We start from the raw sequence: 114,172 nt of genomic DNA, 5'->3' as shown, positions 1-114,172 counted from the left end.
CACTGCCAGGGCGGCCAGGCTGCCAAGCCAGAGCAGGTAACCGGTTGCCGGCATGCCCTGCAACGCGGCCTGCAAGGCCCCGCTGCCGAGAATCAGTACCGGGATATACAACGGCAGGATCAGTAGCGCCAGCAGCAGGCCGCCGCGCTTGAGCCCCACCGTCAGCGCCGCGCCCACCGCACCGAGCAGGCTCAGCACCGGTGTTCCCAGCAGCAGCGATGACAACAGTACCGGCAGGCAGGCGCTCGGCAAGCCGAGCATGAGCCCCAGCAACGGCGCCAGCAAGACCAGCGCCAGGCCGGAAAAAACCCAGTGTGCCAGCACCTTGGCCAACACCAGAAGGGCCAGGGGGTGCGGCGAAAGGACCCACTGTTCCAGCGAGCCGTCCTCGAAATCACTGCGGAAAAGCCCGTCCAGCGAGAGCAGGACGGACAAAAGTGCCGCGACCCAGACCAACCCGGGGGACAAGGTTTGCAACATATTCGTCTCGGGACCGACCGCCAGCGGAAACAGCGCGATCACGATGGCAAAGAACACCAGCGGGTTGGCCAGCTCGGCCGGACGCCGGAACAGCAGCCGCGCTTCGCGGGCAAACAACAGGCCGAAGACGCTCATGCCGCCCACCGCCCGAGATCCAGGTCGCGGTAGCCGGCAGGCACCCGTGCCAGGCTGTGGTGGGTGGTCAGCACGACCATGCCGCCGCGCTCGCAGTGACCGGCCAGGTGCTCCTCCAGTTGCGCCACACCGTGCTTGTCCAGGGCGGTGAAGGGTTCGTCGAGAATCCACAGTGGCGGGCTGTCCAGATACAGCCGGGCCAGGGCCACGCGGCGCTGCTGGCCGGCAGACAAGGTATGACAGGGGACATCCTCGAAGCCACGCAGGCCGACGGCGGCCAGGGCCTGCCAGATCGCCTCGCGTTCGGCCGGCCGGTGCAATGCACAGAGCCAGCGCAGGTTTTCCTCGGCCGTCAGCAGATCCTTGATCCCGGCGGCGTGGCCGATCCAAAGCAACGTGCGCGCCAGTTCGCTGCGCTGGCTGTCCAGCGGCTGGCCGTTGAGACGGATTTCGCCAGCGGTCGGCTGCATCAGGCCGGCCAGCAGGCGCAACAGGCTGGTCTTGCCACTGCCGTTGGGGCCACTGATCTGCAACATGTCACCGGGACTCAGACGCAGTTCGAGGTTCTCGAAAAGCATCCGCCAATCACGCTCACAGGCGAGCGCTGCGGCTTCTAGAAGAGGGCTGGTCAAATGATCGAAGCCTTTTGCGGTTCTCAAGTCGGCCATGACGCGGCCGTTAACGTAAGGCAGCATAAATGCTTTTGCAGCTCGTACCAGCGAGCTGTGTCAATTTATCCGATAGTTTGGACACACTTTCGGAGGACGGCGCGGCATTATACATGCATCGCCCTACTCCAAAGAGGGCTATCTCGACAGGTTGAGACCCCATGACAGGCGAATTCAACATTCCTTCGCTGGCCCAGTTGATCCCGGCGGGCAGCCGCCCGGCCGTCCTCGCCGGCGAGTTGCTGAAACTGACGCCGCCACTGGAAGGACTGATCGCCCCCGGACAGAGTGCCAAGGCCGACGTGCTGTCGCTGAAGCAGACCGACCAGACCTTCCAACTGCTGCTCAAGCTGACCACCGACAACGGTCGCCAGACCACCGTGCAGGCCACCAGCAACCAGCCGCTGCCCCAGGGCGCCCAACTGACCGTGACCCAACCCTCGGCCGGCAACCTGGCGATTACCGTGCAACAGGCGCTCAGCGCCAGTGCCGCCGCCCTGACCCGCCTGGACACCACGCAACTGCCGCTCGGCACCCTGCTGCAAGGCAAGGTCCTGACCAGCCAGGCACTGCCGCAGGCGCCCGGGCAACCCCCGGTCTACCGCTCGCTGGTCAGCCTGCTCAACACCGCCCTGAGCGGCACCACGCTGACCCTCGACAGTCCGCAACCGCTGCGCATCGGCAGCCTCCTGAGCGCCCTGGTCGAAGGCGCGCAGAGCCTGACGTTCGTGCAACTGGGCGGGCGCCAGGACCAATTGGCCGTGACCCAGCAGCTACTGGCCCAGCAAGGTCGCCAGGGCTCGCTGGACAGCCTGGTCAATACGCTGCAGAACCTGCCGCAGGGCAACGACCTGCCCGCCGGGTTGCGCAACGCCATCGCCACGTTGCTTGGCGACCTGCCCGACATCAGCCAGTTGAGCAACCCCAAGGCCCTGGCCCAGTTGCTGCAGAACAGCGGCCTGTTCCTCGAGGCCAGGCTGCTGCTGGGCCAGAACCCGGCGATGGTGCCCGACCTCAAGGGCAACCTGCTGCGCCTGATCGCGCAGATCATGCCAGAGCTGCCGGACGGCGCCGCCAGCAACCCGGGCGCTTCCGCCGCCGTGCTCGCCCAGGCCATGCCGGGGTTTGTCCGCAGCGCCCTGGGCGCACTCGGCCAGGTCGGCGGCAAGCCCCAGCCGATCAGTTTCCCACTGCCCTCGCGACTGCTGCAGAGCCTGGCCGGCGAAGGCGACCTGGAGAACCTGCTGCGCCTTGCCGCGGCAGCCGTCTCACGGCTGCAGAGCCACCAGCTGTCGAGCCTGGAACAGACCGGCCGGACCGCCGACGGCAACCTGCAGACCACCTGGCAACTGGAAATCCCCATGCGCAACCTGCAGGACATCGTGCCCTTGCAGGTCAAGATCCAGCGCGAAGAAAAGGAAGAACGGGAATCGACCGAGAAACCCGAGCAACGTGAACAGAAAGCCCCGCTGTGGCGGGTGGAGCTGGCCTTCGACCTCGACCCGCTGGGTCCGCTGCATGTCCAGGCACAACTGCTGAGCGGCAGCCTGTCCGGCCATCTCTGGGCCGAACGCGAACAAACCGCCAGCCTGATCGAAAGCCAGCTGGACGCCCTGCGCGAGCGCCTGCTCGACTCGGGACTCAACGTTGGCGAACTCGATTGCCACCGGGGCACACCACCGCAAGGCAATCAAACCCGACTGGAACAACGCTGGGTCGACGAAACCGCATGAGAAACCCGAACACCCCACGCCAGGCCATCGCCCTCAAGTACGACGGCCAACAGGCCCCGACCCTGACCGCCAAGGGCGATGAGGAACTGGCCGAAGCCATCCTCAAGCTGGCCCGCGACTACGAAGTGCCGATCTACGAGAACGCCGAACTGGTGAAACTGCTGGCGCGCATGGAACTGGGCGACAGCATTCCCGAGGAGTTGTACCGGACCATCGCCGTGATCATCGCCTTCGCCTGGAACCTCAAGGGCCAGGTGCCCCAGGGCTTCGAGCCACTGCCGGAGCCCATCGAAAAGGACGTGACCGACCGCGGTGACGATTATTGAGTGACGGGGTCGGTAACAGCACCGACCGATATCGGCTGTTCGCTCAAGCGTCTTTTACGCCCAGGAACGTAGTACAAATCTGTCAGCGATGACCGTCGCTACTGAAGGCCAAGTAAACCCTACGTCGTAGGGCACCTCCTGATTGTCCCCGCCCCGTTGAGACATCGGCTCACGCCTGCCTAGAGTGGCCTGCGCAAGGACGTTCACGCTCCTGCGCGCTCACTCAAGGAGCCCCCATGCCCCGGCAAAGCGACCTGCGCTTCACATTCGTCCCTCAGCAGGGCGACGTCCTCGAAGTGGTCTCGTTCGAATTGGAGGAGGGCCTGTCCCGCCCCTTTGCACTGACGCTGGAACTGGTCAGTCGCGACCCGGCCATCGACTTCAATCGCATCCTGGATCTGCCGGCCTTGTTCACCATTTGGCGCCACGACACCGCGGTCCGCCATGTGCACGGCCTGGTCAGCCTGTTCGAGCAGGGCGATACCGGCTTTCGTCGTACCCGCTACAAGGCCGTGGTCGAACCGACGCTGGCCCGTGCCGCACTGCGTTCGAACTGGCGAATCTTCCAAGGCCGGACCGCCCCGCAAATCATCACCGAAATACTTGAGACCCAGCCACGGACCGAGCTGCATATCCATACATACCTGGATCATCAGTCCCGCGAATATTGCGTGCAAGCCGGCGAAACCGACCTCGATTTCATTACCCGCCTCGCCGCCGAGGAAGGCCTGGTCTATACCTTCGAGCACAGGAGCGACGGCCACTGCCTGCTCTTCGCCTGCCGGATCGATTCCCTGGGCTACATCGACACGCCTGAAAACCGCCAGGTGCCTTACCAACCCATGGGCGGCGGCGATTCCAGCGAACCGGCCCTGCGGGGTTTCCGCTACACCGAGCAGGTGCGTAGCGCCCGACAGGTACAGCGCGACTATACCTTCAAGCACCCACGCTACAACCTCCAGCACGAGGCTGACGACGGCCCCGCGCTGAAAAACCAGCACAAGGACTATGAACGCTACGATTACCCGGGCCGCTACAAGCGCGATGCCGCCGGCAAACCCTTCACCGCGAACCGCCTGGCGGCCTTGCGCAACGATGCGCGCCTGGCCCACCTCGAAGGCGACGACGCACGCCTGCAACCGGGGCTGGCCTTCAGGCTCGACGACCATCCGCGCGATGACCTGAACGGCAAGTGGCGCAGCATCGCCCTGACCCACACCGGCAGCCAGCACTGCAGCCTGGAGGAGGAAGCCGGCGACAGCCAGCACGGTACCCGTTACCGCCTCGAGGGCAGCGCAACCCTTCGAAACGATGGGTACGATGGGTGGAAAGCGTCGCTGCCCGCCAAGCCGCGCATCGATGGCCCACAGGTCGCCACCGTGGTCGGCCCGCCGGGCGAAGAGATCTACTGCGACGAATGGGGTAGGGTCAAGGTTCGATTTCCCTGGGACCGCTCCGACCGCGCCGATGACCACAGTTCCTGCTGGATTCGCGTTTCCCAGGGTTGGGCCGGCTCGACCTGGGGCGCGATGGCGATTCCGCGGGTAGGCCAGGAGCTGATCATCAGCTATCTCGACGGCGATCCCGATCAACCCATCGCCACCGGTCGAACCTACCATGTCACCCAGCGGCCGCCCTATGAACTGCCCAGGTACAAGGCGCGCATGACCATCAAGAGCCGAACCCACAAGGGCCAGGGCTTCAATGAACTGCGTTTCGAGGATGAGCAGGGACAACAGGAGGTGTTCATCCATGCCGAGAAAGACAAGAACGTCCACGTCAAGAACGACAACACCACCTTCGTGGGCAATGACCGTAGTGAAAAGGTCGGCAACGATGAACGGATCGACATCGGCCATGATCGCCACGAACGGGTAGGTCACGATGAGCGAATCGATATTGTCCAGGACCAGCATCTGGAGGTGGGTCGTGATCGAATCCAGGCATTCGCTCGCGATCATCGAAGCCAGGTCGGCAGGGACCGTATCGAGGACGTTGGCAATGATCGTCACGATCGGATCGCGGCGGACCACCACAGCCAGACGGCCGGAAGTGCAGCACACCACATAGGCCGCCACTACCGGCTACGTGCCGGGCAAAGCATCAAGCAGGACACGGCGCTGTTCGAGGTGGCCGCAGGTCAGCGAATCGTGCTGAAGGCACCGGGGGGCAGCATCACCCTCGATGCCCAGGGCATCACCCTTGATGGGCTGGCGATCAACATCAGGGGGCCGCTTTCGGAGCAGCCAGTCGGCAGCGGCAATCCCTTGGGTAGCCTGCTCTCACCCGCCGATAAGGACTCGGACTCGGAGGAAGAATTCCTGGGTCGCTATACCCTGCTGAAAAACGATCAGCGAGCCTTCGCCGGCTACCGTTATTCCATCGTCCAGGGCTCTACCGTGCTGGTCGAGGGCCTCACCGGCGCCTCGGGTGAAACCGACTGGACCACCTCTGCCACCAGCCAGTCGGTACAGGCGCACAAGGCAATCATGCGTGAGGACCAGCAGATCAGCGAAAACTGGCGCCCCAGGATCTCGACCATGGACGACCCACCCCTTCCCCCCGAGTCCGGCGAAATGTTCCCGGATGATTTTCTCGACCAACAGATCGGGGAGTTCGACTGATGCCAGGTCCCGTCGCCCCCGTGGCCGCCAGCGCACTGATTGCAGCCGCCTATCGCGCCTACCGTGGCTACCAGGCCGGGCACGCCGCCAACAGTGCCGCCGACATGGCCAGCCTCGCCAGGGACATAGTCGATCACCAGAACCGCATCAAGCAGGTTTTGCGTGAAGCCCTCGAAGCCATGAGCCGTGAAATCGAGATCAAGAGCTCGACCCTTGCCGTGGTGGATCGCGGCGGCAACAGCACCGTCTCCCGGAGAGGCGACGAAAACCTGATCTTCAAGGAGTACATCGAGCGCAAGGTGCCCTTTCGCCCGGTCATCAGCCAGGTGTGCAACGCCGCCCTGCAGATGCCGATCAAGGTGCCGCGTCGCCTGCGCAAGAAGATCGCGGGCGAGCTGGTCGACACCACCATCGAAATCGCCCTCAAGCAGACCACCGCCTCGCTACTGTTCGAGGCCGTGGACGAAGTGCTGGACTGGCGCAGCCCGCTCAAGGCCGAACCCAATTACAACAAGAACAGCAGCAAGGCCTTGCTGGGCGATCCACCTACCCGTCCCAAGCGCTTCGGCAAGGTATTCCCCTTCTGGCCGCGCCCCTGGGAAAGCCTCGCCCCGGACCTGGTGGTCGTCGAGTACCGCCAGGAGCCGTTCGAAACCGAGAACGTGTTTGCTGCCGTGGAAATCAAGTTTCCGCGTGACTGGGCCAAGCAGCAACAGATGAAACAGTATGTGCGCCTCATGATGCCGAAAACGGGCATCAACCGGGAAAAGATCGGCAAGGAGAAAGTGGCGCTGCTGCGGGTGCCAGAAGATTGCGTTGGCCTGGAAACAGATAACAAGAAGCCGAACAGACGCGAAGACAACGGCAGAAGGAGATAAGCATGAGCACCACTCATGAAGTGTTTACTGAAAAAAGCCTTGAAGGATTTGTAACGCTGCTCAAGGAATGGCCGAACTCTGCCTGGGGCAATGTTGACGCGGAATATAGTGTCAGCCCCTTCATCAGTTTCTACTTCCCGGCCGACATGGAAAACCATGCCGAAATCTCTTTGCGGATGGTGGACATTCACGAAGAATTCGAGCAACTGATCGGAGCCCCCTACACCATCGCCATAGACTCGGAGGCAGCACGCCCCTATCGGTATCCCAGACGCCGGCCAGATCTGCGCGCTCAGGCCAGAAGAACCTCGTCATCCGACTATTTTGTTTTCTCTTTCACCGACGAAGAAAACCACGCCACTTCGCCAACACACGCGGGTTACTTCTGGCGCAGTTGGATTGAGACAGATGATGACCTGAAAACGGCCTACTCCTCCATCGTGTTCTACTACCGCTGGCAATGGTGGCTGGACAACCGCGACGCCTGGCGCCGCTTCGTGCTCAAGACCATCGACCTGCTCGGTGCCCACCAGGTCTACAGCGGCTTCGCCATGGCCAACCCGCTCGAATTCGGCACCCGCGGAGCGGTCAGCGCCTGGGAGCGCTCACTGACGCCACATTTCTACGGCCTGGATATTGAATATGCCTACAGCATGGACGATGAATTGCTCAAGGGCATCCGCCCGCCAACCTGGGCCTTCCTGCTCTCCGACCACTGGCGTGAAAAGCTCGACCTGACCCGCGAGCAGGTTCGTGAAGCACTCGATCACCCCGGTATCGGCATCACCGAACTGCGCAGCGGCCAGTGGATCGAACTGGGCGAGCAACCAGAGCTCTATCCTGCCAAGAGCGGCGTTCCCAAACTGCCCCGGATACTGAACCAACTGCTCAAGCCGATCCGTAACGACGACCTCGGGCTGCTGGGCTTCGGCCAATGGGACGGCGACCCCAACGAGCGCTTCACCGATGCCGACAGCCGCCGCTGGCTAGCTCGTTTCGATGCCGACAGTGACTGGCCGACACCCACCACGCGCTGGCTGCCCTTTCATCCATTGCCTTCGGACCCGGTGCCCGCCAAGCGGCTACCCAGCGCGGCTTCCGGCACACCTTGCCTGCAGGATGGCTGGTGGTTCGTCGCGCATCGACCGTATTCCCGACAGGCGTTCAAACAGGGCGAAACACTGCCGGCCCTGCCAGCAGAGTCGGGTGACGAACAGGTGATTTGGCAACTGGATACGGATCAGACGCCGTCACGCCATGCCAGCAGTGGCGAACCGGCCCCGCGCGAAGGGCGCTGGGAACTGGAGAGCGACCCGTACACGGAATGCACACGCCAGTTGAACGCCCCGTTGCCCTATCACGAATACCGGGCCGTCCGCTGGCGCTGGACCGAAGGGGGCACACGGGCGCGTAGCGGCGAACTCTGCCCGTGGCCGGGAACCTGGACCTGCGAATACCGGCCCGGGAACGACCAGTACCTTGAGTACAAGGACCCGATGCCAACGATCGACGGCGACAAGGTCCTCTGGGTCTGGGTGGATCTGAAAAACATCATTACCTGACAGTAACTGTCGAAGCCTGACCGCCCTCAAGCAAACGCCCCCGAAGCCTGCGCACCAAGGGACGTAGTCTGCTGGAATCTCTACCAGGCCGGCATCATTGCGAAAGGTCCGTGCATCGACACCGAGACCGTTCAAGTATGAGATAACCAGCCCCGAGCTCTCAGTGTTTTGCGCAGCATAACGCTCGGGATGGTTTGATACGACGATGACTCCTTGCCGATTGGCGATATGCCCGGCGGCGGCGACTCGCCCCTTCTCGGCGGACGAATGGATCACCGTATTGGGGAAACAGGGACTGTTGCCCACCTCAGCGATCACCCACTCATTTCTATCGGTAAAGATGTACTTGTGTGCAAGAGCGGGCTTGCAGAGAAAGGCCAAGACTATTTCGCAAAACGATTCAAACCTATCCAAAACGGATCATGGCATCCGCAGTGACACTGGGTAATCAGGCGTGATCAAAACAATCTCGCGCCCACGCGCGAGCGTGGGAGCGATCGACAGCGGGAGTCGAATCCATCAACCGCGATGCAGCTTGCTCATCAGCTCGGCCTCGGCCTGGGTCAGGCCACAAGCCTGGGTCAGCTCATCGACGCTGGCCCCCATGCCAACCAGCCGGGCGGCCTGGGCGAAGGACAGGGTCGAAGGGTCGCGCTGCTCCAGCTGGGCCAGCTTGTCCGGCAGGGGCGCAACCACCGCACGCAGCTCGTGCAGATCCTCGCCCATGCGGACCGTGCCGTTCTGGAAGTTGTCGACCCGGCGGGCCAGCTCCCTGATGCGCTGGTCCCGCAGCGCATCGCCCTCGGCCTGCTGTGCGGCGATCTTCTGCTGGTTGCGCACATGGACCACGAACATCCCCGCCGTCCCGATCCACAACAGGAACAGCAGGATGACTACGACCTCAAGAATCAATCAGATGCTCTCCAGCTCGGACCATTCTTCTTCAGTCATCATCTTGTCCAGCTCGACCAGGATCAGCAGCTCGCCGTTCTTGTTGCAGACGCCCTGGATGAACTTGGCCGACTCTTCGTTGCCGACGTTCGGTGCAGTCTCGACTTCCGACTGACGCAGGTAGACCACTTCCGCCACGCTATCGACCATGATCCCGACCACTTGCTTGTCGGCCTCGATGATGACGATACGGGTATTGTCGTTGACTTCGGTCGGCATCAGGCCGAAACGCTGGCGGGTGTCGATCACGGTGACGACGTTGCCGCGCAGGTTGATGATGCCCAGCACGTAGCTCGGCGCACCCGGTACCGGGGCGATCTCGGTATAGCGCAGGACTTCCTGGACCCGCATCACGTTGATGCCGTAGGACTCATTGTCCAGCTTGAACGTCACCCACTGCAGGATTGGATCATCGGAACCCTGTGAAGACGCTGACTTATTCATACCCCTGCCCCTCGATTACCGTTGATACGGTGTGTGTGCTGTCTGACGGCCTGGCGCACTGGGCGCCCTGACGCTGTTATTTATGACGTTTTGTTCAACTGCATGTTCTTGACCGCACCACTGGCGATCAACTCGGCCAGTTCGGAAACGTCGAGCAACGCGCACATGTGCTCGATGACCGTCCCTGCCAGCCATGGCCGCTGCCCACGCTGGGTGCGCCATTTGATCTCGTTGGGGTCCAGGCGCAGCGAGCGGCTGACCTGATGCACGGCCAGCCCCCACTCGTAGCCCTGGACCGAAATCACGTATTGCAGCCCCTGGCGGAAGTCGTCGCGATAGCGATCGGGCATCACCCAGCGGGCGGTATCCAGCACCTTCAGGTTCCCGGCCTGGCTCGGCAGGATGCCAAGGAACCATTCCGGTTGCCCGAACAGTGGCGTCAGCTCCTGGCCGGCCAGCGAATAGATCGACCCGAGGCAGACCAGCGGCACCGCCAGGGTCAGCCCGGCGACGTCGAACAACAGGCACTCGAACGGCTCCGCCGCCCACTGCGGGCGCGTATCGCCTTCGACCGGCGGCGGCGGTGTGCTGTCGGCGGGAGGCAGGTGCACCTCGACCACCGGCTCCACCAGTACGGCCGCCACCGGCTCGGCCACGGGGACTTCGACCCTGGCCAGCGGAACCTCAAGCAAGGCCACAGGTGCGGGCGCCGATGCGCTCGCAACAGCCAATGCCTGCGCGGCCAGCGCGTCACGCGCCTGCTCCTCCAGCACCGCGGCCTGGAATTCATCCAGCTCGCTGACCGGCTCGGGCTCGACCGGCAGCGCAATCTCCAGCGCCGGCTCGACCGCCAGCTCCACCGGCAGTTCTTCGGTCGCCTCCTGCAGCAAGGCATCCAGATAGGACTGCAGTGCCAGCTGCGGACGGGTAGTGATGTCGACGGGACGGATCATCTGAACGCCCATGAAATGGTCCCGCTACAGTGTTCTGTAGGAGTTATCGGCTGAAACGGCAGGTGACTTGAATGCAACACGTCAGGCCACCTGCGGTACGAGCTGCTGGGCCAGCAGATGTTTGAGCAAGGCACGGTAGGCCAGCACGCCCCGGCTCTTGCCGTCGAACTGTGAGGGCGTGACCCCCGCCCGGCTGGCATCGCGCAAACGGGTGTCGACCGGGATGTAGCCTTGCCAGATCGCATCGGGAAACTTGTCGCGCAATACCCGCAGGGTGCCCATGGACGCCTGGGTACGACGGTCGAACAGGGTCGGCACGATGGTGAACGGCAAAGCCTGCCGGCGTGAGCGGTTGATCATCGCCAAGGTATTGACCATGCGCTCCAGCCCCTTGACCGCCAGGTGCTCGGTCTGCACCGGCACCACCAGCTGCTGGCTGGCCGCCAGGGCGTTGACCATCAGCACGCCGAGCAATGGAGGGCTGTCGATCACCGCATAGTCGAAGTCCTGCCACAGCTGCGCCAGGCTCTTGGCAATCACCAGGCCCAGGCCGCTCTGGCCTGGCGAAAGGCGCTCGAGAGTCGCCAGCGCGGTGCTCGACGGCAACAGCGAAATACGTTCGTCACTGGTCGACAGCAGCAATTGACCCGGCAGGCCTTCGGGAACCTGGCCCTTGTGCTGGAACAGATCGAAGTTGCTGTGCTCCAGGGTGTCCGGATCGTAGCCGAAGTAGCTGGTCATCGACCCGTGCGGGTCGAGGTCGACGACGACCACACGCTTGCCCGCCTCAGCCAGCAGACCGGCTAGAGCGATGGAGGAAGTGGTCTTACCGACGCCACCTTTTTGATTGGCTACTGCCCAGACTCTCATTCAGTGTGTTCCTCCCGGCAAAATGTCAGGCCTGCCGAGAAATAGCGCTAAGTTATAGAGCAGGTGCCGGAGATTTGACGGAGTTCTCGCGTACCGCTTGCTTTACCGCTGGCGGTGCAGTTTGTGTGCCAGCCCGCTTCAATGCCGCATCGGGTGTTGCATTGGCAGTGCCGGTACCGGTCAGGCTGCGCCGTACATCGAGGTTGCGCGAGACCACCAGCACCACCCGGCGATTGCGTGCGCGGCCTTCGGCCGTGGCGTTGTTGGCCACCGGCTGGAACTCGCCGTAGCCGACTGACGCCATGCGCTGCGGGTTGACCCCTTCCATCGCCATCATGCGCACGATACTCGACGAACGCGCCGAGGACAGCTCCCAGTTGGTCGGGTACTGCGCCGTACGAATCGGCTGGTCATCGGTAAAGCCTTCGACATGGATCGGGTTGTCGAACGGCTTCAGGATCTTCGCCACCTTGGCGATGATGTCGAACGCCTTGTCGCTGGGCAAGGCATCGCCGCTGCCGAACAACAGGCCGGAGTTGAGCTCGATCTCGACCCACAGTTCGTTGCCGCGCACGGTCATCTGGTTGGAGCTGATCAGGTCGCCGAACGCCGCGCTGATATCGTCGGCGATGCTCTTGAGCGGGTCGGCCGCGCCCTGCCCGAAGGCCGCGTCGGTTTGCTCGGCGTCCTTGATCAACGGATCGGCCGGCTTGACCGTCACCGGCCGCTCGTCACCGATGGGGATCGGCTTGAGGCTGCGGTCGGCATCGGTAAACACACCGACCAGCGCCTGGGAGATAACCTTGTACTTGCCTTCGTTGATCGACGAGATCGAGTACATGACCACGAAGAACGCGAACAACAGCGTGATGAAGTCGGCATAGGAAACCAGCCAACGCTCATGGTTCACGTGCTCTTCATGGTGACGACGCCTGGCCATGTCTACTCCATCAATCCATGAAGCCCTGGAGCTTCAATTCGATGGAGCGCGGGTTCTCGCCTTCGGCAATCGACAGGATGCCTTCGAGCAGCATTTCGCGATAACGCGACTGGCGCACGGCGATCGACTTCAGCTTGCTGGCGATCGGCAACAGCACCAGGTTGGCACTGGCCACGCCGTAGATGGTGGCGACGAAGGCCACGGCGATACCGTTACCCAACTGCGACGGGTCACCCAGATTGCCCATGACGTGGATCAGGCCCATCACCGCACCGATGATACCGATGGTCGGCGCATAGCCCCCCATGCTCTCGAAGACCTTGGCGGCCTCGATGTCACGGCTCTCCTGGGTGAAGAAGTCCACTTCGAGAATACTGCGGATGGCTTCCGGCTCGGCGCCGTCGACCAGCAGTTGCAGGCCCTTGCGCGAGTAACTGTCGGGCTCGGTGTCGGCCACGCCTTCCAGGCCCAGCAGGCCTTCCTTGCGCGCGGTCAGGCTCCAGTTGACCACCCGGTCGATCCCCCCGGCGAGGTCGACCCGCGGCGGGAAGAAAATCCAGCCGAGAATCTGGATGGCGCGCTTGAAGGCACTCATCGGCGACTGCAGCAGGGCCGCGCCGATGGTCCCGCCGAGCACGATCAGCGCCGCCGGGCCGTTGGCCAGGGCACCGACATGGCCGCCTTCGAGGAAATTGCCGCCGATAATGGCGACAAACGCCATGATGATGCCGATGAGGCTCAACACATCCATCAGAGACAGGCCTCGACCAGGTGCTTGCCGATATCGTCCAGGCTGTACACGGCGTCGGCCAGGTCAGCCTTGACGATCGCCATCGGCATGCCATAGATCACACAGCTCGCCTCATCCTGGGCCCAGACCGCACTGCCGCCCTGCTTGAGCAGGCGCGCGCCTTCGCGACCGTCGGCGCCCATGCCGGTCAGCACCACCGCCAGAACTTTGTCACCGTAGGACTTGGCCGCGGAACCGAAGGTGATATCCACGCAGGGTTTGTAGTTCAGGCGCTCGTCACCCGGCAGGATTTTCACCGCGCCACGGGCGTCGACCATCATCTGCTTGCCCCCCGGGGCCAGCAGCGCCAGGCCCGGACGCAGGATGTCGCCATCCTCGGCTTCCTTGACGCTGATCCGGCACAACTTGTCCAGGCGCTCGGCAAAGGCCTTGGTGAACGCGGCCGGCATGTGCTGGATCAGCACGATCGGTGCCGGGAAGTTCGCCGGCAGTTGGGTCAGCACGCGCTGCAGGGCCACCGGACCGCCTGTCGAGGTGCCGATCGCCACCAGCTTGTAGGCCTTGCGTTTCGGCGTGCCGGACGTCGTTGCGGCCGCTGCCGGCGCACGGCTGGGCGGCGGCGGCACACTGCGGGTTGGAGCGGGTGCCGGGGCATGGCTGCTGGAAAAGCTGCTGGTGCCGGACGGCGCGCTCGGTGCCGCCGTGGGGTGCGGTGCCGGGGCGCTGTAGCTGCTGAAGCGACGGTTGCTGCGCGAGATGCTGTGAACCTTCTCGCACAGCAGTTGCTTGACCTTCTCGGGGTTGCGCGAGATGTCCTCGAAATTCTTCGGCAGGAAATCCACGGCCCCGGCATCCAGCGCGTCGAGGGTGACGCGGGCGCCTTCGTGGGTCAGGGAGGAAAACATCAACACCGGAGTCGGGCAGCGCTGCATGATGTGCCGCACTGCGGTGATGCCATCCATCATCGGCATCTCGTAGTCCATGGTGATCACGTCCGGCTTGAGCGCCAGCGCCTGATCAATGGCTTCCTTGCCGTTGGTCGCCGTACCGACGACCTGGATGCTCGTATCCGCCGAAAGAATTTCCGAGACGCGGCGGCGGAAAAAACCCGAGTCATCCACCACCAGGACCTTGACTACCATAAACACTCCGTTAGGCGCGGCGGCGGGCTCATGCCCTACCGCCGTGCCAGAATCAAATACGCCGTGCCGCGTAACGCTTGAGCATGCTCGGCACATCGAGAATCAGTGCGATGCGACCGTCACCGGTGATGGTGGCGCCCGACATGCCCGGGGTTCCCTGAAGCATCTTGCCCAGCGGCTTGATTACCACTTCCTCCTGGCCGACCAATTGATCGACGACAAAGCCGATGCGTTGGGTGCCAACGGAAAGGATCACCACGTGGCCCTCGCGCTGCTCTTCATGAGCTGCGGAACTGACCAGCCAGCGCTTGAGATAGAACAGCGGCAACGCCTTGTCCCGCACGATCACCACCTCCTGGCCGTCGACCACGTTGGTACGCGACAGGTCGAGGTGGAAGATCTCGTTGACGTTGACCAACGGGAAGGCGAAGGCCTGGTTGCCGAGCATGACCATCAGGGTCGGCATGATCGCCAGGGTCAGCGGGACCTTGATGACGATCTTCGAGCCCTTGCCCTTGGTCGAGTAGATATTGATGGTGCCGTTGAGCTGGGCGATCTTGGTCTTCACCACGTCCATGCCGACGCCACGGCCGGACACGTCGGAGATCTCGGTCTTGGTCGAGAAACCCGGGGCGAAGATCAGGTTGAAGCAGTCGGTCTCGCTCAGGCGATCCGCCGCATCCTTGTCCATCAGGCCCTTCTTCACGGCGATGCTGCGCAGCACGTCGGCGTCCATGCCCTTGCCGTCATCGGAGATCGACAGCAGGATGTGGTCGCCTTCCTGTTCGGCCGACAGGACCACACGGCCACTGCGCGGCTTGCCCATCGCCTCGCGGTCGGCCGGCTCTTCGATACCGTGGTCGACCGAGTTGCGCACCAAGTGGACCAGCGGGTCGGCCAGTGCCTCGACGAGGTTCTTGTCGAGGTCGGTTTCCTCACCCACCAGTTCCAGATTGATCTCTTTCTTCAACTGCCGGGCCAGGTCGCGAACCAGGCGCGGGAAGCGGCCGAAGACTTTCTTGATCGGCTGCATGCGGGTCTTCATCACCGCGGTCTGCAGGTCGGCAGTCACCACGTCGAGGTTGGACACCGCCTTGGACATGGCTTCGTCGCCGCTGTTCAGGCCCAGGCGGACCAGGCGGTTACGCACCAGCACCAGTTCGCCGACCATGTTCATGATCTCGTCCAGGCGCGCGGTATCGACCCGCACGGTGGTTTCCGCTTCGCTGGCCGCTGGCTTGTCGCCAGCGCCTCCCGCGGCTGGCGCTGGCGCGCGGGCCGGAGCCGGTGCAGCAGGCGCCGACGCGGCGGCCGGAGCTGGCGCCGCCTTGGCAGCTGGCGCGGGTGTTGCGGCAGCGGCGGCTGGCGCCTTGGCCGCCGGTGCGGCGGCCGGAGCGGCGGCAGCAGGCTTGGCCGCCACGGGAGCAGCGGCGGTCGCCGTCGCTGCCACGTCGGTGAACTTGCCCTTGCCATGCAGTTCGTCGAGCAGGGATTCGAATTCCTGGTCGGTGATCAGGTCACTGCCGGAGGCTCCTGTCACTTCCGCAGCCTGGGCGGCGGCAGCTGCAGTATCGATGCCTTCGACCTTGAAGGTCCCCTTGCCGTGCAACTGATCGAGCAGGGCTTCAAATTCGTCGTCGGTAATGTCGCCATTGTCAGGCTGTTCGGCGGCGGCATCGCCAGCCGGTGCCTGGGCCGAAGCGGCTACGGCATCGGGCGCGAACTGGCCCTTGCCGTGCAGCTGGTCGAGCAGCGACTCGAACTCGGCATCGGTAATTTCATCGCTCTCGGCCTCGCCTTCGGCGGCTGGCGCAGGCGCCTCGGCACCCCCGAGCGAGTCGAGCAACTGTTCGAATTCATTGTCGGTAATATCACCGGACGGGGTTTCAGCCACAGGCTCGACCACCGGTTCCGGCTCGGGCTCAGGTGCGGCAACCTCGGCCACCGGCGCCGGCGCGGATTCGGCTCCGGCGGGCTCGGCCAGGCGCGACAGGGCTGCCAGCAGCTCCGGCGTCGCCGGGGTGATCGCGCTGCGCTCACGGACCTGGCCAAACATGCCGTTGACCGCGTCGAGCGCTTCCAGGACCACGTCCATCAGCTCGGCGTCAACGCGACGCTCACCCTTGCGCAGGATGTCGAACACGTTCTCGGCGATGTGACAGCACTCCACCAGCTCGTTGAGCTGGAGGAAGCCGGCGCCCCCTTTTACAGTGTGAAAACCGCGAAAAATGGCATTGAGCAGGTCAGCATCGTCCGGTCGGCTTTCCAGCTCGACCAGTTGTTCGGACAGTTGCTCAAGAATCTCGCCGGCCTCAACCAGGAAATCCTGAAGGATCTCTTCATCGGCGCCGAAGCTCATGTGTATGGGTGCTCCTAGAATCCAAGGCTGGAAAGCAAATCGTCGACATCGTCCTGGCCGGACACAACGTCTTCACGTTTATCGGCATGAATCTGCGGACCTTCACCCTTTTCCATTTGTTTTTGTGGATCTTTTTGCGCAAGGATCGCTTCACGGTCATGTTCGATGCCGGCAAAGCGATCCACATGGCTGGCCATCAACACCAGCTTGAGCAGGTTGCTCTCGACCTCGGTGACCATCTGCGTGACACGCTTGATCACCTGGCCGGTCAGGTCCTGATAATCCTGGGCCAACAGGATATCGTTGAGTTCGCTCGAAACGGCCTGGGTTTCCTGCTCGCTACGCGTCAGGAAACTGTCGACACGCCGGGCCAGGGCACGGAATTCCTCGGCACCGACCTCGCGCCGCATGAACCGTCCCCAGTCGGCGCTCAGCGCCTTGGCCTCGTCATTCAGGCCATTGATCCGGGGGGTCGCACTCTCCACCAGGTCCATGGTGCGGTTGGCCGCGGCCTCGGTGAGCCTGACCACATAGGACAGGCGCTCGGTGGCATCGGTGATCTGCGAAACTTCCTCGGCCTGCGGCATGGTGGGATCGATCTGGAAATTGACGATCGCACTGTGCAGCTCGCGGGTCAGCTTGCCGACTTCCAGGTACAAGCCGCGGTCACGGGCCTGGTTCAGCTCATGGATCATTTGCACGGCGTCGCCGAAGCGGCCTTTCTCAAGGCTTTCGACCAGCTCACGAGCATGTTTTTTCAGGGTCGATTCAAAATCGCCCAGAGAGGATTCGTAGTGCTCCATAGCGCCCCCGTGGCGGACTTCATCAACCGATGCGTTCGAAGATCTTCTCGATCTTCTCTTTCAACGCCTGGGCCGTGAATGGTTTGACCACATAGCCGTTCACACCGGCCTGTGCGGCCTCGATGATCTGCTCGCGCTTGGCCTCGGCCGTCACCATCAGGACCGGCAGGTGCTTGAGCTTCTCGTCGGCACGTACGTGGCGCAGCAGATCGATGCCGGTCATGCCGGGCATGTTCCAGTCGGTGACCAGAAAGTCGATGCTGCCACTGTTCAGAACCGGAATGGCGGTAGTACCGTCATCGGCCTCGACAGTGTTGGTGAACCCGAGGTCACGCAACAGGTTCTTGATGATCCGCCGCATCGTTGAAAAGTCATCAACGATGAGGATTTTCATGTTCTTGTTCAATTCGACCTCCAAGCAGTCTTAAACGCGTTTCAGCACCTGGACGCGCTGTTAAATCAATTCGGCACAACACTCGACAAGGCTCTGTACCCTACTGCATGGAAACCACAACCGGCCGAGCCGCCGATACACCGTCACACGCTGCATCGGTCTCGTTCGCAGTGTCCCCACACACTGCCCCGTCAACGCGCTCGCCACTCTCCCAAACGCCCCCGCAAACGGGCTGCGCACTGGCTATGCAACTGGCTGACCCGTGACTCGCTGACCCCCAGGACCTCACCGATTTCCTTGAGGTTCAGCTCCTCGTCGTAGTACAGCGACAACACCAGCCGCTCACGCTCCGGCAAATTGGCAATCGCGTCCGCCAGTGCGGCCTGGAAGCGCTCATCCTCCAGATCGCGCGACGGTTCGAGATGAGCGCTCGCGCCATCCTCATGCAACCCTTCATGCTCGCCGTCCTGCAACAGGTCGTCGAAACTGAACAGGCGGCTGCCCAAGGTATCGTTCAAAATCCCGTAATAATCATCGAGACTCAACTGGAGTTCGGCTGCAACTTCATGATCTTTAGCGTCGCGACCGGTTTTCGCTTCAATTGCCCGGATTGCGTCGCTGACCATGCGGGTGTTGCGGTGTACCGAACGGGGTGCCCAGTCGCCCTTGCGGACCTCATCGAGCATCGCGCCACGGATGCGGATACCGGCATAGGTCTCGAAACTCGCACCCTTGCCCGAGTCGTATTTGGTCGAGACTTCGAGCAGGCCGATCATCCCGGCCTGGATCAGATCCTCGACCTGGACACTGGCCGGCAGCCTGGCCAGCAGGTGATAGGCGATACGCTTGACCAGCGGTGCGTAGCGCTCGATCAGTTCATACTGGCTGTCACGCGACGATTTGGAATACATGCGATAGCCACTTGCAGTCATAGCACGGGTCCCGCACTCGTTTGAAGTACCAGACGTTCGACGAAAAATTCCAGGTGCCCACGTGGGTTGGCGGGCAACGGCCAGGTGTCGACCTTCTGCGCGATGGCCTTGAACGCCAGAGCACATTTCGAACGCGGGAATGCCTCGTAGACCGCACGCTGCTTTTGCACGGCCTTGCGAACGCATTCATCGTAGGGAACGGCGCCGACGTATTGTAGGGCCACGTCAAGGAAGCGGTCCGTGACCTTGGTCAACTTGGCGAACAGGTTGCGGCCTTCCTGCGGGCTCTGGGCCATGTTGGCCAGCACGCGAAAACGGTTCATGCCGTAGTCGCGGTTGAGCAGCTTGATCAGCGCATAGGCGTCGGTGATCGAAGTCGGTTCGTCGCAGACCACCAGCAGCACTTCCTGGGCCGCACGCACGAAGCTGACTACCGAGTCACCAATACCCGCGGCGGTGTCGATCACCAGCACGTCGAGGTTGTCGCCGATATCGCTGAATGCCTGGATCAGGCCGGCATGCTGGGCCGGATTCAGGTTGACCATGGTCTGGGTGCCGGACGCCGCCGGCACGATACGGATTCCGCCAGGACCCTGCAGCAGCACATCGCGCAGCTCGCAGCGCCCTTCGATCACATCGGCCAGGGTCCGCTTCGGGGTCAGCCCCAGCAGAACGTCGACATTCGCCAGGCCCAGGTCGGCGTCCAGCAGCATGACGCGCCGGCCCAGCTCGGCCAGGGCCAGGGACAAGTTCACTGACACGTTAGTCTTCCCGACGCCACCCTTGCCGCCGGTCACCGCAATCACCTGTACGGGATGCATGCTACCCATGTTCTCTTCTTACCTTGTCTCGCGTAGACGGAAGGCCACATAACTGGCTGCGCGCTCCCGAAGGAAACTAATGCCTGGCAGACCATCGATGTAGATGCGTTGCAACGTCTTCATGGTTACCTCACCCCACTCGCTTGGAGGGGCTGTGGTAGATGTCAGCGAACATATCGGCCATGGCCTCTTCGCTGGGTTCTTCCTGCATTTGCACGCTGACCGCGCGGCTCACCAACTGGTGGCGACGAGGCAAATGCAGATCGTCCGGGATGCGTGGGCCATCGGTCAGGTAGGCCACCGGCAGTTCATGGCTGATGGCCAGGCTCAACACTTCGCCGAGGCTTGCCGTCTCGTCCAGCTTGGTCAGGATGCATCCGGCCAGGCCACAGCGCTTGTAGCTGTGGTAGGCGGCGGTGAGCACCTGCTTCTGGCTGGTGGTCGCCAGCACCAGGTAATTCTTCGCCTTGATCCCGCGGCCGGCCAGGCTTTCCAGCTGCATGCGCAAGGCCGGGTCACTGGCCTGCAGGCCAGCGGTATCGATCAGCACCACGCGCTTGCGCAGCAGCGGATCGAGGGCCTGGGCCAGGGATTGACCAGGATCGACATGGGTCACCGAGACGTTGAGAATCCGCCCCAGCGTCTTGAGCTGTTCCTGTGCACCGATGCGGAAGCTGTCCATGCTGACCAGTGCAATGTTCTGTGCGCCGTACTTGAGCACGTAGCGCGCGGCCAGCTTGGCCAGCGTGGTGGTCTTGCCCATGCCGGCCGGGCCGACCATGGCAATCACCCCACCCTCTTCGAGCGGTTCGACCTCCGGGGTGACGATCATCCGGGCCAGGTGCGCCAGCAGCATGCGCCAGGCCTGGCGAGGCTCCTGGATATCGGTGATCAGCGCCAGCAGGTCGCGCGACAGCGGACCGGACAGGCCGATGCGCTGCAGGCGCCGCCAGAGGTTGGCCTGCTCCGGCTGGCGACCCTGCAACTGGTTCCAGGCCAGCGAGCCGAGCTGCACTTCCAGCAGTTCACGCAGACCGTTGAGTTCCGAGCGCATCGAGTCGAAGACCCGCTGGTCCACCGCCGGGGCCGCCGCAACCGGGGCCGGGGCAGGACGACGAGGTTCGTCGAAGGTCGGTTCGATCAGTGGCTCGGCCGCGGTCAGCGGCAAGCCGGCGAACAGCTGGCGATTGGTATTGCCATCGTTTTCACCCTCACTGCGCAGGCTCAGCTCGGCCTGGGCGGTGACGATACGCGACTGGGTCTTGCGCAGCTCGTCCTCAAGCTCCATGTTCGGCACCCGTGGTGCCAGGGCCGAGAGCTTGTAGTCCAACGCAGCCGTCAGCTCGACACCGCCAGCGATCCGGCGGTTGCCGATGATGGCCGCGTCCGAGCCCAATTCGTCACGAACCAGCTTCATGGCCTGACGCATATCGGCGGCGAAAAAACGCTTAACTTGCATAACCCACTACCTCAGCCGTTGGGCCCTACTGTCGCAACGATGGTGACTTGCTTGTTGTCCGGAATTTCCTGGTAAGCCAGCACATGCAGGCTAGGTACCGCCAGGCGTCCGAACCGCGAAAGCATCGCGCGAACCGGACCGGCTACCAGCAGGATCACCGGCTGCCCCTGCATCTCTTGACGCTGGGCGGCTTCAATCAGTGAACGCTGGAGCTTTTCAGCCATGCTCGGTTCCAGCAGAACGCCTTCTTCCGAGCCTTGTCCGGCCTTCTGCAGACTATTGAGCAATATTTGTTCCAACCTTGGCTCCAAGGTGATCACAGGCAGCTCGGAGTCAAGCCCTACAATGCTTTGGACGATTGCACGGGACAATCCGACACGTACGGCGGCAACCAAAGCGGCAGTATCTTGACTCTTGGAGGCATTGTTGGCGATGGCTTCGGCAATGGTCCGGATATCGCGCACCGGAACGTGCTCGGCGAGCAGCGCTTGCAGCACCTTGAGCAGATGCGACAGGGAAACGATGCCCGGTACCAGCTCCTCGGCCAGCTTCGGCGAGCCCTTGGCCAACAGCTGCATGAGCTGCTGCACTTCCTCGTGGCCGATCAGTTCGCTGGAATGCTTGTACAGGATCTGGTTGAGGTGTGTCGCGACCACGGTGCTGGCATCGACCACGGTGTAGCCCAACGACTGCGCCTGGGAGCGCTGGCTGATCTCGATCCACACCGCTTCGAGGCCGAAAGCCGGGTCCTTGGCGGTGATGCCGTTGAGGGTGCCGTAGACCTGACCCGGGTTGATCGCCAGCTCGCGATCGGGATAGATCTCGGCCTCGGCCAGGATCACACCCATCAGGGTCAGGCGATAGGCGCTGGGCGCCAGATCGAGGTTGTCACGAATATGCACGGTCGGCATCAGGAAGCCCAGATCCTGGGACAGTTTCTTGCGCACACCCTTGATCCGCGCCAGCAACTGCCCGCCCTGGTTGCGGTCCACCAATGGAATCAGGCGGTAGCCGACTTCGAGGCCGATCATGTCGATCGGAGTCACGTCATCCCATCCCAATTCCTTGGTTTCCATGGCGCGGGCCGGCGACGGCAGCAGATCCTGCTGGCGCTGGACCTCGGCCAGGGCCTGGACCTTGGCGACATTCTGCTTCTTCCAGACCAGGTAGGCGGCACCGCCGGCCAACAGCGCAAGGCTCAGGAAGGAAATGTGCGGCATGCCCGGCACCAGGCCCATCACCGCCATCAGGCCGGCAGCCACGGCCAGGGCCTTGGGTGAGGCGAACATCTGCCGATTGATCTGCTTGCCCATGTCTTCCGAACCGGAAGCACGGGTCACCATGATCGCCGCAGCTGTGGATAACAACAGTGATGGCAATTGCGCCACTAAACCGTCACCGATGGTCAGCAGCGCGTAGACCTTGCCGGCATCGGCAAACGTCATGTTGTGCTGGAAGATACCGACCGCCATGCCACCGATCAGGTTGATGAACAGAATCAGCAGGCCGGCAATGGCGTCACCACGGACGAATTTGCTGGCACCGTCCATCGAACCGTAGAACTCGGCTTCCTGTGCCACTTCGGCACGGCGCGCCTTGGCCTGGGCCTGGTCGATCAGGCCGGCGTTGAGGTCGGCGTCGATCGCCATCTGCTTGCCGGGCATCGCATCGAGGGTGAAACGCGCGCTCACCTCGGAAATCCGCCCGGCGCCCTTGGTCACCACGACGAAGTTGATGATCATCAGGATCGCGAACACCACGATACCGACCACGTAGTTGCCACCGATCACCACCTCACCGAAGGCCTGGATCACCTTGCCGGCGGCGGCATGGCCTTCCTGGCCGTGAAGCATGACCACCCGGGTCGACGCCACGTTCAGGGCCAGGCGCAATAGTGTGGCGACCAGCAGGATGGTCGGGAACACGGCAAAATCCAGCGGCCGCAACGCGTAGACACACACCAGCAGGACGACGATCGACAGGGCGATGTTGAAGGTGAAGAACACGTCCAGCAGGAAAGCCGGCACCGGCAACATCATCATCGCCAGCATGACCAGCAGCAACAGCGGCACACCCAGGTTGCCCCGGCCGAGACCGGCCAGGTTACTGCGGGCAGTGTTGATCAGTTGAGTGCGATCCACCGGTTTTCCTCGTCACCTTGAAGCAAACTTTTGACGCCAGCAGGCGTCCTGGAGCAGCCTCTGCAAGAAGCTCTCCAACTATGACGAAGACGTTGAAAATGCGGGTATGCGCCAGGTTGGAGGGCCTCTTCGCGGATGAATCCGGCTCCCACAAAGTTCAGCAGCGGCCACAAAATCTGCGGTCACCACCCTACTGTGGGAGCCGGATTTATCCGCGAAGTGGCCCCTGCGCCCTACCCCAACCACCCAAAAACCGGCATGAATCAGGAATCGCGGCGCAGGTCCGGCGGAATCGGCAGGTCGTCCTTGAGCGGATCCGGCCGGCGGCCCTTGCCGGCACGGAACTGGCGGATCTGGTAGACATAGGCCAGCACCTGCGCCACCGCCAGGTAGAGCCCCGCCGGAATCTCCTGTTCCAGTTCGGTGGAGTAGTAGATCGAACGCGCCAGGGCCGGCGACTCGAGCAGCATGATGTCGTGCTCGACGGCGATTTCGCGGATTTTCAGGGCAATGAAGTCGTTACCCTTGGCCAGCAGGATCGGCGCCCCACCCTTCTCCGAGTCGTACTTGAGCGCGACCGCATAGTGGGTCGGGTTGGTGATGACCACGTCGGCCTCGGGAATCGCCGCCATCATCCGGCGCTGGGACATTTCCCGCTGCAACTGGCGAATCCGCTGCTTGACCTCGGGACGCCCCTCCTGATCCTTGTACTCGTCGCGCACTTCCTGCTTGGTCATCAGCAGTTTCTTGTGGCTTTCCCACAACTGCACCGGCACGTCCACCGCCGCGATCAGCAGCAGCCCCAAGGACATCCACAAGGCACTCCAGCCCACCAGTTGCAGGCTGTGGATGATCGCCATCTCCAGAGGTTCATGGGCGATCCGTACAAGATCGTCGATATCCGACGACAGCACCGCCAGCGCCACCAACAGGACGATGAAGAATTTCGCCATGGCCTTGAGCAATTCAACCAGGGCCTTGGTCGAGAACATCCGCTTGAGACCGGACAGAGGGTTCATCCGGCTGAACTTGGGCGCCAGGCTGCCTGCGGCGAACAACCAGCCGCCCAGGGAAATCGGGCCGACGAAGGCGGCGACCAGCAGGGTCAGGAGAATCGGCTGCACCGCCAGGATCGCCAGCTTGCCCGACTGCAGCAGGAAGATCGACATGTAGCGCTGGTCGAGCACCACTTCGCGGGTCAGGGTGAAGTTCAGGCGCATCAGCTCGGCCATTTCCTGGGCCAGCTTGCCACCGAAGATCAGCAGCCCGGCCGCCCCGGCCAGCATCACCGCGAGTGTATTGAGCTCCTTGGAGCGGGCGATCTCGCCTTTTTCCCGGGAGTCCTTCTTGCGTTTCTCCGTGGGCTCCTCTGTCTTGTCCTGACCACTCTCGCTCTCTGCCATGCTCAGCGCGCCCGTGCCAGTTCACGTAAAAACTGCAAGGCCTCGACGACCAGCGGTTGATACTGATTGAGAATATCCCCGAGACTGACCCAGAGGATCAACATCCCCAGCGCCAGGGTCAGCGGGAAACCGATGGAGAAGATGTTCAGCTGCGGCGCGGCACGAGTCATGATGCCGAACGCGACGTTGACCACCAGCAACGCGGTGATCGCCGGCAACACCAGCATCAGCGCGGCAGCGAGCACCCAACCCAGCTTGCCGGCGATCTCCCAGAAATCCGTGGTCGACAGGCCGCTGCCGACCGGCAGGGTGGTGAAGCTTTCGGTCAGCACCTCGAACACCACCAGATGCCCGTTCATCCCAAGGAACATCAGGGTCACCAGCATGGTGAAGAATTGCCCGATCACGGCGGTCGAAACACCGTTGACCGGGTCGACCATCGAGGCGAACCCCATGCCCATCTGGATCGCCACGATCTGCCCGGCCACCACGAAGGCCTGGAAGAACAACTGCAGGGAAAAGCCGAGCAAGGCGCCGATGATGATCTGCTCGACGATCAGCATCAGCCCGCTGAGGTCCAGCGGATGAACCTCGGGCATCGGCGGCAGGCCCGGCGCGATCACCACGGTGATGGCCAGGATGAAATACATGCGGATACGCCGCGACACCAGGGTGGTACCGAACACCGGCATGGTCATCAGTACCGCCCCGACCCGGAACAGCGGCAACATGAAGCTCGCGACCCAGGAGCTGATCTGCGTATCGGTCAGCGCGAGCAGCGACATGTCAGCCGATGACCTGCGGAATGCTGCCGTAGAGCGACTGGATGTACTCCATGAACTTCTGCACCAGCCACGGACCGGCCACGATCAGGGTGATCAGCATCACCAGCAGGCGCGGCAGGAAGCCCAGGGTCTGTTCGTTGATCTGCGTGGCGGCCTGGAACATCGCCACGATCAGGCCGACGATCAGGCTCGGCACCACCAGCACCGAAACCATCAGCGTGGTCAGCCAGAGGGCATCGCGGAAAATATCAATTGCTACTTCTGGCGTCATGGCGCGCTACCCGTGAGAAATCTAGACACCACCAAAACTGCTGGCCAGGGTGCCGATGATCAGCGCCCAGCCATCCACCAGCACGAACAGCATGATCTTGAACGGCAGGGAAATGATCAGTGGCGACAGCATCATCATACCCATGGCCATCAACACACTGGCGACCACCAGGTCGATGATCAGGAACGGAATGAAGATCATGAAGCCGATCTGGAAAGCGGTCTTCAGCTCGGAGGTGACGAAGGCCGGCACGATGATGGTCAGCGGCGCCTGGTCGGGCGAAGCGATGTCGGTCCGCTTGGACAGCCGCATGAACAACTCCAGGTCACTGCTGCGGGTCTGCGCCAGCATGAAGTCCTTGAGCGGCCCCTGGGCCTTGAGCACCGCATCCTGGGCCGTCATCTTCTCGGCGAGATAGGGCTGCAGGGCCTGCTGGTTGACCTTGTCGAACACCGGCGCCATGACGAACAGGGTCAGGAACAGCGCCATGCCGGTAAGGATCTGGTTCGAGGGCGTCTGCTGCAGGCCCAGGGCCTGGCGCAGGATCGAGAAGACGATGATGATCCGGGTGAAGCTGGTCATCAGGATGACGAACGCCGGAATGAAGCTCAGCGCCGTCATGATCAGCAGGATCTGCAGGCTGACCGAGTACTCCTGCTGGCCGTTGGCTCCCGTACCGAGGGTGACCGCCGGAATCGACAGCGGATCGGCGCCGAACGCCAGTGGCGTGGCGAGCACCAGTGCCAGGGTCAGGATGAAACGCAACGCAACCATCACTTCTTGTCCTTACCCAGCAATTCCATCAACCGTTGAGCGAACTCCGGCGTCGCCGGCTCGCCATTCGGTGTTTCCACCGGCTCCTTGAGCACGTGCAGAGGAGTGATCGTGCCTGGCGTCAGCCCCAGCAGGATCTGCTCCTTGCCGACCTGCACCAGCACCAGCCGGTCACGCGGCCCGAGCGCCCGGGAACCGATGATATCGATCACCTGCCCCTTGCCTGCCGGCCCCGCCTGCTGCACACGGCGCACCATCCAGGCGAGCGCGAAGATCACGCCCAGCACCAGCAACAAGCCCAGCACCAGCTGCGTCAATTGCCCGGCCATCCCGCCAACGACCGTCGGTGCAACCGCCGCCGTGGCCGTGGCTGTAGTCGCCGTAGCCACGGGCTCGGCCGCCAGCGCAGTGACAGGCAGCAACAGCAGAGTGCCGAGAAGCCTGTTCATTCAGCGCAGCTTCTTGATACGTTCGCTCGGGCTGATCACGTCGGTCAGACGGATACCGAACTTCTCGTTCACCACCACCACTTCACCGTGGGCGATCAGCGTACCGTTGACCAGTACGTCCAGCGGCTCCCCGGCCAGGCGGTCCAGCTCGATCACCGACCCCTGGTTCAATTGCAGCAGGTTGCGGATGTTGATATCGGTGCTGCCGACCTCCATGGAAATCGACACCGGGATATCCAGGATCACGTCCAGGTTCGGCCCATCGAGCGTCACCGGCTCGTGGCTCTTCGGCACACTGCCGAACTCTTCCATCGGCAGGCGGTTGCCCGGGGCGGTCGCCGCATCGGCAGCCAGCAAGGCGTCGATATCGGCCTGGCCGGATTCGCCGGACTCTTCCAGGGCGGCTGCCCATTCGTCAGCCAGGGCCTGGTCGTTCATATCGTGTTCGTCAGCCATCAGTCATCCTCGGCGGGCAGAAACCCAGTTAACGGTACATGCCGATCGAGCGCTCAACGGCGCTCGATCGGCTCAATCACTTGCAATGCCAGGTTGCCCTTGTGGGAACCGAGCTTGACCTTGAACGACGGCACGCCATTGGCACGCATGATCATGTCTTCCGGCAGCTCCACCGGAATCACGTCACCCGGCTGCATGTGCAGGATGTCCCGCAGGCGCAGTTGACGGCGGGCCACGGTGGCGCTGAGCGGCACGGCCACGTCCAGCACGTCTTCGCGCAGGGCCTTGACCCAGCGCTCGTCCTGGTCGTCGAGGTCGGACTGGAAACCGGCGTCGAGCATCTCGCGCACCGGTTCGATCATCGAGTACGGCATGGTCACGTGCAGGTCGCCGCCGCCGCCGTCGAGTTCGATATGGAAGGTGGAGACCACCACCGCCTCGCTCGGGCCGACGATGTTGGCCATCGCCGGGTTCACTTCCGAGTTGATGTACTCGAAATTGACTTCCATGATCGCCTGCCAGGCTTCCTTCAGGTCGATGAAGGCCTGCTCCAGCACCATGCGCACCACGCGCAGCTCGGTCGGGGTGAACTCACGACCTTCGATCTTGGCGTGACGCCCGTCGCCACCGAAGAAGTTGTCCACCAGCTTGAACACCAGCTTGGCGTCGAGGATGAACAGCGCGGTGCCGCGCAACGGCTTGATCTTGACCAGGTTGAGGCTGGTCGGCACGTACAGCGAGTGCACGTATTCGCCGAACTTCATCACCTGCACCCCACCCACCGCCACGTCGGCGGAGCGACGCAGCATGTTGAACATGCTGATACGGGTGTAGCGGGCGAAACGCTCGTTGATCATTTCCAGGGTCGGCATGCGTCCACGGACGATGCGATCCTGGCTGGTCAGGTCGTAGCTTTTGACGCTGCCAGGGTCGGCAACGTTTTCGGTCTGCACCAGACCGTCGTCGACGCCATGCAAGAGGGCATCGATCTCATCCTGGGACAGCAGGTCCTGCACGGCCATGTCGAGATCCTACTGCAGTACGTAGTTAGTGAAGAGCAACTGTTCGACCACGACCTTGCCGATTTCCTTCTGGGCCACTTCCTGCACGCTGGCAGTGGCTTTCTGGCGCAGCAGTTCCTGGCCGACCGGAGTTGCGAGGGTTTCGTAGGTCTGCCCGGAGAAGAGCATGACCAGATTGTTGCGGATCACCGGCATATGGACTTTCAGGGCGTCCAGGTCTGCCTGGTTACGCGCCAGCAGGGTGATGCTCACCTGCATGTAGCGCTGGCGGCCGCTGGCATCCTTGAAGTTGGCGACGAAGGCGGGCGCCATCGGCTCGTAGATCGCCGGCTGCTTGCCGGTTGGAGCCGCCTCGGCGTGCTCTTGCGCTGCAGGTTTGCTCTGGGCACTGTGCATGAAGTACCAGGTCGCGCCCACGGACAAGCCGATAGCCAGCAACAAGGCCGCCACGATCACGATAATCAGCTTGAGTTTGCTTTTCCCGCCAGGTTCTTTTGCCGCTGCTGCTTCGCTCTTCGCCATGCCAATAATCCGTCACTATTCGGTTTTTCACAGTCGCACGGCAAGGCAGGAGCAAGTGTTATGCCAGAGTCGAGACAAACGCAAAGGAGAGAGGCATTGAGCCGCGAGAGGAACCCGAATGACGCCTTGACTGTGGGAGACGGCCGGGCGGCGCTCCGCTTGCTGGCGATAGCGGTGTGTCAGTTCCCGGAAGTACCGACTGATACACTGCTATCGCCAGCAAGCCGGCACCTGCAAAAGCGTCCCGACCCCAGGGCGGGAAGGATCAGGCGTAGTAGTCGACCGCGCTGGAGCCCACCACGACACTGGTGTTGGCTGCGGCGGCAGCGGCTTCACCTACCGCCGCGACAGACAGGTCATCATCGCCACCGTCGACGCGGGCACCACCGCTGTTGCTGCCCTTCTGGGCCTGCTGTTGCTGCTGTTGCGCGTCCTGCCCCTGCCCGCTCCAGCCACGCGACTGATCGGAGACGCTGACATCGGCCTGCCCCAGGCCTTGCTGCTGGAGCAGGTCGCGCAGGCGGAACATGTTGCCTTCCAGCGCATCGCGAACACCGGCGTGACCACTGATAAAGTTGATCTGCGTGGTCTGGTCGGCGGACATGTTGACCTTGATGTCCAACCGCCCCAGCTCCGCCGGCTCCAACTGGATATCGGCAGACTTGAGATTGGCGCTCGACAGGTACATGACCCGGTTGACCACTTCTTCGGTCCAGCCACTCTGATGCATGGCCAACGGCTGGTTGACCGGCAGCGCATTGGCGGTCTTCGGCACCGCGGCCTGGGTCAGCGCCGCCAGGCGATTGGCGAAATCATCGACGCGGGTGTCACTGGAAGCGCTTTTCAGATCCTTGAGCCCCTCCTCGATCAAGCCCTTGAAGGACTTCTCACCACCCTCCCCGGGGGTACCGGCGTCAGTTTTCTGATCCACCAGCATACTTACGCTGCTGGCCAGGTTCTGCGTCAGGTTCGGATCCTGCTCGGTGTTGCCGGTGGTCTTGCTGGTGGTCGACTGGCTGGCGGTCGACACATGCCCACTCTGCTCCATCGCCAGGCGCACGGCCGGCAGGTTGTCCAGCGGGTCGGCAGCCGGATCGAAATCGCCGTCGGTGTTCGGCGTCGTCGCAGCCTGCACCGGTGCTGCCGTGGCGGCAGCTGCCAACGGTGCTTCCACGGCCGGTTGCGGCTGTGGTGCCGCCACCTGCGCTTCAGGCGCCGGGGTCGGCGGCGTGGCAGCCGCCTGGATCAACGCCGGGTCGACGGTCGGGTCCACCGGGGCAGCGTCGGCCACTGGCGTGGCGCTGCTGGCGTCCTGGCTGCTGTCATCGGTGCTTGCCTGATCACCGCTACCCGCTTGCGTGGTGTCACTGCTGGCAGTCTTGTCATCAGCCTTGCTGGCAGGCAAGGAATTGCCGCTATCGGCAACCGCCGGCTTTGCCGCGTCGTCCTTGCGATTGGCCACCGCGTCCTTTTTTGCCGGTACCGTGGCGCTGTTTTCCCGGCTCGACTTGACCGGGGCGTCGGCGTCCTTGGCCGGCTTGTTCTGGGTGTCCTGATAGACCTGGGCAAAGCTTGAGGCGTTGTCCTTGGGCTGCGCAGCCGGTGTCGGCTGGCTGCTCGCGAGGTCCACCTTGGACTTGGCCGCAGCGGTGGCCTGAAGAAAGGGATTGGGAGCGAGGGGCATAACACAGTCTCCGCTGCACAGGGATCGTTAATTCAATGCAGGGAACGGAAGCAAGGTTCGGGCCAGCTTATCCAGAAGGCTTCGCGAACTACTGTTTGATCGGAAACCGCTCGCGCTCGCGAGCATACAGGTAACGCACCTGCTCGTATTCGCGGTCGATTCGCCCGAGCAGGGCCTCGACCTCTGTCAACGGCAAGCGGGCGGCCTGCTCCTCCAACTGCCGGCAAAGATCGGCCAGCTGAAAGGCGCCCATGTTGCTGCTGCTGCCCTTGAAGCTGTGGGCGACCAGGCCCAGGTCGGTCGGGTTGTCAGCTTCGTGCAACTGGCCCAGGCGCTTTTCCGAATCATTGAGAAAGGTATCCAGCAACACCGGGTACTCATCCTCCATGACTTCCTGCAATGCGCTGAGCACATCGTAGTCAAGGTGTTCTTCCTGATTGACGCTCACTGATTCACTCCCTGATCAACACCCCTGGATTATGCCTGAGGCCCCCATGAAAACTCCACGTGGGCACTACGACCGGCGTTCGACCAGCGCGCGCAGTGACCGAGCTGTCGAACCAGGCCAACGCCACGACCCGACAAGCGCTCGACCTGCGCCGGACGCTCCATCACGCGCTCGAAGTCAAAACCGGCGCCGCTGTCCTCGACCTCGATGAACAGGCGCCCGCCGGCCCCTTCCGGGACCACCCGCAGACTGACCCGGACAAAGCCGTCGTTGAGGTCCTGCAGGCGCTGGCTGCGCTGCTCGTAGTATTGCGCGAACCCGCGCACATCGCGCTTGAGACTCGAGTCCAGGCCCAGCACGCCATGCTCCAGGGCATTCGAATACAGCTCGGCGAGCACGCTGTACAAGGCTCCGCTGAGCGAGCGCAGGCCGTGCACTTCCATCAGCAGTTGCAGCAGATAGGGCAATGGATTGAAACGCCGCAGCGTCGCGGCGCGGAACTCGAAGTTGACCGACCAGTCCAGAGGGCAGGACTCGCCGCTGTCGGAATAGACCACCACCGCCGGCATCTGCGCGCCGATCTCGGGCAGGCCGATCTCGACCAGGCTGATGTCGTCGCGGGCTACGCCACCGAACTGCCTGAGCGCCTCCTGGATCTCCTCGAACAACCGGTCCGGGTCCTGGTTGCGCTCGAACACCTGGTGCAGGCGCTCCACGCCAAACAATTGCTCATCACCGTTGCAGGTGTCGATGACGCCGTCCGACAAGAGGATGATCCGATCCCCCTGCGCCATCGGATAAACCTCGGTGCGGTCATCGAAGGCCTTGGCCCCCAGCACCCCCAGCGGCAGGTGCCGCGCCACCAGCGGCCGGCGCTCGCCCGAGGCGATATCGTGCAGATAGCCGTCGGGCATGCCACCGTTCCACACCTCGACCGTCCGCCGCTGCGGGCTCAGGCGCAGGAAGGTGGCACAGCAGAACATGTCCACCGGAAGGATGCGCTTGAGCTTGGCATTCATCTCCCGAAGGGTTTCCGGCAGCCCGTAGCCCTTGGCGGTCATGCCGTAGAAGACCTCTGCCAGGGGCATCGCGCCAACGGCGGCAGGCAGGCCGTGGCCGGTGAAGTCGCCGAGCAGGATGTGCATGTCGCCGCCCGGGGTGTAGGCCGCCAGCAACAGGTCGCCATTGAACAGCGCATAGGGTGATTGCAGGTAGCGAATATTCGGTGCACGCAGGCAGCCGGAGTGGGCGACCTTGTCGAACACCGCCTTGGCGACCCGCTGCTCGTTGAGCAGGTAGTCATGGTGCCGGGCGATCAGGTCGCGCTGCTGCAACACGGTGGCCTGCAAGCGCCTCAGGCGATCCATCGCCTTGATCTTGGCGGCCAGGATGATCTGGTTGTAGGGCTTTGCCAGAAAGTCGTCGCCTCCCGCATCCAGACAACGGGCCAGCGCGCTGCTTTCGGTCAGGGAGGTGAGAAAAATGATCGGTACCAGCGATTCGCCGGCCAGCCGCTTGATCCGGCGGGCGGCTTCGAAACCATCCATCACCGGCATCAGGGCATCCATCAACACCAGCTGCGGGCGCTGCGCCTGGAACACCTCGACCGCCTCGGCGCCATTGCTGGCGGTGAGCACCGTATGCCCCTGGCGTCGCACGATGTTCGACAGCAGCAATCGATCTGCCGCACCATCCTCGGCGATCAGTACCGTCAGCGGCTCCTCTTCGGACTGCATGATGTCAGGCGATATCGAAGAGCTTGTCGAAATTGGAGATGGCGAGGATCTTGCGCACGTCCGAATTGCTGTTGATCACCCGGATATCGGCGCTGTCGCCGCCGGCATGATCACGCAACAGGAGCAGCATGCCCAGGGCCGAACTGTCGAGATAGGTGGCATCCTTGAGATCGACGACCACCGAGTCGGGCCGTGTGTCGACCCGCTCGTAGGAATCGCGAAATTCCTGATGCTTGCCGAAATCGAAGCGCCCCTTGATGGAGATCGTCAATTTCCTGCCGTTGTCACTTACTGCAGACTCTACAGCCATGATCCAGCTTCCTTGTCAGTGGCAATGTGTACAAGGTTTAGCACCCCGCTGACGGCAGGGCAACCAAGACCGTCAAAATACCTGCGGTTGACATCCTCCCCCACCCGAAGGACAGGGTTCAACGCACGCTGCGATCAGTAGGAACTCTGGCGCGGCAGGCGCTGCGACAACTCGTCCAGCAACTTCTGTTCGCGCTTGTCCTCCAGCATCCGGGCCTCTTCGATGTAGCGTCGGACCAGTTTGCGCAAGCCCTCGACGCGGGCATAGGCCTCCTGCCAGGCGACCCTTCCCTTGTCGAGGTTGTTCTGGTGCCAGGCCAGGCTCTGGCGCTGCTGGGCCACCGCGGTATCCAGCTGGCTGAGAAACTGCTGGTAGCCCAGCAGCCACTGGCTGGAAACCCCGTGGCGGCCGCGCTCGATCCATTGTTCCTGGTACTGCAGGCGAAACCCTTCGAGGTCGGCCAGCTTGTTCTGCGCCACCTGCACCTGCCCCTGGTAGTAGCCCAGGCGCTGGGCAGCCGTGCGCTCCTTGCTCTCGGCCATCTCGACCACCGGCGCCAGGCGCGCGGCACGACTCTGGGCCATGGCCGGATCAGCCGCCCGCCGCCGGCGCGAAGATCGTCGACAGATGCGCGTCGCTCTCGCCGAGGCTGACATTGTCATTGAGGCTCTGGCGCAGGTACTGGACCATCGCCGGTTGCAGCGAGATCGCCGTGTCGGTCTCACGATCACCGCCCGCGACATAGGCGCCGACGCTGATCAGGTCGCGAGCCTGCTGGTAGCGCGACCAGAGCTGCTTGAAATACTGCGCGCGCTTCATGTGCTCGGGGCTGACCACCGCCGGCATGACCCGGCTGATGGACGCCTCGATGTCGATGGCCGGATAGTGCCCCTCCTCGGCCAGGCGCCGGGACAGCACGATGTGCCCGTCGAGCACGCCCCGCGCCGAGTCGGCGATCGGGTCCTGCTGGTCGTCGCCCTCCGACAGCACCGTGTAGAACGCGGTGATCGAACCACCGCCGGCCTCGGCATTACCGGCCCGCTCCACCAGTTTCGGCAACTTGGCGAATACCGACGGTGGATAGCCCTTGGTCGCCGGCGGCTCGCCGATGGCCAGGGCGATTTCCCGCTGGGCCTGGGCAAAACGGGTCAGCGAGTCCATCAGCAACAGGACGTTCTTGCCCTTGTCGCGGAAATACTCGGCAATCCGCGTGCAGTACATCGCCGCACGCAGGCGCATCAGTGGCGCATCGTCGGCGGGGGATGCGACCACCACCGAGCGCTTGAGACCTTCCTCGCCAAGAATGTGCTCGATGAACTCCTTCACCTCACGACCCCGTTCGCCGATCAGCCCGACGACAATGATGTCGGCCTCGGTAAAACGGGTCATCATGCCCAGCAGCACACTCTTGCCGACGCCGGTACCGGCGAACAGGCCGAGACGCTGGCCGCGGCCAACCGTCAACAATCCGTTGATGCAGCGAATCCCCACGTCCAGCGGCTGGTGGATGGGGTCGCGATTGAGCGGGTTGATGGTCGGGCCGTCCAGCGGCACCCAGTCCTCGGCCTTCATCCCGCCCTTGCCATCCAGGGCCCGGCCAGCGCCGTCGAGGACCCGTCCGAGCATGCCCATGCCCATCGGCAGGCGACCGGTGTCGGCCAACGGCACGACCCGGGCCCCCGGGGCGATGCCGGCGACACTGCCGACCGGCATCAGGAACACCTTGTTGCCGGAAAACCCCATGACCTCGGCTTCGACCTGCACCGGGTGGTAGCTGTCGTCGTTGATCACCACGCAGCGCGCGCCCATGGCGGCCCGCAGTCCCTCGGCCTCGAGGGTAAGGCCGACCATGCGCAACAGCCGGCCTTCAAGGATCGGCTGCCCCGGCAGGTTGATCGCATCGGCATAAGAGCTCAAGCGCTTGCCGAAGCTGGTTCGTTCAAGACGCATCGGCAGGTTCCGGGGTGCCCAGCGGCACGTGAAACTCACCCAGGTCGACCGCGAGGTCGGGCTGGGCCGGGTGCAGCGATTGTTCGTGAAGCTGGTCGAACAGTTGCGCGATGGCCTGTTCGATCCGCGTTTCGACGCTGGCGTCGATCCGGCTGTGCTCGGTCTCGACCCGACAGCCGCCCGGCATCAGCGCCTCGTCCTCGACGATCCGCCACTTGGCCTCGTGGCGCTCGCGCAAGGCCTTGACCTGCTCGAAATCCTGGGGATTGATGTACAGCCGCACGTTGTCGGCATCCAGCGGCAGCAGCTTCAGCGCCTCGCGCAGCACGTGCTCGATCTGACTGGAATCGGTCTTGAGCTCACGCTGGATGACCTGCCGGGTGATGTGCCCGACCAGCCCGACCAGGGTTTTCTCGATCTGCTGGTCCTGGTCGGCAATCGGTTGGAACAGGTTGTTCATCAGCCGTTCGAGATTGGCCAGCTTGACCCCCAGGGCCACCTCGGCCTCCTGGCGGACCTTGATCTGGGTACTGTGAAAACCTTCGCGCTCACCCACCGCGAAGCCTTCGTTGTAGGCCTCCTGGCGAATGGTCTCGAGCTCCTCGAGGGTCAGTGGCTGGACTTCCTCCAGCGGCACCTCCTCGATCTCGGCCTGCGGCTCTTCCTCCGGCTCCGGCTCGGGTTCTTCGACATGCGGGTCGAAACTGGGCAACGACCACAGGTCGAAGCCGCTGACGTCCCGCGCGCGGATCAGATCGGTTGGATCAGTCATGGCTTGATCCTTAGATCATCTCTTCGCCGCCCTTGCCACCGAGCACGATTTCTCCGGCTTCGGCCATACGGCGGGCGATGGTGAGGATTTCCTTCTGCGCGGTTTCCACGTCGCTGACGCGTACCGGGCCCTTGGCCTCGAGGTCGTCGCGCAGCAGTTCCGCCGCACGCTTGGACATGTTCTTGAAGATCTTTTCCTTGACGTTCTCGTCGGAGCCCTTGAGCGCCAGTACCAGTACATCCGAGGAGACTTCGCGCAGCAGCGCCTGGATGCCGCGGTCGTCGACGTCGGACAGGTTGTTGAAGACGAACATGAGGTCTTCGATCTGGGTCGACAGGTCCTCGTCCACTTCGCGGATCGAATCCATGAGCTGGCCTTCGATCGAGCTGTCGAGGAAGTTCATGATATCCGCGGCACGCTTGATACCGCCCAGGGTGGTACGGGCAGCATTGGAGTTGCCGGAGAACTGCTTCTCGAGAATCTGGTTGAGTTCCTTGAGGGCGGCCGGCTGCACGGTGTTCAGCGAGGAAACCCGCAGAATGATGTCCAGGCGCACCTTGTGGTCGAAGTTGTTCAGCACTTCACCGGCCTGGTCGGGATCGAGGTAGGCCACCACGATCGCCTGGATCTGCGGGTGCTCGTAGCGAATGACGTCGGCCACGGCACGTGGCTCCATCCACTTGAGGCTGTCCAGGCCGCTGGTGTTGCCCCCGAGCAGGATGCGGTCGATCAGGCCGTTGGCCTTGTCCTCGCCCAGCGCCTGGGTGAGCATCTTGCGCACGTAGTCGTCGGAACCGACGCCCAGGCTGGTCTGGTCGCCGACGATGTCGACGAATTCGCTCATGACCTGCTCGACCTGCTCGCGATGCACGTTGCGCATCTGCGCCATGGCCACGCCGACACGCTGAACCTCCTTGGGCCCCATGTGGCGCAATACCTGGGCGGCATCGGCCGAACCCAGCGACAGCAGCAAGATCGCGGCTTTATCGACCCGGGTCAGCTTCTGGGTGACGGCGGCGTTATTACTCATCGGCGTTAATCCACTCTTTGACGACCTGTGCCACACGGCCCGGATCTTCGGCTACCAGACTCTTGATGGCGTTCAACTGCGCGTCATAACCTTCGCTCGGACTTGGCAGCAGGATGCTCTGCGGACCGCCCAGGCTCACGCGGTCGTTCGCCAGTTCGCCGTCCAGGCCGCCCATGCCACCGAGCTCGACGTCGCCGAGACCGGCCAGTTGCTTGCTCTTGCCACCGTTGGTGATGTTGTTCAGCACCGGACGCAGCACACCGAACACCAGGACCAGGATGAACAGCACGCCCAGTACCTGTTTGACCACATCCCAGAACCAGGGTTGCGAGTAGAACGGAATATCGGCGATCACTTCCCCACGCTCGGCGGAGAACGGCACGTTGATCACACTCACGCTGTCGCCGCGGCTGGCGTCGAAACCGACGGCATCCTGCACCAGGCGGGTGAAGCGCGCCAATTCGTCGGCGCTCCACGGGTTGCGGGTGGTTTCGCCGTTGGCCGGGTTGACCTTGACCTGGTCGTCGACCACCACCGCTACCGACAGGCGGGTCAGGCGACCCTGCTGCTGCTTGGTATGACTGATGGAACGGTCCAGCTCGAAGTTCTTGGTCGATTGTTGACGCTTGTCCGACGGATACGGCGCCAACATCGGCTGGCCGGTGGCCGGATCCATGATCTGCTGGCCGTTGGCATCGAGCAATGGCTGGCCCGGTTGTACCGCACCGGCCGAGGCCGTGGCGCCACCGGTGGTCTGCGGAGCCGAGGCTGGCGTTGGCGGCTGGTTGCTCAAGGCACCTGGAACGCCCTGCGGGCCGTTGCTGGCGGTGCGCTGTTCGCTGGTCGACTGCTCGCTGCGCAGGGCCGGCTGGTCCGGGTTGAACTGCTCGGAAGTCGATTCGACCGCGCTGAAATCGACATCCGCGGAAACCTCGGCCTTGTAGCGATCGTTACCGAGGATCGGCTGCAGGATGTTGTGCACGCGCTGGGTCAGCATGCTTTCCATGCGACGGCTGTAGTCGAACTGCTTGCCGGCCATGGTCAGTTCGGAGTTCTGTGCCTGGTCGGAGAGCAGGTTGCCCTTCTGGTCGACCACGGTGATCTGCGACTTGTTCAGTTCGGGAACGCTGGTCGCCACCAGGTTGATGATCGCCACCACCTGGCCCGGCTCCAGGGAGCGACCAGGATAGAGCTCGACCAGCACCGAGGCGCTTGGCTTGCGTTCATCGCGCACGAACACCGAGCTTTTCGGAATCGCCAGGTGCACGCGTGCGGCCTTGACATTGTTCAGGCTGGAGATGGTGCGCGCCAGCTCACCCTCGAGACCGCGACGGTAGCGGGTCGCTTCCATGAACTGGCTGGTACCCAGGCCCTGGTCCTTGTCGAGGATTTCGAAACCGATGTTGCCATCGGTCGGCGTCACACCGGCAGCCGCCAGTTTCAGCCGGGCACGGGAGACGTCTTCGGCCTTGACCAGCAGTGCGCCGGAATTCGGTTCGACAGTGTAGGGAATGTCCGCCGCCGCCAGGGTTTCGGTGACCTGCTTGGCATCCATACCGGCCAGGCTGCCATAGAGCGGCCGGTAGTCAGGTTGCTGGGACCACAACACCACGGCAAAACCAATCGCCACGCTGGCGGCCAGGCCGACCATGAGGCCGATCTGACGGAGCATGGACATCTCGGAAAGGTTTTCCAGAAAGGACAAACCAAACAGCGGAGGTTTGCTTTCTGTCGCACCGGACTTGGCCGGTACGTTATCGGCGACTGCTTCTGCCATGACTCAATCTCGCCCTTAAACCGGCATCTGCATGATGTCTTGATACGCCTGGACCAGTTTGTTGCGAACCTGGGTCAGGGCCTGGAACGAGACGCTGGCTTTCTGCGAGGCGATCATCACATCCGTCAGGTCCACGCCGCTCTTGCCGATTTCGAAGGCGTTGGCCAGCTGGTTAGAGGCCTGCTGGGTATCGTTGACCTTGCCAACGGCCTTGCCGAGCAGGTCGGCAAAGCTGCTGCCGGCGACTTCTGGCGCGGCCACAGCCGACTTCGGCTGGGCCATGGCATCCATTTGCATGGCGCGCATGTCCAACATCAACCGATTAAATTCAATACCCTGGCTCATGAACTACTCTCTCCGGCGACCTGCAATTTTTTGACACTCGTGCAGCGGTTAGTAGTGGTGTTAGCAACAAGGGTGCCATCTCCTTGTCGCCTCCGAATAAAAACCGATACATGACCGTATAGCGGGCAAAGCGACTCAAGTGGCGAACAGATAGGCTTCCACATCCATGCCGGCATCGCGCATCTGCGCCAGTTTGTAGCGCAGCGTACGCGGGCTGATACCCAGGCGCTCCGCGGCCTCCTTGCGCCGCCCGCGCTCGGCACGCAGGGTATCGATGATCATCTGGAACTCGCGTCGACGCAGATCGTCACCGAGCGCTCCCGCCGATTCCACCGCCGCCATTTCACTGGCGTCCGCCTCAACCGAGGGCACCCGCACCGCTGGCAACGGCGCACAGCCGATTGGCCCGGCTAGGCAGAAGTCCTCGGCCTGGATCAGCCCGCCCTGCTGCAAAATCAACGCCCGCTGGATCGCATTGTCGAGTTCGCGCACGTTGCCCGGCCAGGCATAGCCGACCAGGCAAGCCTGGGCCCCAGGCGACAATCTGACGGCAGCGTGTTTCATTTTCGCACTGTGCTTGGCCAACAAACGTTCTGCCAACGGCAGGATATCGGCAGTGCGCTCGCGTAGCGGACGCCAGGCCAGCGGAAAAACCGACAGCCGGTAGTACAGGTCCTCGCGGAACCGCCCTGCCGCCACCTCGGCGGCCAGGTCACGGTTGGTGGTCGCAACCACCCGGATATCCAGGGAAATCGGCTTGCGTGCACCGACCCGCTCGACCTCGCGCTCCTGCAGCACCCGTAGCAGCTTGGCCTGCAGGCCCAGGGGCATCTCGGAAATTTCGTCGAGCAGGATGGTGCCGCCATCGGCCTGTTCGAACTTGCCCGCCTGGGCGGCGATCGCACCGGTGAACGATCCCTTCTCATGACCAAACAGCGTAGCCTCGAGCATGTTGTCCGGGATGGCCGCGCAATTGATCGCGACAAACGGTTGGCCGCCACGCTGCGATTGCTGATGGATATAGCGCGCCAGGACCTCCTTGCCGGTCCCCGACTCGCCGGAGATCAGCACCGTCGAATCACTGCGGGCGACCCGCGAAGCCAGCTCGAGCAACTGCGCACTGGCCGGCTCGGCGGCAATCGGCCCTTCACTCTCCACCGCACCGGACAACCCGAGTGCATGACGTTCCACCAGCTCCAGCAGCGCCTTGGGCTCGAAGGGCTTGACCAGATAGTCGGCAGCGCCCTGGCGCATCGCCTCCACGGCACGCTCGACCGCACCATGGGCCGTCATCAGCAGCACCGGCAACAGCGGCTGGCGGGCACGCAGCCGAGCGAGCAACTGATGCCCGTCCATGCCCGGCATGTTCACATCGCTGACCACCAGGCTGAACGCCTCCTGCGCCACCGCCTCCAATGCCTCTTCGGCACAGCTCACTGCGCGAAACTCATGCCCCGCCAGCAGCAAGGTATCCGCCAGCGCTTCGCGCAGCGCCCGGTCATCCTCGACCAACAGGACCTTGATCTGTGCAGCCATCACTATGCCTCCGTGGCGCCGGGGATCAGCGGCAGGCACAACATCGCGCAAGTGCCACGCCCCAGTCGTGAACGTAATTGCATGTCGCCCTGGTGTGCCCGGGCAACAGCCTTGACCACCGCCAGGCCGAGGCCGGTACCGGTGGTCTTGGTGGTGAAGAAGGGTTCTCCCAGGCGCGCCAGCACCTGCGGCTCGATGCCACTGCCATTGTCACTGATGCTCAGGCGCAGGGTATTGCCGCGGCTGTACAGGTGCACCTTGAGGCGCACCTCGCCCACACGGGCCTGCATGGCGTTTTCGATCAGGTTGAGCAAGGCGCCGACCAGGGTGTCGCGATTGCACAGCAACTCACCCTCATGACTGTCGCACTGCCAACGGATCGCCGCGCCCTGTACATGGGTCTGCGCGGCCGCCTGCAGGGTTTGCAACAGCACTGCGGGGGTCAGGCGGTCAGTCAATGGCAGCTCGCCACGAGCGAACACCAGCATGTCGCGCACCTGATGCTCGAGTTCATGCAGGCGCTCCTTCAGGCGCCCGGCGAAGCGCTGCTGGGTCTCCACCGGCAAGGCCTGCTCATTGAGATGACTGGCGTACAGCAGCGCCGCCGACAATGGCGTGCGAATCTGGTGCGCCAGGGATGCGACCATCCGCCCCAGGGAAGACAGGCGCTCGTGACGGGCGAGTTGATCCTGGAGGCGGCGGGTTTCAGTCAGGTCATTGAGCAGCACCAGCTGCCCTGGCTCGCCTTCCAGCGAGCGCGTGGCAATCGACAGGCGCCGACCGTCCTTGAGCGAGATCTCATGGCCGTCATCCTCGCGCGGCGCGAAGCAACGAGCGATCACATGACGCCACAACTCGCCTTCCAGCGGCTCACCCAGTAACTCGCGGGCGGCAGGATTGGCCTCGCAGACGTAACCATGGGAGTCGATCACGATGACGCCGCCCGGCAACAGGTCCAGCAGATTCTGCAGACGGTTGGCCAAGCGCTCCTTCTCCGCCAGCTCAGCCATGCGCTGGGCGCTGACCACGGCCAGCTCACCCTTGAGCTCGGTGACCCGTGCTTCCAGCAGACTGTAGGAATCAGTGAGTTGAGTCGACATCTGGTTGAACAGGGCAAACGCCTGCTCAAGACCCAGCCGGCTTGCCTGCTCTACGGACGATGGTTGTCCCGCGACTTCGGGAACAGAAGACATCTGGGCGGCTTGGGGCATGGTGCTCTCTCGCATGGCTGACCGTCATTTAAACGGAACGTTGCGGGAGACTTAGCAATACCCGTGCCTAAAAAAAACCGCCCAGTTTTCAGCGACTTGAAAAACAGGCGTCAATCATCCGCCTGCTCGTCACCTTCGCGCCGGCTCATGCCGTACTTGCGCATCTTCTCCACCAGGGTGGTACGACGGATGCGCAGACGCTCGGCCGCCCGTGCCACGATGCCATTGGCATCGTCCAGCGCCTGCTGGATCAGGCCCTGCTCCAGGCCACCGAGGTAATCCTTGAGGTCCAGGCCTTCCGGCGGCAGCATCGCCGAGGTACTGAAGTCCGGCGTATGGCCATTGATCGCCACGCGCTCCTCGAGGTCGCTGCGCAGGCTGTCGACCATCTGCTCGTCTTCGTCGTCGACGTAGCGGAACTTCTTCGGCAGTTCAGCCACGCCGATCACCCCATAGGGATGCATGATCGCCATGCGCTCCACCAGGTTGGCCAGTTCACGGACGTTGCCCGGCCAGCCATGGCGACACAGCGACATGATCGCTGCCGAGTTGAAGCGGATCGAACCGCGCTTCTCGTGCTCCATGCGCGAGATCAGCTCGTTCATCAGCAGCGGGATATCCTCGACCCGCTCACGCAGCGGCGCCATCTCGATCGGGAAGACATTCAGGCGGTAATAGAGGTCTTCACGGAAGCTGCCCACCTCGATCATGCTCTCGAGGTTCTTGTGGGTGGCCGCGATGATCCGCACGTCGATGCTCTGGGTCTTGTTGCTGCCCACGCGCTCGAAGGTGCGCTCCTGCAACACGCGCAACAACTTGACCTGCATCGGCAACGGCATGTCGCCGATCTCGTCGAGGAACAGCGTGCCGCCGTTGGCCAGCTCGAAACGGCCAGCCCGGCTGGTGATCGCACCGGTGAAGGCGCCCTTCTCATGGCCGAACAGCTCGCTTTCCAGCAACTCGGCCGGAATCGCGCCACAGTTGACCGGCACGAAGGGCGCGTCACGCCGCTTGGAATGGTAGTGCAGGTTGCGCGCCACCACTTCCTTGCCGGTGCCGGACTCGCCGAGGATCAGCACGCTGGCGTCGGTATCGGCCACCTGCTGCATCATCTGGCGCACGTGCTGGATCGCACGACTGGTGCCGACCAGGCTGCGGAACAGGTTCGGCTCGCGCTGACGACCGCGCTCGCGGGCCTGGTCGTACATCTCGCGATAGACCTGGGCACGGTGCAGGGAGTCGAGCAGCTTGCTGTAGCTGGGCGGCAGCTCCAGGCTGGAAAGCACCCGGCGACGCAGGTCCTCGGGCAGCTCGGCAGAACTATTTTCACCCAAAAGCAGAACCGGAAGGAACTCATCCCAGGTTCCGAGTGTCTTAAGCAAGCCCGATAGCCCTGTGCTCGTGTTGACCGTCCCGATCAGGACGCACAACACCTCGCGACTGGACGCCAGGGAGTCGACCGCCTGCTGCCAGTCATTGCTGCCGCAGGACAGGTTGTCTTCGCCGAGAAAATTTAGAATCACCGCCAGGTCACGGCGGCGAACGCTATCGTCATCGATCAGCAGAATTTTGGTTTCACGCCACATGCAATAGCAACTTCCCTAGTCAACTCGATGCCCTTGTGTGTGGGCAACCTTGACGCCCGAGGTGGGCTATCACCTTCAAAGACGACTGAAATCTGGAAAACAGCACTAGTTAAGTCAAAAAATCGTACGCAGTCAAATTTATGGCGCAATACGCTTCGATTAACCCTGCGCAAACGCTGCGTCAACCGAATAAATGGTAAACCTTCGCTGCATTCTGCGCCTGCTGCAGATGCTGCATCTCTTCGACTATAGCCTGCCGCTCGGCCATCGCCGTCTCCAGCAGTTGCCGATAGACGTGCAACAGCTCTTCCAGATGACTGCGCAGGGCATCCTCATCGACCGATGCCTCGTTGAGCACATCCTCCATGCAGGCACGGCACGCAAGGTCCAACTCGGCGATGCTACCCCAGTCACGCTCGGCCAGGGCCTTCACCAGAGCTTCGCGGGTTTCCTGGATACGCTGCAGAACGAGGCTCATGACGCTGTACTCCCTAGAACTGTGGGGCGGGCGCGCCGATGGCGTCCCAGCCCTCTTTGACCGTGCTGAGCAAGCTGGCGATTTCATCAAGGATCTTCGGGTCCGACTTGATGTTGGCCTCGGCCAGACGCTTCATCATATAGATATAGAGGCCATCCAGGTCAGCCAGGGCATCGGCCTGCTTCTCCAGATCCAACCCCTCGCGCAGGCCGCCGACGATACCGATGGCCTTGCTGATCGCCACGCACTTGGCGGGGATGTCATTGCGCGCAATAGCCCCCTTGGCCTGAGCAATGCGATCCAGGCCGCCTTCCATCAGCATCTGCACCAGACGGTGAGGCGTGGCCTCGGAGGTCTGTGCCTGCGCCCCCACCTTCTGATACTGCCGAAGGGCTAACATCGGATTCATGTCGTACCTCGCTACAACGCTGAAAGTTCGTATGACCAGTGTATCGCCTTCGAGTCAAAAAACTTTAACCCAAAAGGCAAAAACCCGGCACGCGATAAAGCGTAGCCGGGTTTTTGGCGTCGCCCCAGGTTAGCTGGAGGATTTCTGCGCGTTCAGCGAGGTGAAGAACGAGGTGATACTGGTCGCCGTCGCCTTCATCTGCCCGACCAACAGGTCCATGGCGTTGTACTTGGCCGTCAGGGTCTTGGTCATGTTGGCGACACGCAGATCCAGCGCGGCCTGCTGATTGGTCAGATCCTTGGCGATGGACTGCAGGCTGGTGTTGCGCGCATCGAGCACGCCGCCGGTGCGCACGCCACTCGACCCGACCGGAGTCCCCAGGTAGGTATTGAGCGCAGTACCCAGACGCGAAAACAGACCATTGGTCGAATTGGTGCCGTTGAACAACTGCTGCACCTGGCCGCTCATGCCTGGAGTGGCCATGGCCTTGGTGAACGTGGCGGTGTCGAAGGACAGGTTACCTGAGTTGCTGGCGTCGTTACCGGCTACCGTCAACACGCCCAACTGCGACAGCACGGACAATGGCCCACCAGCCCCCGTGGTCGTAAGCTGTGCGCGAAGGTCAGAGATCAGCGAGCGCGGTAGCGAGTCACCGGTGAACGCCGCCGACACAGTCAGATTGCCGTCAGCATCCGCTGTCGCCTTGGACAGGGTGTTGATGGTATTCATCAGGGTGTTGTAGGAGTCGACGAACGACTGGATCGAGGTCTGCAGACCGCTGGTGTTGTTGGCAACAGTCACCGTCGAGCTGGCACCGGCAAAGGTACCATTGCCAGTACTGGCACCCGCCGACAGCAGGTTCAGGGTCAGGCCGCTGATCGCACCGGTAACGGTATTGCTCTTGCTGGTCACCTTCAGGCCGTCAACGGTCAGCGAAGCGTCGGTAGCGAGAGCCGTGACCGCACCGGAAGCCGTGGCCGAAGGATTGCTCCCCATCACCTGGGTACCGTCGATCTCCAGGCCGGAGATACCACTGACCTTGATGTCGGAGCCCGCTCCCGTGGTCGTCGAACTGATCACCATGCGCGACGCACCGGAGCTGTCGGTCACGATGTTGGCCGAGAAGCCATTGCTGCCCAGCTTGCTGTTGATCAGGTCCCGAGTGCTCTGCAAGGTAGCATTGGCCGGGATGTCGACATTGTAGTTAGTGCCATTTTGACTGATAGTCAGGGTACCACTCGGAATGGCACTGCTGGTACCACCGGCAAACGAGGCGCTGGCCACTTTCGAACCCGTGGCAAGGCTCGACACGACAACGTTGTACGTGCCTGGAACGGCCGTATTGTCGGAAGTCGCGGTCAGCGTGGTCGCCGTTCCCGACGTCGCCGTGTAGCCGGCAAACGCGGTACTGGTCGAAGCACTGAGATCGGTCATGGTCTTCTGGAACGCCGCCAGGGCGCTCTTCAGGGACGCGATACCGGAAATCTTCAGTGTATTGGTTTTTGTCGCGCTATCGATCTGCGTCTGCTTGGCCGATTTGTCGGCGTTCACCAGCGCAGTAACGATCGAACTGATATCCAGACCCGAGCCTAAGCCCGTTCCCGGTAAAATTGGACTTGCCATGTGCCTCTCCCGTCAGGTTGCTGCCGGTCTTTTGACCCTTATCGGCGGCCAAAGGTCCAGCAAACACTATTCATGCCAGTTGTCAGGCTTTTCCATCGAACAGCACGCTGCTCGCCGAACTCAGGCTGTCGGCCAACTTCATGGCCTCGGCGGTAGGAATCTGCCTTACCACCTCACCCGTATCGCTGGCGATGACCTTGACGATGACTTTCCCGGAATGCTCGTCGATCGAGAACTCCAGGTTACGCTTGATCGACTGCACGAACTTTTCGATGTCCTGAACAGCCCGCTTGAGTCTTTCGGAGGAATCCGCATCCTTGTTGGTGGCGTCGGTGTCCGGAGCCGCTTTCACCGCATCCGCCTGAGGTGCCGAAGCCGATTTGTCGGCCACAGCGCCGCTGTTGGAACTGGTACTGGCCGGCAGAACAGCTGGGTAAGACAGATTAAGTTTTACACTCATGTCCATCTTGCATCACCTCTCAACGTAAAAAGGCGAGAGAGCGTGACAAGCACACTCCCCCGCCAAACTCATTCCGAGATTACTGAAGCAGCTTCAGTACAGCGGAAGGCAGTTGGTTAGCCTGAGCCAGAACAGAGGTGGAAGCCTGTTGCAGGGTCTGCTGCTTGGTCAGGTTAGCAGTTTCTGCGGCGAAGTCGGTATCTTGTACGCGACCTTGTGCAGCAGTGGTGTTCTCGTTGATGTTCTGCAGGTTGGAGATGGTGCTGGTCAGACGGTTCTGCGAAGCACCCAGTGCAGCACGGGTAGCACCGATGTTGGCGATTGCCGCGTCGATCGCGGTGATCGCGTTATCGATGTTGGTAGCGGCTGCACCAGTGGTGGCACCAGTCAGAACGACAGTACCGCTGTCTACCGACAGGCTGGCGGCGTCGAACTTCGAGCTCAGAACCAGGTCGATGTGGTTGGCGCTACCGGTGTTGGCACCGACTTGCAGGGTCACAGTACCCGCCGAACCGTCCAGCAGGTTCTTGCCGTTCAGGTTGGTGGACTGGGCGATACGAGTCAGTTCGTCAGACATCTGAGCGAATTCGGCGTTGGTCGCGGTCTGGTCGGCAGTACCGTTGGTTCCGTTACGGGCTTTAACAGCCAGTTCACGCATACGCTGCAGGATGTCGGTCGAAGCTTGCAGAGCGCCTTCAGCGGTCTGGGCAACGGAGATACCGTCGTTGGCGTTCTGGATAGCCTGGGTGCCACCACGGATCTGCGAGCTCATGCGAGTAGCGATCTGCAGGCCGGCGGCGTCGTCTTTGGCGCTGTTGATTTTCAGGCCGGAAGACAGGCGCTGCATGGAGGTAGACAGGGCATCGGAAGCACGGTTCAGGTTCTTCTGAACGTTCAGCGACGTAGTGTTGGTGTTTACAGTTAAAGCCATGACGAATTCCTCGTTGGGTGGTGTACTACGGCTTCCGGCCCTGGCAACCGCCGGGTGTGGCCTAGAGAACCTTCGTAATAGTTATCGTCGGGTTGGCAGGTTGCTTGAGGGCTTTTTTCAAAAAATTTGCTAGCAACCTGCCACCCCTCTAAAAACAAGGGCTTAGCGCACACCCATTGAGAAAAAATGGCGCCAGAGAACCGCCCACCCCCAACCGTTCGTCACCAGGCACTCACCGACCGCTCTGGACCGCCGCCAGCAACCCGACCAGTTCGTACTGCAGCGTATCCGCCAACCCCAGCCAATCCTGACGTTCCTGGCAGCCGAACATCGACACCAGCAGTTGCCCCCACACCTCCTGCACATTGGCAGGCGCCTGCCGCAGCAGCAGTTGGATCTGCTCGAACAGCTCGACCATCGACAATGCCGCCTCGACATCACGGCCGAAACGGAACAATGCTGCACAACGCAGCGCCTCATCGGCGGCGTATTCATAGGACTTCACTGCACGAACTCCTGGTCGAAAGCGCTACCGATAATCTGCGCACCTGCCCGGCTACTGTTGAGAAAGCGCACGTGCGGATGCGCGGCAATGTAACGCTCCAACTCGCAGAGATAGCGACGGAAATTCAACTGCGTGCGCACCCGCTGGCCATTGCCGTCCAGCACCCAATGGCGCGCCTCATTGAGACTGGGACCCAGCTCGCCGTCATTCCAGCCCGCGTGGGTCTTGTTCATCGGGAACGCGAAATCGGCACCGAACAGGGTGATGGTTGCCGCCCCCATCTTCACCGCCAGGTCCACCGCCGGATGCAGCACACTGCCACCGACATACAGCAGGCCTCGCTCGAACTGCTGGCGAACCGCACCATAGACCGGACTGGCGGAATAGGCACCGTAGCGCGGGCCTTGCCAGGCCTTGAGTATCTCGGGGTCACTCATGGGCATGTAGACCAGCGGGATCCCCGCGGATGCCTCGGGCGGCAGGTGTCGAAAACCGATCCGCTGATCGATGCTCACGACCAGGTCCGGCCTGATGCCCTGCTCGCGCAGCGGCCGGTACGCGGTATCGACACTGATGAACAGCGGCCGTTGCGACTGCTCCTGGATTGCCCTGAGCCGCGCACATTGCGCCTCCAGGCTCGGCCCGGTGCCGATCACGTAAACGTGCTGCCCCACCTGCGTGGCGAACAACTCAGCGACATCGCGATCGGCGGCAAACATCGCGCGACTCTCCTGAAGACGCTTGAGGATCGCCGGGGACTGCGGATCGAATTCACGATTGTTGAAGCTCAGGTGCACTTCACTCATCAACCGGTCGCGCATCCGCGCATTGAAATCGTCAGCCAGGACCAACTCGGCCGGCAGCGCAAAGAACGGAAAGAGAATTTCCGGATGATCGGCGGCATGACTCAGCTCGACCCGCGGATCGGCCAACCACCCCCCCTGATCCAGCAACCCGAGTACCAGCCGAAACAGCGCAGCATTGAGAATATGCACGTGCAGGCGCTGCAACCCCGGCGACTCCAGCAGCACCTGCTGCAGATCCCCAAGTCCAGTCCCGTAGACATGCAACACCTTGCTGCCGGGTGGCAGGGTCGACGCCTGCAGGCGCGCCTCGGCGAGGCGGTCATGCCGGCTGGTCAACTGCACGCCACCGACACTCAGGGTCGAGCCTTGCCCCTCGACCAGCTCCACCGCCAGCCCGTCGCTCTCCTCGACCAGCAGGCGCTGCCACAGTTGCGGCCAACGTGCCTCGATGATTCGCCCGTTCAGCTCAAGGCTTTCGCTCATCCCGCCGTGCTCCGCGCAAAAAAATAGCGCTCAAGGTTAACTCACCCGGAGCGCTATTTTGCAGCCCTGTGCAATCAGGGGCGATGAATGATCGCCGAACCCCACGACAGGCCAACGCCGAAACCACTCAGGGCCACGCGCTTCCAGCTCGAGTTGAGCACGTGCTTTTCCAGCAGCAGGGGAATGCTCGAGGACACGGTATTGCCGGTCTCGGTCATGTCCTTGATGAACTTCTCCGGCTTGTCCTCGAAACGCCGCGCCACGGCATCGACGATCGCCGCGCTGCCCTGGTGGATGCAGAAGGCATCGATATCGCTCGGCTGCAGGCCCGAGTCGTCGAGCAACTCATGCAGGTGGGCCGGCACCTTGAGCAGGGCGAAGTTGAACACCTGGCGGCCGTTCATGAAGAACACCCCGTCGCTGACCTTCAGGTGCGGCGCGCCGGAACCGTCGGTACCGAACTTCGACTTGCCCAACTGCCAGGGTGCGTCCTCCCCCATCCAGGTCGCGGTCGCGGCGTCACCGAACAGCATGGTGGTGTTGCGGTCTTCCGGATCGACGATCTTCGAATACGGGTCGGCGGTGATCAGCAGGCCATTCTTCAGGCCTGCGGCCTCCATGAAGCCCTTCATGGCATAGATGCCATAGACGTAGCCGGAGCAGCCCAGGGAAATGTCGAACGCCGCCACGTGGGTCGGCAGACCGAGCTTGTCCTGGACGATCGCCGCGGTATGCGGCAGGCCTTCCTCGTCACCGTTCTGGGTGACGACGATCAGCGCATCGATGCTCTCGCGCTTGAGTTGCGGATTGCTGGCAAACAAGGCATTCGCCGCTTCGACACACAGGTCCGAGGTTTCCTGCCCGGCATCTTTGCGCGGCAGGAAGGCGGAACCGATCTTGCCCAGGATGAACTCTTCATCCTTGGCGAATTTGGCACCCTGAGCGTAGTTGTCCACGCCGGCTGTCGGCACGTAACTGGCAATGCTTTTTATGCCAATCATTATGAATTCCCAATAATAAACAGCTGAATATCGCCGCTCGCAGGCATCGAGGGGCGCCGATCAACAGGGATTTTCCGTCACCCCGCCACGTGGGTTAAAACAGGGCGAAAACGGCGGACTGAAGGGGCTGTCACCAACCGAAAAGGCTCAGGCGCCCGCATCCCCGGAAAATACAATACAGTGAAGATGCGCGTCATGACTCACAAGTCACGCCTATTTTGCCCGAATCGATAGCAAAGAGGCTATTGGATCAACGACCAGTCCAGGGGCGTACCGCGTTTCAGGGGCATGCGGGCCTTGCGCCCCAGCACACCATCGATATGTTTGGGCGCCAATCCCAGGCCGGGACGGATCGCCCGCACGTTCCGCGCCGTGAGCAGCTCGCCGGGGGCAACGTCCTCCACCACGTACAGCGAGCGTCGATAGACCAGGGATTTGCGCTCGGCCTCGGTTGCGCCATAACGCACCTCGCCCAGCGCCTGCCAGGCCCGCTCGGTCTCCACCACCAGGCTGGCCAGCTCGGCCGGCTCCAGGGAGAAGCTGGCGTCCACGCCACCTGCGGCCCGATCGAGGGTGAAGTGTTTCTCCACCACGGTCGCGCCCAGGGCCACCGCCGCCACCGCGACGCCAACGCCCATGGAATGATCGGACAACCCCACCTGGCAACCGAACAACTGCTGCAGGTGGGCAATGGTGCGTATATGACTGTTGAGCGGCGAAGCCGGGTAGGTGCTGGTGCACTTGAGCAGCACCAGGTCGCGACAACCGGCCGCCCGCGCGGCACGGACCGTTTCATCCAGCTCGGCAACGCTGGCCATGCCGGTGGAGATGATCAACGGCTTGCCCGTCGCGGCGACCCGACGAATCAACGGCAGATCGGTGTTTTCAAAACTGGCGATCTTGTAGGCCGGCACCTCGAGGCTTTCGAGGAAATCCACGGCCGTCTCGTCGAAAGGCGTGGAGAACGCCAGCATGCCCAGCTCTTTCGCCCGGGCGAAGATCGGCGCATGCCACTCCCAGGGCGTGTGGGCCTTCTCGTAGAGCTCATAGAGCGATGAACCGGCCCACAGGCTGCCCGGGTCCTTGATGAAGAACTCGCCCTCGGCCAGGTCCAGGGTCATGGTGTCGGCGGTGTAGGTCTGCAACTTCAACGCATGGGCGCCAGCCTTGGCCGCTGCCTCGACGATCTGCAAGGCGACGTCCAGCGACTGGTTGTGGTTGCCGCTCATTTCAGCAATGACGAACGGCGGTGCATCCGGGCCAATCACGCGCTGGCCGATCTTGAAACTAGTCATGGACCTGATCCTTCACTACACGCTCGAAACGGCTGGCCGACTGGACATAACCGCTGTTACGGAACAATTCGATCGAAGCCGGATTATCCGGCAGCACCCGGGCGTCAATCCCCGTGACTTGCGGCCAATACTCGCGCAAGGCCCGTTCGCCACGCGTCAACAGCGCCCTGCCCCAGCCCAATCCCATGCGCTCGGCAAACAGATACAGCGAAACCTCGGCGCGCTCGGCCGCGCGATCATAGCGCAGCACGCCCACCGGGCCGTCCGCCGCTTCGGCGACCAGCAGCAGGCAATCGCGATCCTGCAGTTTCGCTGCCAGCCAGGCCTGGTGCGACACCCAGTCAATCGGCGCGCTGTTCAGCGAGGCACGACGCACCGCCACGTGATTGCGACCGTCAAACAACAACGGTGAATCCTGCGGCGTCACCCTTCGCACATCGAGGCTGGCGCCCAACAAGGCGACGGCGAAACGCCGGGCGCCGAGCCCGTCGACCAGGCTGCGCGAACGCTCGGCCAGGCTGCGGCGCAGACCCACATTGCCCAGCACGAAACCCACCGCCTGCTTCAACTGAGCGACATCCACCGCCTGGCTGGTGCCGAGGTAGACATGCGCCCCCGCCGCCGCCAGTCGTTCGGCGTTGGCCTGCTGGTTCTCGGCCACCGCTATGCACAGGGTCGGCAGCCCCAGCGCGGCGCGCTCCCAACTGGTGCCGCCACCGGCACCGATGAACAGATCAGCGCCGGCCATCAGTTCGGCAAAATCCTTGACGAAGGTCTGCACCCGCCAGGACGGACGATCCGCGGCCATCGCCTGCAACTGCGCCAGGCGCGGGTTGGCCGTGCCGGCGACGAAGTCCACCTGCAGATCCTGAAAATCCACCAGGGCCTGCATGGCCTTCCAGGTTTCCCCGACGCCATCGAGCCCACCAAAATTCACCAGCACCCGCTGCGCCCGGGCCTTGATCGGTACGGCTGGACGACGGAACTCGTCGCGAATCAGCGCATAGCGTGGGCCGAGCAACTGCCGGCAGGGCGTCAGGGCACGCCCGGCATATTCAGGGTCACGGGCAGTGAAGTTCTGGTCGAAAAGGATATCGACCGCATGCTGGCGGTTGTTCAGGTCGTCGATCGCCGCGATCCGTCGTCCCCAGCGCCGCGCAGCGGCCTGCCAGCGATGATCGAGGGCATAGTGATCGACAACGATCCAGTCGAACCCGGGCTCGACCGCCAGACAGCGCTCCAGGGCCTCGATATCGGCCTGCCAGGGCAAGGGGGCCTCGATCCCCAGTGCGGACTCCTCACCCGGATAGGCATTGGGCAAGGCCAGGCAGGGCCAACCATCCGCGGCCAGGCGGGCCAAGGCATTGCCTGGCAGCTCCCGGCAGGCGAACACCACTTCGGCACCGCTGGCACGCAGGATCGCAGCCAGCGTCAGGCAACGGGCCACATGCCCGCTGCCGATGGCGGCCGAAGCGTCAGCCCGAAACAGCACTCTCACGACTGCAACTCCCCTGCGGCCTGCAAGGCCGAGTACAGGTACTCCGCCCGGAGCCAATCCTCTGGCGTATCGATATCCTGGACCAGATGGCGCGGCAGCAGGACCGGCAGACTGCTCTCGGAAAACAGCACATCGCCACGCAACCAGGCGGCGCTGCGCCCCCAGTAGAACTGTCCGGCGTCCTGGAAAGCCGGAGGCAGGTCCTGTGAGCGGGTCTGACGATGCTCCGGATAGAGCGCGGTCAGCGCCCCATCCCCGGTCAGGGTCAAGGCCCGCTGGATCGGAAAACCGAACTCACAGACGGAAAACGCGAAGGAGCGTTCGGGATGCCGCTCCAGCGTCTCGAACCCTTCACGCAGGAAACGCGCTTGCAACAGCGGCGCCGTGGCGTAGATGCAGCAGGCGTAGTCGAAGGTCTGCCCTTGCTGCGCCAGGGCCTCGACGGCATGTGCGATCACGGCCGCAGTGCCGGTGAAATCATCGGCCAACGCCGCCGGACGCAGGAACGGCACCCGGGCCCCCTGCTCTCGCGCCACCTCGGCGATCTGCGCGTCATCGGTACTGACCACCACCTGCTCGAACAGGCCGCAGCCCAGCGCCAGCCGGATCGAGCGCGCGATCATCGGCTCGCCATGGAACAGCTTGAGGTTCTTGCGCGGGATCCGCTTGCTGCCGCCCCGCGCCGGAATGATCGCGACCGCACTCAAGAGCGTTTTTCCAGCAGGAACCAGTTCACGTCATCGATAGGAAACTGCCGATCGCGGTGATAGCCGAAACCGTAGTCGAGCAACTGCAGGTCGTCGTAGCGATCCAGCATCTCGCCGGCGAAATCACGCTTGAACAGCTTGCCGCTGTTGCCCCGATAGGACACCTCGACCGGCACCGGGTTGTAGTACTCGGCCAGCAGGATGTAGCGTCCGCTCAATTGATAGAGCTGCTCGTAGGCTGCCGACAGCAGTTCGGGTGCCAGATGGATCAGCACCCCCTTGCTCAGCGTCAGGTCGAAGCGACGCTCGCGCGGGTAATCGAACAACGAGCCGTGCCAGACCTGGGCGATGCCCAGCGCGTTGGCCTGCTCGCAGGCCTTGGCGTTGATTTCCACCCCCTGCAGCTGGCAGCCGGGCAGCAACTGGTGCAATGCCTGCAGGTTGTTGCCGGTATTGGTACCCAGTTCCAGCAGGTTTTCGAGGCGGGTGGTGCGGGCCAGCGCCTTGGCGAACAGCGCCAGGTTGGCGGCGACCAGCGCCTGCCCCTGGTTGCGCCCCACGTACTGGTCGCCGAACTCGCCACGCCAGAAGTGCTCTTGCTCACTCAGTTCACGCATGCTCGCTCCCGCTGTTCAAGATTCGTCGTAATTGATCGACGACATGATCCTGCTGTTCATCGCTCAACCCAGGGTACATCGGTAGGCTGATCGCCTCGCTGTAGTAACGTTCGGCCTCGGGAAAATCACCCTCGGCAAAACCCAGCTCGCGATAGTACGGCTGCAGGTGCACTGGAATGTAGTGCAGATTCACCCCGATTCCCGCCGCACGCAAGGCCTCGAACACCCTCCGGTGGGTCAGGCCGATCCGCTCCAGTTGCAGCCTGATCACATACAGGTGCCAGGCCGACTCGGCCTGGGCCTGAAGGCCTGGCCGGGTCACGGGCAGATCGGCCAGCAACTGCCGGTAACGCTCGGCCAGGTAACGTCGCCGGGCAATGAAGCCCTCCAGCTTGTCCAGTTGCGACAGGCCGAGTGCGGCCTGGATATCGGTCATCCGATAGTTGAAACCCAACTCGATCTGCTGGTAGTACCAGGGACCATGACTGGGCTCGCTCATCTGCGCCGGATCGCGGGTCATGCCATGGCTGCGCAAGCGACGCAGATGCTCGGCCAGATCAGCGCGATTGGTCAGCACCATGCCACCTTCGGCAGTGGTGATGATCTTGACCGGGTGGAAGCTGAACACCGTCATGTCGGCGAATCGACCACTGCCCACCGGACTCCCGGCATAGGACGCACCGACCGCATGGGAGGCGTCCTCGATCAGGACAAAACCGTATTCGCGGGCCAGTTGCGAGAGGGCCTGCATCTCGCAGCTTTGCCCGGAAAAAGCCACCGCCACCACCACTCTCGGCAGGGTACCCTCCTGCTCGGCCAGCGCCAGCTTGCGTGCCAGGGCACTGGCATCGAGGTTCCAGGTCAATGGGTCGATATCGACGAAGTCGACCTGCGCACCACAATAGAGACCACAATTGGCCGAGGCCAGGAAGGTGTTGGGAGTGGTCCAGAGCCGGTCTCCCGGCCCAAGCCCGGCAGCCAGGCAGGCGATGTGCAAGGCGGCAGTCGCATTACACACCGCAACGGCATGCGATGCCTGGCAACGCGCCGCCAATGCCGACTCGAAACGCTCGATGGCCGGTCCCTGGGTCAGCCAGTCCGATTGCAGTACGGCAACGACCGCATCGATATCCGCCTGATCCAGGCTCTGGCGCCCGTAGGGAATCATGCGGGCAGGCCGTCATGCAGCTCGGCGAGTTCGCTCACCGAGAGGAACTGCGGGTTGGTGTCGGAGCGATATTCGAAGTCTTCGGGCACCGGCTGGCCGCGTTCGCCCAGGCCATCCACGGCAAAGTCGACATCGACCTGGGTGAAGCGGATCGATGGTTGGATCGTATAGTGATCGGCGAACTCCAGGGTCATCCGTGCATCGTCCAGGGGCACCATCAACTCATGGAGTTTTTCGCCGGGACGGATCCCTACGTGCTTGTGCGGCAGGTGGCTGGCCATGCCACGGGCCAGGTCGACGATGCGAATCGATGGGATCTTCGGCACGAAGACCTCACCGCCATGCATCCGCGCAAAGCTGTCGAGCACGAACTGCACGCCATGGTCGAGGGTGATCCAGAAGCGGGTCATGCGCTCGTCGGTGATCGGCAGTTCGCCTGCCCCCTCCCTGATCAGCTTGTCGAAGAAGGGCACCACCGAGCCACGCGAACCGGCCACGTTGCCATAACGCACCACGGCGAAACGCGTCTGCTGATCCCCGGCAATGTTGTTCGCGGCCACGAACAATTTGTCCGACATCAACTTGGTCGCGCCATAGAGGTTGATCGGGCTGGCCGCCTTGTCCGTGGACAAGGCGACGACCTTTTTCACACCGTTATCGATCGCTGCGGCAATGACATTCTCCGCCCCGTTGACGTTGGTGCGGATGCATTCCGTCGGGTTGTATTCGGCAGCCGGTACCTGTTTCAGTGCTGCGGCATGCACCACGAAATCGATACCGCGCATGGCCTGGCGCAAGCGCTCGACATCCCGCACATCGCCCAGGAAATAACGCATGCACGGAGCATTGAAGGTCTGCTGCATCTCGTACTGCTTGAGCTCGTCACGCGAGAACACCACCACCCGCTTGGGCTGATACTGTTCCAGCAGGCGCCGGATGAAATTGCGCCCGAACGAGCCGGTCCCACCGGAGATGAAAATCGATTTGCCGTTGAACATGTTGTCTCCTGACAGCCGGCTCAAGCCAGCAATTGCGCCCAATCCACGGGGTACGCCTCGCCCAGGGTAAAGCCCTTGCCACGCAATGCCAGGTTCGAGTTGTACGCCGGGTCGACCTGGAAGTTGGCTGCCCACTTCTCACGCAGTGCCTGCAGGGCCGCAGGTGCCTCAGGCAGCACGCCCGGATGCAGGACCTGCACCTGTGGCGTCCAGGACACCAGGTAACCGCCCTGGCCGATGCTCAGGCACAGGTCGACCTCACTGAAGCCCTCGGCAAAATCGCCTTCGTCCAGCCCTCCGACCGCATCGAACAGTGCCTTGCGCACCATCAGGCATGCCGCCGAAACCGCCGAGTAGTTCTGCTCGACCACCAGTCGTTGCATATAGCCATGGGCATCCTTTTTCTCACCGACGAAGGGTGAACCAACCCCCTCGTTCAGGCCGAGAACCAAGCCGGCCTGGGAGATCTTGCGATCGCGGCTGTAGAACTTGGCGCCAACCACCCCGACCTCAGGACGCAGTGCCTGGTTGAGCAGCGACTCGATCCAGTTGGGGTTGACCACCTCGCTGTCGGCAGCCAACAGCACCAGGTATTCGCCCCTCGCCTGCCGTGCTGCGGCATTGCAGAAGGCCGGGGGGCTCGGCCAATCGGATTGCAGAACGCTGACCTTGCTTGCCTGTGGCTGGCCCTGCAGCCAGTTCGACAGCGCCTCGGCACGACTCGGATGATCGGCTACCAACACCTCGTACTTCAGGTAGCGCGTACGCAGCAGCAGCGCACTCAGGCAACGCTCCAACTCATCGAAGTCCGCCGCCCCGTGGACGATGATCGACACCAGCGGACGCTCGGTATGCCGGTAGTCGATCATGTAGGTGCCAGGCTCCTGTGAGTTGACCTGGGCCTTGTAGCCACGCACGCCGAGGTGACGCAGCAGGGTCGCGCGCTCGTGGGCGTTCTCGACCAGCTCTGGCGTCGCGCAGATCAGCAGGGGTTCATCCAGGTGGGCGAGCCCGGCCAGGCCGTCCTGCTCGATCAGCCGCAGCAGCAGGTCGAACTCCAGGGCATTGCGGTAGTCGGCGCTGTAGCCTCCGGCCTCGACCAGCACATCGCGGCGGATCAACCAGTGCCGCGCCATCAGGGCCGGCACGCTCAACAGCAGGTCAGGGTTGAACCCCGGACGGAACACATCGGTGAGCGCACCCTTGGCATCACGCTGGATTTCATCGATGCACACTGCGCGGCAGCCTTCGGCATGACGCAGTTCCAGGCCGGCCTTCAACAGGCCGCTGGCGGTGAACTCGTCGCCGACCTGAGCCAGCAGCATCCAGTCGCAGGACGACTGGCGAGTGAACTGGTTGAGCTTGTCGACGTAGTTGTCTTCGGTCACGCGGATGAAGTGCAGGGTGTTCTGGAGAGTGGTCGCCGCCTGCGGTTCACCGGTGGTGAAGACCACGATGCGGAAGGCCTTGCTGTGCCCTTCCAGCAGGCTGTCGAGGGTCACCTGCAGTTTTTCGACCTCATCCGCGAGGTCCAGCAGCATCAGGCCGAACACCGGGCCAACGCCCTGTTGGGCCTGGTACTCGGCAATCGCCTGGCGTTCGTCGGCATTCGGCTCGCGCGCGTCCAGCCAATGCAGCAAACGCCCCGAAAGCGTTGCATCGAACATCGCCCGGTTGTCTGTGGTCGAAACCGAATCCAGGCGCTCACTCCAGGCGTTGATACGCTGCGCCTCGGCGTGTTCGCCAATAAGCTCGAGCTGCCGCACCAACGCCCTGATCACCCGGCGATTGAACAGATTGCAATCGTGAGCCTGCCACAGCCGGTCGAGTACACTCTCCGGGGTGTCGTTGTTGTGCGGGCGCATCAGCGCCTCCTGACGTGCCCAGACAGCTTCCAGCCGCTGCATTTGCAGGCGACCGGCGGGCATGGCATGCAGGAGGAATTCGAACTGGGTCAGCTTGTCGAAGAACACCTGGTTGTAGAACGGCATCTCCACGTACTGCTTGGGCCCGAAACGCCGCTGCGGTGGCTCGTCGATGCTGTTCCAGGTCGAATCGAAAATCATCTCGACGGTCAACGCCCGGCCACTGCGCAAGCTATCGACCATCGCTTCGAAGCACTCCAGGGCCAGGGCCTTGGTCTGCGCCTGGTCCAGGCCTTCGATACCCGTGGGCAGGGTCGCGAGGAAATCGGCGAATGCCTCGCGCTCGGCGGTCGACTTGGCGTCGGTGTAGGACAGCGCATGGTAGACCTCGGTACCGTGCTCCGACTCGCCGTAATTGAGTTCACGCACCACGTAGGGGATCGGCAGGATGCGTGCCTTGGCCCGGGCCAGCATGTAGTAGACATGGCCGATTTCCTGCCACTGGAAGCTGGTGCCCGGCGGCATCGCCGAATACCAGTCCTGCATCAGCGGGGTACGGTGCACCGCATAGAACGGCGGTACGTACTGGCCCATGTAGCCGAGCGTACGGTCCTGCCCACGCTCCTCGGCAAAGTCCTCGCGGACTTTCTTGTCACGCCGGTAGTAGAGGACATTGTTCTCTACCGTCAGGTACATCAGGCAATAGCCGTGGCACATGCCGTAGTCGGGATGGTCTTCCAGGAACGCCACCGACTGGTTCAATGCGTCATGAACGAGGAAGTCATCGTCCGGGGCGAACGTCATGTACGGCGTCTTGACGCTCATCACGCCGTGGGCGAACTTGTCCTGCATCTTCCAGTAGTCATACTGCGGCACGTGCAGGTACTCGACCCGGTCGCGCCCCTCGGCGATACCGATGCAGGGCTCGGGCGAGGAGTCCATGATCAGCAGCTTGCACGGCAAGGCACTGTAGTAGGTGACCGCCCGACGCAGGAAGGCCGGCCGGTTATGGGTCACGATGACCACGGTCAGCAGATCGCCCAGTGACTCCGCATCCCGCAGGAACCGTGCCTGTTCAGAAACGTACTTGTCTTGCATAACCTATCCCCAAACTGCCAATTCGATCGATGAACCCGAGGCGGTGTCGCCCCTCCCCGGCACAGCACACACCGGCAGGTCACCTGCCCGATTCAATTCATACGCCATGTTCTGCTCCCAGCAACTGCTGCAGCCGCTGTGTCACGCCCCAGAACGCCATGGGCTCGTGGCTGGGATAACCGTAATGCCCCAGGTTAAGGGCGATCGACGCGCCGCGCTCGCGCAGGCGTTGTTCGACCAGAGTCCTGACCGCTATCGGTCGGCCACTGGCACAGTTGACCACGCCGCTAAAATCCCGCAGCTCCAGCAGTCGCGCCAGGTACTCGGCAGCAGCCTCGATCGGCAGGTAATCACGCAGTTGTTCCCCCGCCGACATATCGAAACGTTCGGCGCCGGCATCGATGGCCCGGTCCAGGCTGGCCAGCAGGCTGTTGGGGTTCTGCCCCTCGCCATACAGGTAGAACAGCCGCGCCCACTGCAGGTTGAATGGCAGTTGCTGGCGCAGCGTCTCAAGAAATACGCGCAAGGTATTCTTCGCCAGGCCGTAGGGGTTGCTCGGCTGCGGGGTCGCCGTCTCGCTCAGCGGACCGCTCTGCATGCCGTACTCGAAACAGGTACCGGTGACCAGCACCTGGGTCACGCCCGCCTCGACCGCCCGCTTGATGAATCGGTAGTCGGCGAACAGGTTGTGTTCGAAGTGGAACAGTGCCTGGTAGTTCGGCAGGCCCGGCCAGGCCAGGTGCACCAGCACGTCGACGCCCGCCGTCAAGCCGGCCAGGTCAAGGTGCTCGGCGTGTACGTCGGCTGCGACGAATTCAACGTCATCGAACCACGGCAACTGGCGAGCCGACTGCACATTGCGTGCGACCGCGCGCACCGAGTGTCCGCGCTCCAGCAGCGCTGCGACCAGGTGACGCCCAACGAAACCGGTGGCCCCCGTGACCAATACCTTCAGGCCGCTCACAGGACGGTCAACTCGGGGACCGCGACGACAAAGCGACCGCCCCATTCGCGCACAACGACCTGCTGCTGGCTGACTTCCTGCAACAGGTTCCACGGCAGCACCAGCACATAGTCCGGTTTCTCCGCGGCAATACGCTCCGGCGAAACCACCGGAATCCGGCTGCCTGGCAGGAACTTGCCCTGCTTGTGCGGGTTGGCATCGGCGACCCAGGCCAGCAGGTCCGAACGCACCCCGGCGTAATTGAGCAGGGTATTGCCCTTGGCCGCCGCGCCATAGCCAACCACTCGCTTGCCCTCGGCCTTGGCCTTGAGCAGGAAGCGCAGCAGGTCGTGCTTGATGCGCTCGGCAGCAGGTGCCAGGGTCGCGTAGAACGCCGGGGTCTTCACCCCGGCGGCCAGTTCGGCTTCCAGCACCTGGCGCACCACCGGCAGCACGGCACGCCGCTCACCGTCGGCGCGTTGCACGAATACCCGCAACGAGCCGCCGTGGGTCGGCAGGCCGCCGACGTCGAAGATCTCCAGGCCGTTGCGCTCGCAGAGTGCCTGCACGGCGGTCAGTGACAGGTAGGAGTAGTGTTCGTGGTAGAGGGTATCGAACTGGTGCCCGGCCATCAGTGCCAACAGGTGCGGGAACTCGAAGGTCGCCACGCCCGTTGGTTTGAGCAACGTCGCGAAACCCTGGAGGAAGTCGTTGATGTCCGGGACATGGGCCAGCACGTTGTTGGCCGCCATCAGGTCGGCGGCCCAGCCCTCATCGCGCAGTTGCAAGGCAGTATCCCGACCGAAGAACAGCTCGCGGATTTCCAGGCCCTTGTCCCGCGCCGCCTGGGCGGTGCTGCGGGTCGGCTCGACACCCAGGCACGGAATGCCGCGGCCGGCCACATACTGCAGCAGATAGCCATCGTTGGCCGCCACTTCCACCACCCGGCTGTCACCGGTCAGACCGAAACGCTCGACCATCTCGGCCACGTAACGCTCGGCATGAGCCAGCCAGGTGCTGGAGAACGAGCTGAAATAGGCGTAGTCGGCATCGAACAGTGTGTCGGCGCGAGTGTAGTCCTCGGTCTGTACCAGCCAGCAGTCCTGGCACACCGCAACCTTCAGCGGTACCCAGGCTTCCGCCTGCTCCAACTGGTCGGCACGCAGGTAGGCGTTGGACGGCGGCGATGTGCCGAGATCGATCAACGGCAGGACCAGGGGGGTGCCGCAACCTCGGCAATTCATAGGCGCACTCCAGGAAAAGATGCATCGAGCAGCGGATGGCTGGCATCCCTGGCCGACAGATTTTTGACAGCTTCCGGCCAGGTGATCGCCAGGCGCGGATCGAGCACCGATAACCCACCCTCGCTCTGCGGCGTGTAGTCGGCGCTGTGCAGATAGAGCAATTCGGCGTCATCGCTCAGGGCCTGGAAGCCGTGGGCGAAACCGGCCGACAGCAGCAGGCTGCGGCCATCTCCGGCACACAGGTGTTCGGCGTGCCACTGCAGGAAGGTCGGCGAGTCCGGCCGCAGGTCCACCGCGACGTCCCAGACCTCGCCGCGCAGGCAGGTGATCAGCTTGGCCTCCGGGGCCTGCGCATTCTGGTAATGCAGGCCGCGCACGCTACCGCGTTCGCGGGTGCAGGAATGGTTGATCTGGCGGATGTGAAAAGGCTCGCCAAAGGCATCCAGGCTGCCTTCGCAGAACAACCGGGAAAACTGCCCGCGCTGATCGGCGTGGCGTTTGTGCTGCACGTTGAACAGTCCCGCCAGAGGCAGGGCCTGGATCTGGAATTCGCTCACAGCGCCTCCCGGTAGAGGTCCAGCTGGGCCAGGGTCATCGCGCGCATGTCGGCGCTTGCCTGCCAGGCCAGGTGCCAGTCGAGGGTCTGCTCCAGGCACTGCTGCAACGACCAGCGCGGTTGCCAACCAAGCAGTTGCCGGGCACGACTGCTGTCCAGGCGCAGCAGCCCGGCCTCATGCAGTTCGCTCGGCTCGACACGCAGGCCGGGAGCCTGCGGCCAACGCGTGGCCAGCCGTGCTACCACTTCACCAACGCTGCACATGTCGTCTTCACCCGGCCCGAAGTTCCACGCACCCGCCAGGTCCGGACCACGCTCATACAGCGCCGCGGCCAGCTGCAGGTAGCCGGCCAGCGGTTCCAGCGCATGCTGCCAGGGTCGCACGGCCTGTGGATAACGCAGGGTCACCGGTTCCCCCGCCGACCAGGCGCGAAGCACGTCGGGGATCAGTCGCTCCGGCGAGAAATCGCCACCACCGAGCACGTTGCCGGCCCGCGCGGTTGCCACCGCCAGGCCATGCACGTCATAGCGCTCGGGCGGGAAAAAGGACGCCACGTAGGACTGGGCCAGCAACTCGCAGCAGGCCTTGCTGCTGCTGTAGGGATCATGACCACCAAGCGCTTCGTTTTCGCGATACGGCCAGGGCCATTCCTGGTTGGCGTAGACCTTGTCGGTGGTGACCAGCACACAGGCGCTGACACCGCCGACCTGGCGAATGGCCTCGAGCAGGTTGAGCGTGCCCATGACGTTGCTCGAATACGTGCCGAGCGGATCACGATAGGCCTCGCGCACCAGCGGCTGGGCCGCCAGGTGCAGGACGATCTCCGGCTCGGTTTCGGCGATCAGCTCCAGTAGCGCGCCGAGGTCACGCAGGTCGCCACGACGATCGTCCATGCCCTCGCCGACCCGCGCCAGTTCGAACAGGCTCGGCTCGGTCGCCGGTGCCAGGGCAAAGCCGCTGACCTGGGCCCCCAGGCTCTGCAGCCAGAGCGCCAGCCAACTGCCCTTGAAACCGGTATGTCCGGTGAGCAGGACCCGCTTGCCATTCCAGAACGCCCGGCTCAGTCCCACTGCTTCCATGGGGCCTCCCCACTCTGCCAGAGCTGTTCCAGGTGATTCTTGTCTCGCAGGGTGTCCATCGGGTGCCAGAAGCCGTCATGCTGGAAGGCATTCAACTGGCCATCGGCGGCCAGGCCCATCAACGGCTCGGCTTCCCAGATGGTCGAGTCACCGTTGATCAACGGCAGCACCTTGGGCGACAGGACAAAAAAGCCACCGTTGATCCAACCACCGTCACCACGAGGCTTTTCAACGAACCCACGGACACTGTCACCATCGCGCTCCAGCGCACCGTAGCGACCTGGAGGCTGTACTGCGGTGACGGTCGCCAGCTTGCCGCTGGCCTTGTGAAACTTCACCAATGCGCTGATATCGAGGTCCGAAACGCCGTCACCGTAGGTGAAGCAGAATGCTTCCTCATCCTGCAGGTAACGACCAGCGCGACGCAGGCGACCACCGGTCATGGTTTCCTCGCCGGTGTCGATCAGCGTCACGCGCCATGGCTCGCTGTAGTTCTGGTGAACGTCCATGCGATTGTTGCTCATGTCGAAGGTGACGTCGGAGGTGTGCAGGAAATAGTTGGCGAAGAAATCCTTGATGGCGTAGCCCTTGTACCCCAGGCAGATCACGAAATCATGGATACCGTGGGCCGAGTACTGCTTCATGATGTGCCAGAGAATTGGCTTGCCGCCGATCTCGATCATCGGCTTGGGCTTGAGGTGCGATTCCTCGCTGATACGCGTGCCCAGGCCGCCCGCCAGAATTACTGCCTTCATCAACGTCCCCTTCCTCTTCAGCACAGGACCTCTTCGGGCCCTGTGGGACTTCCCAGACTGCCGGGTCAAATCATGAAAATGGCCCAGGACCGCTAGGTCATGGCGCCAAATGCACGATTTATGGCGATATGAAGGGGGTCTTGCAGGAAACGCGCCAGCTCACTGGGCTTGTGGGGATCGGCTTGTTCGCGATAACGGCGGCAAGCCTTCCCTGTAGGAGCCGGGCTTGCCCGCGAAGCTTTCGGCGGCCTTGAGGGGCCTTTCGCAGGCAAGCCTTGCTCCTACGGCAATCAAGAACAGCCTGCCGAAACACCGGGCTCAGTCGGCCAACCAGCCCTGCTCCCAGTAGCGGACGTTGTCACCGCGCAGCATGTAGTCACGCAGGACGATTTCACGCAGCTCGTCGCCCATGCGATAGCTGGCATCGGGGTCGGCCAGGTGCATGCGAATGGCCTGGATCCATTCGTCGGTGGTATTGGTCCGGATGCGCGTGCATGGCAGGTAGCCAGCATAGGCCTTGGTGTCGGTGCAGATCACCGGATAACCGCAGGCGCCGTATTCCAGCAGCCGCAGGTTGCTCTTGCAGTCGTTGAAGATGTGGAACTCCAGCGGCGCCAGCGCCAGGTCCAGGTTCAGGCTCGCCAGCTTCCCCGGGTAGTTGTGAAGACTGATCACCCCATGAAACTCATGCATGTAGGGTCGCAGCTCTTCCGGACACATGCCGAAAAACACCCAATCCACTTCATTGGCCAGCTCGCGCACCACATCGGCGATGACCGCCAGGTCGCCCGCGTGACTGGTTCCGCCGCCCCAGCCGACCCGTGGTTTCCTGGTAGTCCGTCGCCGGCTCTGCAGGCCGACCCACAAGTGCGGGGCCAACATGTTCGGCACCACTCGGATGTCCTGATGCATCGACGAAAGCGCGTCGGCCAGCGGCTGGGTCGAGACCACCACCCGGTCGCACAGGCTGATGCCACGCCGGATCATGCGCTCCATCTCTACCCGATCCGGCAGATTGCGAATGTGGCCGTTCTTGCGCGATGGCTCGATGACGTAATCGTCAAGCTCATACACCCGCCGGGCATTGCTGTAGCTCATCAGCAGCGCGATTTCCTCGACCGGCTTGGCCGTGTAGCGCCCCTGCTGGATGATGACATCTGGCGACTGGCGCTCGACCTCGATGATCGACGGCAAGTTGTAGTAGGTGCGCCCGACTGCACGGCCGGAGGCTTCCAGCTCGATCAACGGCTGAATCACCCGGTAGTGTCCGACGGCCGAGGCATTGACCGGTAGCGCCATGATCTTTGGCAGCTGGCTCACGGAGAACGGGCTCCAGCCTTCGCGCAATCCAGGCTCCAGGCTATAGCTCGAACCACTCAGGCTATCCAGTGTCAGGCTCGGGTTGTAGGCCGGGTCACGAGCGACGACCGGCAGCCAGCGATGATAGAAGTCCTTCTCCTCGGTCTGACGCTGCACCTGCTCCCCGGCGTCGACCGCCACGCCCGGCACGGCCCCCAGGGCCAGTTGTGCGAACGGCGTCCACACCACCAGGTGGTTGCTCTGCCCAACCCGCAGGCAAAAATCCACCTCGTTGAGGGTATGAGCGAAACGCTCTTCGTCCAGCCCGCCAAGGCTATCGAACAGCGACTTGCGCACCAGCATGCAATCGGCACCCACCGCACTGAGTTCCTGCACCGCCTGCAGGCGATGCATGTAGCCGCTCGCCTGCATCGCCTCACCGAAGAATGGCAGGCCAACCGGCCCACGCAGGCCGAGAATCATTCCTGCATGCACCACCCGCCCTTCCGGACTGAACAGCTTGGCCCCGACCACGCCGACCTCGGGACGCTGGGCCTGGGCCAACATCTCATCCAGCCACTGGCCATTGGTAATGACCGTGTAGGGACTGAGCAGCAACAGATACTCGCCACGCGCCTGCTGCGCGGCAAAGTTGCGTACCGCCGCCACATTGCCCTGTTGCGGATACGACAGCACGCGCAGGCGCTCGCTACCCAGCTGGGCCATGCCTTCGAACCAGGTGCGGGCCGCCTCGCTCTCGCTGCCGTTATCCACCAGCAGCAGTTCGTATTCGGTATAGGCCGTGCGCTCGAGCAGGGTATCGATACAGCGCTGCAGAGCCGCGCACTGGTCCCTGCTGACCAGGATGATCGAAACCAGTGGCCGGCTGGCATGCAGGTAATCGATACGTGTAAGCGGCGACCCCTCGCCAGGATGGATCCGATGGGCAATACCCAGGCGATTCAGGTGCGCTTCGGTCACCTGCGGAGCGAGCGCCAGCACCTCGGGCGACGACAACCATTTCGATAAAGAGAATATCGACTCCAGCTGGACTTCGGCGATATGCGCCACCGCACGGGTGCCATCGCTTTCCACCATGCGCCAGAGCAGATCGTGAGGCGCCAGTTCACCATAGGTGGGATCGAAACCACCCAGCTCGACGAAACCCTTGCGCTGAAAGGCCAGCGCACGGCCCACGTAGGGGTAGCTACGCATCAGGTCAAGATTGAAATCCGGCTTGAACACCGGATCGGCGGATTCGCCGTCACGCAAGGCGCCCTCGTCACTGTAGGCACAACGGATCTGCGTCTGGACCAGGATACGCTCGGCCAGTACCAGCAGTGCCGACTCGGGCAGGCGATCGCCGGCCCGCAACAGATAGAACCAGTCGGCACCCTCGAGCTGCGGCAGCAGGCCATTCAACTGTTCACGCCAGTCATCGGCCAGCGGCAGATGGAACACCTTGCCGTCCAGGCCTGCCTCGGTACAACTGGAAGACAGCACCAGGGTCAGCTCCGGCGCATAGAGCTGCTCCTCCAGGCTACGCAAGGTTGCGCTCAGGTTGGAGCTGCCACCCTGCTCGTCGACCACCACCGGCACGATCTTCGGCTGCCAGTCCCACCCCGACAGGGTGTCGGACAACAGCTTTTTCTGTGGCTCAGGCAGGGTCCGGCAAGACAGCCATTCGGCATACAACTGGGCGAAGCTCTCACTGGCGATACCGACACGAAATGGCTGGGCGGTCTGTTTGTTACCCAGGGTGCGGCTCATCGGCACCTCATCCCACTGGCGCGGCAAACCGCCGGCACTGGCCAGTGGCAAATAACGCACCCAACCAGGGGCCGGGGCGGCTTCGCCGCTGCGTGCCTTGAGCATCTGCACCAGCCATTCCATTTCCGTGGCAGCAGCATCCTTCATCGCCTGCTGACGGCTCATGCGCTCGGGGTACAACCGCTCGATACTGAGCACGTTGTTGAGCATCGCCAGGTTGCCACGACGGAACAGGCAGATGTACAGGGCCAAGTCGAGCGAGGCGACAAAGCAGTGGCCTGGCTGGGTCAACGCCGGCAACAGTTCGACCAGATCGACACGGCGGAACAGCGCGCTGGTCAGCCCACCAAAGAAATTGACCGGGAAGTTCTCGCAGATTGCCAGCAGGTCCTCGCCCTTGAACAGCCCGGAGGCCGGCGACAAGGCCGTATTTTCCAGGCGCGATGGCAGTTGCAGGTCGTCAGCGTCCCAGTACAGACGCTGCGCCAACACCAGGTTGACGTCCGGTTGCTCGATGAACACCTGGGTCTGCTGCGCGAGGATATCGGGCAGCAACTGGTCGTCCTCCAGCAGAAACTTGACGTACTCCCCCTGGGCCAATGCCAGGCAGGCCAGCAGGTTGCCGACATGCCCCAGCGGCTGCGGATTGCGCACGTAGCGTACGGCCTTGCCGGTGCGTTCGCTCAGCGCCAGCACGGCCTGCTCGATCTCGCCACCACGACTGTCGTCGCAGACGATGACCTCGAAGTTGCCATAGGCCTGGCTCAGCAGGCCACCGAGGGCCTTGGAGAAAAACCGTGGATTGGAGGCGGGAATGGCGACACTGACAAGCGGCATGGAATTCACGGCGGGACTCTCGAGCGAAGGGTGGCCTTCCGACCGGAAGGCCCCCTGGAGCCGTTGAATGCAACGGCTGGCAGACGATACTGGACAACGTGGGGGCGCTGGCGCGCCCGCTGTCTTCAGATCTTGTTGAACAGGCCCAGTTGGCTGACCTTGCTGAAAGCCAGTTGGGCAGCCTGCAGCATGGTCTGCTGCAGGGTCAGACGGGTCATCACCTCGGCCGGATCGGAATCACGGATCGCCTGCTGGCTGGTGGTGTTGGCCAGGGTCAGGCTTTGGTTGGTGGCTGCCTGGTTGTCCAGCGCCGAACCACGCGAACCAACGGTGGTGAGCGCCGAACTGGTCTGGTCGAACGCGCTGTCGATGTTACTGATGCCGGCGTTCATCGTTGCCAGTTGTTTCTGCTGGGCGACCGGATTGCCATCGACCGGCGTGTTCAGTGCGGTGATCATCGACGACAGGGTGTCCAGGATACTCTGGGTCTGGTGATCGTTGGACTGGACCATGAACTGGTCGCCCGCCGATGCGGCACCGCTGAAGGTGAAGGTCACCCCGGCTGCGGTGATGGTCTGTGCCGCCGGTGGCGCAGCCATGGTGCCCGAGGAGATCGGCTGGCTGGTCGAACTGATAGGGGTGGCATACACGTCATAGGCACCGCCGGCACCGAACTTGATGGTCGCCCCACCATTGGGGAAAGTGCTGGTGTACGCCGCCTGGTTGGTGGTGGTCGCCCCGGTCACCACCGTGGTCGACGGGTTGCCGGCACTGCGGGTGGTGTTGAAGGTGTCCGGCTGAGCGGTCAGGGTAAAGGTGTGACCGGCAATCACGGTATCTGGCACATCACCCGACTTCAGGTTGATGTTCAGGGCCAGGTCGATGCCACGGAAGTTCACCGTCTGGTTGGCACCGCTGCTGTTGCTGACAACACCATTCTGGGTCGCTTCGGAGGTCACATCGTTGCCTGCACCGTCGGTGATCTTCAACTGCGTACTGCTGAGGAAAGTCACGGTGTACGGCTGGCCGGCAGTGAACTTGGCGTCATAGGTGGCGCTGTTGCTGACCAGGCCATTGGACAGCGTCACACGGCCGTCGTCGACCGCTGGCGAGGTCATGGTGACATTGGTCCGCGCGGTGTTGATGGACTGCTGGAAGGCCTCCCAGCCCGTGATGTTGCTGCCCAGCGACAGGTTTTCACCCACCTGCAGGCTCAAGGTCGACTGATCACCGTTATAGCTGTAGGTACCGTCGGCATTGGCGGTGTACGGCGCGGTGCCGGTCTTCGAGCCACCGAACAGGTAGTTGCCATTGGAGTCCTGGCTGTTCATCAGGCCGAGAATGGTCTGCTGCAACTGGCCGAGCTCCTGGGCCACGGCCTTGCGATCGGCATCGGTCTTGGTGCCGTTGTTGGCCGACAGGGCCAGCTCACGCGCACGCTGCATGGCGTCCTGGATCGAGTCCAGAGCGGTCTCGGTCTGGCTGTACTGGGTCTTCAGCGCGCTGGCGTTGGTGGTGTACTGCGTCAGCGCGGCACTTTGCTGGCCCAACTGCAACAGGCGTGCGGCACCGACCGGATCGTCGGCGGCGGTGTTGACCTTGGTCAGGCTGCTCGCCTCGGCCGCGCTCTTGAGCATGCCGTCGTAACCGCGCTGATAGTTGGCGGCTGTCGTTTCGTAATACTGGGCGGTGGAAATGCGCATGGATTACGACTCCTTAAAGACTGTTGATCAGCACGCTGAAGGTTTCCTGGGCCGCCTTGATGATCTGCGAAGAGGCGGTGTAGTACTGCTGGTACTTGACCAGGTTGCCGGTTTCCTCGTCGAGGTTGACCCCCGACAGCGAATCCCGAGCACCTTTGGCGGTGGTCAGCACGGTAGTGGTCGCGTCGCTGTCGGACTTGGCCTGGGCCGCCTTGGTACCGACGTTGGAAATCAGCTTGCCATAGGCATCCGACAGGCTGACGCCCTGGCTGGCGCTACTGGTGTCGACCGTCTTCTTGGTCTGCAGACCAATCAGGGCCGTGCTATTGCGGTTGTCCGATGAAGCGGCGCCGGTCATCGAGATGGTGTAGCTCTCACCGGCTTTCGGGTTGCCGCCCACGGTGGTCTGTACGGTGAAGGTCTTCTGTACCGCTGGCGTGACGGTGTTGTCCATCACCGGGTTGCCCGACGCATCGACCATGTTGATCTTCAGGTTCAGGGTGTTGCCCTGGCCCGGCACGATGGTGCCGGTCCCCATGACGTTGCCCTTGGCGTCGGTCAGGGTGTAGCCCTGGGTGCCTGCCGCCGCACCGGTACCGGCAGCGTCGAACACGAGCTTGACCGGTGTGCCGTACTTGATGGCGTCCTGCAGTTGCGCGTTATTGGTGGCGTTGGAGGTGCCCAACTGGTCGACCAGCACCGGCTGGGTGTAGGTACCGCCATTGTTGGCACTGGTCACGCCGGTCAAGGGCGCGGCAGCGGCGATGTTCTTCGAGTCGCTCATCACCATCTGGATGTCACTGGCACCGCTGCGGGTCGGGGTGACCTTGAAGCTGTCACCGGCCGTCATCGCCGTGGCGCTGTTCGGGCTCAGGGTGAAACCGTCGATCACCGGGGGCGGCGTGGTCGTGGTGCTGAAGGTACCCATGTCGGTGCCGTCGGAACGCTTGACCGAGTAGTTGGTGCCGTCGGTGAACGTCACCTGGTAGTCGTAGGTGGTCAGAGCACCCGTATTGCTGATGTTGACGTTCAGGTTGCCGGAAGCCGGGTTGTTGGTCGACTTGGCGATGCTGCGCTGGCTGACCAGCGTTGCACTGTTGATATCGTTGAAGATCGCCGAACCGAAGTTGCCGTTCTTGTCGATACCCTGGGCGTTCTGCTTGTTCATCTGGTCGGCGAGGACCATGGCCACGCGCCCCAGCTCGTTGAGCGAAGGGTTCAGCACTTCGGTGCGATAGCGCAGCAGACCGCCGATCTCGCCACCGCTCACCGTGTCGGTGATGTCGATGGTGCTGGAAGCACGGTTCAATTGCAGCGAGTAACGGCTCGGATCGTCCTTGCTCGGCACGGCGGCCAGGGTGTTGGTGGAGTTGCCCATGACCAGTGGCTGGCCGTTGGCCAGGTACACGTCATAGTTGGAACCCCGCTCGGTCACCGAGGTGCCGACCAGTTCGGACAGCTGCCGTACGGCCTCGTTACGCTTGTCCATCAGGTCGTTGGGCGCACCGGCCGACGGGGAAATCTTGGTGATCTGCTCGTTGAGCTGGGCAATGCTGGTCGCCAGCTTGTTCACCTGGTCGGCCATGTCCGCCAGGTTGGTGTTGATCCCGGTGTTCTGGTCGTTGAGCTGCTTGGCGATCGAGTTGAAACGGTCGCTCAGGGACTTGGCGCTGTTGAGAGTATTCTGGCGGGAAGCATCGTCCGTCGGTGAGGCCGAAACCGACTGCAGGGCACTGAAGAAGCTCTGCAGGGACGCGGTCATGCCGGTGTTGGTATCGGACAGCATCGAGTCGGTCGGCGTGACCTGGGCCAGGTACGACGAGGCATCGCTGTTGAGCGAAGTCGCGGTATGCAGCTGCGATTCCAGGTACGAACTGTAGACCCGGCGCACATCCGACAGCGTAGTCCCGGTCCCGATGAAAACGTTGCCATAGCGCTGCGACGCCGCGGTGGTCTGCACGGTTTGCTGACGCGAATAGCCAGCCGTGTCAACGTTGGCAATGTTGTTACCAGTAGTCGTCAGGGCCGAGCTGGCAGCGTTCAACCCCGTCATCCCGATATTGAGCAAACTCATGATTCAGACCTTATAAATTCGTGGAAGCGCTCGTCGCCGCAGCGTAGTTCTGGTAGCTCTTCATCGTTTTTGCTATTTGCGTGATCTTGCTGGCGTAGTCCGGATCGGTTGCATAGCCGGCCTTTTGCAGCTCACGCACAAACTGTTCCGGTTTATCGGCCGACTTCAGCACATCTTGATAGCGACTGTTGCTTTGCAGCAGGGTCACCAGGTCATGGAAGCTGTCCTGGTAGGACGCATAGGAACGGAAGTCCGCTGTTTCTTTGACCATCTGCCCATTGCGGAATTCACTGGTAATGGCCCGCGCCTGCGGCCCCTGCCAACTGCTGCCGGCCTTGATACCGAACAGGTTGTGGCTGCTGCTGCCGTCCTGCTGGCGCATGACCGACTTGCCCCAGCCGGTTTCCAGGGCGGCCTGGGCCACCAGGTAGCGCGGGTCGACCCCGATGCGCTTGGCGGCCTGCTCGGCCATCGGCAGCATGGTCGCGACGAATTCGTCGGGCGAACTGAAGGCGCGCTTGGCCGGTGCCAGCGGAGGCTGGGCCACGGCGCGACCATAGACTTGCATGCGAGACGCCGGCACGGCGATGCTGCGGGTTGCCAGGTTGTCGCTCTTGAGCGCCGCATCGGCAGACGCCGTGCTGCGCTCCGGCACGGCATAGCCGGCCGCGGCGACCTGGCTGGCGTCGGCGGACGGCACCAGGCCGGCCAACAGGCGGTCGGTGAGTTTGCTCGGCAGCGACAGGCGGCGCGCGTTGAGCTTGGCCACGTCGTTACGCACGGTGCCATCGGTCGCCGAGCCATGAGTCGCGACCCGCGACGCCCACAAGGCATGCTGGCCGTTGGAGCGGGTGAACGGCGAGCCCGGCGCCTGGGTAACGGTACCGGCGGCGATCGGCGTCTCGACCGGCGCGGCGGCAGGCGTATCGGTGGTACCCGCCGGCGGTCCGACCTTCAACCCGCTGTCGGCTGGTCGAACATGCTTCTCCTTCGACATCTGGCGCATCAGCACGTCGGCCAGGCCGATACCACCACCCTGGCGTGACATGGTCACCGCCAGTTGCTGATCATACATTTCCTGGTACTGCTTGGCCGTCGGCGTATTGAGCGGGTTGTCCTGGCCCAGCACTTCGGTGGCCGAACGCATCGACTTGAGCATCTGGCTGAGGAACAGCGATTCGAACTCCTGGGCGACCTTGCGCAGGTTGGCGTCGCTGGTGCGATCGCCGACCTTCAGGTTGTTCAGGCGATTGAGGTCGCTGTACGCCCCCGAATCGCTGACATTGACGATGCCGCTGTTGCGAATATCAACCATGGAACCGGCCTCAGATCACGATCAGGTCGGCCTGCAGCGCGCCGGCCTGTTTCAATGCTTCGAGAATCGCCATCAGGTCGCCTGGCGCCGCGCCCACCTGGTTCACCGCACGGACGATCTCGTCCAGGGTGGTACCCGGGCCGAACTTGAACATCGGCTTGGCTTCCTGCTGGGCATTGACCCGTGAACGCGGCACGACCGCCGTGGTGCCATTGGACAGCGGGCCCGGCTGGCTGACGATCGGGTCTTCGGTGATGGTCACCGTCAGGCTGCCGTGGGTGACCGCCGCCGGCGAAACCTTGACGTTCTGGCCGATCACGATGGTACCGGTCCGCGAGTTGATGATGACTTTCGCCACCGCCTGGCCGGGATCGACCTCAAGATTCTCCAGGATCGAGATGTAGTCGACACGCTGGCTCGGATCCAGCGGAGCAGTGACCCGTACCGAACCGCCATCGATGGCCTGGGCCACACCCGGGCCGAGCATGTCGTTGACCTTGTCGACGATGCGCTTGGCCGTGGTGAAGTCGGACCGATTGAGGTTCAGGGTCAGGCTGTTGCCCTGGTTGAAGCCGCTCGGCACCGCGCGCTCGACCGAGGCACCACCGGGGATACGGCCGGCCGACGGAACGTTGACGGTGATCTTCGAGCCGTCACGCCCCTCGGCATCGAAGCCGCCCACCACCAGGTTGCCCTGGGCGATGGCGTAGACGTTGCCGTCGATACCCTTCAATGGCGTCAGCAACAGGGTGCCGCCCCGCAGGCTCTTGGCGTTACCGATGGAGGACACGGTGATATCGACCACCTGCCCCGGCTTGGCGAACGCCGGCAGGTCGGCACTGACCGAGACTGCCGCGACGTTCTTGAGCTGGACGCTGCCGGAGTTGGCCGGCACCTTGATGCCGAACTGCGACAACATGTTGTTGAAGGTCTGCAGGGTGAACGGGGTCTGGGTGGTCTGGTCACCCGTACCGTTCAGACCGACCACCAGGCCATAGCCGATCAACTGGTTGGAACGTACGCCGGAGATGCTGGCGATATCCTTCAACCGTTCGGCCTGGACACTGAGGGCGGTCGACATCAGCAGCACGGCCGCCATCAGATGCTTGAAGTTGAACATGATCGTCGGCACCTAGAAAGGCCAGAGTGGGCTGAGGAAGAAACGGTCGAACCAGCCCGGCTGACTCGTATCGGCAAAGGAGCCGGTACCCGAATAGGTAATGCGCGCATCGGCCACCCGAGTGGACGGTACAGTGTTGTCGGTGGCGATGTCGTCGGCCCGGACCAGTCCGGCAATCCGCACCAGCTCGTCACCGGTGTTGAGCGTCAGCCACTTCTCGCCACGGACCGCAATGATGCCGTTGGGCAGCACATCGGCCACGGTCACGGTGATCGAACCGGTCAGGCTGTTGCTCTGGCCGGCCTTGGAGGTGCCGTCGGTGGCCCGGTTGCCGCTGTAGCCGGCGTTCAGCGTGAGATCACCACTACCCAGCGGGTTGTTGGTGTTCGGGGTGCTGCCAAACAGCGAAGTCAGGCCCAGGCTGGTGGAGCTTTTCTTCGACAGGTTGGAGTTGGCGTTCTTGCTGGCCTGGGTGGCTTCGTTCAGGGTGATGGTGATGATGTCACCGACCCGGAACGCCTTGCGATCGCCATACAGGTTCTGTTCGAAGCCGGCCTGGTAGATCGAGCCGTTGTTCGCCGCGGCAGGCAACGGGGTACGCGGCAACACCGGCGCATAGTACGGGTCATTGGGCTTGGGCGGCGGGCTCACGCACCCCGCCAGCGCAGCAATCCCACTCAGCGCGAGAATAGAAAACAACCGATTCATGACCCTTACCTCACGGTGTTGCAGGCGGCCCCGAGGCCGCCACATAGACTTGATTACAGATTCTGCGCGACGAACGAGAGCATCTGGTCGGCGGTGGAAATCACCTTGGAGTTCATTTCGTAGGCACGCTGGGTGGTGATCATGTTGACCATCTCCTCCACGGTGCTGACGTTGGAGGTTTCCAGGGTGCTCTGCTCGGTGGTACCGAAACCGTTCAGGCCCGGGGTGCTGACCTGTGGCGCACCGCTGGCGGCGGTTTCCAGGAACAGGTTGCCACCGATGGCCTGCAGGCCGGCCGGGTTGATGAAGTCGGCGGTCTGCAGGTTGCCGATCACCTGCGACGCCGGGTTGCCGGCGGTGGTGATCGAGACGGTGCCGTCCTTGCCGACGGTGAAGGTCTGGGCGTTGTTCGGGATCACGATGGCCGGCTGCAGGGCAAAACCGGCGGCGGTGACGATCTGGCCGGTGTTGTCCAGGTGGAAGGTACCGTCACGGGTGTAGGCCGTGGTGCCATCCGGTTGCAGGATCTGGAAGAAGCCACGGCCGTTGACCGCGATGTCCAGCGGCTGGTCGGTGACCTGCAGGCTGCCGGCGGAGAAGTTCTTCTGCGTACCCACGATGCGCACACCGGTACCCAGTTGCAGGCCCGACGGCAGTTCGCTGTCCTGGGTCGACTGGGCACCAGGCTGACGCTTGACCTGGTACAGCAGGTCCTGGAATTCGGCACGATCACGCTTGAAGCCGGTGGTCGAGACGTTGGCCAGGTTGTTGGAAATGGTGGTCAGGTTGGTGTCTTGCGCCGCCAAACCTGTTTTTGCAACCCATAGAGCCGGAAGCATTCTGTTCTCCTTCGCGCGCCTGTTTTACGGCGCTACGTTGTGGTGATTAGCTGATCTGCAAGACCCGAGCCATTGCCTGGTCATCGTCTTTGGCGGTGTTCATCATCTTGATATGCAGTTCGAACTGCTTGGACAAGGCCAGCACGGCGGTCATCTCTTCGACGGCATTGACGTTGCTCGCCTCGAGGAAGCCCGACTCCAGCTTGACGTTGGCGTCGACGGCTGCCGGCTGTCCATCCTTGGTGTGGATCATGCCGTCCAGGCCCTTGGTCATGTTCTTGAGGTCCGGATTGACCAGTTTGATGCGATCGACCACGGCCACGACGCGTGGTCCCTCGCCCATCGAACGGATGCTGATGGTACCGTCCTGGCCGACCTCGATCTTCGACTCGGGCGGCACGGCAATCGGGCCGGCGTTGCCCATCACCGGCATGCCGTTGCCGGCACGCAGCACACCCAGCGCGTCAATATTCATGCTCGCGGTACGCACATAGGCTTCACTGCCGTCAGGCGCCTGTACCGCCATCCAGCCGTCACCGCCCACGGCCACGTCGAGATCACGGCCGGTTTCCTGCATCGCACCTGGCGAAAAGTCGGTTGCCGGCCGCTCGCTCATGGCAAACGCACGCGCCGGAAAGACGTCACCGAACACCGGCATCGAACGCGCCTGCTCCAGGTCGCGCTGAAAACCGCTGGTAGAGATGTTCGCCAGATTGTTGGCATGAGCCTTTTGCGCCAGGGCGTTCTGGCTGGCGCCGGTCATTGCCACGTAAAGGTACTTGTCCACAGTCTTTCCTCTTGCTGACAGGCGTTTGCCGCCCACCGCTGTACGGCGAGAGCCTTAGCAATTTCTGCACCAACATTGCTACAAGATCGGTGCAGCCAAGGCCGGCCGGGCTTCCAAGGCCAGGCAGGGGCTTTCAAGCGCTTGAGACAGAGACGAAAAAACGGCGGAGTCATGCCGCTAGCGGCAAGTATCAGTCACGTTACGCAACGACATCCCCGAACAGGCCCGTAGGAACGTGGCTTGCCCGCGAGGCTTTTCGGGTGCAGAGGTCCATTCGCGGGCAAGCCACGCTCCTACAAGACGTCATGGGCCTTGAGCTTGTTGGCGATGGTGGTGTGGGAAACCCCCAGGCGCTTGCCCAGCAGTCGACTGCTGGGATGCTCGGAATACAGGCGCTCCAGTACCGCTTTCTCGAACCGCCCGACAATCTCGTCCAGACTGCCCTCCAGCGAGAACTCCCCCAACGGCTGGCGCACGCCGTAGTCCGGCAGACGGATATGCTCGACCTTGACCAGGCCGCCGTCGCACAACGACACCGCCTGGAACAGCACGTTCTCCAGCTGGCGGACGTTGCCCGGCCAGTGGTAGTGGCTCAGCCGTTCCATCGCTGCCGGCGCCAGCTTCGGCAGCGGGCAGCCGATCTGCCGGCTGGCCTGGTCGAGGAAGTGCTCCACCAACGGGGCCAAGCCGTCCAGGCACTCGCGCAACGGCGGGATGTGCAGCGACAACACGTTGAGCCGGTGATACAGGTCCTGGCGAAACTCGCCACGGGCACACAACTCCGAGAGGTCGACCTGGGTCGCGCAGATCACCCGGACGTCGAGGTAGACCTCCTCGTCACTGCCGACCCGCCGGAACCCGCCATCCTGAAGGAAGCGCAGCAGCTTGGCCTGCAAGCGCGGGCTCATCTCCCCCACGCCATCGAGAAACAGCGTGCCGCCGGCGGTCAGTTCCAACAGGCCGAGCTTGCCCTCGGCCCGCGCACCCTCGAAGGCCCCGGGGCCGTAGCCGAACAGCTCGGTCTCGGCCATCGACTCCGGCAAGCCGGCACAGTTGAGTGCCATCAGCGGTGCCTGGCCGCGCGGGCTGGCCAGGTGACAGGCACGCGCCAGCAACTCCTTGCCCGTGCCGGTTTCACCTTCGATCAGCAGCGGCGCATCCAGGGGCGCCATGCGCCGGGCCTCGCGCACCACCGCCGCCATCACCCGCGAGCTCTGGAAGATGCTGTCGAAGCCGCGCAACTCCTGCTTGCGCACGTTGTAGATGCGTTCGCCGACCTGATCGGCCCGGTGCAGCGTCAAGACCGCGCCGGCCATCGCCTCGCTGTCCTCATGTTCGGGCTGCAACGGGGCGATGTCCGCCAGAAACACGTCACCCTTGACCTTGACCCGCAGGCCGTTGATCCGTGACTTGTTGCTGCGCACCAGCTCCGGCAGGTCGAAATCCGGCGCATAGCGCGACAGCGCGATGCCCGGCACCTCGTCAACGCGCACGCCGAGCAACTGCGCCGCTGCCCGGTTCGCCGCGACGATGCAACCGCCCATGTCGATGGACAGCACAGGAAACTCCAGCGCCCCCAACAGGGCATTGAGCTCCATGTGCCGGCGCTCGCTGGGCATCAGCCCGACCCGCTTCACGCCAAACACCCCGGCGATGGTCTCGAACCGGGGTCGCAAGGCCTGGAATTGCAGGTTGATCAGGTTGGGACAGTGCAGGTAGATCGCATTGCCCTGGTCGCCACCGACCTCGCCCCGGGCCACGTTGATGCCATAGTCCACCAACAGGTTGAGGATGTCGCGAAGGATGCCGATGCGGTTCTGGCAATGCACTTTGATACGCATGAAAAAGCCCGGGAAGGTGGTCAGGACTGCTCGAAGGGGCCACGACGCCCACTCCAAGGGGGCTTTGACGGGGTCGGCTCGACAACTTTTTGGGTTGCACCGCAGTTTTTCGTAAAGAATACGTGACAGCCTTCCACAACACTACCCCGTAGAAATGCCACCCGCACGCTAAAAAAGCGCATTCGTAACGATTACTTTACGGACCACCCTCGCAAAGACGCGTATCGACACTCGCCAACCCAGTGCATTTCTTCCGCGCCGGGATCAACACTTGGACACAACGCTGGACATAACAAGAATGATCCCTCTAGCAGGAGAGCTGTATGAAGCAGACGCAATACGTGGCTCGCGAGCCCGATGCGCAAGGGTTTATCGATTACCCGGCCGCCGAGCATGCGGTGTGGAACACCCTGATCACCCGCCAGATGAAAGTGATCGAGGGTCGTGCCTGCCAGGAATACCTGGACGGCATCGAAAAGCTCGGCCTGCCCCATGACCGGATTCCACAGCTGGGCGAAATCAACGCCGTACTGGCCGCGACCACCGGCTGGCAAGTGGCCCGGGTGCCGGCACTGATCCCCTTCCAGACCTTCTTCGAACTGCTGGCCAACAAGCAGTTTCCGGTGGCCACCTTCATTCGTACCGAGGAAGAACTGGACTATCTGCAGGAACCCGACATCTTCCACGAGATCTTCGGCCACTGCCCGCTGCTGACCAACCCCTGGTTCGCCGAATTCACCCACACCTACGGCAAGCTCGGCCTCAAGGCCACCAAGGAGCAACGGGTGTACCTGGCCCGGCTGTACTGGATGACCATCGAGTTCGGCCTGGTCGACACCCCGCAAGGCCGACGCATCTATGGCGGCGGTATTCTTTCCTCGCCGAAGGAGACGGTCTACAGCCTGTCCGGCGAACCCGAGCACCAGCCGTTCGATCCGCTGGAAGCCATGCGCACGCCGTATCGCATCGATATCCTGCAACCGGTGTACTTCGCGCTGCCGGACCTCAAGCGCTTGTTCGACCTGGCCCACGAAGACATCATGGGCCTGGTCGAGCAAGCCATGCAGCTAGGCCTGCATACCCCGAAATTCCCGCCCAAGGCCGCCTGACCGGCGACCTGCGGCCATACCCCAGAGCCCTCGCGCCGATACCCGGAACCGGTGTCGCCGAAGGGCGTGCAACGAACAAGAACGACAGACAGGAATACACCATGAGCACCCTCACCCAAGCCCACTGCGAAGCCTGCCGCGCCGATGCCCCACAGGTCAGCGACGAAGAACTGCCGGTACTGCTCAAGCAGATTCCGGACTGGAATATCGAAGTTCGCGACGGCATCATGCAGTTGGAGAAGGTCTACCGCTTCAAGAACTTCCAGTTCGCGCTGGCCTTCACCAATGCCGTCGGCGCCATTTCCGAAGCCGAAGGCCATCATCCAGGCCTGTTGACCGAGTGGGGCAAAGTCACCGTGACCTGGTGGAGCCACTCCATCAAGGGCCTGCACCGTAACGATTTCATCATGGCGGCACGCACCGACGAGGTCGGCAAAACCGCCGAGGGCCTTAAATAATGCATTTCACCGCCATCGCGCGCGTCCCCGGCGATCCGATCCTCGGTTTGCTGGAGGCCTATGCCCAGGACCCGAACCCGAACAAGTTCGATCTCGGTGTCGGCGTCTACAAGGACGCCCAGGGCCTGACGCCCATCCTGCAGTCGGTCAAGCTGGCCGAGCAGAAGCTGGTGGACGGGCAACTGAGCAAGTCCTATATCGGCGGCCATGGCGACCTGCGTTTCGGCAGCCTGTTGTGCGAACTGGTGATGGGCGCGGACTCGCCGCTGATCGCCGAGCGTCGGGTCGGCGCCACCCAGACGCCGGGGGGCACCGGCGCCCTGCGCCTGAGCGCGGACTTCATCGCCCAGTGCCTGCCGGGCCGCGGCATCTGGCTCAGCGACCCGACCTGGCCGATCCACGAGACCATCTTCAACGCCGCCGGCCTGAAGATCAGTCACTACCCCTACGTGGGGGCCGACAACCGCCTGAATGTCGACGGCATGCTCGCGGCGCTGGAACAGGCGCCCAAAGGCGACGTGGTGCTGCTGCACGCCTGCTGCCACAACCCGACCGGTTTCGACCTGTCCCATGCCGACTGGCAACGGGTACTGGAAGTGGTTCGCCGTCGCGAACTGCTGCCGCTGATCGATTTCGCCTACCAGGGCTTTGGCGATGGCGTCGAGGAAGATGCCTGGGCAGTCCGCCTGTTCGCCAAGGAATTGCCGGAAGTGCTGATCACCAGCTCCTGCTCGAAGAACTTCGGCCTGTACCGCGAGCGCACCGGCGCCCTGCTGGTCTGCACCGCCGACGCCGAAAAGCTGCTGGATGTTCGCAGTCAACTGGCGGCGGTGGCTCGCAACCTCTGGTCCAACCCGCCAGATCACGGTGCAGCGGTGGTACTGACCATCCTCGGCGACCCACAGCTCAAGCAGCTTTGGGCCGAGGAAGTCGAAGCCATGCGCGCGCGTATCGCCCAGCTGCGCAGCGGCCTGGTCGAGGCGCTCAAGCCGCATGGCCTGGCCGAACGCTTCGCCCATATTGGCGTGCAACGCGGGATGTTCTCCTACACCGGCCTGTCGCCGGTCCAGGTGCAGCGCCTGCGTGACGAGTACAGCATCTACATGGTCAGTTCGGGCCGGGCCAACGTCGCCGGTATCGACGCGACCCGCCTGGAAGCCCTGGCCGAAGCGATCGCCGCCGTCTGCAAGTAAGCCCTCGTGCGCTCCCCCGCTCAGCCGTGGGAGCGCACTTCACATCAGCGGCGCCCAGCGTCTGCGCGACGAGTGGCCGGCCCGCATGAAAGATAAAAAATCTTTCTGTCACCTCCAGTGCTGTATCCTGCCCAGGCTTTTTAAAAGCGCGGATCTACCCAGCGATTTAAAAAACAGACTTTGCAAGGAGTGACGACGATGCACGAAATACCCAACTTCCCCTTCCCAAGCCTGCACGAAACTGAGCAGAAAACCCCGCAACAAGCCAGCGCCGAACAGCCTGAAACCAACGAGGCTGCCGAAAGCCTGAAGGCCGACAGTAAAGACTGAAGCCTGCAATAACTGACCGTGTGAAAAAACCAATCCTGATGTTTTTTCACACGGCCAGATAGATCCACCCCTCCCAGGAATACACCGTGACCGACACCTTCGACGAAACCCAGGCCAACCTGCTGATCGGTACCGCCGAACAGATGATCGCGCTGTGGAACAACCTGTCCGAGGAAAAACAGGCCGCGCTGCTCGCCCGCTTCGGCAGCCAGGAAAACGCCCTGGCCGCACTGGTGACCACCCGCCTGCTGGCACAACCGCAGCAATCCTGAGCATTTCCCCAGCGTTTTTTTTCGATTCAATTCCCTACAAGTCGCTTAGCCTCGTTATCATAAGCAGCCTATCTTTCCCCCTTCGCTGTCATGGTGAGCCTTTGCCCACGCAAGATTCCCAGCGCCCCCTCGCGGTGACGCTGCAAGTCGTTTCCATTGTCCTGTTCACCTTCATCGGCTACCTGAACATCGGCATCCCGCTGGCGGTCCTGCCGGGTTACGTCCACAGCGAACTGGGGTTCGGCGCGGTGATCGCCGGCCTGGTGATCAGCGTCCAGTACCTGGCCACCCTGCTCAGCCGCCCCTATGCCAGCCGGATCATCGACAACCTGGGCAGCAAGCGCGCGGTGATGTACGGCCTCGCCGGCTGCGGCCTGAGCGGCGTGTTCATGCTGCTGCCAAGTTTTCTGCACGGCGTGCCGGCCCTGAGCCTGGCCAGCCTGTTCATCGGCCGCCTGATCCTTGGCAGTGCCGAGAGCCTGGTCGGCTCCGGCTCCATCGGCTGGGGCATTGGCCGGGTCGGCGCGCAGAACACGGCCAAGGTGATCTCCTGGAACGGCATCGCCAGCTACGGCGCCCTCGCCGTCGGCGCGCCGCTGGGCGTCTGGCTGGTCAATCAGCTGGGCCTGTGGAGCATGGGCGTGAGCATCCTGCTGCTGGCAACCCTCGGCCTGCTGCTGGCCTGGCCCAAGCTGGCCGCGCCGATCGTGGCCGGTGAACGCCTGCCGTTCCTGCACGTGCTCGGCCGCGTCCTGCCCCACGGCACCGGACTGGCGCTGGGTTCGATCGGTTTCGGCACCATCGCGACCTTCATCACCCTCTACTACGCCACCCAGCATTGGGGCAACGCCGTACTGTGCCTGAGCCTGTTCGGTGCCAGCTTCATCGGCGCCCGATTGCTGTTCGGCAACCTGATCAATCGACTTGGCGGCTTTCGCGTGGCAATCGCCTGCCTGTCAGTGGAGACCCTGGGCCTGTTGCTGCTGTGGGTGGCGCCTGACGCCCATTGGGCGCTGGCCGGTGCGGCGCTGAGCGGGTTCGGCTTCTCGCTGGTGTTTCCGGCCCTGGGCGTGGAGGCGGTCAACCTGGTGCCGGCGTCCAGCCGCGGCGCGGCGGTGGGTGCCTATTCGTTGTTCATCGACCTGTCGCTGGGTATCACCGGCCCGCTGGTCGGCGCGATCGCCTCCGGCTTCGGCTTTGCCTCGATCTTCCTGTTCGCGGCGCTGGCGGCGCTTTCCGGATTGGCCTTGAGCGTCTACCTGTATCGCCAGGCCCCCAGGAGCCGCGAGCAGCGCGACCAGGCCTGAGTACCGATTGTGGCGAGCGGGCTTGTCGGAACGCCGCACCGCCGTGCTGGGGCGCGAAGCGGCCCTGAAACAGGCAGCCCGGTTCTACCTGGTGTACCGAGATGACGGGCTTGAGGGCTGCCTTGCAGCCCAGCGCGGCGGTGCGGCGTTCCGACAAGCCCGCTCGCCACAGGCAGTCTTTGACAGGCCTTTCAGGCTCAGTAATCGATCTTGCCGCGCCCGGCCTTGATCGCCCCGCGCTGGGACTTGCTGTCCAGCCGGCGCTTTTTCGAACCCAGCGTCGGCTTGGTCGGCCGGCGCTTCTTCTCGACCTTGGTCGCCGCCTGGATCAACTCCACCAGGCGCAACAGGGCATCGGCACGATTCTGCTCCTGGGTCCGATACTGCTGGGCCTTGATCACGATCACCCCGTCGCCGGTGATGCGGCTGTCACTCAGGGCCAGCAGGCGCTCCTTGTAGAACGCTGGCAGCGATGAGGCCGGCACGTCGAAACGCAGGTGCACCGCGCTGGAGACCTTGTTGACGTTCTGCCCACCCGCACCCTGGGCGCGAATGGCCGTCCACTCGATCTCGTGGTCCGGCAGTTGCACGTTGTTGGAAATGACCAGCATGGGAAAACGTCCGGCTTCAGGAATGTTCAGGATACAGAAATGACAAACCCGGCACAGGGCCGGGTTTGTCCGTTGCCGGTAAAGCGTTACTTCAGCGCGGAACTGGCGGCAGGCAAGCCCTGCTGGACGCTGCGACGGTTCTTGATGCCATAGCAGACCCACATGAACACCAGCCATACCGGGATCGCGTACACCGAGATCTGGATGCCCGGGATCATCAGCATGATGCCGAGGATGAACACCACGAACGCCAGGCAGATGTAGTTGCCGTACGGGTACCACAGCGCCTTGAACAGCGAGGTCTGCCCGGTACGGTTCATGTGCTGGCGGAACTTGAAGTGCGAGTAGCTGATCATCGCCCAGTTGATCACCAGGGTCGCGACCACCAGCGACATCAGCAGCTCCAGCGCATGCTGCGGCATCAGGTAGTTCATCAGCACCGCGACGAAGGTCACCAGCGCCGAGGCGAGGATCGAGAACACCGGCACGCCGCGCTTGTCGATCCGTGCGAGGAGCTTCGGCGCGTCACCCTGCTCGGCCATGCCCAGCAGCATGCGGCTGTTGCAGTAGGTCCCGCTGTTGTACACCGACAGCGCCGCGGTCAGAACCACGAAGTTGAGGATGTGCGCCGCGGTATTGCTGCCCAGCATCGAGAACACCTGGACGAACGGGCTGCCGCTGTAGGCGTCGCCGGAGGCATTGAGGGTGCCGAGCAGGCTGTCCCATGGAGTCAGCGACAGCAGCACGACCAGGGCGCCGATGTAGAAAATCAGGATCCGGTAGATCACCTGGTTGATGGCTTTCGGGATCACGGTTTTCGGCTTGTCGGCTTCCGCTGCGGTGAAACCGAGCATTTCCAGGCCGCCGAACGAGAACATGATGATCGCCATGGCCATGACCAGGCCGCTGACGCCATTGGGAAAGAACCCGCCGTGTTCCCACAGGTTGCTCACTGCCGCCTGCGGGCCACCGTGGCCGCTGACCAAGAGGTAGCTGCCCAGGGCGATCATGCCGACGATGGCCGCGACCTTGATGATCGCGAACCAGAATTCGGCCTCGCCGAAGACCTTCACATTGGCCAGGTTGATCAGGTTGATCAGCACGAAGAAGCCCGCTGCCGAGGCCCACGTCGGGACATCCGGCCACCAGTAGTGGATGTACTTGCCGACCGCGGTCAGTTCCGACATGCCCACCAGGATATACAGGATCCAGCAGTTCCAGCCCGACAGGAAACCGGCGAAACCGCCCCAGTACTTATGGGCGAAGTGGCTGAAGGAACCGGCGACCGGTTCCTCGACGATCATCTCGCCCAGCTGGCGCATGATCATGAAGGCAATGAAGCCGCAGATCGCGTAGCCGAGGATCATCGACGGGCCGGCAGACTTCAGCACCCCGGCCGAACCGAGGAACAGGCCGGTCCCGATGGCGCCACCGAGGGCGATCAGTTGGATATGACGATTTTTCAGGCCGCGTTTCAGCTCGCCCGAAGGAGGAAGGGTTCCACTCATTGGAAGGGGTCTCACGCAAGGTTGGATGATGTTCGTGGGGCGTCGGGTATCAGCGATAAGCGATAGACGAAACCCTGGGGACAAACACCAGGCCACGGCGTGGACGCCAGGTATTCAGAGGGCAGTGATTGCGAGGATTGCTACAAGTCATGCGTCACCTGTTTGTTTTTATCTGTGACGAAATCGAACCCATCGTGCTTGTGACAGGATGGAGTGAACAAGGCGGATAACCTTGAGGGTATTGGCCTTCGGGGCGTCGCAAGGCAGCCACCGGACAGCTCAAAATGCGCGAGTACGCAGTTGGGTCACAGTTAAAACGGCGCGCATTGTACACCGCCAGACCGCTACCGGCAGGTATGGGGATATGACACCGCCGCCGACGGCGGCGAACAAGAGGCCTGGCCGGGGTAAAAAGCGCGGCGGCCAGGCGCCACGGAAACTATTCCTTACACGATGCCAAAGCCAGTGAATCCAGGGGGTTTGCCCGGATAACTCGTAAAAATTTCCTGACGCCGCGTAACGAAAACTTGCCGCCTGGCCCATCAAAAAATTTCTGCAAAAAAAAACGCCAATCGGACGATTGGCGTTTTTTTTCAAGGCATTGGGCGCTTACTCAGGCTTGCGTCGGCCAAAACCGGGACGCTGGCCGGAACCAGCCGGCGCACCCCGACGTTTGCCTGAAGGCGCAGCGTTATCCACCAGGCCGACGCCCGGACGCTTGGACTTCGGTGCCGGCTTACCCGGGCGCTTGCTGTCCGCCGGACGCTCAGCCACTGGCGTGCCACGATTCGACTCGCCACGCCCGGCCGGACGCGGTGCCCGTGGAGCACGCTCGCCATCCTGGCGCGCCGGCTTGCGTGCCGGACGCTCGCCTTCGATCTGCGGCTCGCGGCTCGCGCGCTCGGCACCCTCGCCGAGAGCAGGACGCAAGGTGCGCACGCGCTCGCTACGCGCCAGCGGACGCGAGGATTTACGCTGCATGCGCTCCAGCTTGTCCTTGCTCTTGGCGGTCAGTTGCGGCATGGCCACCGGCGTCAGGCCGACTTCGGCGCTGAGGATGTCGACCTCGCGCTGGCTCATTTCACGCCAGCGACCCATCGGCAGGTCGGAGTTGAGGAACACCGGACCGAAACGCACGCGCTTCAGGCGGCTGACCACCAGGCCCTGGGACTCCCACAGGCGACGAACCTCGCGGTTACGGCCTTCCATCACCACGCAGTGGTACCAATGGTTGAAGCCTTCGCCACCGGGTGCCTGCTGGATGTCGGTGAACTTGGCCGGACCATCCTCGAGCATGACCCCGGCCTTGAGGCGCTCGATCATCTCGTCATCGACTTCGCCACGCACACGGACCGCGTACTCGCGGTCCATCTCGTAGGACGGGTGCATCAAGCGGTTGGCCAGTTCACCGTCGGTGGTGAACATCAGCAGACCGGTGGTGTTGATGTCGAGGCGGCCGATGTTGATCCAGCGCCCGTCCTTCGGACGTGGCAGCTTGTCGAACACGGTCGGGCGGCCTTCCGGGTCGTCACGGGTGCAGATCTCGCCATCGGGCTTGTTGTACATGATCACCCGGCGTACCGACTCGGAAGCCTCTTCGCGCTTGATGACCTTGCCATCGATGGTAATCGCGTCGTGCAGGTCGACACGCTGGCCGAGGGTGGCCTCGCTGCCATTGACCTTGATGCGGCCCTGGCTGATCCAGCCTTCCACGTCACGGCGCGAGCCCACGCCGATACGGGCGAGGACCTTCTGCAGTTTTTCGCCTGCGGGGCGGATGGGTTGGCTGTCCTGGTCTTGCAGATCGTTGTCACTCATCTGGGCACCTCCCGGTGTGTCGATTCAGGCCTGGCCTGATAGAGATAAAATACTGTTCTGGACGAATGGGTTCGTCGAAGGGCCGCAAATCATACGCGGATCTTCGACGTTGCGCATCACAGAGTAGCAGTTGTCTGTCGGCTGGAGATCGGGGGGCGCCTGTTCGCGGATAAATCCGGCTCCCACAAGTGCTTGCGCCATGCATGAGTCCTGCGAACGACGCTGACACTGTGGGAGCCAACTGTCTTTGATTCATCACCGATGAGCGGCAGAACAGGCTCCCGGGAAGTGCTTCAGACGCCGCAGAACTGTGGGAGCCGGATTTATCCGCGAAAAGGGCTCACCTCAATCCTCCCACTGGCGTCGTTCGTTCTCGATGGCTTCGGCCAGCGCCTGGGCCTCGGCTTCCTCTTCGCTCAGTTCAGGTGCCGGTTCGGGCTCCGGTTTTCCGGCATCCAGCGCGGCGACCGCAGCCAGCAGGCGCTCGCGGGCTTCGGCAGCGCCGACCAGGTCTTCCTCCGCCTCATCCACGCTGGCGTCAAACTCCGGTTCAGGCTCCGACTCGAACCCGGCGTCCCTCTCGGGTTCCGGCTCCTCCTCAGACTCCGGCCGATCGGACGCTTCGGACAACGACAGACCAGGCTCGTCCTGGAACTCCCCTGTCGATAACGGGACATCGCCATCGCGCAGCAGGTCGTCAAAGTCGGTCTTGATCCCCTCCTCCATGGAGTCCAGCTCCAGCAGCAGGGTATGGAAACTGGTTTCCGGCTTCTTCGACTCGTCCTCCGCCTCCGGGTCGACACTGGCATCGGCCAGGGCCTGCAGGCCCTCGGGCACCGGTGCGTCGTCGAAGTCGAGCACCGGGTCCGGCTCGATTTCACGCAACTCCGCCAGCGGCGGCAGATCATCGAGGTTCTTCAGGTTGAAGTAGTCGAGAAAAGCCTTGGTGGTGGCGAACATCGCCGGTCGGCCGGGCACCTCGCGGTAACCGACGACCCGGATCCACTCGCGCTCCAGCAGGGTCTTGACGATCTGGCTGTTGACCGCCACGCCCCGCACGTCCTCGATCTCGCCACGGGTGATCGGCTGGCGATAGGCAATCAGCGCCAGGGTCTCCAGCATTGCCCGCGAATAACGCTGCGGCCGCTCTTCCCAGAGCCGGCCGACCCAGGGCGCGAACTTCTCGCGAATCTGCAGACGGTAGCCGGAAGCGACCTCCTTGAGTTCGAAGGCACGGCCGTCACAGGACTTGGCCAGGATCGCCAGGGCCTTCTTGAAGACCGGCGGCTCCGGGCGCTCGCCTTCCTCGAACAACTCGTACAGGCGTTCCATCGATTGCGGCTTTCCCGAAGCCAACAGGAAGGCTTCAAGCAGCGGGGCCAGCTCGCGGGGTTCAGTCAGGTTCATTGATTAAGCTCGTTATTCGGCGCGGGCACGCACATGGATCGCCGCAAAGGGCTCATTCTGCACCAGCTCGACCAGGGATTCCTTGACCAGCTCGAGAATCGCCATGAAGGTCACGACCACGCCGAGCTTGCCTTCCTCGGCGGTGAACAGCTCGACGAACGGCACGAAACCGCCGCCCTTGAGGCGTTCGAGGACATCGCTCATGCGCTCGCGGGTCGACAGTTGCTCGCGCGTGACCTGGTGACTCTCGAACATGTCGCCACGGCGCAGCACCTCGGCCATCGACATCAGCACCTCTTGCAGGGCGACATCCGGCAGCAGCTTGCGTGCCCGGGCCTCGGGGGCATCCAGTTGCGGCACGATGATCTCGCGACCGACCCGACTCAGGCCATCGATGCCTTCGGCGGCGGTCTTGAAGCGTTCGTACTCCTGCAGACGGCGAATCAGCTCGGCGCGCGGGTCGTCTTCCTCCTCCTCGACCTCGGCCGAACGCGGCAGCAGCATGCGCGACTTGATCTCGGCGAGCATGGCCGCCATCACCAGGTACTCGGCGGCCAGCTCCAGGCGCACCGATTGCATCAGCTCGACATAACCCATGTACTGGCGGGTGATTTCCGCCACCGGGATGTCGAGGATATCGATGTTCTGCTTGCGGATCAGGTACAGCAGCAGGTCGAGCGGGCCTTCGAAGGCTTCGAGGAAGACTTCCAGGGCGTCCGGCGGGATGTACAGGTCCACCGGCATTTCCATGACCGCCTGGCCATAGACCATGGCGAAGGGCAGTTCCTGCTGGGCTCCGGCCTGACTGTCGACAGTTTCAACGGCAGACATTCAGGCCTCGACCATGAAGGGTGCCGGGTCGCCACAACCGACCCGCACCACTTCCGGGTCACCGTCGGCCAGGTTGATCACGGTGGACGCCTTGAGCCCGCCAAAGCCGCCATCAATGATCAGGTCGACCTGATGCTCGAGCAGCTGGCGGATTTCGTAGGGATCGACCATCGGCTCGCTTTCGTCCGGCAGGATCAGGCTCACGCTCATCAGCGGCTCGCCCAGTTCGGCCAGCAACGCCAGGGCGATCGGATGGCTGGGGATACGCAGGCCGATGGTGCGCTTTTTCGGGTGCAGCAGCAGCCGGGGTACTTCCCGGGTGGCGTTCAGGATGAACGTGTAGGGCCCCGGCGTGTGTGCCTTGAGCAGGCGGAACAGCCCGGTATCGACCTTGGCGAACAGGCCGAGTTGCGAAAGATCGGCGCAGATCAACGCAAAATTGTGCTTGTCGTCCAGTTGCCGCAGGCGCCGTACCCGTTCGACCGCATTCTTGTCGCCGATCTGGCAACCAATCGCATAGGACGAATCAGTGGGGTAGATCACCACCCCACCCTTGCGGATGATTTCCACCGCCTGCTTGATCAGGCGCGCCTGGGGATTTTCCGGATGTATCTGGAAAAATTGACTCACGTTGTCTTCCTGTTCAGACGCGTGCGGTTGATGGCTGGTCATGTTTGAACCGACACCAGAGTGGCGGCAGATCGTCGGGAACCGGGCGGTACTCACCGATCTCGGACCAGCCTCCAGGGCCATGAAAATCGCTGCCGGCACTGACCAGCAGCCCGAATTCACGGGCCAGGATCGCCAGGCTGCCGACCTGCTCGGCCGGCTGGTACCCGTTGACCACCTCGATTGCCTGGCCGCCTGCTTGAATATAGTCGGCAATCAGCTTGCGGCGCTTGCTGCGGGTGAAATCGTAATGCCAGGGATGCGCCAGGCTGACCCAGGCCCCGGCGGCCCGCAGGGTGCCCACCGTGTCCTCGAGGGACGGCCAGTGCAGCTTGACGTCGCCCAGCTTGCCGGCCCCCAGCCACTTGCGAAAGGCTTCGGCGCGATCCTTGACGAACCCCGCGCGCACAAGGAAATCGGCGAAATGCGGGCGTGCCGGAGCATTGCCGCTATCGCCCAGCTCCTGCTGGATCGCCCGCGCGCCTTCCAGTGCACCGGGCATGCCCTTGAGCGCCAGCTTGCGGGCGATTTCCTCGGAACGCAGCCAGCGGCCTTCATGCAGGCGGGCAATCGCCTCGACCAGCGGCGTCGCGGTCACATCGAAACCATAGCCCAGCACATGGATGGTCGCGCCACCCCAGGTGCAGGACAGCTCGACCCCGTTGACCAGTTGCATGCCCAGCGCCTGCGCGGCCTCGCGGGCCTCGGCCAGGCCTTCGAGGGTGTCATGGTCGGTCAGGGCCAGGACTCGCACGCCTCTGTCGTGCGCACGGGCAACCAGGGCCGCTGGCGCCAGGGCGCCGTCGGAGGCCGTGCTGTGGCAGTGCAGGTCGATTTCCACGGGAACTGAATAACCTCTGGGTGGCGCTTTCGCTGACAAGTATGTTTGTTATTATGCCGCTACATCCTGCTTCTGGCTGCCACTGTGAAACAATTCATCGATTTCATCCCGCTGTTCCTGTTCTTCATCGTCTACAAAATCGAACCCCGCCTCCTCGATATCGCCGGCCAAAGCGTGACGGTCGGGGGTATCTACAGCGCCACGGCGGTGCTGATCGTCAGTTCGCTGGTGGTCTACGGCGCCCTGTTCATCAAGCAGCGCAAGCTGGAAAAAAGCCAGTGGCTGACGCTGATCGCCTGCCTGGTCTTCGGCAGCCTGACCCTGGCCTTCCACAGCGAAACCTTCCTCAAGTGGAAGGCCCCGGTGGTCAACTGGCTGTTCGCCCTGGCCTTCGCCGGCAGTCATTTCATCGGCGACCGCCTGCTGATCAAGCGCATCATGGGCCACGCCCTGAGCCTGCCGGAGCCGATCTGGACGCGCCTGAACGTGGCCTGGATCGTGTTCTTCGTGTTCTGCGGCGCCGCCAACCTGTTCGTCGCCTTCACCTTCCAGCAGTACTGGGTCGACTTCAAGGTATTCGGCAGCCTGGGCATGACCCTGCTGTTCCTGGTCGGCCAGGGCATCTACCTGTCCCGCCACCTGCACGACGCCGATTCGACTACGCCAAAAACCGAGGACTGACATGCTCTACGCGATCATTGCCACAGACGTCGAGAATTCCCTGGAAAAACGCCTGGCGGCACGCCCGGCGCACCTTGAGCGCCTGCAGCAGCTCAACGCCGAAGGCCGCGTGATCCTGGCCGGCCCGCACCCGGCCATCGACAGCAACGACCCGGGCGCCGCCGGCTTCACCGGCAGCCTGATCGTCGCCGAGTTCGACTCCCTGGCAGCAGCCCAGGCCTGGGCCGAAGCCGATCCATTCGTCGCCGCCGGCGTCTACGACAAGGTCGTGGTCAAGCCCTTTCGCAAGACCCTGCCTTGATACTGTCCTGCGCGACGCCCACTGACGGGGTGTCGCGCAGGCTGTCGCTCATTATTCCTGCCCAACAGCCGACAACATCCTGAATACCGATTGGAATCAGGAGTTTCCGATGCGTAAAGGTCCATTGTGCCTGCTGTTGATCACGTTATCGCTGGGTACCGCCGCCCAGGCCGAGGAAGACGCCGCGGGCAACGCCGTGCCGCTGTCGCTGAGTGCCGCGAGCCAGATCAACGATCTGCAGCAACGCCTGAAGGAAAGCGAGCGGCAGCGCGAAGAGCTGGGCAAGCAGCTGGCCAGCACCGACGCCCAGCGCGAAAGTCCCCAACTGAGCCGCTTGCGCCAGGAGAACCAACGCCTCAAGCTGCAGCTCAAGGAGGCACTGGCCAGCCCCGGAAGCCGCCTGCTGACCGACCAGCAACAATGGTTCATCACCGGCGGCGGAGTTGCACTCCTGGCCCTGCTCTGCGGTATCTTCGCCAGTGGCGGACGCCGACAGCGTCGGCAATGGTTGAATTGAGAGCGCCCCAGGGCGATCGGTTATCGAGAACTACATGAGCGACCTGTTACTGATTGACGATGACCAGGAGCTGTGTGAGCTCCTGAGCAGTTGGCTGAGCCAGGAAGGCTTCCAGGTACGGGCCTGCCATGACGGCCTCAGCGCCCGCAAGGCCCTGGCCGACAGCGCCCCGGCGGCGGTGGTGCTGGACGTGATGCTGCCTGACGGCAGCGGCCTGGAACTGCTCAAGCAATTGCGCAGCGACCATCCGGAGCTGCCGGTGGTGATGCTGTCGGCCCGTGGCGAGCCACTGGACCGGATCCTCGGCCTGGAGCTGGGCGCCGACGACTACCTGGCCAAGCCCTGCGATCCCCGGGAGCTGACCGCCCGCCTGCGCGCCGTACTGCGCCGCAGCCACCCGACCGCGACGCCGAGCCAGCTGGAACTGGGCGACCTGTGCTTCAGCCCGGTGCGTGGCGTGGTCACCATCGACCAGCAGGACTTCACCCTCACCGTCTCCGAAAGCCGCCTGCTCGAAGCGCTGCTGCAACAGCCGGGCGAGCCACTGGACAAGCAGGAACTGGCGCAGATCGCCCTGGGACGCAAGCTGACCCTCTACGATCGCAGCCTGGACATGCACGTCAGCAACCTGCGCAAGAAGATCGGCCCGCACCCGGATGGCCGGCCGCGAATCGTGGCGCTGCGTAGTCGCGGGTACTACTACGCCCCCTAGCGCGGTGGATGGCCGCCTTTGGCGGTTCGCGGGCAAGCCCGCTCCTACAGGTTCGCGGATGAACGTATTTCGAGCACACGACATAAAGCTGTAGGAGCGTGGCTTGTCGGGACGTCGCACCGCCGCGAACCGCGTAAGCGGCCATCCAACACCAATGTCAGCTCCCCGCCTGAACGTCTTTACCCAAGCTTTACCCACTGCTGACCGCCGCTGACCTTGATCTCCGTAATCTGTACTCACCCGGACCGACCGGAACCGAGACAAGGAGATACACCATGCGCAAGACCCTTATCGCCCTGATGTTCGCTGCCGCCCTGCCGACCGTTGCCATGGCCATGCCCGAAGGCGGTGGCCCGATGGGCGGCCCTGGTGGCCCTCACGGCGGCGAGCATCACTGGAAAGCCCCCTACAGCCAGCTGGACCTGAGCCGCGAACAGCGTCACGCCATCGGCAAGCTGATGGGCGAACAGATGCACGCCCGCAAGGAGCTCGCCGAGAAGTACCTGGCCAAGCTCTCGCCAGCCGACCAGGCGGCCTTCAAGAGCGAGCTGGACGCTTCCCGCCAGAAAACCGACGGGGAAATCCGCGCCCTGCTCAAGCCTGACCAGCAGAAGACTTTCGACGAGATGCAGAAAAAACGCGCCGAACGCCGCGCCGAATGGGCAGAATTCAAGGCCTGGAAAGCACAGCACGCGCAAAAGGCGCAATAATCCGCGCATTGCATCGAGCCCGACGGCAAACGCCGTCGGGCTCTTCCTGTTTCCATCGGATTGATTTGAGGACTTGCTGTGCGATCACTGTTCTGGCGCATCCTGGCCAGCTTCTGGCTGGCCATTGCCCTTGTCGCGGGGTTGTCGATTCTGCTCGGGCACATGCTCAACCAGGACGCCTGGATCCTCAGCCGCCACCCGGGCCTGGCCACCCTGGCCGAGGACTGGACCCAGACCTACGAGGAACAGGGTGAGGAAGCTGCACAGGACATCCTCGAACAACGCAAGAAGCAGTACCACATCGATGTCCAGGTGCTCAACGAAAGCGGCGACCCGGTGGTACGCGGTACCTTCCCACGCCGTGCGGCGGCCTTCGAGGCCCGGCAGCACAACGATGATCGTCGCCTGCCCTGGCGCCGGTTGACGGTCGAGTACACCAGCCCGAAAAGCGGCGACACCTACCTGCTGATCTACCGCATCCCCCACCCGGAGCTCGATGCCTGGCATCGCGGCAGCCTGCTCTGGCCCCTCAGTGCGCTGGGTATCGCCCTGGTGGTGCTGACCCTGTTCAGCCTGTTGGTGACCCTGTCGATCACCCGCCCGCTCAGCCGCCTGCGTGGTGCGGTGCACGACCTGGGCCAGACCACCTACCAGCAGAACAGCCTGGCCAAGCTGGCCTCGCGGCGCGACGAGTTCGGCGTGCTGGCCAAGGACTTCAACCTGATGGGCGCACGCCTGCAGAGCCTGATCGGCAGCCAGCGGCAATTGCTGCGCGATGTGTCCCATGAGCTGCGCTCGCCACTGGCACGCCTGAAGATCGCCCTGGCCCTGGCGGAACGTTCGGCGCCCGAAGAGCGTGAACGCCTGTGGCCACGCCTGACTCGCGAATGCGACCGCCTGGAAGCCCTGATCAGCGAAATCCTCGCCCTGGCCCGGGTCGATGCCGACCAGGCCAGCGCCGAAGAGGTGGACCTCAACCAACTGCTGCAGGAACTGCAGCGGGAAACCGTGCTCGGCTACCCGCAGCAGCCGGTACAACTCGATGCCGAGCAGGCACTGAGCCTGCGCGGCTGGCCGACCATGATCGAACGCGCGGTGGACAACCTGTTGCGCAACGCCCAGCGCTTCAACCCCGAAGGCCAGCCCATCGAAGTGCAGGCGCGACGCCAGGGCGAGCGGATCCAGATCAGTGTGCGCGACCATGGCCCCGGCGTTGAAGCCGAGCACCTGGCGCAGTTGGGTGAACCCTTCTTCCGCGCCCCGGGCCAGTCCGCCCCGGGCCATGGCCTGGGCCTGGCGATCGCCCGGCGGGCCGCGGAACGCCACGGTGGCAGCCTGACCCTGGCCAATCATCCGCAGGGCGGCTTCATTGCGACCCTGGATCTGCCCCTGACGCCAGGGGTGACCGGCTGACCGGCGGGAATCAGGCCGACCAGGCGCTGACGAATTGCGCCAGGTCGACCTTGGGTGCCGCGCGCAGTTCGTTCTGCGGCGTGCCCAGGTAGAGGAACGCGATCACTTCCTCGTCATCGCCCAGGCCCAGGCCCTTGGCCACGTGCCGCGAGTAGGACAACTCGCCGGTGCGCCAGACCGCGCCGATACCCTGGGCATGCGCCGCCAGCAGGATGCCATGCGCCGCACAGCCGGCGGCCAGCAGCTGCTCGGACTTCGGCACCTTGAAATGCTCCTGCAGGCGTGCGACCACGACCACCACCAGCGGTGCCCGCAGCGGCATCGCATGCGCCTTGTCGAGCGCGGCCTGGGTCACTTCACCGCCCTGGTGCCGTACCGCTTCGGCCAGCAACTGGCCCAACTGCTCGCGCGCCGCCCCTTCCACGGTCAGGAAGCGCCACGGCTGCAACTGGCCGTGGTCCGGGGCCCGCATGGCCGCCTGGAACAGCACTTCGCGCTGGGCCGCGGTCGGAGCCGGATCCAGCAGGCGCGGTGCGGAAACACGGTTGAGCAAATTGTCGAGAGCCTCCATGGGCTACCTCCTGAGGAAAAATGTGCGGCTATTCTAGCCTCATACACGCGGCCGCTGGCGGTTTACATGGACAGGGCCGCAGGTAGAATGTCCGCCTTTCCCTGCCCAGAGCTCATTTCATGGCGTTGCCGACCCTGCGCATCATCGGTTTCATCATCGGCATATTCCTGATCACCCTCGCCATCAGCATGGCCATCCCCATGCTGACCCTGGTGATTTTCGACCGCACCGGCGACCTGCATTCCTTCCTCTGGGCCAGTACCATCACCTTTATCGCCGGCCTGGCCCTGGTGATCCCGGGCCGTCCCGAGCAGGTCCACTTGCGCCCGCGGGACATGTACCTGCTGACCGTTTCGAGCTGGGTGGTCGTGTGCATCTTCGCCGCCCTGCCGTTCCTGCTGACCCTGCGCACCAGCGTCGCCGACGCCTTCTTCGAAAGCATGTCGGGCATCACCGCCACCGGTTCGACGGTGCTCAGCGGCCTGGACGACATGTCCCCGGGCATCCTGATCTGGCGCTCGCTGCTGCACTGGCTCGGCGGCATCGGCTTCATCGGCATGGCGGTGGCGATCCTGCCACTACTGCGCATCGGCGGCATGCGCCTGTTCCAGACCGAGTCCTCCGACCGTTCGCAGAAGGTCATGCCACGCTCGCACATGGTCGCCCGGCTGATCGTCACCGCCTACGTCGGCATCACCATCCTCGGCAGCCTGGCCTTCTGGTGGGCCGGCATGAGCCCGTTCGACGCGATCAATCACTCGATGTCGGCGATTTCCACCGGGGGGTTCTCGACCTCCGACCAGTCGCTGGCCAAGTGGCACCAGCCGGCGGTGCACTGGGTCGCGGTGGTGGTGATGATTCTCGGCAGCCTGCCGTTCACGCTGTACGTCGCGACCCTGCGCGGCCATCGCAAGGCCTTGATCAAGGACCAGCAGGTGCAGGGGCTGCTGGCCCTGCTGCTGGTCACCTGGCTGGTGCTCGGCACCTGGTACTGGTGGACCACCGACCTGCACTGGCTCGACGCCCTGCGCCACGTGGCGCTGAACGTAACGTCAGTGGTCACCACCACCGGCTTCGCCCTGGGCGACTACAGCCTGTGGGGCAATTTCTCGCTGATGCTGTTCTTCTACCTGGGCTTCATCGGCGGCTGCTCGGGCTCGACGGCGGGCGGGATCAAGATCTTCCGGTTCCAGGTCGCCTACATCCTGCTCAAGGCCAGCCTCAACCAACTGATCCACCCGCGGGCGGTGATCAAGCAGAAATACAACGGTCACCGCCTCGACGAGGAAATCGTCCGTTCGATCCTGACCTTTTCCTTCTTCTTCGCCATCACCATCTGCGCCATCGCCCTGGCACTGTCGCTGATCGGCCTGGACTGGATGACCGCGCTGACCGGCGCGGCGAGCACGGTGTCCGGCGTCGGCCCGGGCCTGGGTGAAGTGATCGGCCCGTCCGGCAACTTCTCCAGCCTGCCCGATGGCGCCAAGTGGATCCTGTCGGTGGGCATGCTGTTGGGCCGCCTGGAGATCATCACAGTGTTCGTGCTGTGTATTCCGGCATTCTGGCGTCATTGATCGCGACGACCGAACCCTGCAACCGCGCCCGGTATTCGCCGGGCGTCACCTCGAACCAGCGACGGAAGGCCCGGAAGAAATTGCTCGGGTCGGCAAATCCCAGCAGGTAGGCGATTTCCAGCAGGGTCATGCGCGGCTGCGCCAGGTACTGCTCGGCCAGCTCACGACGGGTGTCGTCGAGCAGGGCCTGGAAACTCGTGCCCTCCTCCTGCAGGCGCCGCTGCAGGGTGCGCTGGGACAGGTGCAGGGTCTGCGCGACAATCTCGCGCTTGGGCTCGCCCTGCGGCAGCAGCCTACACAGCACCTGCCGCGCCTTGTGGGTCACCCGGCTCTCGGAGAAACGTGCCAGGTACTCGCCGGCGAAACGGTCGTGCAACTGGGCCATGGCCTCGTTGGCCGTCGGCAACGGCGCCTCCATGTCGGCTTTCTCGAAAATCAGCGCGTCATAGGGCGCATCGAATACCAGCGGCGCATGGAACGCCTGCTGGTAGGGACCGATATCCTCCGGTCGCGAGCCCTGGACCAGCACCTTGCGCGGCTGCAGGGTGCGTCCGGTCAGCCAGCCGCATAACGCCAGGGCACAGGCCAGCGACGCCTCGGCACTCTGCCGGGTCGGCGGCAGAAGGTCGCCATGGACGGTCAGGATCAATGCATAGCCTTCGGGCAGCAGGCGGAAACTCAGGTCGGCACTCTCGGCGATGATCCGCTGGTAGCGCACCAGGCGCATGAACCCTTCGGCCAGGGTCCGGCTGGACATCAGCGCATAACCGGCCACATGGAAGGACGCCGGGCGCACCACCTTGCCCATGTTCAGGCCGATCGCCGGGTTGCCGGAAAGCTCGACGGCGCGCTGCCAGAGGCGGGTCATCGAGTCCTGGGGGAAACGTGCATCGGGATCGTCCAGCGCGGTGTAATCGAGCCCGAGCTGCTGGAAAAGCGCCCGGCAGTCCAGGCCGTCCATCTCCAACGCCTTGACAATGCCCATCGCCCAGCTTGCAGAAGTGGTTCTCTCGCTCATGGCCTGTTCTTTACATGGTATGCCGCATACTACGACTGATGGCCTAAGGATACTAAAGTGGCGCCTATTGTCACTGGCCGTCGCAGCGACTGAATCTAGACTGAAATAGGCTCCCCGCAAAACAGCCCACCTCCCCACATAAGAAGTACGGAGAGTACTCCATGGAAAACGTCAGGAAATTCAACAGCTTTAGTGAGTTTTACCCGTTTTATCTAAATGAACATGCCGATAGCACCTGCCGCCGCCTGCATTTCGTCGGCACCACGCTGGTCATCTTCATTCTTGCCCTGATCATCGGCCGTGGGGCCTGGGGACTGTTACCGCTGCTGCCGTTGGCCGGCTACGGGTTCGCCTGGGTGGGGCACTTTTTCTACGAGAAGAATCGCCCGGCAACCTTTCAGCATCCTTTCTACAGCTTGCTGGGCGATTTCGTCATGTACCGCGACATGCTGCTGGGGCGGGTGCCCTTCTAGGAAGGGTTGGAGGAAGCGGTCAAGCTCAGCCGGGCTGCGTGACCTTCTGCAAGTCCAGCTTGAGCTGGGCCTCCCTGGCCTGGGCATCGGCCAGTCGATACAGTTCGATGGTCCCATCCCAATGCTCGATCAGTGCGGTGCAGGATTCGACCCAGTCGCCACAGTTCAGGTATTCCACCTCGCCGACCTGACGGATCTCGGCGTGGTGGATATGCCCGCACACCACGCCATCGAGCCCACGCTTCACGCATTCGTGGGCGATGGCTTCCTCGAAATCGCTGATGAAATTCACCGCCGTCTTGACCTTGTGCTTGAGGTAGGCCGACAGCGACCAGTAGCCATAACCGTAGCGAGCCCGCCAATGGTTCAGCCAGCGATTGAGCGTCAGGGTGAACTCGTAGGCCGAATCGCCGAGGAACGCCAGCCAGCGGTGGTAGCGGGTGATGACATCGAACTGGTCGCCATGGATCACCAGCAACTTGCGACCATCGGCGGTGACATGCACGGCCTCGTCCACCAGTTGGATGTTGCCCAGGATCAGCTTCGAGTAGCGCCGCAGGAATTCATCGTGGTTGCCGGTGACGTAGATCACCTCGGTACCGCGCTTGCTCATGGTCAGCAGGCGCCGGATCACGTTGGTGTGCGCCTGGGGCCAGAACATCCCGCCACGCATTTTCCAGCCATCGATGATGTCGCCGACCAGATAGATACGATCGGCATGATAGCCCTTGAGAAACTGCGACAGATGCTCCGCCTGGCAATCCCGGGTGCCGAGGTGCACATCGGAAATCCACAGGGTTCGCACACGCTGCTTGCGACTGGGTTTGGCGAGCTCCGCACGGGTCATGGGCATTCTCCGGATTTTTCCTGAGCTTGCACGGGGGCAGTGAATTGACCATGACAACCAGACGACAGTGCTGTGACAGCCGCCGAGCCGCCGCAACCGGTGTAGACTGACACTCTGCCGAGGAGACCGCCATGGGCCCGTTCCTGACCCTGCGCCAGTACAGCGAAGAACTGATTGTCCACAGCCACGCCCACGCCCAGTTGGTGTTCGGGCTGTCGGGCCGGCTCGACTTCGAAATCGAGGGCCACGGCAGCCGGGTGGTGCAGCAGAGCGTCGCGGTCGTGCCCTACGACGCCCATCACACCTGCGGCAGCCCCGACGGCAGCCGTTGCCTGGTGCTGGACGTGCCGGACGAACACTGGTTGGTACAGTCCCTGGGCGACCATGCCGACGCCAGCCGACGCCTGATCGACCGGGCCGGGTCACTGACCCTCAACGCCAGCCAGGGCCGCCTGGTCGACTGGCTGGCCAACAGCCCGGTGCAGGACCCGCTCATCGCCCGCCAGGGCGCGGTGTTGCTGCTGGCCAGCCTGAACACCGCGCCCGTCATCGATGGCAGGCGCCTGCCACTGGCCGCCCTGGACGCGCATATCGATCGCTACGCCGCCCGCCCGCTGCAGGTGGCCGACCTGGCTCGCATCGCCGGGCTGTCCAACGCCCGGCTGCATGCACGGTTCATGGCCGAGTGCGGGCAGACGCCGATGGACTATATCCGCAGCCGACGACTACGACTTGCCCTCGGCCTGCTGCGCGAGTCCGTACTGCCGGTCGGCGAGATCGCCGAGCGCGTCGGCTACAGCTCGCAGAGCGCCTTCTGCGCCGCCATCCTGCGCGAATTCGGCGCCTCGCCGACCGCCTTGCGCCGCGAGTCTGGCGACAATTGACGCGAGTCCCGCGACAGACAGCGATACGCCTTGCGCCCTAGACTGCCTGCTCGTGCATAACCGCTTCCAAGGATCAACATGACGCCCCGCTCCGCCCTCGGCGCCTTGCACATCGGTGCATTGATGTTCGGCCTGACCGGCGTGTTCGGCAAACTCGCCGTCGCCGCTCCCGCCATCATCGTCTTCGGACGCGCAAGCTTTGCCGTGCTCGCCCTCGTGGTGTTCGCCAGTCTCTCGCGCAATAACCGCTGGCAGCGCCTGCAGGCGCAGGACTGGCGCCGCCTGCTGGGCAGCGGCCTGTTGCTGGCCGGACACTGGGTCAGTTTCTTCCTCGCGGTGAAGGTCGGCGGTGTTGCCGTCGCCACCCTGGGGTTTGCCAGTTTTCCGGCGTTCACCGTGATTCTCGAAGGGGTGATTTTCCGCGAACGCATCCGCCTGAATGAAATGCTCCTGGTGCTGCTGGTCAGCATCGGCCTGGTGCTGGTCACCCCCGAATTCGATCTCGCCAGCCAGGCCACCACCGGTTTGCTCTGGGCCGTGCTGTCCGGGCTGCTGTTCTCGCTGCTGTCGCTGAACAACCGGGCCGGTTCCGGTCGAATCAGCGCGGTTCAGGCGGCGTTGTGCCAGAACCTGGTGGTCGCGGCGTGCCTGCTGCCCTGGGCCGGCCCCGGCCTTGGCGAGGTTCGCGCACTGGACTGGCTGTGGCTGGCGCTGCTCGGGGTGTTCTGCACGGCGGTCGCGCATAGTCTGTTCGTGGCCAGCCTGGCGGTGATCAAGGCCCGCACCGCCGCCGTGGTCTTCGCCATGGAACCGGTCTACGGGATCACCGCCGCCTGGCTGCTGTTCGGTGAAAGTCCCAGTGCGCGCATGCTGCTCGGCGGAGTATTGATCATCGTTGCAATCGTGCTGTCGAGCCTGCTGAGCGGCGCGCCCCGCCGAAAGAACCTGGAAGTTGCAGCCGCCCCGTGATTTTCGGCGGCTGTCCTATACTTGCAACATCCGCAACAGCCAGCCGTCGTTCCCCGGATAGCAGGGCTGCTCGGCGACAGCGGCAGTGATCCAGCAGTAGCTCGATGCCAGTTGCCCTCCAACTCAAACTGTGGAGGGTTCATCCATGGAATTCATCAGTCTCCTGATCCAACTGGTCAGTGGTGCGGTGTGCGGCAACATTGCCGGCGCCGCGGCCGACAAGTACAGCCTCGGTCCCTGGTTCAATACGCTGGCGGGGGGAGTCGGCGGCGTGGTACTCAGCCAGGTGCTTTCGGCCATCACCAACGGCAGCCTCGGCGGCGAGGTCGGTAATCTCGACTTGAGTTCGATTGCCAGTGGTATCGCCAGCGGCGGGGTCGGCGGCGCCGTGCTGAGCCTGGTCGCCGGATTCATCAAGGCCAAGCTCAGCCGTTCAGAGTAGGCCTGACCGGAACGACGTCATTGCTACCTGGCAATGACGTCATCATCTCTCAACGCGCCTCGTTGTGGCCCAGGTCTCGCTGCGGGTCGATCTGGTCGCGAACCCGCTGCTTGAGCACCTTGGCCTCGGGGAAACCACCGTCGGCCTTGCGTTCCCAGATCTGCACCGCATCGCAGGTGATGCGAAACACTCCACCGGTGCCCGGTTCCAGGGAAACCTTGCCCAGATCGTCGGAGAAGGTACTGAGCAGCTCCTGGGCCAGCCAGGCAGCCCGCAGCAGCCATTGGCACTGGGTGCAGTAGGTAATGACGATTTCCGGCCTGGTTGCACTCATGACGGGCTCCTAGCGAATGCTGGCCAGTAGCGTGCGAGCGCTCTGCTTCAGCGGCTCGTCGCCTTCCCTGAGCAGTTCGTGCAGCAGTTGGCTGGCATGGTCAAGGTCACCGACGTTGATGAAGGTCTGAGCCTGTTCCAGTTTGCTGGCCGAAGCCTGCTCACGCTCCAGGCTGTCGAAGTCCACCTCCAGCGGTTCGATGTCCAGGGGCTGTTCATCGCTCAGGAAACTGTCGAGGAAGCCATCGTCCAACGTATCGTCGACCAGGGGCAGGCTCAGTTCGGCTTCCTCCGGCTGCTCGGGTTCCGGCTCGGCAAAATCGCTGAGGAACTGCTCGTCGGGCATTTCGAAGACATGTGGCAGCTCGTTGAGGTTGCTGGCGAAATCCGGATCGGCTCCGGACAACGTCGGCGCCTGTTCGGCGGCCTTGCCCCGTTGCGCCAGGGCATTGTCGAACGGGCTGACCAGGTCCCAGTCCGAATCCATCGACAGGTCGTCGAGGTTGAGCTGGAACTCGTCATCCAATGGCGCGGCCTCGGCCACAGGTTCGGCCTTCGTTTCCTTCTCCATCCACTCGGCCGCCAGTATCGGGGCGGCCAGTGTCGCGGTGGCAGCCGCAACAGCCGGGGCACTGACGGGTGCTGGCGCAGGAGCTGGCGCCGCGCCACCCGCTGGCAGAACCGGTGCCGCCTGTGGCGCGGGAGCCGCCTGCAATTTCGGATGCTTGGCCCGCAGGTCGCGCAAGGTCGACTCGCTGAACCCCGTGTCCAGCAGATGCTGCTCTTCGATCGTGTAGGCGTCGTTGTCACCCTGCTGGGCCAGCACGTCCAACAGGCGCAGGCGCAAGTCGGTACGCTGGGGCTCCTTGAGAATGGCCTCGCGCAGAATACCCGCTGCCTCCTTGAAGCGGCCGTAGGCGATATAGATGCTCACGCCTTCCAGGGCATCCGGGACTTCGCTGGTCTCGCGTCGCGCCGTCACCGCCAGGGGTTCATCCTCCGGCTCGACCCCGGGTGCCGGGGCACTGGGTGCGGCAGCCGGCACCACGCGACTGACCAACGGCGGATCCTGCAGCACAGGCGTGGGCTCGACCCCGCGCTCTGCCGAAGCGCGCCGACGCCGCACGATCAGGGCGGCGACCAGCGACAGGAGCAACACGACCAGCGCCGCCAGGAGCAGCAGGTTGGGCCCGTCGGACGGTTCGGCGGCCACCGGCGCCGGCACCACGGGAGGAGCCACCGGGGCCGGTGCGGCGACAGGTGCCGCAGCCTTGGCCTTGAGCGCCGTCAGTTGTGCCTGCAGTTCGCCCAGCTGCTTCTGGTCATTGGCGATCTGCTCGTCCTGGGTTTTCAGGCGAGCCTGCAACTCCTCGACGGTTTTCTGCAACTGCTGGTTCTCCAGTGTTGCCGCCGCGAGTTGTTCGGCGCCCTGCAGGGCATTTTGCGCCGCTTCGACCTGCGCGCCAGCAGGCACCGAAGCCGTAGCCGCAGCGCTACCCGGTACCACGGCAACATCCGGCAGCAACAGGCTCTGCCCAACGTTGAGGCGTGCGCTACCGGGATTGAGCGCCCGGATGCCTTCGGACAGTTCATTGACACTGGCCTTGCTGCCCGCTTCATTCAGGCGCTTGGCGATGCTCCAGAGGCTATCGCCCTTGGCCACGGTGTAGCGCTTGCCCTGGGTGGCCGGTGGCGGTGCCACCGTGGCGGCAGGCGTCGACGGCTCGGACGAGCCGCTGCGCGTCGGCGGGCTGTAGGTGCCACTGCCCGGGGGATCGAGCAACACCGTGTACTCACGCAGCAGGTGGCCGTTGGGCTGGTTGAGCTGGACCAGGAAACTCAGGAAGGGCTCGCTCACCGGCTTGTTCGACTGCACCCGGATGAAACTGCGATTACCTTGCAGGACCGGCGTAAAACGCAGGTCATTGAGAAAGAACAGGCGCTCGACACCGGCCCGGGAGAATTCGTCAGGCGTCGCCAGGCTCACCGACAGTTCGCCTTCGGCCAGATCACCGGGATCGACCAGGGCGATTTCCGCATTGAGCGGCTGACTGAGTGCCGAATGCAGGGTGATGTCTCCCAGCCCCACGGCCGAAGCCAGCGAGGGCTGCAGCAACGACAACGCCGCCACGGCCATCCAGCGCCGTCGAACCTGGGTCACCAGGGACTTTTCAGTGGAACACTGCAACGCGGACTGCGAACTCTCGAGCATGAGTATCCCTTAAAGGCCCGACATCAACCCCGCGGCGAGCGGGGAAGAAATGCCAACACAATACACAGAATCAGTAAATCTTATAGTCTGCCGGCCGGGGATTCTCCAAGTCCGGCACCGCTGGCAATGGCTCAGGACTTTTCCAGGTTCGCCAGGATGCGGCTATGGACCCGCATGCTGATTCGCAGCTCTTCCTCGTCGACGCCTTCGAACAGTTCGTGGCGCAAGGCGGTGGCAATGGTTTCGATCTGCTCGATCAACGGCCGGGCCGGCGCGCACAGCACGATCTTCTTGGCCCGGCGGTCCTCGACGACCGAGTGACGCTGGACCAGCCCCTGGGTCTCCAGGCTGTCGAGCAGACGCGCCAGGGTCGGGCCTTCCACTCCGACGCTCTGGGCCAGCTCACGCTGGGTCGGCGCCTCGGAAAAACGTGCCAGGTGCAGCAACACCAGCCAACGGGCCTGGGACAATCCCAGGCCGGCCAGGCGGCGATCCAGCTCGGCACGCCAGCCGCGGGACATTTGCGCCAGTTGCATGCCAAAACGGTGTTCATCGGTCAACGACATAAAAAACTCATGGTCAGACTTAAAGTAGATAAAACTAATTATTAGTCAGCTAAGCATGGAGCCTGGCTGGAGGCAAGGCCTCTGCTGTGTGCAAACATGACTTGTCGCAAATAACACAGAGATAGGCCGGGAATATTCCATTTCCCTCTCCTCATAGTTCGAATTCGGCTTGCAGGGCAGCCCTTACGCAGTACAGGACACCTTCGGGCACCCGCCCGGCGAACAGTTCGGCGACCTCGCTCACGGCGGGCAATTCGCCCTCGCCGTCGAGGAAGCTGTCCTGGATTTCCCCCAGCAGGTCCTCAGGCAGGTCCAGGGCCTGCTCCAACGACAACTGCTGGTGGCCGATGGCTTCGGCCAGCAGTGTGTAGACGTTCTTCTCCGAGCACTGCAACTGGCCGGCGATCTGCAGCGGGGTCATGCCGGCACGGGCCAGGCTGATCAGTTCGTGACGAATATCGACGACCGCCTTGGGTGTCTCGGCTTCGCCGCCCAGCACCTCGAGGAAGGCCTCGCCATAACGCTCCAGCTTGCGGGCACCCACGCCGCTGACCCGGGCCATCTCGGCCATGGTCGTCGGCTGGCTGCGCAGCATTTCCAGCAACGTCGAGTCGGGGAAGATGACGTAGGGTGGCACCGCATGCTCCTGCGCCAACTTGCGCCGCAGGGCCCGCAGGGCTTCCCACTGCTCGCGCTCCTCGCCACGCACCAGCTGGCTGGCCGGGCTGGCGGAGACGCTCTTGGCGGCGACCTGCGGCTTGAGGTCGCGGCGCAACTCCAGGGTGACCTCGCCACGCAGCAGAGGCCGGCAGCTGTCGGTCAGGCGCAGGCCGCCATAGCCCTCGATGTCGATGTCGGCCAGGCCGCGAGCCACCAGTTGCCGGTACAACGAGCGCCACTCGCCCTCGCTGAGCGCCTTGCCGACACCGAATACCGCCAGGTGCTGGTGGCCGAAGCTGCGGACCTTGTCATTCTCCTTGCCCAGCAGCACATCCACCAGGTGGCCCACGCCATAGCGCTGGCCGGTGCGGTAGATCGCCGACAGCGCCTGGCGCGCCGGCTCGGTGGCATCCCAGGTCTGCACGCCATCGACACAGTTGTCGCAGTGGCCGCAGGGCTGCGGCAGGTCCTCGTCGAAATAGGCCAGCAGCGTCTGGCGACGGCAACGCGTCTCCTCGCACAGCGCCAGCATCGCGTCGAGCTTGTGGTGCTCCAGGCGCTTGTGGCGCTCGTCGCCTTCGGAGTTCTGCAGCATCTGCTTGAGCATCACCACGTCCTGCAGGCCGTAGGCCATCCAGGCATCCGCCGGCAGGCCGTCACGTCCGGCGCGGCCGGTTTCCTGGTAGTAGGCCTCCAGCGACTTGGGCAGGTCGAGGTGAGCGACGTAACGCACGTTGGACTTGTCGATACCCATGCCGAAGGCGATGGTCGCGACCATGATCAGGCCTTCCTCGTTGAGGAAGCGCTTCTGGTTGTCGGCCCGGGTTTCGGAGGGCAGCCCGGCGTGGTACGGCAACGCCGGGAACCCCTGCTCGCAAAGCAGCGCGGCGACTTCGTCGACTTTCTTGCGCGACAGGCAGTAGACGATCCCGGAGTCGGCCCGGCGCTGCGAAAGGAACGCCAGCAACTGCTTGCGTGGCTGCTCCTTGGGCACGATGCGATAGAAGATGTTCGGCCGGTCGAAGCTGGAGAGAAAGCGCTCGGCATTCTCCAGGTGCAGGCGATTGACGATCTCTTCGCGGGTACGCTTGTCGGCGGTCGCGGTCAGGGCGATGCGCGGGACATTGGGGAACATCTCGGCCAACTGGCCCAGTTGCAGGTATTCCGGACGGAAGTCGTGGCCCCATTGCGAAACGCAGTGGGCCTCGTCGATGGCGAACAGGGCAATGTCGAGATTCTGCAGGAACGCCAGCATGCGTGGCTGTACCAGGCGCTCGGGCGCCAGGTAGAGCATCTTCACTTCGCCGCGACGAATCCGCGCAGCCAGGTCGCGCTGCTGTTCGGCGCTGAGTGTCGAGTTCAGTGCCGCGGCGGCCACGCCGAGTTCTTCCAGCGTCGCGACCTGGTCGTCCATCAGCGCGATCAACGGCGAAACCACCACCGCCAGGCCGTCGCGCAGCAAGGCCGGAACCTGGTAGCACAGCGACTTGCCACCCCCGGTCGGCATCAGCACCAGGGCATCGCCGCCGCTGGCCACGCGCTCAATAATGGCACCCTGGCGACCGCGAAAGCTGTCGTAACCGAAGATGTCCTTGAGGACGCGTTGAGCCTGTTCGAGCATAGCCACTCCAAAAATCACCGAAACACCCCTGCAAAGGCTGGTCGAAAAGCCGCTGCCTTGACGGAAAAAACCGTAAGCGGGCGTTTCTCCGGCCGTTGCAATCTGCAATGGGGCATCACAAAACGCGGCAGTATACCCGAGCGTTATCCGGCAGAGGGCCCTGCCGGTCGATCAACGACTATCCTTATTGAGGAGTGAAACCGCGCAAATCTATGTGTTTGCTGGCCTGCGAGCTCAAGAACGCCTAGAATTCAGCATCGTTTATTCCCAAGGTAGCCCCTCATGTCCTTCGCTGAGCAACTCACCCGCCTGCAAGCCTTCCTCGACGCCGACGAGCTGCACGAAGAAGCGCTGGACTACGTGGCCGCCCACGGCTACCTGACTGCGCTGTCGATCTGCTCCGACGTGGTGCCCGATCGTGAATGGATCGACGCGCTGTTCGCCGAAGAGCCGCACTACAAGGATGCCGCCCAGCGCGAGGAAATCGAAGCCACGCTGATCCAGCTCAAGGCGCACATCTCCCGTCAGCTGGCCTCCGACGAGGAGTTCGAACTGCCGTGCGACCTCGACCTGGGCGACGACCCGGACGATTCCGAACTGCGCGGCTGGTGCATCGGTTTCATGGAGGGGGTGTTCCTGCGCGAGGAAGCCTGGTTCGAAACCGCCGAGGAAGAAGTCAGCGAAATGCTCCTGCCGATCATGGTCGGTTCGGGCCTGTTCGACGAGCAGCCGGAATTCGCCGACATCGCCGCCGATGCGAACCTGATGGACGACATGATCGTACAGATCCCGGAAGCGCTGACTGCCCTCTACCTGCTGTGCAATGCGCCCGACGAGAAGCCGGCGATCCTCAAGCCCCGCCATCACTGAGTCACATCCGGTGGCGATGCGCCCCACGGGCAATCGCTCGCCGCTCCTGCGCTACGCGCTGCTGGCCATTGGCTGGCTGAGCGTGGCGCTGGGCGTACTCGGCATATTCCTGCCGGTCCTGCCGACCACTCCTTTCCTGCTGCTGGCTGCCGCCTGCTTCGCCCGCAGCTCGCCACGGTTCTACCACTGGCTGGTCCAGCACCCGCGCCTGGGGCCGTGGATCCGCGACTACCTGGACGGAAACGGCATCCCGCTCAAAGGCAAGGTCTACGCCATTGGCCTGATGTGGCTGAGCATCGGCCTTTCCTGCTACCTGGTGCCACTGTTCTGGGCACGCCTGTTCATGCTGACCAGCGCGGTGCTGGTCAGTCTCTATATCCTGCGGCAGAAAACCCTGGAACCACGGCGATAACCCAGGCGCTCAATCGCCATGGTTACGCTGGTAGGTCTCGCGCCCCATGGCCTGGATCTGTCCCTCGATCAACGCTTCGAAGGGCTTGAGCAGCGCGTCGAACGACACCGGCTGCTCCAGGGTTTCCAGCGCCCGGGCAATCGCTTCCACCGTCGACAGGGCCCCCGGCCCAGGTGCCTTGCGCAGGCGATAGCGCGATACCGCACCCGGTTCCAGGCTGACCCGCGGCAAACCGGCCAGCAATGGGTTGAGGTACAACAGCTTGCGCGCCTTGCGCCAGGTGCCGTCGGGGACCACCAGCAACAGTGGCCGCTCGTCTGTCTCGGCCGTATAAGGCTGAAGCAACTGCGCATCGTCCGCTGGGAACAGCAGCCGGGCCCGGTAGCCGGGCTGCTCGAGCAACGCCGGCAGGTCATCGAATACCTCACCCACGCGCAGCTCGGCATTGGTCAGGCCGAGGGTCGCCAAGCGTGCGGTATTCAAGGCGTGGCCGACTTCGCTCGAGTGCTGCAACACCAGCACGCGGGTACGGCTGTCGAGCTGTGGGATCAGCGCGCAAAGGCAGTGGCTCTGGGGACGCTGGCAGCGTTCACAACAGGCTCTGGACATCTGGGTCGCTCCGGTCAGGGCTGGTTGAGCTGCGCCTTGAGCAGGTCGCGGAAAGTCTGGATCAACGGCTCGCGGCTACGGCCACGGCGCAGGATCATCGAAAAGGGTGCCTGGTAGCCGAAGGTCGCCGGCAGCAGCACACGCAGGTCGCCCTTGTCTGCCCACGGCTGGGCATAGTGCTCCGGCAGGTAGCCGATGTAGGCACCGGACAGCACCAGGATCAGTTGCGCCTCCATGCTCTCCACGGTCGCCGCGCTGTGCTTGAAGCCATGCCGGGCCAGCTCCGCCTGGCTCCAGTAGCCACGCCCGACCATGCGCTGCTGGGTGATGACCTGCTCGGGAATGCGCCGCTCGTGGTACAGCGGGTGGCGGTTGCTGCAATACAGCCAGTGCTGCTCGCGATACAACGGTTGGTAGACCAGCCCGCTCATGCGTGTGGAAAAAGCCCCGATGGCCAAGTCCAGGCGATTGTCCTGCACACCGAGCTGCAACTCGTAGGGGCTCAGCACCGACAGGTGCAGGTGCACGCCGGGATGTTCCTGGCTGTAGGCCCCGATGGCTTCGGCCAGGGGCAAGGCCGGCTCGCTGACGGTCGAGTCGATCACCCCGAGGTTCAGCGTGCCACGCAACTCGCCCTTGAGGGCGGCGGCGTACTGTTCGAAGCCTTCGAGTTCACCGAGCAGGCGCAGGGTTTCCTGGTGGAACAGCTCACCCTTGCTGGTCAGGCTGAAACCGCCACGGCCACGATGACACAGAACCAGCCCCAGGCTCGACTCCAACTGACTCATGTAGGTACTGATGGCCGACGTCGAGAGGTTGAGTTCCTGCTGGGCGTTGGCGAAGCCCTGGTGGCGCACCACGCTGACGAAGATGCGCAATAGTTTCAGGTCGGGTAAAGCGTTGGCCATTGGCACTCCGGAGTCATGAGCATGAGAGTCCGCCGTTCCCTGGCTGGTGATACGCCGCCCCCTGGCTGTGATGCCCCTCTTGTGGATACACCGCCCTCTGGCTGCGATGCCCCCGTTGTGGCGAGCGGGCTTGTCGGGACGCCGCACCACCGCTCTCGGCTGCACAGCAGCCGTAAAGCCAGCCATCCGGATCCTACTGATGCACCGCGATTGCAGGACTGGGAGCGCTTTGCGCTCCAGCGCGGGCAAGCCCGCTCACCACACAGCCCAGTGGGACACCACGTCAGTCGGTTGCACACCAGACCGACGGTATTCACAACAGGGACAGTCTAATGCCAGGCGTCCCATTAGTTTAGAAAAATCTGAACTAAGTATTTGCCGGCAGCGATTTTTCCCGCCCGGCGTCTTTCGCAGAATCGGTCCCCTGATAACCAGAACAAACGATGAGGCTTACCCGTGGACAAGATTCTTCACCAACCACTGGGCGGTAACGAAATGCCGCGTTTCGGCGGCATCGCCACCATGATGCGCCTCCCCCACCTGCAGTCACCCGCCGGCCTCGACGCCGCGTTCGTCGGCGTGCCGCTGGACATCGGCACCTCGCTGCGCTCCGGGACCCGCTTCGGCCCACGGGAAATCCGTGCCGAGTCGGTGATGATCCGCCCCTACAACATGGCCACCGGCGCCGCCCCGTTCGACTCGCTGTCGGTCGCCGATATCGGTGACGTGGCGATCAACACCTTCAACCTGCTCGAAGCCGTGCGCATCATCGAGGAGGCCTACGATGCCATTCTCGAACACAACGTCATTCCGCTGACCCTGGGCGGCGACCACACCATCACCCTGCCGATCCTGCGCGCAATCCACAAGAAGCACGGCAAGGTCGGCCTGGTGCACATCGACGCCCACGCCGATGTCAACGATCACATGTTCGGCGAGAAAATCGCCCACGGCACCACCTTCCGCCGCGCCGTCGAGGAAGGCCTGCTGGACTGCGACCGCGTGGTACAGATCGGCCTGCGTGCCCAGGGCTACACCGCCGAAGACTTCAACTGGAGCCGCAAGCAGGGTTTCCGCGTGGTCCAGGCCGAGGAGTGCTGGCATAAGTCCCTCGAGCCACTGATGGCCGAAGTCCGCGAGAAGGTCGGCAACGGCCCGGTCTACCTGAGCTTCGACATCGACGGTATCGACCCGGCCTGGGCCCCCGGCACCGGCACTCCGGAAATCGGCGGCCTGACCACCATCCAGGCCCTGGAAATCGTCCGTGGCTGCCAGGGCCTCGACCTGGTCGGTTGCGACCTGGTGGAAGTCTCGCCACCCTACGACACCACCGGCAACACCTCGCTGCTGGGCGCCAACCTGCTGTACGAAATGCTCTGTGCACTTCCAGGCGTGGCCCACCGCTGAGGCGTTACCATGAACGACCATGACCAGGTTCTGAAGGCCGCTGCCGAACTGGTAGCCGCCTTTGCCGCCAACGATCGCGAAGCCTACTTTGGCGCTTTCAGCGCCGACGCCAGCTTCGTCTTCCATACGCTCGAACAACCGCTGCTGTCGCGCGATGCCTACCGGGCATTGTGGGATGAGTGGCGTGCCAAGGATGGCTTCGAAGTGCTCTCGTGCACCTCAAGCAACGCCTTCGTCAGCCTGCAGGGCGACGTGGCGATTTTCATCCATGACGTGGCCACCGAGCTGCGTCTGCAAGGGGAGCATCTCTTCAGCCAGGAACGCGAAACCATCGTGTTTCGCAAACAACAAGAACAGGGCCACTGGCTGGCCTGCCATGAACATTTGTCAGCGACACCCCAAGGACTGCCCTCCCCTTAGCCAACATCGGCAGCCCCCGCACAAGACGGGGGCGCCGCAGTGATCGGAGCGATCATGAATAACAACAACAACGACAAAAGCCTTAGCAGCATTGAAACCAACGGGGTCGAACAGATCCCCGACAACGAACGCGACGCCCGGCCCGGTGACCTGTTTCGCCTGATCTTCGGCGGCGCCAATACCTTTGCCACCGCCGTGCTCGGCAGTTTTCCGGTGCTGTTCGGCCTGTCCTTCCAGGCGGGCGTCTGGGCCATCGTCCTGGGCGTGGTGGTCGGCGCACTGATCCTCGCCCCCATGGGCCTGTTCGGACCGATCAACGGCACCAACAACGCGGTGTCCTCCGGCGCACACTTCGGTGTCCACGGGCGGATCGTCGGCTCGTTCCTGTCGTTGTTGACCGCCATCGCGTTCTTCTCGCTGTCGGTCTGGAGTTCGGGCGACGCCCTGATCGGTGGCGCCAAGCGACTGATCGACCTGCCGGAAACCGACCTGACCCTGGGCCTGGCCTACGGCCTGTTCGCGATCCTGGTGCTGACGGTATGCATCTACGGCTTCCGCTTCATGCTGTGGGTCAACCGCATCGCCGTGTGGGCGGCCAGCCTGCTGTTCCTACTGGGCATCTTCGCCTTCGCTCCAGCCTTCGACAGCCATTTCGCCGGCACCGTGGCCCTCGGCCAGGCCGGGTTCTGGGCCGCCTTCATCGGCTCGGCACTGGTGGCGATGAGCAACCCGATTTCCTTCGGTGCGTTCCTCGGCGACTGGTCACGCTACATCCCGCGCGAAACGCCAAAGGGGCAGATCCTGCTGGCGGTGGTCGCCGCGCAGCTCGCCACCCTGATCCCGTTCCTGTTCGGCCTCGCCACCGCCACCATCGTCGCGGTCAAGGCTCCGGACTACATCGCGGCGAACAACTATGTCGGTGGCCTGCTGGCCGTATCGCCGAGCTGGTTCTTCCTGCCGGTGTGCCTGATCGCGGTGATCGGCGGCATGTCCACCGGTACCACCTCGCTGTATGGCACTGGCCTGGACATGTCCAGCGTGTTCCCCAAGGTGCTGTCGCGGGTCAAGGCGACCCTGCTGATCGGGATCATGTCGATCGCCTTCATCTTCATCGGACGCTTCGCGGCGAACCTGGTACAGAGCGTGTCGACCTTCGCCGTGCTGATCATCACCTGCACCACCCCGTGGATGGTGATCATGCTGATCGGCCTGCTGGTCCGTCGCGGCTACTACTGCCCGGATGACCTGCAAGTCTTCACCCGAGGCGAGACCGGTGGTCGCTACTGGTTCAACCACGGCTGGAACTGGCGCGGCCTCGGCGCCTGGATCCCCAGCGCGCTGGTCGGCCTGTGCTTCGTCAACCTGCCGGGGCAGTTCGTGGGCCCACTGGGCAACCTGGCCGATGGCATCGACATCAGCCTGCCGATCACCCTGGGGCTGTCGGCACTGATGTACCTGCTACTGCTGAGCCTGTTCCCGGAATCGCCAGCGGTCTACGGGCCGAACGATCCGCGCAGCCAGGGGGCGAGCCCGGCGGCACAGCAAACGGCCTGACCTTTGTAGGAGCCGGCTTGCTGGCGATAGCGGTGTGTCAGTCAACGAAGATGTCCGCTGACCGCTGGCGATCGCCAGCAAGCCGGCTCCCACAACAGCCACCCCACTACTGTTTCACCATAAAAACTACAATCGGAGACACGCCGTCATGGCCCTTGATTTATTGGTTGTACTCATTTATGCCGCTGGCATGCTCCTGCTCGGTTACTACGGAATGCGCAGGGCCAAGACCAACGAAGACTACCTGGTAGCCGGCCGCAACCTCGGCCCGACCCTGTACATGGGCACCATGGCCGCCACCGTGCTGGGTGGTGCGTCCACCGTCGGTACCGTGCGCCTGGGCTATGTCCACGGCATTTCCGGTTTCTGGCTGTGTGCGGCGCTGGGCTTCGGCATCATCGCGCTGAACCTGTTCCTCGCCAAACCGCTGCTCAAGCTGAAGATCTACACCGTCACCCAGGTGCTGGAAAAGCGCTACACCCCCCTGGCCCGCCAGGCCAGTGCGGTGATCATGCTCGCCTATGCGCTGATGATCGGCGTGACCTCGACCCTGGCCATCGGCACCGTGCTGCAAGTGCTGTTCGGCCTGCCGTTCTGGGTCTCGGTACTGCTCGGTGGTGGCGTGGTGGTGGTCTACTCGACCATTGGCGGCATGTGGTCGCTGACCCTGACCGACATCGTCCAGTTCATCATCAAGACCGTCGGCCTGATGTTCATCCTGCTGCCAATCTGCCTATACCGCGTCGGCGGCTGGGATGAGCTGGTGAGCAAGCTGCCCGCCGCCAGCTTCAGCTTCACCACCATCGGCTGGGACACCATCATCACCTACTTCATGATCTACTTCTTCGGCATCCTGATCGGCCAGGACATCTGGCAACGGGTGTTCAC

Annotated in this window: 110 protein-coding genes (2 of these 110 running past the window's edge); 28 read left to right on the top strand and 82 right to left on the bottom strand. The window is 63.2% G+C overall.

Features of this window, described 5'->3' with window-relative positions; translation table 11 throughout:
- A protein-coding gene (ccmB, locus tag HU752_RS09325; protein WP_186677528.1) for a heme exporter protein CcmB crosses the window boundary here: on the bottom strand, window positions 1-615 show its 5' portion. Its footprint begins 54 nt before the window's first position; 615 of the gene's 669 nt are visible here — the first part of the coding sequence; it begins with the start codon at window positions 613-615; its stop codon lies beyond the left edge, outside the window.
- On the bottom strand, window positions 612-1,283 hold the full coding sequence (gene ccmA, locus HU752_RS09320) for a cytochrome c biogenesis heme-transporting ATPase CcmA (RefSeq protein WP_186677530.1): 672 nt from the start codon (window positions 1,281-1,283) through the stop codon (window positions 612-614). The genes ccmB and ccmA overlap by 4 nt, the downstream gene beginning before the upstream one ends.
- A 161-nt stretch (window positions 1,284-1,444) precedes the next feature.
- On the opposite strand from ccmA, the gene fliK reads away from it, so the two are divergent.
- From fliK to HU752_RS09295, 5 genes are all read left to right on the top strand, one after another.
- Window positions 1,445-3,016: a flagellar hook-length control protein FliK gene (gene fliK / locus HU752_RS09315; protein WP_186677532.1), complete on the top strand. Its 1,572-nt coding sequence runs from the start codon at window positions 1,445-1,447 to the stop codon at window positions 3,014-3,016.
- Window positions 3,013-3,342 carry an EscU/YscU/HrcU family type III secretion system export apparatus switch protein gene (locus HU752_RS09310; RefSeq protein WP_186677534.1) on the top strand — a complete coding sequence of 110 codons (330 nt, stop codon included), beginning with the start codon at window positions 3,013-3,015 and terminating at the stop codon, window positions 3,340-3,342. Before fliK ends, HU752_RS09310 begins: the two co-directional genes overlap by 4 nt.
- A gap of 236 nt (window positions 3,343-3,578) precedes the next feature.
- The gene (locus HU752_RS09305) at window positions 3,579-5,966 is read left to right on the top strand and encodes a type VI secretion system Vgr family protein (RefSeq protein WP_186677543.1); all 2,388 of its coding nucleotides are present in this window, start codon (window positions 3,579-3,581) and stop codon (window positions 5,964-5,966) included.
- On the top strand, window positions 5,966-6,844 hold the full coding sequence (locus tag HU752_RS09300) for a VRR-NUC domain-containing protein (RefSeq protein WP_186677546.1): 879 nt from the start codon (window positions 5,966-5,968) through the stop codon (window positions 6,842-6,844). Before HU752_RS09305 ends, HU752_RS09300 begins: the two co-directional genes overlap by 1 nt.
- Window positions 6,845-6,846: 2 nt before the next feature.
- Window positions 6,847-8,406 carry a type VI immunity family protein gene (locus tag HU752_RS09295; RefSeq protein ID WP_186677548.1) on the top strand — a complete coding sequence of 520 codons (1,560 nt, stop codon included), beginning with the start codon at window positions 6,847-6,849 and terminating at the stop codon, window positions 8,404-8,406.
- Window positions 8,407-8,925: 519 nt separating this feature from the next.
- On the opposite strand, the gene HU752_RS09290 is transcribed toward HU752_RS09295, so the two are convergent.
- The 64 genes from HU752_RS09290 to HU752_RS08975 all read right to left on the bottom strand — a co-directional run bounded on the left by HU752_RS09290 (window position 8,926) and on the right by HU752_RS08975 (window position 78,246).
- Entirely contained in the window at window positions 8,926-9,318 is a 393-nt protein-coding gene (locus HU752_RS09290) for a DUF2802 domain-containing protein (RefSeq protein ID WP_186677550.1), read from the bottom strand.
- Entirely contained in the window at window positions 9,319-9,801 is a 483-nt protein-coding gene (locus tag HU752_RS09285) for a chemotaxis protein CheW (RefSeq protein ID WP_010449884.1), read from the bottom strand. It lies immediately after the preceding gene.
- An 80-nt stretch (window positions 9,802-9,881) separates the two neighbouring features.
- Window positions 9,882-10,766, bottom strand: a complete 885-nt coding sequence (locus HU752_RS09280; protein ID WP_437182337.1) for a CheW domain-containing protein — start codon at window positions 10,764-10,766, stop codon at window positions 9,882-9,884.
- Between the two features lie 69 nt (window positions 10,767-10,835).
- Window positions 10,836-11,624, bottom strand: a complete 789-nt coding sequence (locus HU752_RS09275) for a ParA family protein (RefSeq protein WP_186677553.1) — start codon at window positions 11,622-11,624, stop codon at window positions 10,836-10,838.
- Window positions 11,625-11,676: 52 nt separating this feature from the next.
- Window positions 11,677-12,564, bottom strand: a complete 888-nt coding sequence (gene motD, locus HU752_RS09270; RefSeq protein ID WP_186677556.1) for a flagellar motor protein MotD — start codon at window positions 12,562-12,564, stop codon at window positions 11,677-11,679.
- 10 nt (window positions 12,565-12,574) lie between these two features.
- Window positions 12,575-13,315, bottom strand: coding sequence for a flagellar motor protein (locus HU752_RS09265; protein ID WP_186677560.1), 741 nt, complete (start codon window positions 13,313-13,315; stop codon window positions 12,575-12,577).
- Window positions 13,315-14,457: a protein-glutamate methylesterase/protein-glutamine glutaminase gene (locus tag HU752_RS09260; protein WP_186677563.1), complete on the bottom strand. Its 1,143-nt coding sequence runs from the start codon at window positions 14,455-14,457 to the stop codon at window positions 13,315-13,317. Before HU752_RS09260 ends, HU752_RS09265 begins: the two co-directional genes overlap by 1 nt.
- A gap of 52 nt (window positions 14,458-14,509) precedes the next feature.
- Complete coding sequence (locus HU752_RS09255) at window positions 14,510-16,816, bottom strand: chemotaxis protein CheA (RefSeq protein ID WP_186677566.1); 2,307 nt, start codon at window positions 16,814-16,816, stop codon at window positions 14,510-14,512.
- A 14-nt stretch (window positions 16,817-16,830) separates the two neighbouring features.
- On the bottom strand, window positions 16,831-17,619 hold the full coding sequence (locus tag HU752_RS09250; RefSeq protein ID WP_186677568.1) for a protein phosphatase CheZ: 789 nt from the start codon (window positions 17,617-17,619) through the stop codon (window positions 16,831-16,833).
- A 22-nt stretch (window positions 17,620-17,641) separates the two neighbouring features.
- Entirely contained in the window at window positions 17,642-18,013 is a 372-nt protein-coding gene (locus HU752_RS09245; RefSeq protein WP_003183998.1) for a chemotaxis response regulator CheY, read from the bottom strand.
- A gap of 191 nt (window positions 18,014-18,204) precedes the next feature.
- Complete coding sequence (fliA, locus tag HU752_RS09240; protein WP_054064087.1) at window positions 18,205-18,945, bottom strand: RNA polymerase sigma factor FliA; 741 nt, start codon at window positions 18,943-18,945, stop codon at window positions 18,205-18,207.
- Window positions 18,942-19,775: a flagellar synthesis regulator FleN gene (gene fleN, locus HU752_RS09235; protein WP_186677570.1), complete on the bottom strand. Its 834-nt coding sequence runs from the start codon at window positions 19,773-19,775 to the stop codon at window positions 18,942-18,944. The genes fliA and fleN overlap by 4 nt, the downstream gene beginning before the upstream one ends.
- Before the next feature lie 121 nt (window positions 19,776-19,896).
- Window positions 19,897-21,225 carry a flagellar biosynthesis GTPase FlhF gene (gene flhF, locus HU752_RS09230; protein ID WP_186677572.1) on the bottom strand — a complete coding sequence of 443 codons (1,329 nt, stop codon included), beginning with the start codon at window positions 21,223-21,225 and terminating at the stop codon, window positions 19,897-19,899.
- An 11-nt stretch (window positions 21,226-21,236) separates the two neighbouring features.
- Window positions 21,237-23,366: a flagellar biosynthesis protein FlhA gene (flhA, locus tag HU752_RS09225; RefSeq protein WP_186677574.1), complete on the bottom strand. Its 2,130-nt coding sequence runs from the start codon at window positions 23,364-23,366 to the stop codon at window positions 21,237-21,239.
- A gap of 263 nt (window positions 23,367-23,629) precedes the next feature.
- Window positions 23,630-24,769 carry a flagellar biosynthesis protein FlhB gene (flhB, locus tag HU752_RS09220; protein ID WP_186677576.1) on the bottom strand — a complete coding sequence of 380 codons (1,140 nt, stop codon included), beginning with the start codon at window positions 24,767-24,769 and terminating at the stop codon, window positions 23,630-23,632.
- Between the two features lie 2 nt (window positions 24,770-24,771).
- A complete protein-coding gene (gene fliR, locus HU752_RS09215) occupies window positions 24,772-25,554 on the bottom strand; it encodes a flagellar biosynthetic protein FliR (RefSeq protein ID WP_186677579.1) in 783 nt (260 codons plus the stop codon).
- Window position 25,555: 1 nt separating this feature from the next.
- On the bottom strand, window positions 25,556-25,825 hold the full coding sequence (fliQ, locus tag HU752_RS09210; protein WP_054061324.1) for a flagellar biosynthesis protein FliQ: 270 nt from the start codon (window positions 25,823-25,825) through the stop codon (window positions 25,556-25,558).
- Between the two features lie 21 nt (window positions 25,826-25,846).
- A complete protein-coding gene (fliP, locus tag HU752_RS09205) occupies window positions 25,847-26,599 on the bottom strand; it encodes a flagellar type III secretion system pore protein FliP (protein ID WP_186677585.1) in 753 nt (250 codons plus the stop codon).
- Window positions 26,599-27,048: a flagellar biosynthetic protein FliO gene (fliO, locus tag HU752_RS09200; protein WP_186677588.1), complete on the bottom strand. Its 450-nt coding sequence runs from the start codon at window positions 27,046-27,048 to the stop codon at window positions 26,599-26,601. The genes fliP and fliO overlap by 1 nt, the downstream gene beginning before the upstream one ends.
- Complete coding sequence (fliN, locus tag HU752_RS09195) at window positions 27,049-27,504, bottom strand: flagellar motor switch protein FliN (protein WP_186677591.1); 456 nt, start codon at window positions 27,502-27,504, stop codon at window positions 27,049-27,051. It lies immediately after the preceding gene.
- A gap of 53 nt (window positions 27,505-27,557) precedes the next feature.
- Window positions 27,558-28,526, bottom strand: coding sequence for a flagellar motor switch protein FliM (fliM, locus tag HU752_RS09190; protein ID WP_186677593.1), 969 nt, complete (start codon window positions 28,524-28,526; stop codon window positions 27,558-27,560).
- Between the two features lie 9 nt (window positions 28,527-28,535).
- Window positions 28,536-29,048, bottom strand: a complete 513-nt coding sequence (gene fliL, locus HU752_RS09185) for a flagellar basal body-associated protein FliL (protein WP_186677596.1) — start codon at window positions 29,046-29,048, stop codon at window positions 28,536-28,538.
- Between the two features lie 265 nt (window positions 29,049-29,313).
- Complete coding sequence (locus HU752_RS09180; RefSeq protein ID WP_186677598.1) at window positions 29,314-30,732, bottom strand: flagellar hook-length control protein FliK; 1,419 nt, start codon at window positions 30,730-30,732, stop codon at window positions 29,314-29,316.
- Between the two features lie 88 nt (window positions 30,733-30,820).
- The gene (locus tag HU752_RS09175) at window positions 30,821-31,180 is read right to left on the bottom strand and encodes an Hpt domain-containing protein (protein WP_186677601.1); all 360 of its coding nucleotides are present in this window, start codon (window positions 31,178-31,180) and stop codon (window positions 30,821-30,823) included.
- Between the two features lie 29 nt (window positions 31,181-31,209).
- Entirely contained in the window at window positions 31,210-32,916 is a 1,707-nt protein-coding gene (locus HU752_RS09170; RefSeq protein ID WP_186677603.1) for an ATP-binding SpoIIE family protein phosphatase, read from the bottom strand.
- A 4-nt stretch (window positions 32,917-32,920) separates the two neighbouring features.
- Window positions 32,921-33,226 carry an STAS domain-containing protein gene (locus tag HU752_RS09165; protein WP_026144914.1) on the bottom strand — a complete coding sequence of 102 codons (306 nt, stop codon included), beginning with the start codon at window positions 33,224-33,226 and terminating at the stop codon, window positions 32,921-32,923.
- 134 nt (window positions 33,227-33,360) lie between these two features.
- Window positions 33,361-33,810 (bottom strand): flagellar export protein FliJ, encoded by a 450-nt coding sequence (fliJ, locus tag HU752_RS09160; protein WP_186677606.1) that lies wholly within the window; start codon window positions 33,808-33,810, stop codon window positions 33,361-33,363.
- Window positions 33,811-33,817: 7 nt separating this feature from the next.
- Entirely contained in the window at window positions 33,818-35,176 is a 1,359-nt protein-coding gene (gene fliI, locus HU752_RS09155) for a flagellar protein export ATPase FliI (RefSeq protein WP_186677609.1), read from the bottom strand.
- Window positions 35,166-35,948 carry a flagellar assembly protein FliH gene (gene fliH / locus HU752_RS09150; RefSeq protein ID WP_186677614.1) on the bottom strand — a complete coding sequence of 261 codons (783 nt, stop codon included), beginning with the start codon at window positions 35,946-35,948 and terminating at the stop codon, window positions 35,166-35,168. The genes fliI and fliH overlap by 11 nt, the downstream gene beginning before the upstream one ends.
- Before the next feature lie 10 nt (window positions 35,949-35,958).
- The gene (gene fliG / locus HU752_RS09145; RefSeq protein WP_017902256.1) at window positions 35,959-36,978 is read right to left on the bottom strand and encodes a flagellar motor switch protein FliG; all 1,020 of its coding nucleotides are present in this window, start codon (window positions 36,976-36,978) and stop codon (window positions 35,959-35,961) included.
- Entirely contained in the window at window positions 36,971-38,755 is a 1,785-nt protein-coding gene (gene fliF / locus HU752_RS09140; RefSeq protein WP_186677617.1) for a flagellar basal-body MS-ring/collar protein FliF, read from the bottom strand. The genes fliG and fliF overlap by 8 nt, the downstream gene beginning before the upstream one ends.
- 15 nt (window positions 38,756-38,770) lie before the next feature.
- Window positions 38,771-39,100 (bottom strand): flagellar hook-basal body complex protein FliE, encoded by a 330-nt coding sequence (gene fliE, locus HU752_RS09135; protein ID WP_186677624.1) that lies wholly within the window; start codon window positions 39,098-39,100, stop codon window positions 38,771-38,773.
- A gap of 135 nt (window positions 39,101-39,235) precedes the next feature.
- On the bottom strand, window positions 39,236-40,636 hold the full coding sequence (gene fleR, locus HU752_RS09130; RefSeq protein ID WP_186677640.1) for a sigma-54-dependent response regulator transcription factor FleR: 1,401 nt from the start codon (window positions 40,634-40,636) through the stop codon (window positions 39,236-39,238).
- Between the two features lie 2 nt (window positions 40,637-40,638).
- Window positions 40,639-41,829: a sensor histidine kinase gene (locus tag HU752_RS09125; protein WP_186678059.1), complete on the bottom strand. Its 1,191-nt coding sequence runs from the start codon at window positions 41,827-41,829 to the stop codon at window positions 40,639-40,641.
- Between the two features lie 128 nt (window positions 41,830-41,957).
- Window positions 41,958-43,433: a sigma-54 dependent transcriptional regulator gene (locus tag HU752_RS09120; RefSeq protein ID WP_186677641.1), complete on the bottom strand. Its 1,476-nt coding sequence runs from the start codon at window positions 43,431-43,433 to the stop codon at window positions 41,958-41,960.
- A 181-nt stretch (window positions 43,434-43,614) separates the two neighbouring features.
- On the bottom strand, window positions 43,615-43,911 hold the full coding sequence (fliT, locus tag HU752_RS09115; RefSeq protein WP_186677642.1) for a flagellar protein FliT: 297 nt from the start codon (window positions 43,909-43,911) through the stop codon (window positions 43,615-43,617).
- A 13-nt stretch (window positions 43,912-43,924) separates the two neighbouring features.
- Window positions 43,925-44,320 (bottom strand): flagellar export chaperone FliS, encoded by a 396-nt coding sequence (gene fliS / locus HU752_RS09110; RefSeq protein WP_186677643.1) that lies wholly within the window; start codon window positions 44,318-44,320, stop codon window positions 43,925-43,927.
- 129 nt (window positions 44,321-44,449) lie between these two features.
- Window positions 44,450-45,943, bottom strand: a complete 1,494-nt coding sequence (gene fliD / locus HU752_RS09105) for a flagellar filament capping protein FliD (RefSeq protein ID WP_186677649.1) — start codon at window positions 45,941-45,943, stop codon at window positions 44,450-44,452.
- A gap of 82 nt (window positions 45,944-46,025) precedes the next feature.
- Window positions 46,026-46,409 (bottom strand): flagellar protein FlaG, encoded by a 384-nt coding sequence (locus tag HU752_RS09100; RefSeq protein ID WP_186677651.1) that lies wholly within the window; start codon window positions 46,407-46,409, stop codon window positions 46,026-46,028.
- Between the two features lie 73 nt (window positions 46,410-46,482).
- Complete coding sequence (locus HU752_RS09095; RefSeq protein ID WP_186677653.1) at window positions 46,483-47,334, bottom strand: flagellin domain-containing protein; 852 nt, start codon at window positions 47,332-47,334, stop codon at window positions 46,483-46,485.
- A 232-nt stretch (window positions 47,335-47,566) separates the two neighbouring features.
- Window positions 47,567-47,839 carry a hypothetical protein gene (locus HU752_RS09090; RefSeq protein ID WP_186677654.1) on the bottom strand — a complete coding sequence of 91 codons (273 nt, stop codon included), beginning with the start codon at window positions 47,837-47,839 and terminating at the stop codon, window positions 47,567-47,569.
- Window positions 47,836-49,128: a motility associated factor glycosyltransferase family protein gene (locus tag HU752_RS09085; protein ID WP_186677656.1), complete on the bottom strand. Its 1,293-nt coding sequence runs from the start codon at window positions 49,126-49,128 to the stop codon at window positions 47,836-47,838. The genes HU752_RS09090 and HU752_RS09085 overlap by 4 nt, the downstream gene beginning before the upstream one ends.
- Before the next feature lie 74 nt (window positions 49,129-49,202).
- Window positions 49,203-50,129, bottom strand: a complete 927-nt coding sequence (locus tag HU752_RS09080) for a ketoacyl-ACP synthase III (protein WP_186677658.1) — start codon at window positions 50,127-50,129, stop codon at window positions 49,203-49,205.
- A 242-nt stretch (window positions 50,130-50,371) separates the two neighbouring features.
- Window positions 50,372-51,424, bottom strand: coding sequence for a pseudaminic acid synthase (gene pseI / locus HU752_RS09075; RefSeq protein WP_186677660.1), 1,053 nt, complete (start codon window positions 51,422-51,424; stop codon window positions 50,372-50,374).
- Window positions 51,417-52,922 (bottom strand): UDP-2,4-diacetamido-2,4,6-trideoxy-beta-L-altropyranose hydrolase, encoded by a 1,506-nt coding sequence (gene pseG, locus HU752_RS09070; protein WP_186677674.1) that lies wholly within the window; start codon window positions 52,920-52,922, stop codon window positions 51,417-51,419. Before pseG ends, pseI begins: the two co-directional genes overlap by 8 nt.
- Entirely contained in the window at window positions 52,919-53,629 is a 711-nt protein-coding gene (gene pseF / locus HU752_RS09065; RefSeq protein ID WP_186677690.1) for a pseudaminic acid cytidylyltransferase, read from the bottom strand. Before pseF ends, pseG begins: the two co-directional genes overlap by 4 nt.
- A complete protein-coding gene (locus HU752_RS09060; protein WP_186677692.1) occupies window positions 53,626-54,246 on the bottom strand; it encodes a pseudaminic acid biosynthesis-associated methylase in 621 nt (206 codons plus the stop codon). Before HU752_RS09060 ends, pseF begins: the two co-directional genes overlap by 4 nt.
- Window positions 54,239-55,414 (bottom strand): UDP-4-amino-4,6-dideoxy-N-acetyl-beta-L-altrosamine transaminase, encoded by a 1,176-nt coding sequence (pseC, locus tag HU752_RS09055; RefSeq protein ID WP_186677698.1) that lies wholly within the window; start codon window positions 55,412-55,414, stop codon window positions 54,239-54,241. Before pseC ends, HU752_RS09060 begins: the two co-directional genes overlap by 8 nt.
- Window positions 55,411-56,412, bottom strand: a complete 1,002-nt coding sequence (gene pseB, locus HU752_RS09050; RefSeq protein ID WP_186677707.1) for a UDP-N-acetylglucosamine 4,6-dehydratase (inverting) — start codon at window positions 56,410-56,412, stop codon at window positions 55,411-55,413. Before pseB ends, pseC begins: the two co-directional genes overlap by 4 nt.
- A 20-nt stretch (window positions 56,413-56,432) precedes the next feature.
- Window positions 56,433-59,375: a TIGR00180 family glycosyltransferase gene (locus tag HU752_RS09045; RefSeq protein ID WP_186677710.1), complete on the bottom strand. Its 2,943-nt coding sequence runs from the start codon at window positions 59,373-59,375 to the stop codon at window positions 56,433-56,435.
- A gap of 97 nt (window positions 59,376-59,472) precedes the next feature.
- The gene (locus HU752_RS09040; RefSeq protein ID WP_186678063.1) at window positions 59,473-60,330 is read right to left on the bottom strand and encodes an NAD-dependent epimerase/dehydratase family protein; all 858 of its coding nucleotides are present in this window, start codon (window positions 60,328-60,330) and stop codon (window positions 59,473-59,475) included.
- 5 nt (window positions 60,331-60,335) lie between these two features.
- Entirely contained in the window at window positions 60,336-61,562 is a 1,227-nt protein-coding gene (locus HU752_RS09035; protein ID WP_186677712.1) for a class I SAM-dependent methyltransferase, read from the bottom strand.
- A complete protein-coding gene (locus HU752_RS09030) occupies window positions 61,559-62,119 on the bottom strand; it encodes a dTDP-4-dehydrorhamnose 3,5-epimerase family protein (protein ID WP_186677713.1) in 561 nt (186 codons plus the stop codon). Before HU752_RS09030 ends, HU752_RS09035 begins: the two co-directional genes overlap by 4 nt.
- Entirely contained in the window at window positions 62,116-63,198 is a 1,083-nt protein-coding gene (gene rfbG / locus HU752_RS09025; protein ID WP_186677726.1) for a CDP-glucose 4,6-dehydratase, read from the bottom strand. Before rfbG ends, HU752_RS09030 begins: the two co-directional genes overlap by 4 nt.
- On the bottom strand, window positions 63,180-63,953 hold the full coding sequence (gene rfbF, locus HU752_RS09020; RefSeq protein WP_186677729.1) for a glucose-1-phosphate cytidylyltransferase: 774 nt from the start codon (window positions 63,951-63,953) through the stop codon (window positions 63,180-63,182). The genes rfbG and rfbF overlap by 19 nt, the downstream gene beginning before the upstream one ends.
- Window positions 63,954-64,271: 318 nt before the next feature.
- Window positions 64,272-67,859: a glycosyltransferase gene (locus HU752_RS09015; RefSeq protein WP_189656465.1), complete on the bottom strand. Its 3,588-nt coding sequence runs from the start codon at window positions 67,857-67,859 to the stop codon at window positions 64,272-64,274.
- A 125-nt stretch (window positions 67,860-67,984) separates the two neighbouring features.
- Window positions 67,985-69,562, bottom strand: coding sequence for a flagellar hook-associated protein 3 (locus HU752_RS09010; RefSeq protein ID WP_186677735.1), 1,578 nt, complete (start codon window positions 69,560-69,562; stop codon window positions 67,985-67,987).
- Between the two features lie 13 nt (window positions 69,563-69,575).
- On the bottom strand, window positions 69,576-71,636 hold the full coding sequence (gene flgK, locus HU752_RS09005) for a flagellar hook-associated protein FlgK (protein WP_186677738.1): 2,061 nt from the start codon (window positions 71,634-71,636) through the stop codon (window positions 69,576-69,578).
- Between the two features lie 10 nt (window positions 71,637-71,646).
- A complete protein-coding gene (flgJ, locus tag HU752_RS09000; protein WP_186677740.1) occupies window positions 71,647-72,951 on the bottom strand; it encodes a flagellar assembly peptidoglycan hydrolase FlgJ in 1,305 nt (434 codons plus the stop codon).
- Window positions 72,952-72,961: 10 nt separating this feature from the next.
- Window positions 72,962-74,071 carry a flagellar basal body P-ring protein FlgI gene (locus tag HU752_RS08995; RefSeq protein ID WP_017902224.1) on the bottom strand — a complete coding sequence of 370 codons (1,110 nt, stop codon included), beginning with the start codon at window positions 74,069-74,071 and terminating at the stop codon, window positions 72,962-72,964.
- 12 nt (window positions 74,072-74,083) lie between these two features.
- Window positions 74,084-74,779: a flagellar basal body L-ring protein FlgH gene (gene flgH / locus HU752_RS08990; RefSeq protein WP_186677742.1), complete on the bottom strand. Its 696-nt coding sequence runs from the start codon at window positions 74,777-74,779 to the stop codon at window positions 74,084-74,086.
- 53 nt (window positions 74,780-74,832) lie between these two features.
- A complete protein-coding gene (flgG, locus tag HU752_RS08985) occupies window positions 74,833-75,618 on the bottom strand; it encodes a flagellar basal-body rod protein FlgG (protein ID WP_186677745.1) in 786 nt (261 codons plus the stop codon).
- A gap of 46 nt (window positions 75,619-75,664) precedes the next feature.
- Window positions 75,665-76,405 carry a flagellar basal body rod protein FlgF gene (locus HU752_RS08980; RefSeq protein WP_186677748.1) on the bottom strand — a complete coding sequence of 247 codons (741 nt, stop codon included), beginning with the start codon at window positions 76,403-76,405 and terminating at the stop codon, window positions 75,665-75,667.
- Window positions 76,406-76,698: 293 nt separating this feature from the next.
- Entirely contained in the window at window positions 76,699-78,246 is a 1,548-nt protein-coding gene (locus HU752_RS08975; RefSeq protein ID WP_186677750.1) for a sigma-54-dependent transcriptional regulator, read from the bottom strand.
- Window positions 78,247-78,569: 323 nt separating this feature from the next.
- Here HU752_RS08975 and phhA point away from each other — a divergent pair, with 323 nt between their 5' ends.
- The 6 genes from phhA to HU752_RS08950 all read left to right on the top strand — a co-directional run bounded on the left by phhA (window position 78,570) and on the right by HU752_RS08950 (window position 82,915).
- Window positions 78,570-79,355, top strand: coding sequence for a phenylalanine 4-monooxygenase (gene phhA / locus HU752_RS08970; RefSeq protein WP_186677751.1), 786 nt, complete (start codon window positions 78,570-78,572; stop codon window positions 79,353-79,355).
- 101 nt (window positions 79,356-79,456) lie between these two features.
- A complete protein-coding gene (locus HU752_RS08965; RefSeq protein ID WP_186677752.1) occupies window positions 79,457-79,813 on the top strand; it encodes a 4a-hydroxytetrahydrobiopterin dehydratase in 357 nt (118 codons plus the stop codon).
- Window positions 79,813-81,006: an amino acid aminotransferase gene (locus HU752_RS08960; protein WP_189656466.1), complete on the top strand. Its 1,194-nt coding sequence runs from the start codon at window positions 79,813-79,815 to the stop codon at window positions 81,004-81,006. Before HU752_RS08965 ends, HU752_RS08960 begins: the two co-directional genes overlap by 1 nt.
- Window positions 81,007-81,204: 198 nt before the next feature.
- Window positions 81,205-81,336 (top strand): hypothetical protein, encoded by a 132-nt coding sequence (locus HU752_RS31900; protein ID WP_264083991.1) that lies wholly within the window; start codon window positions 81,205-81,207, stop codon window positions 81,334-81,336.
- A gap of 86 nt (window positions 81,337-81,422) precedes the next feature.
- Window positions 81,423-81,608, top strand: a complete 186-nt coding sequence (locus HU752_RS08955) for a hypothetical protein (RefSeq protein WP_186677753.1) — start codon at window positions 81,423-81,425, stop codon at window positions 81,606-81,608.
- 101 nt (window positions 81,609-81,709) lie between these two features.
- Complete coding sequence (locus HU752_RS08950) at window positions 81,710-82,915, top strand: MFS transporter (RefSeq protein WP_186677754.1); 1,206 nt, start codon at window positions 81,710-81,712, stop codon at window positions 82,913-82,915.
- A 197-nt stretch (window positions 82,916-83,112) separates the two neighbouring features.
- On the opposite strand, the gene arfB is transcribed toward HU752_RS08950, so the two are convergent.
- The 7 genes from arfB to HU752_RS08915 form a co-directional block, all read right to left on the bottom strand.
- On the bottom strand, window positions 83,113-83,526 hold the full coding sequence (arfB, locus tag HU752_RS08945; RefSeq protein ID WP_186677755.1) for an alternative ribosome rescue aminoacyl-tRNA hydrolase ArfB: 414 nt from the start codon (window positions 83,524-83,526) through the stop codon (window positions 83,113-83,115).
- 86 nt (window positions 83,527-83,612) lie between these two features.
- On the bottom strand, window positions 83,613-85,034 hold the full coding sequence (locus tag HU752_RS08940) for an amino acid permease (RefSeq protein WP_186677756.1): 1,422 nt from the start codon (window positions 85,032-85,034) through the stop codon (window positions 83,613-83,615).
- Between the two features lie 609 nt (window positions 85,035-85,643).
- A complete protein-coding gene (gene rluB / locus HU752_RS08935) occupies window positions 85,644-86,852 on the bottom strand; it encodes a 23S rRNA pseudouridine(2605) synthase RluB (RefSeq protein ID WP_186677758.1) in 1,209 nt (402 codons plus the stop codon).
- A gap of 345 nt (window positions 86,853-87,197) precedes the next feature.
- Window positions 87,198-88,259 (bottom strand): SMC-Scp complex subunit ScpB, encoded by a 1,062-nt coding sequence (gene scpB / locus HU752_RS08930; protein WP_186677771.1) that lies wholly within the window; start codon window positions 88,257-88,259, stop codon window positions 87,198-87,200.
- Between the two features lie 12 nt (window positions 88,260-88,271).
- Window positions 88,272-89,090 (bottom strand): segregation and condensation protein A, encoded by an 819-nt coding sequence (locus HU752_RS08925; protein ID WP_496198578.1) that lies wholly within the window; start codon window positions 89,088-89,090, stop codon window positions 88,272-88,274.
- Entirely contained in the window at window positions 89,091-89,720 is a 630-nt protein-coding gene (locus tag HU752_RS08920; protein ID WP_186677795.1) for an L-threonylcarbamoyladenylate synthase, read from the bottom strand. It lies immediately after the preceding gene.
- Between the two features lie 13 nt (window positions 89,721-89,733).
- Entirely contained in the window at window positions 89,734-90,600 is an 867-nt protein-coding gene (locus HU752_RS08915) for a PHP domain-containing protein (protein WP_186677798.1), read from the bottom strand.
- A gap of 84 nt (window positions 90,601-90,684) precedes the next feature.
- Between HU752_RS08915 and HU752_RS08910 the strand changes: the two genes are divergently transcribed.
- From HU752_RS08910 to HU752_RS08885, 6 genes are all read left to right on the top strand, one after another.
- Entirely contained in the window at window positions 90,685-91,281 is a 597-nt protein-coding gene (locus HU752_RS08910) for a septation protein A (RefSeq protein WP_186677801.1), read from the top strand.
- A 1-nt stretch (window position 91,282) separates the two neighbouring features.
- The gene (locus HU752_RS08905; protein WP_186677804.1) at window positions 91,283-91,582 is read left to right on the top strand and encodes a YciI family protein; all 300 of its coding nucleotides are present in this window, start codon (window positions 91,283-91,285) and stop codon (window positions 91,580-91,582) included.
- Between the two features lie 109 nt (window positions 91,583-91,691).
- Window positions 91,692-92,099: an SH3 domain-containing protein gene (locus tag HU752_RS08900; RefSeq protein ID WP_186677807.1), complete on the top strand. Its 408-nt coding sequence runs from the start codon at window positions 91,692-91,694 to the stop codon at window positions 92,097-92,099.
- Window positions 92,100-92,133: 34 nt separating this feature from the next.
- The gene (locus tag HU752_RS08895) at window positions 92,134-92,811 is read left to right on the top strand and encodes a response regulator transcription factor (RefSeq protein ID WP_186677810.1); all 678 of its coding nucleotides are present in this window, start codon (window positions 92,134-92,136) and stop codon (window positions 92,809-92,811) included.
- Window positions 92,812-93,086: 275 nt separating this feature from the next.
- Window positions 93,087-93,521, top strand: coding sequence for an LTXXQ domain protein (locus tag HU752_RS08890; protein WP_186677813.1), 435 nt, complete (start codon window positions 93,087-93,089; stop codon window positions 93,519-93,521).
- 78 nt (window positions 93,522-93,599) lie between these two features.
- Entirely contained in the window at window positions 93,600-94,934 is a 1,335-nt protein-coding gene (locus HU752_RS08885) for a sensor histidine kinase (protein WP_186677817.1), read from the top strand.
- 10 nt (window positions 94,935-94,944) lie between these two features.
- On the opposite strand, the gene HU752_RS08880 is transcribed toward HU752_RS08885, so the two are convergent.
- Window positions 94,945-95,505, bottom strand: a complete 561-nt coding sequence (locus tag HU752_RS08880) for an NAD(P)H nitroreductase (RefSeq protein ID WP_186677820.1) — start codon at window positions 95,503-95,505, stop codon at window positions 94,945-94,947.
- Between the two features lie 119 nt (window positions 95,506-95,624).
- Here HU752_RS08880 and HU752_RS08875 point away from each other — a divergent pair, with 119 nt between their 5' ends.
- The gene (locus HU752_RS08875) at window positions 95,625-97,079 is read left to right on the top strand and encodes a TrkH family potassium uptake protein (protein ID WP_186677823.1); all 1,455 of its coding nucleotides are present in this window, start codon (window positions 95,625-95,627) and stop codon (window positions 97,077-97,079) included.
- On the opposite strand, the gene HU752_RS08870 is transcribed toward HU752_RS08875, so the two are convergent.
- Window positions 97,036-98,097 carry an AraC family transcriptional regulator gene (locus HU752_RS08870; protein WP_186677827.1) on the bottom strand — a complete coding sequence of 354 codons (1,062 nt, stop codon included), beginning with the start codon at window positions 98,095-98,097 and terminating at the stop codon, window positions 97,036-97,038. The genes HU752_RS08875 and HU752_RS08870 overlap by 44 nt on opposite strands.
- Before the next feature lie 161 nt (window positions 98,098-98,258).
- Between HU752_RS08870 and HU752_RS08865 the strand changes: the two genes are divergently transcribed.
- Entirely contained in the window at window positions 98,259-98,570 is a 312-nt protein-coding gene (locus tag HU752_RS08865; protein ID WP_186677830.1) for an Mpo1-like protein, read from the top strand.
- Between the two features lie 25 nt (window positions 98,571-98,595).
- Here the strand turns inward: HU752_RS08865 and HU752_RS08860 are convergent, their stop codons facing one another.
- A complete protein-coding gene (locus HU752_RS08860; RefSeq protein ID WP_186677833.1) occupies window positions 98,596-99,417 on the bottom strand; it encodes a UDP-2,3-diacylglucosamine diphosphatase in 822 nt (273 codons plus the stop codon).
- 131 nt (window positions 99,418-99,548) lie between these two features.
- Here HU752_RS08860 and HU752_RS08855 point away from each other — a divergent pair, with 131 nt between their 5' ends.
- The 3 genes from HU752_RS08855 to HU752_RS08845 all read left to right on the top strand — a co-directional run bounded on the left by HU752_RS08855 (window position 99,549) and on the right by HU752_RS08845 (window position 101,712).
- Window positions 99,549-100,301, top strand: coding sequence for an AraC family transcriptional regulator (locus HU752_RS08855; RefSeq protein ID WP_186677836.1), 753 nt, complete (start codon window positions 99,549-99,551; stop codon window positions 100,299-100,301).
- A 78-nt stretch (window positions 100,302-100,379) separates the two neighbouring features.
- Window positions 100,380-101,270 carry a DMT family transporter gene (locus HU752_RS08850; protein ID WP_186677839.1) on the top strand — a complete coding sequence of 297 codons (891 nt, stop codon included), beginning with the start codon at window positions 100,380-100,382 and terminating at the stop codon, window positions 101,268-101,270.
- Window positions 101,271-101,415: 145 nt separating this feature from the next.
- Entirely contained in the window at window positions 101,416-101,712 is a 297-nt protein-coding gene (locus HU752_RS08845; protein ID WP_186677842.1) for a hypothetical protein, read from the top strand.
- A 49-nt stretch (window positions 101,713-101,761) separates the two neighbouring features.
- On the opposite strand, the gene HU752_RS08840 is transcribed toward HU752_RS08845, so the two are convergent.
- From HU752_RS08840 to recQ, 4 genes are all read right to left on the bottom strand, one after another.
- The gene (locus HU752_RS08840; RefSeq protein WP_186677847.1) at window positions 101,762-102,046 is read right to left on the bottom strand and encodes an Rdx family protein; all 285 of its coding nucleotides are present in this window, start codon (window positions 102,044-102,046) and stop codon (window positions 101,762-101,764) included.
- 9 nt (window positions 102,047-102,055) lie between these two features.
- Window positions 102,056-104,257 carry a FimV/HubP family polar landmark protein gene (locus HU752_RS08835; RefSeq protein ID WP_186677856.1) on the bottom strand — a complete coding sequence of 734 codons (2,202 nt, stop codon included), beginning with the start codon at window positions 104,255-104,257 and terminating at the stop codon, window positions 102,056-102,058.
- A gap of 131 nt (window positions 104,258-104,388) precedes the next feature.
- Window positions 104,389-104,823, bottom strand: a complete 435-nt coding sequence (locus HU752_RS08830) for a MarR family transcriptional regulator (RefSeq protein ID WP_054058297.1) — start codon at window positions 104,821-104,823, stop codon at window positions 104,389-104,391.
- Window positions 104,824-104,974: 151 nt separating this feature from the next.
- A complete protein-coding gene (gene recQ, locus HU752_RS08825; RefSeq protein WP_186677858.1) occupies window positions 104,975-107,104 on the bottom strand; it encodes a DNA helicase RecQ in 2,130 nt (709 codons plus the stop codon).
- Window positions 107,105-107,386: 282 nt separating this feature from the next.
- Between recQ and HU752_RS08820 the strand changes: the two genes are divergently transcribed.
- The gene (locus HU752_RS08820; RefSeq protein WP_186677860.1) at window positions 107,387-107,974 is read left to right on the top strand and encodes a UPF0149 family protein; all 588 of its coding nucleotides are present in this window, start codon (window positions 107,387-107,389) and stop codon (window positions 107,972-107,974) included.
- Between the two features lie 16 nt (window positions 107,975-107,990).
- Window positions 107,991-108,386: a YbaN family protein gene (locus HU752_RS08815; protein ID WP_186678080.1), complete on the top strand. Its 396-nt coding sequence runs from the start codon at window positions 107,991-107,993 to the stop codon at window positions 108,384-108,386.
- 9 nt (window positions 108,387-108,395) lie between these two features.
- On the opposite strand, the gene HU752_RS08810 is transcribed toward HU752_RS08815, so the two are convergent.
- Entirely contained in the window at window positions 108,396-108,995 is a 600-nt protein-coding gene (locus tag HU752_RS08810) for a tRNA-uridine aminocarboxypropyltransferase (RefSeq protein WP_186677862.1), read from the bottom strand.
- 14 nt (window positions 108,996-109,009) lie between these two features.
- Entirely contained in the window at window positions 109,010-109,903 is an 894-nt protein-coding gene (locus HU752_RS08805; RefSeq protein ID WP_017903319.1) for a LysR family transcriptional regulator, read from the bottom strand.
- Between the two features lie 456 nt (window positions 109,904-110,359).
- Between HU752_RS08805 and speB the strand changes: the two genes are divergently transcribed.
- The 4 genes from speB to HU752_RS08785 all read left to right on the top strand — a co-directional run.
- Window positions 110,360-111,310, top strand: a complete 951-nt coding sequence (gene speB / locus HU752_RS08800) for an agmatinase (protein WP_017903320.1) — start codon at window positions 110,360-110,362, stop codon at window positions 111,308-111,310.
- A gap of 9 nt (window positions 111,311-111,319) precedes the next feature.
- Window positions 111,320-111,730 (top strand): YybH family protein, encoded by a 411-nt coding sequence (locus tag HU752_RS08795; RefSeq protein WP_186677864.1) that lies wholly within the window; start codon window positions 111,320-111,322, stop codon window positions 111,728-111,730.
- 54 nt (window positions 111,731-111,784) lie between these two features.
- The gene (locus HU752_RS08790) at window positions 111,785-113,284 is read left to right on the top strand and encodes a purine-cytosine permease family protein (protein WP_186677868.1); all 1,500 of its coding nucleotides are present in this window, start codon (window positions 111,785-111,787) and stop codon (window positions 113,282-113,284) included.
- Between the two features lie 148 nt (window positions 113,285-113,432).
- Window positions 113,433-114,172 carry the 5' portion of a sodium:solute symporter family protein gene (locus tag HU752_RS08785; protein WP_186677869.1) on the top strand. Its footprint extends 640 nt past the window's final position, so 740 of the gene's 1,380 nt are visible here — the first part of the coding sequence; it begins with the start codon at window positions 113,433-113,435; its stop codon lies off the right edge, out of view.

The sequence above is a fragment of the Pseudomonas vanderleydeniana genome (genome assembly GCF_014268755.2).
Classification (GTDB): Bacteria; Pseudomonadota; Gammaproteobacteria; order Pseudomonadales; family Pseudomonadaceae; genus Aquipseudomonas; species Aquipseudomonas vanderleydeniana.
The sequence above is the reverse complement of the archived record's forward strand: the minus strand, read 5'-3'. Positions and strand labels throughout refer to the sequence as shown.

What these genes read in the sequence shown, in the direction of transcription:
- HU752_RS09125 (WP_186678059.1), bottom strand. Translation starts at nt 41,829, where the DNA reads ATGTCTTCTGTTCCCGAAGTCGCGGGACAACCATCGTCCGTAGAGCAG.
- fliH (WP_186677614.1), bottom strand. Translation starts at nt 35,948, where the DNA reads ATGACTGATCCAACCGATCTGATCCGCGCGCGGGACGTCAGCGGCTTC.
- HU752_RS09250 (WP_186677568.1), bottom strand. Translation starts at nt 17,619, where the DNA reads ATGGAGCACTACGAATCCTCTCTGGGCGATTTTGAATCGACCCTGAAA.
- flhF (WP_186677572.1), bottom strand. Translation starts at nt 21,225, where the DNA reads ATGCAAGTTAAGCGTTTTTTCGCCGCCGATATGCGTCAGGCCATGAAG.
- fliR (WP_186677579.1), bottom strand. Translation starts at nt 25,554, where the DNA reads ATGTCGCTGCTCGCGCTGACCGATACGCAGATCAGCTCCTGGGTCGCG.
- pseC (WP_186677698.1), bottom strand. Translation starts at nt 55,414, where the DNA reads ATGATTCCCTACGGGCGCCAGAGCCTGGATCAGGCGGATATCGATGCG.
- HU752_RS09035 (WP_186677712.1), bottom strand. Translation starts at nt 61,562, where the DNA reads ATGAATTGCCGAGGTTGCGGCACCCCCCTGGTCCTGCCGTTGATCGAT.
- HU752_RS09310 (WP_186677534.1), top strand. Translation starts at nt 3,013, where the DNA reads ATGAGAAACCCGAACACCCCACGCCAGGCCATCGCCCTCAAGTACGAC.
- ccmA (WP_186677530.1), bottom strand. Translation starts at nt 1,283, where the DNA reads ATGGCCGACTTGAGAACCGCAAAAGGCTTCGATCATTTGACCAGCCCT.
- rluB (WP_186677758.1), bottom strand. Translation starts at nt 86,852, where the DNA reads ATGAGTGACAACGATCTGCAAGACCAGGACAGCCAACCCATCCGCCCC.
- HU752_RS08790 (WP_186677868.1), top strand. Translation starts at nt 111,785, where the DNA reads ATGAATAACAACAACAACGACAAAAGCCTTAGCAGCATTGAAACCAAC.
- pseI (WP_186677660.1), bottom strand. Translation starts at nt 51,424, where the DNA reads ATGACTAGTTTCAAGATCGGCCAGCGCGTGATTGGCCCGGATGCACCG.
- HU752_RS08795 (WP_186677864.1), top strand. Translation starts at nt 111,320, where the DNA reads ATGAACGACCATGACCAGGTTCTGAAGGCCGCTGCCGAACTGGTAGCC.
- scpB (WP_186677771.1), bottom strand. Translation starts at nt 88,259, where the DNA reads ATGAACCTGACTGAACCCCGCGAGCTGGCCCCGCTGCTTGAAGCCTTC.
- HU752_RS08975 (WP_186677750.1), bottom strand. Translation starts at nt 78,246, where the DNA reads ATGCGTATCAAAGTGCATTGCCAGAACCGCATCGGCATCCTTCGCGAC.
- motD (WP_186677556.1), bottom strand. Translation starts at nt 12,564, where the DNA reads ATGGCCAGGCGTCGTCACCATGAAGAGCACGTGAACCATGAGCGTTGG.
- HU752_RS08905 (WP_186677804.1), top strand. Translation starts at nt 91,283, where the DNA reads ATGCTCTACGCGATCATTGCCACAGACGTCGAGAATTCCCTGGAAAAA.
- HU752_RS09265 (WP_186677560.1), bottom strand. Translation starts at nt 13,315, where the DNA reads ATGGATGTGTTGAGCCTCATCGGCATCATCATGGCGTTTGTCGCCATT.
- HU752_RS08875 (WP_186677823.1), top strand. Translation starts at nt 95,625, where the DNA reads ATGGCGTTGCCGACCCTGCGCATCATCGGTTTCATCATCGGCATATTC.
- HU752_RS08860 (WP_186677833.1), bottom strand. Translation starts at nt 99,417, where the DNA reads ATGACCCGTGCGGAGCTCGCCAAACCCAGTCGCAAGCAGCGTGTGCGA.
- fliF (WP_186677617.1), bottom strand. Translation starts at nt 38,755, where the DNA reads ATGGCAGAAGCAGTCGCCGATAACGTACCGGCCAAGTCCGGTGCGACA.
- fliS (WP_186677643.1), bottom strand. Translation starts at nt 44,320, where the DNA reads ATGAATCCGATGTTAGCCCTTCGGCAGTATCAGAAGGTGGGGGCGCAG.
- fliG (WP_017902256.1), bottom strand. Translation starts at nt 36,978, where the DNA reads ATGAGTAATAACGCCGCCGTCACCCAGAAGCTGACCCGGGTCGATAAA.
- HU752_RS08940 (WP_186677756.1), bottom strand. Translation starts at nt 85,034, where the DNA reads ATGAGTGGAACCCTTCCTCCTTCGGGCGAGCTGAAACGCGGCCTGAAA.
- HU752_RS08850 (WP_186677839.1), top strand. Translation starts at nt 100,380, where the DNA reads ATGACGCCCCGCTCCGCCCTCGGCGCCTTGCACATCGGTGCATTGATG.
- HU752_RS09285 (WP_010449884.1), bottom strand. Translation starts at nt 9,801, where the DNA reads ATGAATAAGTCAGCGTCTTCACAGGGTTCCGATGATCCAATCCTGCAG.
- HU752_RS08880 (WP_186677820.1), bottom strand. Translation starts at nt 95,505, where the DNA reads ATGGAGGCTCTCGACAATTTGCTCAACCGTGTTTCCGCACCGCGCCTG.
- HU752_RS08900 (WP_186677807.1), top strand. Translation starts at nt 91,692, where the DNA reads ATGCGTAAAGGTCCATTGTGCCTGCTGTTGATCACGTTATCGCTGGGT.
- HU752_RS09305 (WP_186677543.1), top strand. Translation starts at nt 3,579, where the DNA reads ATGCCCCGGCAAAGCGACCTGCGCTTCACATTCGTCCCTCAGCAGGGC.
- fliA (WP_054064087.1), bottom strand. Translation starts at nt 18,945, where the DNA reads ATGACTGCAAGTGGCTATCGCATGTATTCCAAATCGTCGCGTGACAGC.
- fliD (WP_186677649.1), bottom strand. Translation starts at nt 45,943, where the DNA reads ATGGCAAGTCCAATTTTACCGGGAACGGGCTTAGGCTCGGGTCTGGAT.
- HU752_RS08835 (WP_186677856.1), bottom strand. Translation starts at nt 104,257, where the DNA reads ATGCTCGAGAGTTCGCAGTCCGCGTTGCAGTGTTCCACTGAAAAGTCC.
- HU752_RS08840 (WP_186677847.1), bottom strand. Translation starts at nt 102,046, where the DNA reads ATGAGTGCAACCAGGCCGGAAATCGTCATTACCTACTGCACCCAGTGC.
- HU752_RS08815 (WP_186678080.1), top strand. Translation starts at nt 107,991, where the DNA reads ATGCGCCCCACGGGCAATCGCTCGCCGCTCCTGCGCTACGCGCTGCTG.
- rfbG (WP_186677726.1), bottom strand. Translation starts at nt 63,198, where the DNA reads ATGGAAGCAGTGGGACTGAGCCGGGCGTTCTGGAATGGCAAGCGGGTC.
- HU752_RS09245 (WP_003183998.1), bottom strand. Translation starts at nt 18,013, where the DNA reads ATGAAAATCCTCATCGTTGATGACTTTTCAACGATGCGGCGGATCATC.
- HU752_RS08820 (WP_186677860.1), top strand. Translation starts at nt 107,387, where the DNA reads ATGTCCTTCGCTGAGCAACTCACCCGCCTGCAAGCCTTCCTCGACGCC.
- fleR (WP_186677640.1), bottom strand. Translation starts at nt 40,636, where the DNA reads ATGGCTGCACAGATCAAGGTCCTGTTGGTCGAGGATGACCGGGCGCTG.
- HU752_RS08830 (WP_054058297.1), bottom strand. Translation starts at nt 104,823, where the DNA reads ATGTCGTTGACCGATGAACACCGTTTTGGCATGCAACTGGCGCAAATG.
- fliJ (WP_186677606.1), bottom strand. Translation starts at nt 33,810, where the DNA reads ATGGCCCAGAGTCGTGCCGCGCGCCTGGCGCCGGTGGTCGAGATGGCC.
- HU752_RS09095 (WP_186677653.1), bottom strand. Translation starts at nt 47,334, where the DNA reads ATGGCTTTAACTGTAAACACCAACACTACGTCGCTGAACGTTCAGAAG.
- HU752_RS08810 (WP_186677862.1), bottom strand. Translation starts at nt 108,995, where the DNA reads ATGTCCAGAGCCTGTTGTGAACGCTGCCAGCGTCCCCAGAGCCACTGC.
- recQ (WP_186677858.1), bottom strand. Translation starts at nt 107,104, where the DNA reads ATGCTCGAACAGGCTCAACGCGTCCTCAAGGACATCTTCGGTTACGAC.
- flgK (WP_186677738.1), bottom strand. Translation starts at nt 71,636, where the DNA reads ATGAGTTTGCTCAATATCGGGATGACGGGGTTGAACGCTGCCAGCTCG.
- HU752_RS09180 (WP_186677598.1), bottom strand. Translation starts at nt 30,732, where the DNA reads ATGCCCCTCGCTCCCAATCCCTTTCTTCAGGCCACCGCTGCGGCCAAG.
- fliL (WP_186677596.1), bottom strand. Translation starts at nt 29,048, where the DNA reads ATGGCGAAGAGCGAAGCAGCAGCGGCAAAAGAACCTGGCGGGAAAAGC.
- fliI (WP_186677609.1), bottom strand. Translation starts at nt 35,176, where the DNA reads ATGCGTCTTGAACGAACCAGCTTCGGCAAGCGCTTGAGCTCTTATGCC.
- HU752_RS31900 (WP_264083991.1), top strand. Translation starts at nt 81,205, where the DNA reads ATGCACGAAATACCCAACTTCCCCTTCCCAAGCCTGCACGAAACTGAG.
- HU752_RS08995 (WP_017902224.1), bottom strand. Translation starts at nt 74,071, where the DNA reads ATGTTCAACTTCAAGCATCTGATGGCGGCCGTGCTGCTGATGTCGACC.
- HU752_RS09260 (WP_186677563.1), bottom strand. Translation starts at nt 14,457, where the DNA reads ATGGTAGTCAAGGTCCTGGTGGTGGATGACTCGGGTTTTTTCCGCCGC.
- HU752_RS09300 (WP_186677546.1), top strand. Translation starts at nt 5,966, where the DNA reads ATGCCAGGTCCCGTCGCCCCCGTGGCCGCCAGCGCACTGATTGCAGCC.
- HU752_RS08925 (WP_496198578.1), bottom strand. Translation starts at nt 89,090, where the DNA reads ATGTCTGCCGTTGAAACTGTCGACAGTCAGGCCGGAGCCCAGCAGGAA.
- HU752_RS09120 (WP_186677641.1), bottom strand. Translation starts at nt 43,433, where the DNA reads ATGTGGCGTGAAACCAAAATTCTGCTGATCGATGACGATAGCGTTCGC.
- HU752_RS09165 (WP_026144914.1), bottom strand. Translation starts at nt 33,226, where the DNA reads ATGGCTGTAGAGTCTGCAGTAAGTGACAACGGCAGGAAATTGACGATC.
- HU752_RS09255 (WP_186677566.1), bottom strand. Translation starts at nt 16,816, where the DNA reads ATGAGCTTCGGCGCCGATGAAGAGATCCTTCAGGATTTCCTGGTTGAG.
- arfB (WP_186677755.1), bottom strand. Translation starts at nt 83,526, where the DNA reads ATGCTGGTCATTTCCAACAACGTGCAACTGCCGGACCACGAGATCGAG.
- flhB (WP_186677576.1), bottom strand. Translation starts at nt 24,769, where the DNA reads ATGGCAGAGAGCGAGAGTGGTCAGGACAAGACAGAGGAGCCCACGGAG.
- flgH (WP_186677742.1), bottom strand. Translation starts at nt 74,779, where the DNA reads ATGAATCGGTTGTTTTCTATTCTCGCGCTGAGTGGGATTGCTGCGCTG.
- HU752_RS09100 (WP_186677651.1), bottom strand. Translation starts at nt 46,409, where the DNA reads ATGGACATGAGTGTAAAACTTAATCTGTCTTACCCAGCTGTTCTGCCG.
- HU752_RS08805 (WP_017903319.1), bottom strand. Translation starts at nt 109,903, where the DNA reads ATGGCCAACGCTTTACCCGACCTGAAACTATTGCGCATCTTCGTCAGC.
- fliK (WP_186677532.1), top strand. Translation starts at nt 1,445, where the DNA reads ATGACAGGCGAATTCAACATTCCTTCGCTGGCCCAGTTGATCCCGGCG.
- HU752_RS09015 (WP_189656465.1), bottom strand. Translation starts at nt 67,859, where the DNA reads ATGCCGCTTGTCAGTGTCGCCATTCCCGCCTCCAATCCACGGTTTTTC.
- fliE (WP_186677624.1), bottom strand. Translation starts at nt 39,100, where the DNA reads ATGAGCCAGGGTATTGAATTTAATCGGTTGATGTTGGACATGCGCGCC.
- HU752_RS08855 (WP_186677836.1), top strand. Translation starts at nt 99,549, where the DNA reads ATGGGCCCGTTCCTGACCCTGCGCCAGTACAGCGAAGAACTGATTGTC.
- fliN (WP_186677591.1), bottom strand. Translation starts at nt 27,504, where the DNA reads ATGGCTGACGAACACGATATGAACGACCAGGCCCTGGCTGACGAATGG.
- HU752_RS08895 (WP_186677810.1), top strand. Translation starts at nt 92,134, where the DNA reads ATGAGCGACCTGTTACTGATTGACGATGACCAGGAGCTGTGTGAGCTC.
- HU752_RS08870 (WP_186677827.1), bottom strand. Translation starts at nt 98,097, where the DNA reads ATGAGCGAGAGAACCACTTCTGCAAGCTGGGCGATGGGCATTGTCAAG.
- fliP (WP_186677585.1), bottom strand. Translation starts at nt 26,599, where the DNA reads ATGGTTGCGTTGCGTTTCATCCTGACCCTGGCACTGGTGCTCGCCACG.
- HU752_RS09275 (WP_186677553.1), bottom strand. Translation starts at nt 11,624, where the DNA reads ATGAGAGTCTGGGCAGTAGCCAATCAAAAAGGTGGCGTCGGTAAGACC.
- flgJ (WP_186677740.1), bottom strand. Translation starts at nt 72,951, where the DNA reads ATGGTTGATATTCGCAACAGCGGCATCGTCAATGTCAGCGATTCGGGG.
- fliT (WP_186677642.1), bottom strand. Translation starts at nt 43,911, where the DNA reads ATGAGCCTCGTTCTGCAGCGTATCCAGGAAACCCGCGAAGCTCTGGTG.
- HU752_RS09085 (WP_186677656.1), bottom strand. Translation starts at nt 49,128, where the DNA reads ATGAGCGAAAGCCTTGAGCTGAACGGGCGAATCATCGAGGCACGTTGG.
- HU752_RS08965 (WP_186677752.1), top strand. Translation starts at nt 79,457, where the DNA reads ATGAGCACCCTCACCCAAGCCCACTGCGAAGCCTGCCGCGCCGATGCC.
- HU752_RS09060 (WP_186677692.1), bottom strand. Translation starts at nt 54,246, where the DNA reads ATGCGTGAACTGAGTGAGCAAGAGCACTTCTGGCGTGGCGAGTTCGGC.
- HU752_RS09170 (WP_186677603.1), bottom strand. Translation starts at nt 32,916, where the DNA reads ATGCAGTCCGAAGAGGAGCCGCTGACGGTACTGATCGCCGAGGATGGT.
- phhA (WP_186677751.1), top strand. Translation starts at nt 78,570, where the DNA reads ATGAAGCAGACGCAATACGTGGCTCGCGAGCCCGATGCGCAAGGGTTT.
- flgG (WP_186677745.1), bottom strand. Translation starts at nt 75,618, where the DNA reads ATGCTTCCGGCTCTATGGGTTGCAAAAACAGGTTTGGCGGCGCAAGAC.
- HU752_RS08865 (WP_186677830.1), top strand. Translation starts at nt 98,259, where the DNA reads ATGGAAAACGTCAGGAAATTCAACAGCTTTAGTGAGTTTTACCCGTTT.
- rfbF (WP_186677729.1), bottom strand. Translation starts at nt 63,953, where the DNA reads ATGAAGGCAGTAATTCTGGCGGGCGGCCTGGGCACGCGTATCAGCGAG.
- HU752_RS09010 (WP_186677735.1), bottom strand. Translation starts at nt 69,562, where the DNA reads ATGCGCATTTCCACCGCCCAGTATTACGAAACGACAGCCGCCAACTAT.
- HU752_RS08960 (WP_189656466.1), top strand. Translation starts at nt 79,813, where the DNA reads ATGCATTTCACCGCCATCGCGCGCGTCCCCGGCGATCCGATCCTCGGT.
- pseB (WP_186677707.1), bottom strand. Translation starts at nt 56,412, where the DNA reads ATGTTCAACGGCAAATCGATTTTCATCTCCGGTGGGACCGGCTCGTTC.
- HU752_RS08890 (WP_186677813.1), top strand. Translation starts at nt 93,087, where the DNA reads ATGCGCAAGACCCTTATCGCCCTGATGTTCGCTGCCGCCCTGCCGACC.
- fliO (WP_186677588.1), bottom strand. Translation starts at nt 27,048, where the DNA reads ATGAACAGGCTTCTCGGCACTCTGCTGTTGCTGCCTGTCACTGCGCTG.
- HU752_RS09080 (WP_186677658.1), bottom strand. Translation starts at nt 50,129, where the DNA reads ATGATTGGCATAAAAAGCATTGCCAGTTACGTGCCGACAGCCGGCGTG.
- fliQ (WP_054061324.1), bottom strand. Translation starts at nt 25,825, where the DNA reads ATGACGCCAGAAGTAGCAATTGATATTTTCCGCGATGCCCTCTGGCTG.
- HU752_RS08845 (WP_186677842.1), top strand. Translation starts at nt 101,416, where the DNA reads ATGGAATTCATCAGTCTCCTGATCCAACTGGTCAGTGGTGCGGTGTGC.
- HU752_RS09295 (WP_186677548.1), top strand. Translation starts at nt 6,847, where the DNA reads ATGAGCACCACTCATGAAGTGTTTACTGAAAAAAGCCTTGAAGGATTT.
- fleN (WP_186677570.1), bottom strand. Translation starts at nt 19,775, where the DNA reads ATGGGTAGCATGCATCCCGTACAGGTGATTGCGGTGACCGGCGGCAAG.
- HU752_RS09045 (WP_186677710.1), bottom strand. Translation starts at nt 59,375, where the DNA reads ATGCAAGACAAGTACGTTTCTGAACAGGCACGGTTCCTGCGGGATGCG.
- fliM (WP_186677593.1), bottom strand. Translation starts at nt 28,526, where the DNA reads ATGGCCGTGCAGGACCTGCTGTCCCAGGATGAGATCGATGCCCTCTTG.
- HU752_RS09280 (WP_437182337.1), bottom strand. Translation starts at nt 10,766, where the DNA reads ATGGGCGTTCAGATGATCCGTCCCGTCGACATCACTACCCGTCCGCAG.